The organism is Luteococcus japonicus (assembly GCF_003752415.1).
Classification (GTDB): Bacteria; Actinomycetota; Actinomycetes; order Propionibacteriales; family Propionibacteriaceae; genus Luteococcus; species Luteococcus japonicus.
Window position 1 is genome coordinate 3,222,506 of record NZ_RKHG01000001.1, and the last position, 113,433, is coordinate 3,335,938.

A 113,433-nucleotide genomic window follows, 5' to 3' on the forward strand; every position below is an offset into this window, starting at 1 on the left:
GCGCAAGGACGCCCAGAAGATGATGGATGACCTGTGGGCGGCCGGCGCCCGTGCCATCCTGCTCACCGACATTGCCGCCTGTCGGCTCTGAGACGGTGACTGCCACGATGGCCTCCAGCCCTGCAGAATTCCGTTCGCGTCCCGCCCTCGTGATGGGCAGCGTCATGTCCGCCGTCCTGGTGGCCTTCTCCGTGGGCCTGTGGATTGCCATGGGTCCGGAGATCCGCGCCCGCTTCACGGGGCCCCAGGTGGGGACGCTGATCTTCTTCCTGGCCTTCGCCGTCGGCATGATGATGTCGGTGGGGCTCAGCAAGGTCATCGTCGCCGAGGACGGCCTGACCGTGCGCAATGCCGTCTTCACCCGGCGGTACCCCTGGTCCGAGGTGCAGGGCGTGCAGCTCGGCGAGGGCGATCCCTGGGCCTATGTCCGGCTGGTGCCCACAGCGGAGCACCCCGAGGGACGCACCCAAATGGCCCTGGCCATCCAGCGCTCCGAGGGGGCGGCGGCCGACGAGCGCATCGCGGAACTGCGGCGGCTGATCGCCGAACACCGTCCGGGACATACGGCCTGAGCCGACTGCGCGGCAGGAACGGACGCTGGATCTGTGCCAGCATGGAGGCATGCCTTCCATGCCTGTCCTGGTCCTCGTGGCCACCATCGCACTCAGCCTGCTGACCCTGTTCTGGACCTGGACCCGCTGGTCCATGGGGCATGGAGCCCGAGTCCTGCTGCGCGGGCTGGGCGTGGTCCTGGTGATCGTGGGTCTCTACCTCAGCGGGCTGGGGAACCTGGTGGGCAACGGCGTCCGCTCCATCCATGACTGGGCCCAGCGCACCCAGATCAGCACCCCCATGCTGGTGGGCTTCTCCCTGGCCGGAGCCGGTCTCGTCTTCTGGGTGGTTGGCACCCTGCTGCGGCCACGCACCCGGGAACAGGCCAAGGCGGCGCGGCTGCAGCGCCGCGGCACGGCAGCGCCCCTCGCCTCCACCAGTGGGCGCACCACGAAGCGGCCCGCCGCTCCCACTCCCGCTCCTGCCTCCGACGAGGATGCGGAGATCGCGGCGATCCTCGACCGTCGGGGCATCCAGTGAGCCACCAGCCAGCCGAGGGCATCGCCCATGGTCAGCGCCTGGCGCAGCCAAACCCTGCCTTCAAGGGCGACACCGGCCAACCAGACCCGGAGCTTCGTACCGCGATCGCCTCGGGCACGGACCAGCTCGGCTACCTGCGGGCCGTCACGCTGCTGTGCACCTCGCGGCTGCTGATGCCGATCGTGGCCAGCGGAGATGACTCGATGGATGGCCCCGATCCCGAACGCCACGCGGAGATGGCCGCCGTCACCATCGCCAGTGCGGCAGGGGAGCGTGCCCTGATCGGCTTCACCGGCATCGACGCCATGCAGGCCTGGGACCCCGCGGCGCGCCCGGTTCCCTGCACCCTGGATGACCTCGCGGCGACCGTCGCCCAGTCGGGTGCGAGCCACCTGCTGCTGGACGTGGCGGGACCCGAGCAGTTCGTGCTGGGCCCGGAGCTTGTGGCGGAACTCGCACAGGGTCATCGCCTGGTGGAGGTCGAGCCCGGTCAGTTCGGGTGGATGTTCGTCGCGCAGGACTGAAGGCCGGCTGACCCGATTTCGTGCCCACCGTCATGGTGGGATAACATGGGATGGATTGGTCGCGCCGTGTGCGTCGGCCGCGCAAGTGGAGGCCTGACCTCCCACCTGACCGGGTCCAGCTCGGCGGGTCGGTAACCACCGTCAATGGTGTCCACCATCGGACATCGTGGGACGGCTGTCAGGCTTCCGTGCGTGCGGGAGCCTTTTTCATTGCTCCGGTGCGGCGTGGACGGCAACGTCGGTCAGCCGGTCGCAGGAATTCAAACCTTGGAGGACACATCAGCAACGAACCTCGCATCAACGAGCGGATCCGTGTTTCGGAAGTCCGTCTGGTCGGCCCTGCCGGCGAACAGGTGGGCATCGTCAAGATCGACCAGGCGCTGCAGCTTGCTCGTGAGCACGACCTCGACCTCGTCGAGGTGGCCCCGATGGCCCGTCCGCCGGTGGCGAAGCTCATGGACTACGGCAAGTTCAAGTTCGAGGAGGCCCAGAAGGCCCGCGAATCGCGTCGCAACCAGACGAACACCGTCATCAAGGAGATGAAGCTTCGTCCCAAGATCGACGAGCACGACTACGAGACCAAGAAGGGTCACGTCGTGCGCTTCCTCAAGGCCGGGGACAAGGTGAAGATCACCATCATGTTCCGTGGTCGTGAGCAGTCCCGCCCCGAACTGGGCTACAACCTGCTCAAGCGGCTGGCCGAGGACGTCACCGAGTTCGGCTTCATCGAGTCGTCCCCGAAGCAGGATGGGCGCAACATGCTCATGGTGCTGGGCCCGACGAAGAAGAAGACCGAGGCCCGTGTCGACGAGAAGGCCGAGCGCGAACGCCGCATGGCCGAGCGCGCCGCGGCCCAGGAGGCGGAGCGCCAGGCGGAGGCCGACCTTCGCGCCAAGCACGTCCCGTCGGCCACGAAGAAGAAGCGCGGGCCCGCGGACAACATGGATCCCGACATCGATCTGTGACAGACCTCGGATGGTTCCACGGAGTCATCCACCCCGAGCCGGGAGACCGGTTCACCCGCCGCAGCAGGCTGCGACGGGCCACCTGAAGAAGATGAATGGAGCGGCAACCATGCCGAAGATGAAGACGCACTCCGGTGCCAAGAAGCGCGTGAAGGTCACGGGCAGCGGCAAGCTCTCGCACCGTCAGGCCGGCAAGCGCCACCTGAACGAGCACAAGGCCACCACTCGCACCCGCCGTCTGTCTGCCGACAAGATGCTCGAGGGCGCCGATGCCAAGAAGATGCGCAAGCTTCTGGGCAAGATGAAGGGCCGCTGATCCATCGCGCTGGCTCCGTCCAGTACCTCCCGGAGCACACCGGTTCGAGCCTGCAAGCAGCTCGTAGGTCATTCCGGACCCCCCTCGCCGCAGGACATCGCGGCACCACGCACTTCGGCCCCACGGCTCACCGTGAACCGGGCCGGCACAACCACAAGGAGTAAACATGGCACGCGTCAAGCGTTCTGTGAATGCGCACAAGAAGCGTCGCGAGATCCTCGAGCAGGCCTCGGGCTACCGCGGCCAGCGCTCGCGTCTGTACCGCAAGGCCAAGGAGCAGGTCCTCCACTCGATGACCTACTCCTACAACGATCGCCGCAAGAAGAAGGGCGATTTCCGTCAGCTGTGGATCCAGCGCATCAACGCTGCATGCCGCGCCGAGGGCATGACCTACAACCGTTTCATCAACGGCCTGAAGAATGCCGGCATCGAGGTGGACCGCAAGATCATGGCCGAGCTGGCCGTCAGCGATCCCAAGGCCTTCTCCGCCCTCGTCGAGCTTGCCAAGGCCAACCAGCCGCAGCAGCCCGCCGCCTGAGCCAGACCCTGTAGGGTTTCGGCATGACTTTTGACGAGCCGAGCGCACTACCCCTGATCTCCCGGGGGCAGCAGCGCTCGGCTCGTCGTTTGTTGTCCCGCAGGGAGCGTGACGAGCAGGGCCTCTTCCTGGCCGAGGGTGCCCAGGCTGTGCGGGAGGCGCTACGCCGCCCCGACCTGGTCGAGGCCGTGATCGTCGATGACGAACACATCCACGCAGAGCTGTTGGGCATGGCAGATCCGCAGATCTGCTGGAAGGCCCACCCCGACGACATGTTCCAGCTCAGCGACACCGTCACGCCGCAGGGCGTGGTGGCGATCGTCCGGCAGGAGCTCGCCAGTCTGGACGACATCGTGGCCCCGAAGCTGGTGGTGGTCTGTGCCCAGGTGCGTGATCCGGGCAATGCGGGCACCGTGATCCGGTGCGCCGACGCCTTCGGCGCCGACGCCGTGGTCTTCACCAAGGGCTCCGTCGAGGTCTTCAACCCCAAGACGGTGCGTGCCACCGTCGGCAGCATCTTCCACCTGCCCATCGTGGTGGGCGTGGAGATCGCGGATGCCGTCACCTGGTTGCACCAGCAGGGAATGCAGGTCTTCGCTGCCGATGGTGGGGGAGTCCACCTGGATGAGCTGGACGGTGACCTCGCCCGTCCCACGGCATGGATCATGGGCAATGAGGCCTGGGGGCTGCCCGAGCGCGAGCGGGGTCTCGCGGACAAGGTGGTGGGGGTTCCGATGTGGGGTCAGGCCGAGAGCCTCAACCTGTCGACGGCAGCTGCCGTCTGTCTCTACGCCACGGCAAGCGCCCAGCGCAGCGCGACCGACTGATATCCTCAGCCACATGGTGGCCCGTCGATTTCTGAGCCCCCGGCCTTGTGACGGTCGTGGGGAGGCTCGTCGACGCTTGTCAGCCAGCTAGGTCCGCGCAGTCCTTGGCCGGGGGTGATCACCCCGAAGCCAGAACCTGAGCAGTCGTGCCCTGACCCACGAGAAGAGGAGCCCATGAGCGGCCCGAACACGAACTATGATCCCGTCCAGGTGACGCCGCTGAAGGCCGAGCAGGTGGAACAGATGGTCTCGGAGGCGCTCGCCGCCATCGAGTCCGCCAGCACCACCGCGGAGCTGAAGCAGGCCCGTCTGGACCACAATGGCGACCGATCCCCGATCGCGCTGGCCAACCGCGAGATCGGTGCCCTGCCGCCGCAGGCGCGCAAGGAGGCCGGCGCCCGCGTCGGCAAGGCGCGCGGCCAGATCAACCAGGCCATCGCGGCCAAGGAGAAGGTGCTTGCCGCCGCCGAGCTGGAGGCCCAGCTGGCCGCCGAGACCGTCGACATGACCCTGCCGGTGCGCCAGCACCCCGCAGGTGCCCTGCACCCCGTCACCGCCCTGATGGACAAGATGGCCGATGTCTTCCTGTCCATGGGCTGGGAGGTCGTCGAAGGTCCCGAGGCCGAGGCCGAGTGGTACAACTTCGACGCGCTGAACCTGCACCCCGAACACCCCGCCCGTGCGCTGCAGGACACGCTGTGGATCGACCCCGTCGAGAAGGGCGCGCTGCTGCGCACCGCCACCAGCCCGGTGCAGATCCGTACCTTGCTGGAGCGCGACCTGCCCGTCTACGTCGTCAGCCCCGGCAAGGTCTTCCGCGCCGACGAGTACGACGCCACCCACCTGCCGGTCTTCCACCAGATCGAGGGCCTGTGCGTGGACAAGGGGATCTCGATGGCCCACCTGAAGGGCACCCTGGACCACTTCGCCAAGGCGATGTTCGGCGACGACATCCGCACCCGGATGCGTCCGCACTACTTCCCCTTCACCGAGCCCAGCGCGGAGGTGGACGTCGAGTGCTTCGTCTGTCGTGGCGAGAGCGTCGGCAACCCATCGCGTCCCTGCCGCACCTGTCGCAGTGAGGGCTGGATCGAGTGGGGTGGCTGCGGCGTCGTCAACCCGCGTGTGCTGGCCGCCTGCGGCATCGACACCGAGGTCTACTCGGGCTTCGCCTTCGGCATGGGCGTCGACCGTTCCGTGATGACCCGCAATTCCGCCCCCGACCTGCGCGACTTCGTCGAGGGTGACATCCGTTTCAGCCGTTCGCTCGTTGGAGGAGCACGATGAAGGCCCCCATTTCCTGGCTGCAAGACCTGGTCACCCTGCCCGAGGACCTGGGCACGGCCCGGCTCGCCGAGGCGCTCACCCGTGCCGGTCTGAATGTGGAGCGGATCGAGGCCATCGGCGGCGAGGTCAGCGGCCCCGTCGTGGTCGGCCGCGTGCTGCACTTCACCCCGGAGAAGCAGAAGAATGGCAAGACCATCAACTGGTGCCGTGTCGACGTGGGGCCCGAGCACAACGAGCCCGAGACGACCGCCGAGGACGGCACGGTCATCCCGGCCGGCCGCGGCATCGTCTGCGGGGCCCACAATTTCGCCGAGGGTGACCTGGTCGTCGTGGCGCTGCCCGGTGCCGTGCTGCCGGGCGACTTCGCCATCGCGGCCCGCAAGACCTATGGCCATGTCTCCGACGGCATGATGTGCGCGGTGGACGAGCTGGGCCTGGGCGAGGACCACGCCGGCATCATCGTGCTGCCCACCGAGATCGACGGCGTCCCCGTGGTTCCCGGCATGGAGGCCATGCCGCTGCTCGGTGGTGGCGACGAGGTGCTGGAGATCGACGTCACACCGGACATCGGCTACTGCCTCAGCGTGCGCGGGATCGCCCGCGAGGCCGCACAGGCCACGGGCGTCACCTTCGTCGACCCCTACGCCGTCCCGATGCCCGGGCAGAAGACGGATGGCCACCCGGTTCGGATCGAGAGCCCGAACTGCACCACCTTCGTCGCCCTGACCGTGACGGGTATCGACCCCGCTGCGCCGAGCCCCGACTGGATGAAGCAGCGCCTGGAGCGGGCCGGCATGCGCTCGATCAGCCTGCCCGTCGACGTCACCAACTACGTGATGCTCGAATCCGGTCAGCCGCTGCACGCCTACGACGCGGACACGTTGTCCGGAGCCATCGTCGTGCGCCAGGCCACGCCGGGCGAGACGCTGGTCACGCTTGACGATGCCAGCCGTGAGCTGGTGGCCGACGACATGCTCATCACCGACGAGTCCGGACCGATCGGCCTGGCCGGTGTGATGGGTGGGCAGACCACCGAGGTCACAGAGCAGACCACCAGCATCGTGCTGGAGGCCGCCCATTTCGATCCCTTGGCGATCGGCCGCACCTACCGCCGCCACAAGCTGCCCAGCGAGGCCTCCCGCCGTTTCGAGCGGGGCGTCGACGTCGCGGTGCAGTACGCGGCGGCGCGCAAGGCCGCAGACCTGCTGGTCCGCTTCGGTGGGGGCAGCCTCGCCGAGGGTGAGACGGTCGTCGGGCAGGTTCCGCCGATGCCGCAACAGCACATCACGGCGGACCTCCCGGCCCGCATCTTGGGCACGGCGGTGAGCCGTGAGCAGGTGATCGAGATCCTGACAACGTCGGGGATCAAGGTCACCGCGCTCGGGGATTCGCTGACCCTGGTGCCGCCCACCTGGCGCCCGGACCTGGTGGACCCCTTTGACTACGTCGAGGAGGTGGGACGCAAGATCGGCTTCGACCAGATCGAGTCCATCCTGCCCACCGCGCCGGCGGGCCGTGGCCTCTCGCCGGCCCAGCAGGGCCGCCGGACCGTGCGCCGCGCGATCGCGGACCTCGGCTTCGTCGAGCTCATCAGCCTGCCCTTCATCAGCCGGGACGAGGTGGAGCAGATCACCCACGAGGGTGACCCGCGCCGCAACCTGGTGCAGCTGGCCAACCCGCTGGACGACACCCACGGATGCTTGCGGAGCACCCTTCTGCCGGGGCTCTTCCAGGCCATCAAGCGCAATACCTCGCGCAGCAATGATGACCTGGCCCTGTTCGAGATGGGCACCATCTTCGGCTCAGGCAGGGGAGTGGCCGCGCCGCGTCCCAGCGTCCTGGATCGTCCCTCCGACGAGGAGCTGGCCGGTCTGGAGGCGGCACTGCCGGAACAGGCCACCGCCGTCGCGGGCGTCGTGTCTGGCAACTGGCTGCCGGCCGGGTGGCAGGGCCCTGCGGTCAGGGCGGACTGGACGCATGTCGTGGCCCTGGCCGAGGAGGCCGCGCGGGCCGTGGGGATCACGCTGACCCGCACGCAGGCACAGGTCATGCCCTGGCACCCGGGACGTTGCGTGGAGCTGTTCGCCAATGATCGCTCCATCGGCGTGGCCGGCGAGCTGCACCCCAGCGTGGTCAAGCAGCTGGGGCTGCCGGAACGCACCTGCGCGGTGGAGTTCGATCTTGGCTTCCTGCTGGAAGAGGCGCCAGGCATCGGCTCCATCCCCAGCCTGTCCAGCTTCCCGCTGGCCAAGGAGGACGTGGCTCTGGTCGTCGATGAGTCCGTTCCCGCCGAGGACCTGCGTCGTGCCCTCGTCGAGGGTGCCGGTGAGCTGCTGGAGAGCTGCGAGCTCTTCGACATCTATCGGGGGCCGCAGATCGGCGAGGGCAAGAAATCGCTGGCCTATTCGCTGCACTTCCGCGGTGCGGACAAGACGCTGAAGGACACCGAGAGCGCCGCAGCGCGCGACGCGGCCGTGGCCGTGGCGGCTGAGCGCTTCGGCGCCCTCCAGCGCGCCTGAGTCAGGCGTTGGGGGCCAGCTGCGTCCCCGCACCACGACGTCGGATCGGCACCTGGGTCTCCTCGAGGCCGGGGTGCCGATCCTTGTCCTTGCCCTCTCCTTCCTGGCCCTCGACGACGAAGCCCGCATCGGCGATCATCTGCAGGTCGTCCTGGCCTGCCTGTCCCTCACTGGTGAGGTAGTCGCCCAGGAAGATGGAGTTCACCAGCTCCAGCGCGATCGGCTGCAGGCTGCGCAGGTGCTGTTCGCGGCCCGCCGCGGCCCGTACCTCGGTGTCCGGATGCACGAAGCGCACCATCGCCAGGATGCGCAGGCACTCCAGTGGTTGCAGCACGCGCTGGCCCTCCATCGGGGTGCCGTCGAAGGGGAGCAGGAAGTTCACGGGGACGGAGTCCACACCCATCTCACGCAGAGCGAAGATGGCCTCCACCAACTGCTCCGGGCTCTCGCCCATGCCGGCGATCAGGCCGGAGCAGGGGGACAGGCCGGCGCCCTTGACCGTCTCGAGGTTGTCCGTGCGGTCCTGGTAGCTGTGCGTGGTGCAGATGTCGGTGTAGTGGCTCTCGGCGGTGTTGATGTTGTGGTTGTAGGCATCGGCACCCGCGGCGCGCAGCTTCTGTGCCTGCTCGTCGGTGACGAATCCCAGGCAGGCGCACACCTCCACCTCGGGGTGGGCGCTCTTGATGTTCTCGATCATGCCGGCGACCTTGTCGGTCTCGCGATTGGATGGGCCGGTGCCCGAGGCCACCATGCAGACGCGCTTGACGCCGCTGGCCAGACCGGCCGCGACCACCTCGTCCACCTGGTCGTCCTTGAGCCACGTGTACTTGAGGATGTCGGCCTGACCACCCAGCCTTTGGGAGCAGTAGCCGCAGTCTTCGGCACAGATGCCGCTCTTGAGGTTGACGAGGTAGTTCAGTTTGACCCGGTTGGCGAAGAACTTGCGTCGCACCTGGCTTGCGGCCGCGACGAGGGCGAAGACCTCGTCATTGGGGCAGCGCAGGATTTCCAGTGCCTGTTCGGGGGTGATGGACTCCGCGTTGAGTCCGGCGCGTGTCATGGAGCCGAGGTCCACGATTCCTCCAGGGAGTTGAACGGTGTTCAATGGTCGTTGTCACGGTAGCGTGTGAGCGGCTTGGGTGAAAGGGGCGGGACATGAGTCTGGATCGTGACGACGTGATCGACGCGGCCGTGCAAATCCTCGATGAATACGGTCTGGGCGATCTGTCGATGCGTCGGGTGGCCGATGTCCTCGAGGTGAAGGCCGGTGCCCTCTACTGGCACGTCGCCAACAAGCAGACCCTGCTGGCTGCCGTCGCGGACCGCATCCTGGGCGAGGTCCCGGCGGTGGATCCGGCCGTGGATCCCGGCTCCGCGCTGTCGGCCTGGGCGCACGGGCTGCGTGGGGTGCTGCTGGCCCATCGCGATTCCGCAGATCTGGTGGCGACGGCCCTGGCCTCGGGTCTGTGTCGGGCTGACCCCCTGGTGCGGTTGGCTCCGGTCTTCGGGGGTGCGGCCGGTGCCAAGGTGGCCAGGTGGAGCTCCGGAGCCCTGCTGGACCTTGTCCTGGGGGCCGTGGCGCGCGAGCAGAATGCCCTGCTCTTCGCCCAGCTGGGGAAGTCCGTCGCTGCGGACTCCGGTGATCAGGCTCGTGCCTTCTCCCATGGCGTCGAGGCGTTGGTTCGCGGTCTGCTCGCCGCGGATCTGGACGTCAAGGAATAGTTATTCCATCTGTGGCATAGTTATGCCTATGACGTTCACAGTGGCAGTCGCCGGGTGCACCGGCTACGCCGGTGGAGAGGTGCTGCGCCTCCTGCTCGGCCATCCCGAGATCACCATCGGCAACCTCACCGCCGGATCCAGCGCCGGAACACGACTCGGCGAACACCAGCCGCACCTCGTGCCACTGGCCGATCGACAGGTGCTGCCCACCACGGCGGAGAACCTGGCCGGCCACGACGTGGTCTTCCTGGCCCTGCCGCACGGGACCTCGGGGCCGGTTGTCGAGCAGATCGCCGCGCAACAGGGCGGGGACAAGGTGCTGGTCATCGACTGCGGCGCCGACTTCCGGCTGGAGTCCGCCGAACAGTGGACCAAGTACTACAAGACCGAGCACGCCGGCACCTGGCCCTACGGCCTGCCGGAGATGCCGGGCCAGCGCGAACTGTTGAAGACCACGCGACGGATCGCCGTGCCGGGCTGCTACCCGACCACCACGACCCTCACGCTGCTGCCGGCCCTCACCCAGGGGCTGGTCGACGGGCACGACGTGGTGGTGGCCGCCGCCTCCGGCTCGTCGGGAGCCGGCAAGGCGCCCAAGCCCAACCTGCTCGGGGCCGAGCTCTTCGGCTCCGCCAGCGCCTACGGCGTCGGGGGAGTGCATCGGCATGTTCCCGAGCTGCTGCAGAACTTCGCCAAGCTCGGCGCCCCGGAACCCAGCGTCAGCTTCACCCCGCTGCTGGTCCCGATGGCCCGCGGCATCCTCGCGGTGGTCACCGCGCCGGTCAGGCCGGGCGTCACCGCCGAGGACATCCACGCCGCCTACGTCAAGGCCTATGCCGACGAGCACTTCGTGCACGTCCTGCCGCAGGGCCAGTGGCCACAGAGCCAGCACATCGTCGGGAGCAATGCCGTGCACGTCAACGCCACTCTTGACGCCGATGCCGGACGCCTGGTGGCCGTCGGCACTCTCGACAACCTCTGCAAGGGAACCGCCGGAGGAGCCATCCAGTCCATGAACATCGCCCTGGGCCTCGATGAGACCACCGGGCTGACCACGATCGGAGTCGCCCCATGACCGGCCTCGCCCCGCACCTGTCCGACGAGTCGCTGACCGCCATTGCGGTGGAGCGCACCGGCAGCGTCACCACACCCAAGGGATTTCGCGCCGCCGGTCTCGCCGTGGGCATCAAGGCCAGCGGAAACCCGGACCTGGCTCTGGTGGTCAACGACGGCCCGCTGCAGGATGCCGCCGCCGTCTTCACCAGCAACCGGATCTTCGCGGCGCCCGTGCAGTGGAGCCGCGATGCCTCCGCCGACGGGGTGCTCAAGGCCGTCGTCCTGAATTCCGGCGGCGCGAACGCGTGCACCGGCAAGGACGGCCTCGCGGACTCGGCGAAGACCGCCGTCCAGGTGGCCAGTGGTCTGGATTGCGCCGTTGGTGATGTGGCCGTCTGCTCCACAGGTCTGATCGGTGTGCGGCTGCCGATGGAAGCCCTGCTGTCCGGTGTGGACCAGGCCGTCGGGCAGTTGTCCTCGCTGGGCGGCCCGAATGCCGCCCAGGCCATCATGACCACCGACACCGTGCGCAAGATGGCCTCCTACACCAGTCCCGACGGGTGGAGCATCGGTGGCATCGCCAAGGGCGCGGGCATGCTTGCGCCGGCGCTGGCCACCATGCTCGTCGTGCTCACCACCGACGCCGACGTCAAGCCGTTGGCGCTGGACACGGCGCTGAAACAGGCCACCAGCGTCTCCTTCGACCGCGTCGACTCCGACGGATGCCAGTCCACCAATGACTCGGTCATCCTGATGTCCTCGGGAGCCAGCGGGTACGCCCCGGATCCGCGGGAATTCGCCACCGCCTTGGCCGCGGTCTGTCGCGACCTGGGCCTGCAACTGCTCGCCGATGCCGAGGGCGCGGCCCACGACATCGCGATCACCGTCAAGGGCGCCGCCAGCCTCGACGATGCGCTCGAGGTGGCTCGCGCGATTGCCCGCAACAACCTGTTCAAGTGCGCCATCTTCGGCAATGACCCCAACTGGGGCCGGGTGCTGGCGGCAGCCGGCACCACGAAGGCAGCCTTCGAGGTGGAGAACCTGGACGTCTTCTTCAACGGCGTGGGTGTCTACCGGCAGGGCGCCATAGGCGAGGACCGCAGCCTGGTGGACCTGTCTGCCCGGCAGGTGGAGGTCGTGATGGACCTCCACCACGGCGCGCACCAGGCCACCGTGTGGACCAACGACCTGACCTATGACTATGTCAAGGAGAACGCGGAGTACTCGTCATGACCCTGGCTCGCAAGCACGATGTCGACGCGCTGGTCACCAAGGCGTCCACCCTGATCGAGGCCCTGCCCTGGCTGGCGCAGTATGCCGGCAAGGTCGTCGTCATCAAGTACGGCGGCAATGCCATGATCAACGAGGAGCTCAAGCGTGCCTTTGCGGAGGACATCGTCTTCCTGCGGCGCTGCGGGGTGCGCCCCGTCGTGGTGCACGGCGGCGGTCCCCAGATCTCGTCGATGCTCAAGCGTTTGGACATCACCAGTGAGTTCCGTGGCGGCTTCCGGGTCACCACGCCCGAGGCGATGGACGTGGTCCGGATGGTCCTGGTGGGGCAGGTAGGCCGTGAGCTCGTCGGCCTGATCAACCAGCACGGTCCCTTTGCCGTCGGCATGTCCGGCGAGGACGGCGGTCTGTTCACGGCCAAGCGTCGCGGCACCATCGTCGACGGCGAGGACGTGGACCTGGGCCTGGTGGGCGACGTCGCCAAGGTCAACCCGGCGGCAGTGCTGGACCTGATCGAGGCGGGTCGCATCCCCGTCGTCGCCACCGTCGCCCCGGACAAGGACGGCGCCGTGCACAATGTCAACGCGGACACGGCCGCCGCCGCGCTGGCCGTCGCCCTCAAGGCCGAGCGCCTGGTGATGCTCACCGACGTCGAGGGCCTGTACGCGGACTGGCCGGACCAGGACTCGATCATCACCCAGATCACGGCCAGCGAACTCCACGAGATGCTGCCCAGCCTGGAGTCCGGGATGCGGCCCAAGATGGAGGCCTGCCTGCGAGCGGTCCAGGGCAAGGTGCCCCGTGCCACCGTGATCGACGGCCGTGTCCAGCACAGCCTCCTGCTGGAGGTCTTCACCAATGACGGCCTGGGAACAATGGTGACCTCCGACCCTGGCAAGCAGGTCGGAAAGGTGATCTCCGACCCTGGCAAGCAGGTCGGAAAGGTGATCTCCGACGAATCGGGCAAGCAGAAGAAGGACCAGAAGTGAACCAGCTCGCAAGCATCGCAGACACCACAGCAGGCCAGGCCGAGCTGCTGGGCCGATACGGCGACGTGATGATGAACACCTTCGGCGCCCCCAAGCGGGTCTTCGTGCGCGGCGAGGGGGTCCACGTCTGGGATGCCGACGGGAAGCGATACCTCGACCTGCTCAGTGGCATCGCCGTCAACGCCTTGGGCCATGCCCACCCCACGGTGCTGGCGGCCATCACCAGCCAGCTGTCCACCCTGGGTCACGTCTCCAACTTCTTCGCGACGCCCTCCCAGATCGCGCTGGCCGAGAAGCTCGCCGCCATCGCGACGCTGCACTCGCCGGAGCTCCCGGCCAAGGTCTTCTTCACCAATTCGGGCACCGAGGCCAATGAGGCAGCCTTCAAGGCCACCCGCCTGACCGGTAGGCGACGGATCGTCGCCATGGAGGGGTCCTTCCACGGCCGAACCATGGGTGCGCTGGCCATCACCTCCAGCGAGAAGTACCGCAAACCCTTCGAGCCCCTGCCTGGCGATGTCGTCTTCGTCCCCTTCGGCGATGTGGAGGCCCTGCGCGCCGCCGTGGACCAGACCGTGGCCGCTGTCGTGCTCGAACCTGTCCAGGGCGAGAACGGCGTCATCCCGGCGTCCGACGGCTACCTGGCCGCGGCACGTGAGATCACCACCCAGCAGGGCGCGCTGCTCTGGGTCGACGAGGTGCAGACCGGCATGGGGCGCTGCGGCAGCTGGCTGGCGCACACCCCCAGCGGCATCACCGCGGACCTGGTGACCATGGCCAAGGGGCTCGGCAACGGTTTCCCCATCGGCGCCTGCATTGCCACCGGCCGGGCCGCCGAACTGTTCACCCCCGGATCCCATGGCACCACCTTCGGGGGAAACCCTGTGGCAGCCATCGCCGGTCTGGCGGTCTTCGGCGTGATCGAGCGCGACGGCCTGCTGGAGCACGTGACCCAGGCCGGTGAGCACCTTGCCGAGCAGGTGATGGCCCTCGGCCACCCGGCGATCAAGCAGGTGCGCGGACGGGGACTGCTGCGCGGCATTGTCCTCGCCGACGAGCGGGCCGCCGCCACCAATGAGGCACTGCTCGAGGCCGGCTTCATCACCAACGCACCGCGGTCCGACGTCCTGCGTATCGCCCCGCCCCTGATCACCAGCAGTGAGCAACTGGACAGCTTCGTGTCGGCGCTCCCGGCCGCGCTGGATGCGGCGGCCCCCTCAGGGAACGGGCGCGGATGACCACGCGAGCCTCGCGGCAGGCACGAATCCTCGCCCTGGTGGAGTCCCGCGAGGTCTCCAGCCAGAGCGAACTGGCCGAGCTGCTCGCGGCGGAGGGCATCAATGTCAGCCAGGGCACCTTGAGCAAGGACCTGCTGGAGATCGGTGCCGTCCGCATCCGTGGCTCCAAGGGGAACCTGGTCTATGCGGCTCCCGGTACCGACACAGCGCCGGATGCCAGCGGTCTGGAATCCAGACTCGCCCGGCTGACCCAGGAGGTGCTGCTCGGCGCCGATGCCTCGGCGAACATGGTGGTGCTGCGCACTCCGCCCGGTGCCGCCCAGTACTTCGCGTCGGCGATCGACAAGGTGGCCTGGAGCTCAATCCTGGGCACGATTGCCGGCGACGACACGGTTCTGCTGATCGCGCGGGACCCCCGTGGCGGGGAGGACCTGGCCGCCAGGTTCATGGAGATGGGTGGTGGCGGAGGCTCCGCCACCCAGCCCTGATCGACACCACGCAGAAGGTGGACAAGACATTCGTCGCTACGATCGTGGCGACGCCAACCACAGGAGAACTCGTGAACAGCAAGGACGAAGGCCACGCCGAGGGGATGCTCTGGGGCGGACGCTTCGCCGGGGGACCGGCGGAGGCCATGTTCGCCCTCAGCAAGTCCACCCACTTCGACTGGCGTCTGGCCCGGCATGACCTGGCGGGCTCCGTTGCCCACGCGCACGCGCTGCACCGGGCCGGCCTGCTCACGGACCAGGAGCATGAGGACCTGGTCGCCGGGATCGGACGGCTGGACCAGATGGTGGTCAGTGGGGAGTTCGGCCCCGCCCCCAGCGATGAGGATGTCCACGGGGCACTGGAGCGCGGCCTGATCGAGGTCGTGGGGCCTGAGCTCGGCGGACGCCTGCGCGCCGGACGGTCGCGCAATGACCAGATCGCCACCCTGGTGCGCAGCTATCTGCGCGAGGAACTGCGCGTCGTGGCAGCCGAGGTGCGCCAGGTCGTCGACGCCCTGTGCACCCAGGCCGGCAACCACCTGGGGGACCCGATGCCCGGCCGCACCCACCTGCAGTCGGCCCAGCCGCTCCTGCTCAGTCACCACTTGCTGGCCCACGCCTGGCCCCTGCTGCGCGACATCCAGCGCATCGTGGACCTGGACGCTCGGCTGGCCATCTCGCCCTACGGTTCGGCCGCCCTGGCCGGCACCTCCTTGGGACTGGACCCACAGGCCGTCGCCCACGACCTGGGCTTCACGGACTCGGTCCCCAATTCCATCGACGGCACGGCGGCGCGGGACCTGGTGGCCGAGGCCTCCTATGTGCTGGCCCAGATCGGCGTCGACCTGTCCCGGGTCAGTGAGGAAGTCATCCTCTGGTCCACCGTCGAGTTCGGTTTCGCCAAGCTCGACGACGCCTGGTCCACCGGCTCGTCGATCATGCCGCAGAAGAAGAACCCCGACGTCGCCGAACTGGCGCGAGGCAAGGCGGGCCGTCTGGTCGGCAATCTCGCCGGCCTGATGACCACCTTCAAGGGTCTTCCCCTGGCCTACAACCGGGACCTCCAGGAGGACAAGGAGCCGCTCTTCGACGGTCTGGACCAGCTGCACATGCTGCTGCCCGCCATGGCCGGCATGATCGGAACCCTGGCCTTCCAGACCGAACGGATGGCCGAACGGGCCCCGCAGGGCTTCAGCTTGGCAACCGATGTGGCTGACTGGCTGGTGCGTCAGCGGATTCCCTTCGCCCAGGCCCATGACATCTCCGGCAAGGCCGTGCGCTACTGCGAGGCCAATGGCATGGAGCTCTTCGACCTCACCGAGGCCGACCTTCCCCGGATCGACGAACACCTCACCCCCGAGGTGCTCACCGTGCTCACCGTCGAGGGGTCCATCAATGCCCGCGACGGTCGTGGCGGCACCGCGCAGAAGGCCGTGGCGGCACAACTCGCCGAGTGCCGCGCCACGGCCGACGACCTGCTCGCCAGGCTCGACGGCTGGGCCCCGGTCCGAGCCAGCTGACCAGAGCCTCCCGCACCCATTCGGTTCGTATTCACCCGTCCACTAGTCTGGACGGGTGAATGCCGTACTGGATGAACTCAAGTGGAGGGGACTGGTCTACCAGTCCACGGACGAGGCTGCGCTGGCGGCCCATCTCGACGAGGGCCCTGTCACCGGTTATGTGGGCTTCGATCCCTCCGCGCCCAGCATCCACTTCGGCAACCTGGTGCAGCTGATGGTCTGGCGCCACCTGCAGGCCGCTGGCCACAAGCCCCTGCTGCTCGTCGGCGGCGCCACCGGCCTGATCGGCGATCCCCGGATGTCCAGCGAGCGCAACCTCAATCCGAAGGAGGTCGTCGAGGAGTGGGTGGAGCGGATCCGCGCCCAGGTGACCAAGTTCGTCGACTTCGAGGGCTCCAATGGTGCCGAGTTGGTGAACAACTACGACTGGACCCAGAACATCTCCACACTCGACTTCCTGCGGGACGTCGGCAAGCACTTCAGCGTCAACCGGATGCTCGCGCGTGACGTGGTGGCCAGCCGGCTGGAATCGGGCATCAGCTACACCGAGTTCAGCTACATCCTGCTGCAGTCGCTGGACTACCGGGAGCTGTACCGCACCAAGAACTGCACCTTGCAGACCGGCGCCTCGGACCAGTGGGGCAACATCTCCTCGGGCGTCGAGCTGATTCGTCGTAGCGACGGAGGCAAGGCACATGGCCTGTGCACCCCGCTGCTGACCAAGGCCGACGGCACGAAGTTCGGCAAGACCGAGTCCGGAACGGTCTGGCTGGATCCGACGATGACCTCGCCCTATGCCTTCCATCAGTTCTTCCTGAATGCCGAGGATGCCAAGGTCATCGACTACCTCAAGGTCTTCAGCTCGCGCGGACACGACGAGATCGACCAGCTCGAACACCTCACGCAGACCGAACCGCACCGGCGAGCCGCCCAGAAGGCCCTGGCTGACGACGTCACGGATCTGGTCCACTCGGTGGCCGAGCGTGAGGCTGCCGTGGCGGCCGCACAGGCGCTCTTCGGCAGGGGAGAGCTGGGCGAGCTTCCAGCCGCCACGCTCGAGGCAGTCATGAAGGAGGTGGGCGTGACCAGTGCGGAGGGTCGTGAGTTGCCCACGATCGTGGAAGCCCTGGCACTGGCCGGCGTGGTGACCTCCAAGGGCGCCGCCCGGCGTGCGATCGATGAGGGTGGCGCCTACCTGAACAACCAGAAGGTGACCGATCCGGAGCAGCGGCTCACCGAGGGTGACCTGCTCGACGGCCGCTTCGCCCTGCTCCGACGCGGCAAGAAGACCCTCGGAGCCCTGGAGTTCACCTCCTGATTGGCTTCTGGCAAGCGAATTCGCGCCGCGGGTGTTCATCACCCGTGGCGCGATTTGCGTCTTGGCGCCCGGATGACTAATGTGTTCCAAGCCTCGCCGGTGAAGCGGACGCAGCAGGTCTTCGGGCCATGCGGCGGACGAACCGAGAGGAACCTCCTTCCGAGATCGTGGGTGACTAGTACGCCCAGGGTTGTTTCGCGGACGGCGGGTGTGATTGAGGAAGTCGTTTTGACGCGGCGACCAAAACCACATAAAGTTGGTTGAGTCGCCAAAACAACGACAAGATCTACTGAAAACTTCGAGGATTGCCGGATTTGCTTCGGAATCCTCGGGGGGCTAAAGTAGGACAAGTCGCCCGAGGCGATGAGGAAGCACCGAAAGGGCTTCCTGCCGATCGAAATCGCGAGTTTGACGCTCACGAGGAAGACCGGTAAGTTTGATCGAGTTGCCCCAAGCGGATGGTTGTTAGGCCTGAAGCGCGGATCGTGCCCGAATCTTGAGAACTCAACAGCGTGTCTAAAGTCAATGCCAAGTTTTACCCGTGGCCATTGCTTTCGGATCTCTTCTTTGTGGGGGTTTGTGGTGGTGGTTATGGTTTCTTTGAGTATGATTATTGATTGGAATGCCAGTTTTGGTGTTTCTTTGTCAGTGGTTGGATTCATTGTTGATTGACGACGTTGCCATCCTTGTGGTGGTTGTCGATATTTTTCAACGGAGAGTTTGATCCTGGCTCAGGACGAACGCTGGCGGCGTGCTTAACACATGCAAGTCGAACGGTAAGGCCCTTCGGGGTACACGAGTGGCGAACGGGTGAGTAACACGTGAGTAACCTGCCCCAGTCTCTGGGATAACCGCCGGAAACGGCGGCTAATACTGGATATTCAGCGTCTGCCGCATGGTGGGTGTTGGAAAGCTCCGGCGGATTGGGATGGGCTCGCGGCCTATCAGCTTGTTGGTGAGGTAGTGGCTCACCAAGGCTTCGACGGGTAGCCGGCCTGAGAGGGCGACCGGCCACATTGGGACTGAGATACGGCCCAAACTCCTACGGGAGGCAGCAGTGGGGAATATTGCACAATGGGCGGAAGCCTGATGCAGCAACGCCGCGTGCGGGATGACGGCCTTCGGGTTGTAAACCGCTTTCAACGCAGACGAAGCGAAAGTGACGGTATGCGTAGAAGAAGCACCGGCCAACTACGTGCCAGCAGCCGCGGTGATACGTAGGGTGCGAGCGTTGTCCGGAATTATTGGGCGTAAAGAGCTTGTAGGCGGTTTGTTGCGTCAGAAGTGAAATCTCAGTGCTTAACACTGAGCGTGCTTCTGATACGGGCAGACTAGAGGAAGTTAGGGGAGAACGGAATTCCTGGTGGAGCGGTGGAATGCGCAGATATCAGGAGGAACACCGGTGGCGAAGGCGGTTCTCTGGGACTTTCCTGACGCTGAGAAGCGAAAGCGTGGGGAGCAAACAGGCTTAGATACCCTGGTAGTCCACGCCGTAAACGGTGGGTACTAGGTGTGGGTCACATTCCACGTGATCCGTGCCGCAGCTAACGCATTAAGTACCCCGCCTGGGGAGTACGGCCGCAAGGCTAAAACTCAAAGGAATTGACGGGGCCCCGCACAAGCGGCGGAGCATGCGGATTAATTCGATGCAACGCGAAGAACCTTACCTGGGTTTGACATATGCCGGAAACATTCAGAGATGGATGCCCCTTTTTGGTCGGTATACAGGTGGTGCATGGCTGTCGTCAGCTCGTGTCGTGAGATGTTGGGTTAAGTCCCGCAACGAGCGCAACCCTCGTCCAATGTTGCCAGCACGTAATGGTGGGGACTCATTGGAGACCGCCGGGGTCAACTCGGAGGAAGGTGGGGATGACGTCAAGTCATCATGCCCCTTATGTCCAGGGCTTCACGCATGCTACAATGGCCGGTACAAAGGGCTGCGAACCTGTAAGGGTGAGCGAATCCCAAAAAGCCGGTCTCAGTTCGGATTGGGGTCTGCAACTCGACCCCATGAAGTCGGAGTCGCTAGTAATCGCAGATCAGCAACGCTGCGGTGAATACGTTCCCGGGGCTTGTACACACCGCCCGTCAAGTCATGAAAGTCGGTAACACCCGAAGCCAGTGGCCCAACCGTGAGGAGGGAGCTGTCGAAGGTGGGACTGGTGATTAGGACTAAGTCGTAACAAGGTAGCCGTACCGGAAGGTGCGGCTGGATCACCTCCTTTCTAAGGAGCTTTGAACAGCTGCTTTTGTGGTTGTCATTCACCTGGTTCCGTGGCGTTCGTTCACGGCCAGTGTGGCTCTGGATTGTGGAACATTGACTGAGGCATCATCGGATGCTGGTTTTCGTGAGTACAGCCCCTGTTGTGGGGGAGTGGAAAGTGGGGATTGGTGGATGGTGGTGTGACACGCTGTTGGGTCCTGAAGGGTCGGTCATGTTGGTGACGCCTTCTTGTCGAGCCATGGATTGAGATCGGGTTTTGTCTGGTTGATGTTGTGGTGTCGCCCGTATTTTGAGAACTACACAGTGGACGCGAGCATCTTTGTAGAATTTTACAAGCTACTAAGTGCGATCGGTGGATGCCTAGGCACCAAGAGCCGATGAAGGACGTTGTAACCTGCGATAAGCCATGGGGAGCTGGTAAACGAGCTGTGATCCGTGGATTTCCGAATAGGGAAACCTTGAAATTACCGGAGTCATGTCCGGCAACCTCTACCTGAATGTATAGGGTAGTTGGAGGGAACGTGGGGAAGTGAAACATCTCAGTACCCACAGGAAGAGAAAACAACCGTGATTCCGTGAGTAGTGGCGAGCGAAAGCGGAAGAGGCCAAACCGTGTGTGTGTGATAGCTGACAGGCGTTGCACATGCGGTGTTGTGGGGCCACTCTGACAGTACTGTCATTCTGTCGACAAGTAAAAAATGATCAATGAAGGCGAACCAGTTGGGAAGCTGGACCAGAGCGGGTGATAGTCCCGTAGTCGTAAGTTGTTCACTTGTGAGTGTCACCCCAAGTAGTGCGGAACCCCTGAAATTCCGCATGAATCTGGCGGGACCACCCGCTAAGCCTAAATACTCCTTGGTGACCGATAGCGGACAAGTACCGTGAGGGAAAGGTGAAAAGTACCCCGGGAGGGGAGTGAAATAGTACCTGAAACCGATCGCATACAATCCGTCGGAGCCCTTTGGGGTGACGGCGTGCCTTTTGAAGAATGAGCCTGCGAGTTAGTGGTGTGTGGCGAGGTTAACCCGTGTGGGGAAGCCGTAGCGAAAGCGAGTCCGAACAGGGCGTTTGAGTCGCACGCTCTAGACCCGAAGCGTAGTGATCTATCCATGGCCAGGTTGAAGCGACGGTAAGACGTCGTGGAGGACCGAACCCACTTGGGTTGAAAACCGAGGGGATGAGCTGTGGATAGGGGTGAAAGGCCAATCAAACTACGTGATAGCTGGTTCTCCCCGAAATGCATTTAGGTGCAGCGTCGCGTGTTTCTTTCCGGAGGTAGAGCACTGGATGGTCTAGGGGGCCCACAAGCTTACCGAAATCAGCCAAACTCCGAATGCCGGAAAGTGAGAGCGCGGCAGTGAGACTGCGGGCGATAAGGTTCGTAGTCGAGAGGGAAACAGCCCAGATCATCAGCTAAGGTCCCTAAGCGATAACTAAGTGGAAAAGGATGTGGAGTTGCGCAGACAACCAGGAGGTTGGCTTGGAAGCAGCCATCCTTGAAAGAGTGCGTAATAGCTCACTGGTCAAGTGATTCCGCGCCGACAATTTAGCGGGGCTCAAGTTATCCACCGAAGCTATGGCATTCACATATTAACCTCCTTACGGCAGGTGTGTGGATGGGTAGGGGAGCGTCGTGTGCACGGTGAAGCGGCGGGGTGACCCAGTCGTGGAGAGCACACGAGTGAGAATGCAGGCATGAGTAGCGAATGACGGGTGAGAAACCCGTCCGCCGAATATCCAAGGGTTCCAGGGTCAAGCTAATCTGCCCTGGGTAAGTCGGGACCTAAGGCGAGGCCGACAGGCGTAGTCGATGGACAACCAGTTGATATTCTGGTACCGGCGAAACAACGTCCATGCTGAATCATTTGATGCTAAGCACGCGAGTGTGTCTGGATCCTTCGGGTGATGGTCACATGAGTCTGTGAACCAATGATGTAGTAGGCAAGCTGCGGAGGGACGCAAGAAGGTAGCTCATCCCGGGCGATGGTTGTCCCGGGTCAAGTGTGTAGGGCGAGACGTAGGCAAATCCGCGTTTCATCAAGCCTGAGACATGATGGGGAGACCAACTTTGGTTGGTTGAGTGAGTGATCCTATGTTGCCTAGAAAAGCTTCGTGAGCGAGTTGTGAGCCGCCCGTACCCTAAACCGACACAGGTGGATAGGTAGAGAATACCAAGGCGATCGAGAGAATCATGGTGAAGGAACTCGGCAAAATACCCCCGTAACTTCGGGATAAGGGGGACCTGACACGTCCAGGCACTTGCTGCTGACGGCGTTGAGGGTCGCAGAGACCAGGCCCAAGCGACTGTTTACTAAAAACACAGGTCCGTGCCAACTTGAAAGAGGACGTATACGGACTGACTCCTGCCCGGTGCTGGAAGGTTAAGGGGAACTGTTAGACGCAAGTCGAAGCGGTGAACTTAAGCCCCAGTAAACGGCGGTGGTAACTATAACCATCCTAAGGTAGCGAAATTCCTTGTCGGGTAAGTTCCGACCTGCACGAATGGAGTAACGACTTGGGCGCTGTCTCCACCATGAACTCGGCGAAATTGCATTACGAGTAAAGATGCTCGTTACGCGCAGTAGGACGGAAAGACCCCGGGACCTTTACTATAGTTTGGTATTGGTGTTCGGTACAGCTTGTGTAGGATAGGTGGGAGACTTTGAAGCGGCCACGCCAGTGGTTGTGGAGTCAACGTTGAAATACCACTCTGGCTGTTCTGGATATCTAACCTAGGACCATGATCTGGTTCAGGGACAGTGCCTGATGGGTAGTTTGACTGGGGCGGTCGCCTCCCAAAAGGTAACGGAGGCGCCCAAAGGTTCCCTCAGCCTGGTTGGCAATCAGGTTTTGAGTGTAAGTGCACAAGGGAGCTTGACTGTGAGACCGACAGGTCGAGCAGGGACGAAAGTCGGGACTAGTGATCTGACGGTGGCATGTGGACGCGCCGTCACTCAACGGATAAAAGGTACCCCGGGGATAACAGGCTGATCTTGCCCGAGCGCTCACAGCGACGGCATGGTTTGGCACCTCGATGTCGGCTCGTCGCATCCTGGGGCTGGAGTCGGTCCCAAGGGTTGGGCTGTTCGCCCATTAAAGCGGCACGCGAGCTGGGTTTAGAACGTCGTGAGACAGTTCGGTCCCTATCCACTGCGCGCGTAGGAATCTTGAGAAGAGCTGTCCTTAGTACGAGAGGACCGGGACGGACTAACCTCTGGTGTGCCAGTTGTTCTGCCAAGAGCACGGCTGGTTGGCTACGTTGGGAAGTGATAACCGCTGAAAGCATCTAAGCGGGAAGCACGCTTCAAGATGAGGGTTCCCACAGAATAATCTGGTAAGGCCCCCTGTAGACCACGGGGTGATAGGTCGGATGTGGAAGCACAGCAATGTGTGGAGCTGACCGATACTAATAGGCCGAGGGCTTGTATTTCTACAAAGGTGTTACGCGTCCACTGTGTGGTTCCCGAAATATGGTCGGGAATCGACTGATATTTCCATAGTGTTTCGGTGGTCATGTCAAAAGGGAAACACCCGGTCCCATTCCGAACCCGGAAGTTAAGCCTTTTAGAGCCGATGGTACTGCAGGGGGGACTCTGTGGGAGACTAGGACACCGCCGGACTTACAAATACCCCTGGAGGGATCATTTCAATGATTCCCCAGGGGTATTTTCATGTTCTGGAACGGAATCGATCGCACTCGCTGGGCGGGTGCGGCAGGATGGACTCATGGCTGACAACCGAAGCAACAACCCCCAGGGCGGCGCTGGCCGGCGTGATGATCGCGCGCCGCGTCGTGATGACCGGGGAGAGCGCCCCGAGCGCGGATACGGCAACCGTCCCAGCTCTGAGAGCCGTGGATACCGTCGTGATGATGAACGTCCGGCACAGGGCCGTGGATACCCTCGTGATGACGAGCGTCCGAGCTCTGAGAGCCGTGGATACCGTCGTGACGACGAGCGTCCGGTACAGGGCCGTGGCTACCGTCGTGAGGACTCGCGCGGAACCAGTGATCGCCGCGATGACCGGGGCGGCTACCAGGGTGGAGATGACCGTGGCGCCCGAGGTCGGGATGAGCGCCGTCGTGATGAGCGTCCGCGTCGTGATGAGGAGGACTTCGTGCGGCCCGGGCTGGCCGCTCGTGAGGACGAGCCGGAGACACCCGAGGGCGTGGACGAGAAGCTCCTGCCGTTCTCCGTCCGGGCCGAGCTGCGCGGACTCCCTAAGGACCTGGGACACATCGTTGCCGCGCACATGGTTGCGGCCGGTGAACTGATCGACGAGGATCCCGCCCTAGCCTACCGTCACGCGGAGGCAGCCCGTCGTCGGGCGGCGCGTCTTCCGGTGGTGCGCGAGGCCACTGCGGAGACCGCCTATGCCGCGGGCGAGTTTGCCGTGGCGCTCAATGAGTACCGGGCTCTGCGTCGGATGACCGGCGGTGCCGAATACCTGCCCGTGATGGCCGACTGCGAGCGTGCCCTGGGCCGTCCGGAGAACGCGCTGAAGCTGGCGAAGGAAGCGGCCGGCCAGGCTCTGGATGCCGTGCAGCGCACCGAGATGCTTCTGGTGGAGGCGGGCGCCCGCGATGACATGGGCAACCGCGCCGAGGCATTGCGCCTGTTGAAGAATGCCATTGGTGACAAGACCATTCCCAAGGAGAGCCAGGCTCGGCTGCGCTACGCCTATGCAGACCTGTTGGAGAGCTCGGAGCAGAAGGACGCTGCGCGCCAGTGGTTCGTCTCCGCCGCGAAGTACGACACCGAGGAATTGCTGGACACGCAGGACCGGATCAATGCCCTCGACGGCTTCGTGATCGAAAGTGTCGAGGATGACGACGAGGACGAGGACGAGGAGCTCCCGTCCGAAGGGGATGACGCATGACGGACCATGCTCTGGTCGACCACTATGAGGCCGCGCTCTTCGACCTGGACGGCGTCGTCTACCTCGGGCCTGCCGCGGTGGAGGGTGCCCCGGAGGGCATCCGGGCGCTCAAGCAACGCGGGACCAAGGTGGGCTTCGTCACCAACAACGCCGCGCGGAAGCCGCAGGTGGTCGTCGACCACCTCGTCGGCATCGGAGTCCCGGCGGAATTGGCGGACGTCGTCACCAGTGCCCAGGCCGGAGCGCGGATGCTGGCCGAACACCTTGAGCGCGGCAGCCGAGTCCTCATCGTCGGGACCGAGGCGCTGGCGGACGAGGTCGCGGCGGTCGGAATGGAGCCGGTGTGGAGCTCCGCAGACGATCCCGTCGCGGCCATCCAGGGCTACGACCCCCAGCTGACCTGGCCGCGTCTGGACGACGCCTGCCTGGTGATCCAGGGGGGCGCACGATGGTTCGTCACCAATACCGACAGCACCCGCCCCACCGACAAGGGGCTTGTCCCCGGGGCCGGGGCCCAGATCCATGCCATCGGGCTGACCACCTCGCAAGAGCCACTGGTGGCGGGGAAGCCGGCGACCCCCCTGTTGATCGAGACCATGCGCCGGATGGGCACCGAGAAGGCGGTCTTCGTCGGTGACCGTCTGGACACCGACGTGATGGGTGCTGTCGCCGTTGGAATGGACTCGCTGTTCGTCTTCACCGGCGCACACGGCAAGCGCGACCTCGTTGCCGCCGGCGCCGATGCTCGTCCCACTCACCTCGGTTTCGACCTGCGAGCCCTGTTGGAGCCCGCCCGCATGGCACGGGTCGAGGGGAAGACCTGCACGGTCGGCGAGCAGCGAGCCACGCTCACGGACCAGACCGTCGAACTGGCGGTGATCCCCACCGACCGTGAGCAGCAACTGGACGCTCTGTGGGCAGTACTGCAGCTCGTCTGGACACATCCCGCCTCCTCGGCCGAGGTCGTCGACAAGCTGGACCAGTTGCCATGAGCGAGGACACCACCATCGCACCGCCCAGCACCGGCAATGCCGTCGTGGACCGGGCCCTCGCCGAGGTTGCCGACCTGTCCGAGGTGGATCTGGCCGAGCACCATGAGCGGCTCAGCGCCGCGCAGGACGTGTTGACGGGCGTGCTGGAATCGAGCCGAAATGCGGTCCAGACACCCATCCCGGGCGTGCTGCGCCCCCGTACCCAGGAGCAGCATGGCTGAAGGAAACCGGCTCGACGTCGAGATGGTCGAGCGAGGGCTGGCGAGAAGTCGCAGCCTGGCTCGCAAACTCGTCGAGGACGGGCTGGTCTCGATCGGGACGAAGCAGGCCAACAAGGCCTCCCAGCTGGTGCCACCGGGAGCGCGCATCACGCTCACCGAGCACGTGCAGTGGGCCTCCCGAGCCGCCTTCAAGCTGCTCGGCGCCCTCGACTCGCTGGGTTGGGAGAAGGTGCCGCAACGTGTGCTCGACGCGGGTGCCAGCACCGGCGGTTTCACCGAGGTGCTGCTCAGCCGTGGCGCGCTGCAGGTCTATGCCGTCGACGTCGGCCACGGACAACTCGTCGACACGCTGCGCCAGGACCCGCGTGTAACGGTCCGGGAGGGTCTGAACCTGCGCGACCTCACGCTCGCCGACCTCGACGGCCGCCCCGTGGACCTGGTGGTGTGCGACGTCTCCTTCATCAGCCTCAAGTTGTTGCTGGAACCGCTCTTCGGGGCCGTCGCGCCGAAGGGCAAGGCACTGCTGATGGTCAAGCCCCAGTTCGAGGTGGGCCGCAAGAACCTCACCTCCACCGGAGTGGTGCGCGAGGAGGCGATGCGCCTGCGAGCGGTCGACGAGGTCGTGGAGCATGCCGCCGGGTTGGGCTGGCGTGCCGTCTGGCGCGAGGCCAGCCAATTGCCGGGGCCAGCAGGCAATGTCGAGTACTTCGTCTGCTTCGAACGCGCTTGAGCCAACAGGAAGTTGTCGGTGCGCACGGCTAGGGTGAACCCCGTGGATGCCGACCAGATGCAGATGAACGGTGACCGGGCAGTGGCTGTGCTGCTGCACCCGTCACGTCCGGACGCGCTCGATGCCGCCGTCGGATTCATCGCCGGCATCGCCGAACGCGGCTTCACCGCGCACGTGCTGGCCGAGGCCTACGACGACGTGAGCTCCCGCGTGGCCCAGCAGGACATCGAGGTCGGGCTGCTGGGGGCACGAAACCCCGGGCTCGAACTGGTCGTCGTCTTCGGTGGAGACGGCTCCATCCTGCGTGGCGCGGAGCAGGCCCTGCCCTGGGACGTCCCGCTGCTGGGCGTGAACCTGGGCCACGTCGGCTTCCTGGCCGAACTGGAGGCCTCGGAGATCGATGACCTGGTGGACAGGGTGGATTCCCGCGCCTACGAGGTGGAGAAGCGCCTGACCCTTGCCGTCGAGGTCCACGACCCCTCCGGACATCTGGTCTGGGAATCCTTCGCCGTCAATGAGGTGTCGGTGGAGAAGATCGCCCGCGAACGCATGCTGGAGGTGCTGGCCATCGTCGATGACCAGCCGCTGTCCCGCTGGGGTTGCGACGGCATCCTGGTCTCCACCCCCACCGGCTCCACCGCCTACGCCTTCTCCTCGGGCGGGCCTGTCATGTGGCCGGACGTCGAGGCCATCGAACTGGTTCCGCTGTCTGCCCATGCCCTTTTCGCCCGCCCGGCCGTGCTGAGCCCGAAGTCCACGGTGGACCTGGTCGTCTCCAGCGAACGCAACATTCCCGCCGTCGTGTGGGCCGATGGGGCACGCACCGTCGACGCCGGCCCGGGGAGCCGGGTGAGGCTCCGCCGCGGCGCCCACGACCTGCTGATCGCCAGATTGCGTCCGCAGCCCTTCACCACTCGCCTGGTGAAGAAGTTCGGCCTGCCGGTCGAGGGCTTCCGAGGACGCGGCTGATGCTGACCGACCTGCGCATCGAGGGCCTGGGCGTCATTGCCGAGAGCACCATCGAGTTCCACCCCGGCATGACCGCGGTCACCGGCGAGACCGGTGCCGGCAAGACCATGGTGGTCAGCAGCCTCGGCCTGCTGATGGGTACCCGTGCCGACTCCGGCGTGGTGCGACGTGGTTCGCGCCGCGCACTCGTCGAAGGGCGCTTCACCAATACCGAGCATGTTGCGGCGCGCGTCGACGAGGCCGGTGGAAGCGTGGAGGACGACGAGCTGCTCCTGGCCCGCCAGGTCAGCTCCGCCGGACGGTCCCGGGCCTTCATCGGTGGCGCCCAGGGGCCCGTCGCCACCCTCGCGGATGTGGCCGGCGAACTCGCCACCATCCATGGCCAGTCGGAGCAGATCCGCCTGGGCACCAGCGAACGCCAACGAGAGGTGCTGGACCGCTTCTGCGGCCCCGCACACGCCAAGGCGCTGACGGCCTACCGCGCTGACTTCGAACGTCGCCATGCGCTGGCCGCCGAGCTGGACGAGCTGGTGACCCGGGGACAGGAACGCGCTCGGGAACAGGACCTGCTGCGCTTCGGTCTGGAGGAGATCGCCGCCGTCGACCCACAGCCAGGGGAGGACACGGCCCTTGATGCCGAGGCGAGCCGGCTCCAGGCCGTCGACGACCTGCGCCGGATGGCGGAGACGGCCGCGACGAACCTGAGCGGCTCGGTCGACGGCTTCGACGACGCTCCCGGCGCGGTCGGGCTCTTCGGACAGGCGCGCAAGGCGATGGAGCAGGCGGAGGGCTTGGACCCGGCCGCCGCCACCATCGCCCAGCAACTCCGGGAGGCCGGCTTCCTGCTCCAGGAGGCCGCCGCCCAGGTCTCCGGCTACCTCGCCGACCTCGATGCCGACCCCTTGCGACTGGAGGCCATCGCCGAGCGCCGTTCCGCGCTGGCCGGCCTCACTCGCAAGTACGGCACCACCATCGACGAGGTGCTCGACTGGTCCCGCAGCTCCGCCGAAAGACTCACGGCCCTGTCCGGTTCCGAGGAACGCATCGACGAGCTGCGCGGTGAACTCGCCCTGCTCGACGGCTCCCTCGCCAGCCAGGCCGGCAAACTGACCGCCACCCGCACCGCGGCAGGGGCGCGGCTGTCCGAGGCCGTGCAGGGCGAGCTCGCCGCCCTGGCCATGCCGCACGCGCGCCTGGGCTTCGATCTCAAGCCGCTGCCACATCTGTCCGCACACGGGGCGGAACAGGTGCAGATCACCTTCGCCGCCAATCCGGGCCTGGCCGCGGCCCCGCTGGGGAAGGTGGCCTCCGGTGGCGAGCTCTCCCGCGTGCGGCTCGCCCTCGAGGTGGTGCTGGCGGATGCGGATGCCGGCGAGGCCCCGGGCGTCCACACCTGCGTCTTCGACGAGGTGGACGCCGGCGTCGGCGGGGCCGTGGCCGTGGAGATCGGCCGTCGGCTGGCGATGCTGGCCAAGCACTGCCAGGTGATCGTCGTGACCCACCTGGCACAGGTCGCCGCCTTTGCCGATGCCCATCTGGTGGTCAGCAAGTCCACCAATGGAGAAGTCACCGTGAGTGACCTGAAGCAGGTCACCGGCGAGGAGAGGCTGGCGGAACTGGCCCGGATGATGGGCGGGATCGGCTCCAGCGACTCCTCCCTGGCCCACGCCCGGGAACTGATGGAGGCAGCCGGTCAGGCCTGACGCTCGGCGCGGGACAGGGGAGCGACCACCGGCGCCCGAGGATCATCCAGGTCCACCCGGCAGCGGATGCCGTAGACCTCGGCGACGTGCTCTTCGGTGACCACCTCGCGGGGGCCGCCATCCGCGACAAGCAGGCCCTGCTTCATCATCAGGACATGGTCGGCATAGGCGACGGCCTGCGGCAGGTCGTGCAGGACGGCGACGACGGTGCGGCCCTCGTCCACCAGGTCCGCGCACACGTCCAGCAGGTGGTACTGGGCGGCCAGATCGAGGTAGGTGGTGGGTTCGTCGAGCAGTACGACGGGGGTGTCCTGGGCCAGCACCATCGCGAGCCAGACCCGCTGGCGCTGGCCGCCGGACAACTCGGAGACACGGCGCTCCAGGAGGTGGCCGACCTGGGCGCGTTCGACGGCCCGGTCAATGGCCTGGGAGTCACCGGGGGCGCGGGTGCGCAGCATCGAGTGGTACGGGTGACGGCCACGGGCCACCAGCTCGGCGACGCTCAGGCCCGGCGGCGCGATGGTCTGCTGGGGCAGCAGGCTCATCTGCTGGGCGAGCTCGCGTCGCCCCCAGTCGTCGACGGCACGACCGTCGACGGTGATGCGGCCCTCGTCGAGGGGACGCAGGTGACACAGGGAGCGCAGCAGCGTGGACTTGCCGCAGCCATTGGGGCCGATCACCGCGGTGAACGAGCCCGGCGGAATGCTTGCGGACAGGCCGTTGACGGCGGCGTGGTCCCCGAAACGCACGGTGGCATCGGTGATGGTGATGGTTGGCGCGGGCTTCACAGCGCCCCCTTTCGGAACTGGGAGATAAGCAGGAGGCCCAGGAAGATGCCGCCGACCAGGGCCGTCACGACCCCGACCGGCAGGGCCGACAGCGGGGTCCAGTGGGCGACGGCCAGGTCCGCGGTGCACACCTCGAGCGCACCGACCAGGGCCGCGGTTCCCATGGCGGGACGGCCGGTCAACCAGCGGGCGATGTGCGGGGTGGTGAGGGCGACGAAGGTGATGGGCCCGGCGACCGCCACCGCGGCGGCGGTCAGGGCGATGCCGAGCACGAGGGAGCCGGCCCGAACGGTGGTGGGGCGGGAACCCAGGCCATGGGCGGCGTCATCGCCCAGCGCGACCAGATCCAGGTCCGTGCGCAGTGCCAGGGCGAGGAGGCAGCCCGGGACAAGCACAGCCCAGACCAGCATGGCGTCGGACCAGGCGCGTGAGTTCAATGAGCCGGTCAGTGCGGAGGCCAGGGCCAGGGCCTCGGCCTGCCGGGACCAGACCAGCACCAACTGGGTGATGGCCGTCGCCCCTGCGGCCACGCCGATCCCGGCGACGATCACGGCGCCCGGGTTGCGGAAACCCGTCGTGGTCACCCAGGAGACGAGCAGCGCACCCAGCAGCGCGCCTCCCAGGGAACCGACCAGCAGCGGGGCATGGAGGTGGGTTGCCAGTGCGGTCCCCGCACCGGCCGCGGCGGTGATGCCGACGACATCGGGGGTGACCAGGGGATTCGCGGTGGAGCGCTGGAAGAGTGCTCCGGCCAGGCCGAGGGCCGCGCCGACGCCGAGACCCGTCGCCAGCCGGGGTCCGCGCAGCCGCCGCAGGGCGAAGCTGCCGCCGCCGTCGAGCAGGTCCAGCAAGGCCTGGGGCTGGCGGGCGACAGGAATGCCGAGTTGGCCCCAGGCGAGCGTGATGCTGCAGGTGACCAGTACCGCCGTCGTCAGGGCCAGGACGGCCAGCAGACGTCGTGGGCTGGTCACAGGGACCCCCTCGCGCGTCGCACGACGGTCAGCAGCAGGGGCGCGCCCAGCAGCCCGGTCACGACGCCCACGGGAACCTCGGAGGGGCGGGCGACCAGGCGGCCCAGCACGTCGGCCACCAGCAGCACCGCCGGCCCCAGGACGAGACAGCAGGCCAACAGGGCGCGGGCGCTGGATCCGGCAACCGCGCGGGCGATGTGCGGGACCGCGAGCCCGACGAAGGCGATGGGACCGGTGACGGCCGTCGCGGCGGAGGTGAGCAGGGCGACGGCCAGGAAGGTCAGGCCGCGCACCAGTCCGGGTCGTTGGCCCAGAGCTGTGGCGGCGTCATCACCCAGGGCCAGCGCATCCAGACCACGGCTGGTGCCCGCCAGCAACAGGGCGCCCAGCGCCGCGGTGACCAGCACCGGCGGGGTCAGAGCGGCGCCGGCGGACAGGGAGCCGGCCGACCAGAAGCGCAGCGCGTCGAAGGCGCCCTGGTCGCGGAGCGCCAGCGACTGGGAGAGGGCCATCGCCACGGCAGTGACCACGGCCCCGGCCAGCAGCAGACGGGTGGCGTCGGGGCCGCGGCCCAGGCTGCCCAGCGCCAGCACCGCGACGGTGGCCAGCAGCGCACCGCAGAAGGCGCCGCCCACCAGCCCGAGCGGGGCCAGCGTGGCCGAGGTGGTCACCAGCACGATGCCGGACGCCGCGCCGCTGGTCAGGCCCAGCACGCCCGGATCCCCCAACGGGTTGCGGGTTGCCACCTGGACGGCCGCACCGGAGACGGCCAGCGCCGAACCCGCCAGAAGCCCGCACAGGGTTCGGGGGATCCGTGTCGCCAGCACCGCGCGGACGTGCTCGTCGCCCACGCCGCGGGAGGCCTGCCACAGTGTGTCGAGACCTACCGCGCGGCTGCCCAGCGTGAGGCTGAGCAGCACGGCGACCGGCAGTGCCCCGAGGGCAAGCAGGGCGATGGGGACGCCGGTGAGGCGTCGGGTCACTTGCCGAGCTTCTTCACCGCGGCATCGATCAGGGGGGTGATCTTCGGCAGTGCCCACGGCACGGTCAGCGGGTTGATCATGCTCATCGCGGTGATCAGCTGCGGGTCCTCGGAGGTCACCACGGTGTCGCGCTTGATGGCGGGGATGGAGGCGTACAGGGGCTGGGAGAGCACCTGCTTCTTGGTGGCGGTGTCCATGTACCAGGTGAAGATGAGTTCGGACTTGTCGAGCTTGTCGGCATTCTCCAGGCCGATCAGGGCCCAGTCGGAGCCGTCCTTGGCCTTGATGGAGGCGGTGGCGGGGTCCGGCGTCAGGCCTAGCGAGCTGATCATGGCGACCCGCTGCTCGGTGGGCAGGTAGACGCCCAGCGTGCCCTGGCCCTGGGTGTAGATGTAGCTGAAGGTGGTGCCCTTCCAGTCCGGGTGCTCGGCCGCCGCATCGGACAGGGTCTTTTTGAGGTCCGTGATGACCTTCTCACCATCGGCCGGCCGGCCCAGGGCGGTGGCGACGGTGGTGATCTCCTTCTCCCACGTGGTCGTCCACGGCGTCTTCTCGTAGGCGACGACGGGGCACATCTCGGCCAGCAGGTCGTACTGCTTCTGCGTCAGACCGCTCCACGGGGCGAGCACGAGATCTGGTTCCAGCGTCGCGATGGTCTCGACGTCCAGCTGCTCGCCGCCCGCGAAGGTCTTGGGCAGTGCCTTGCCGGCCTTCTCGAAGGCCTCGCGGACCCAGGGGAGGTGACCGTCCTTGTCCGCACCCCAGGTGTAGGTCTCCGTACCGACGGGGAAGGCACCCAGGGCGATGGCGGCCTCTGCGGCGCCCTGGCCGATGGTGACGACCTTGGTGGGTGCCTTCTCGATCGTCGCGGTCCCCAGGGCGTGCTTGATGCTCACCGGGAAGGTGCCTTGACCGACGCCGGAGGCGGCGGGGCTCTCGGGGGCGGCGGACTGTTTGTCCCCACAGCCGGCCAGCGTGACGAGGCCGGTCGCCCCGGTCAGGGCCAGCAGGTTGCGGCGGGTGAAGGCGGTGTTCATGGGTTCTCCTGGGTTGGTGCTGGGAAGCGAAGGGTGACGGGTGGGTGGGGTCAGGACTCGGCGCGGCCGGCGCGCCAGTAGCCCATGAAGCTGATGCACTGGCGGGGACAACCACGGTTCTGGACCAGGTGGCGCCGGATCCGGGTGATGGCAGAGCTCTCACCGGCGAGCCAGGCATAGTGCTGGGTGGTTGCGTCGGGTTCGGCCTCGTGCCAGACCTGGGCGTCGGGGATGGTCTCCTCGTCGGGTGTCTGGCGGGTCGGCAGCGGACACTCCGGCGGCCAGGCCAAGCCCTGGAGGGCTTCTTCGAGGCGACTTCCGGGTGCGGCCCCGTCGCAGGGCAGGAGGCGCAGGGTGATCCCGTCGGGGACTTCCAGCGGGTAGCGGTCCTGACTGGTCGGCAGTTCCAGCAGGGCGGTCCCGGTTGCGTCCGGGGGTAGCGAGGCCAGGATGTTGGCGATGGCCGGCGCGGCGGTCGCGTCGCCCGCGATCAGCAGCTCCCGCGCCTGGCCGGGGTGCCAGGCGATCCCCACCTCGTTGCCGCCGTCCACCCCTGCGATGGGGACGACCAGGAGCAGGCGGTCGCCCGGGGTCGCGTTCTCGATCCAGCGTCCGGCCGGGCCGATGGTGCCGTGGCGGACCATGTCGACGTCGACCTCTCCGAGCTCGGGACGGACCTGGCGCGCGGTGTAGGTGCGCAGCGGCGGGCGGTCGTCCAGCTCCTGCCAGCGTGGGTACCAGTCCCCGCCCCTCGGGACGTCGCCCAGCCCGTCCTGGGCGTGCCGGGGCAGGACGAGCTTGATCCGACGGTCGAGGCAACGGGGGTGCACGCGGGCCAGCTCCGGGCCGCGGAAGGTCACGCGGCGGATGCTCGGGGTGAGGTCCACCACGGCCACCACAGTGGCGTCGAGGGACTCATAGGGCGTGGACACGCCCAGCACTCTAGCATCCAGTAGGTAAGGCTTACCTAATCCATATCTGGTTGAAGGCTCTCATCGTGACGGTTCCTGGCATCGGAGCGATCGCGATGGTCCACGTGCAGCTGGATGGTGCCGGTCGACCGGTGTCCTTGGGGCATCAGGCGCGGTGCATGCCAGTACATGTCAACGACCTTGTCCCGCGGGTGCCAGAGTGCCGTGAAGCCCTGGACCTCGTCTTCGAGTTCCTCCGTGGTTTCCCACAGCGTGCAGGCCTTCCCGCACATCACGTGCGACGGGCTCCAGATCAGGCATGTTCTCCGACTCGTTCCAGAAGAAGTGGACGCCCACGAACTGCTCGTCGAAGAAGTGCCAACCGACGTCCGCCATGCCAGCCGCTCGGACTCCGTCGTGGGCCAGTCGGAGGCGACGAGGTCGGCGACCAGGCCTGTGATCTCCTGCGCATTGGCGTCCATGGGAGAAACCACGCCCGTGGCGGGGCTCAGCTTCCCAAGACGTCGGACAGGTCGTAGGTGATGGGGCGCTCCACCTGCTCCAGCAGGCAGCTCGACGGGTCGCGGTCAGGCCGGAAGCGCAACAGGGTCACGGCATGACGAAAACGTCGCCCCTCCAGCTGGTCGAAGGCGACTTCCACCACCAGCTGCGGTTCGACGGGCACGAAGGCCGCGTCCGCCGCGCTGGTGAAGCGACTGCGCTCCTTGGTGGCCGCCTGCACCGTGCCGTCGGCATTGCGCAGCACGAACGGGTCCAACTGCTCCACCAGTGCCAGCCTCATCTCATTGCTGAAGGCGCCGATGCCGCCGACACCGACGACCTCGCCCTGCTCGTCGACCATGCCCAGCAGCAGCGAACCGACACCCTGCCCGGACTTGTGTACGCGATACCCGACGACGATCGCCTCGGCAGTGCGCTTGTGCTTCACCTTGAGCATGCTGCGCTTGTTCTGCTCGTAGGGGCCGTCATTGCGCTTGGCGATCACACCGTCCAGGCCGGCCCCCTCGAAGTGCTCAAACCAGGCGCGGGCCTCCTGCTCGTCGGAGGTGGCGCGGGTGAGGTGGATGGCAGGGGAGTGGAAGGTTCCGAAGAGCTCTTCGAGGCGGGCTCGGCGTTCCATGTAGCCAAGGCCGGTGAGGTCCTCGTCGTCGAGGGCCAGCAGGTCGAAGCAGACCAGCTCCGCCGGGGTCTCGGCGCTCAGCCTGACAATCCGGGACGCCGCAGGATGGATTCGGGCACTGATGGACTCCCAGTCCAGCTTCTGCGCTCCCGGCTCGCCCATGCGGACCACCAGTTCCCCGTCGAGGATGCAGCGTTCGGGCAGGTGGGAGCGGACCAGCTCGACGACCTCCGGGAAGTAGCGGGTCAGCGGCTTCTTGGAGCGGCTCAACAGCTCCACCTCGTCGCCGTCGCGGCAGACGATGCACCGGAAGCCATCCCACTTCGGTTCATAGGTCCATCCGCCCGCGACCCTGTCCGGGGCCGGGATGTCCGCGACGGCCTTCGCCAGCATCGGGGCGATCGGGAGGTCCAGGGGGAGCTGCATGAGCTCAGTCTGGCAGGTGGCCGCTGCGTGCGGTACGTGGCGCGGAAGAGCTTGCTGAGGAGCAGTGCGGCCTGACGGTAATATCGACGCTAAGCTGGAATCCCGTGGGTAACAACAAACGGACCAAGCATCTCTTCGTCACCGGAGGCGTCGTCTCCTCGCTCGGGAAGGGCCTGACGGCATCAAGCCTCGGCAGCCTCCTCGTCGCTCGTGGCCTCACGGTCACCATGCAGAAGCTCGACCCGTACCTCAACGTGGACCCGGGCACCATGAATCCCTTCCAGCACGGCGAGGTCTTCATCACCGAGGATGGTGCGGAGACGGACCTGGACATCGGCCACTACGAGCGCTTTCTGGACCGCAACCTGTCCGCCGAGGCCAATGTGACCACCGGCAAGGTCTACTCATCGGTCATCGCCCGCGAACGCCGCGGCGACTACCTCGGTGACACCGTGCAGGTCATCCCGCACATCACCAACGAGATCAAGGACGAGATGCTCGCCATGGAGGGCGACGACATCGACGTCGTGATCCACGAGATCGGCGGCACCGTCGGAGACATCGAGTCCCAGCCCTTCCTGGAGTCCGCCCGTCAGGTGCGCCACGAGATCGGCCGGGAGAATGTCTTCTTCCTGCACGTCTCCCTGGTGCCCTACCTCGGCCCGTCGGGCGAGATGAAGACCAAGCCCACCCAGCACTCCGTCGCCATGTTGCGCCAGGTGGGCATCCAGCCCGACGCCATCGTCTGTCGGGCCGCCCTGCCGCTGGCCGAGGGCATCAAGTCCAAGATCGCCCTGATGTGCGATGTGGACGACCAGGCCGTGGTGAGCTGCATCGATGCCTCCAGCATCTACGAGATCCCGCGTGTGCTGCACAGTGAGGGTCTTGACGCCTACGTGGTGCAGCGTCTGGGCCTCAGCTTCCGCGACGTGGACTGGACCACCTGGGACGGCCTGCTCGAGCGGGTGCGGCATCCCAGGCACGAGGTCACCGTCGCCCTGGTGGGCAAGTACGTGGACCTGCCCGACGCCTACCTCAGCGTCACCGAGGCACTGCGCGCCGGAGGCTTCGCCCACTGGGCCAAGGTCAACGTCAAGTGGGTGGCCAGCGATGGCTGTGAGACCGAACAGGGTGCCGAACAGCAGCTGGCTGGCGCGGACGCCATCTGCGTCCCGGGAGGCTTCGGGGTCCGTGGCGTCGAGGGAAAGCTGGGCGCCATCAAGTACGCCCGCGAGCACGGGGTGCCCATCCTGGGGCTGTGTCTTGGCTTCCAGTGCATGGTGATCGAGGCAGCCCGGGACCTGGCGGGCATTCCCGACGCGGACTCCAGCGAGTTCACGCCGCAGACCGCCCATCCGGTGATCAGCACCATGGCAGAGCAGCAGGACATCGTCGATGGCGGGGGAGACCTCGGCGGCACCATGCGCCTGGGCTCCTACCCGGCCGAACTGGCCGAGGGCTCCGTCGTGGCCGAGCTGTACGACGCCACCGAGGTGACCGAGCGGCACCGGCACCGCTACGAGGTCAACAATGCCTACCGGGCGCAGCTGGAGGAGGCCGGGCTGGTCTTCAGCGGCGTCTCGCCCGACGGCCAGCTCGTCGAGTTCGTCGAGCTGCCCCGCGAGGTGCACCCCTTCTTCGTCGCCACCCAGGCCCATCCCGAACTGAAGTCGCGTCCCACCCGCCCGCACCCCTTGTTCGCGGGCTTGATCGAGGCGGCGGTGGCGAGGAAGGTGGGGGCATGACCATGCCCCTGGACCGTCCCGAAGCCTGGCAGATCGACGAGCACCGGGTGCTCGGCACCGGCCGCGTGTGCAGCTTCGTCGAGGATGACATCACCCCGCCCTCGGGGGAACAGTTCACCCGTCAGTACCTCACCCATCCCGGAGCCGTCGCCGTGATGGCGTTGGACGAGCAGGGGCGGGTGGCCGTCGTGCACCAGTACCGGCACCCGGTGGCCATGAAGCTCGTGGAGCCGCCCGCCGGGCTGCTGGATGCCGAGGGGGAGTCCTTCCTGTTGGCAGCGCAGCGGGAACTGGCCGAGGAGGCGCTGCTCAAGGCCGACGACTGGCGCGTGCTGGTGGACATCTTCACCACCCCCGGCGGCTGCGAGGAGTCCATCCGGATCTACCTCGCGCGTGGCCTGTCCGCCGCACCCCGGCCCGACGGCTTCGTCGTGGAGGACGAGGAGGCCCACATGGACATCAGCTGGGTCGACCTCGACGAACTGGTCGACGAGATCTTCGCGGGCCATGTCCAGTCCCCGTCGATGGTCAGTGGTGCCCTGGCCCTGCAGACCGCCCGGCTGTCCGGACGGCTCGACGCCCTGCGGCCGGCCGATGCGCCGTGGCCGGCGCGCGACATCTGGGCCGCCCGGGTGGCCGAGCGCCGGGCCATGGAGTCCGGTGAGTGAACCGTCCACCACGATGACCGAGCCTGTCGAGGTCTGGGGTCCGCTCGCCCGCGTCGCCCCGGCCTGGCTCGACCATCTGGGCGTCGAACGGGGCCTGTCGGCGAACACCCTGGCCGCCTATCGCCGGGACCTGGTGCGCTATGCCAAGTACCTTCAGGTGCGGGGGATCGACCGCTTCGCGGACATCGCCACCACCGACATCACCGAATTCCAACGCTGGTTGGCCACCGGGGATGACCAGCGGCCCGCCCAGGCGCCCGCCAGCGTGGCCCGCACCATCGTCGCGGTGCGCAATCTGCACCGCTTCGCCCTCAGCGACGGGCTCAGCGGCCAGGACGTCGCCGCCGACGTCGCCGTTCCCCGGCTGGGCAAGCGGCTGCCCAAGGCGCTCCCCGTGGACCAGGTGCAGGCGCTGCTGGAGGTGCCCGACGTCGAGACCCCCGAGGGCCTGCGGGACCGGGCCCTGTTGGAACTGCTCTACGGCACCGGCGCCCGGATCAGCGAGGTCTGTGACCTGGACGTCGACGACCTGACCCGCACCCTGACGGACCCCGAGGCGGGGCTCCGGCTGGTGGGCAAGGGGAACAAGGAACGCGTGGTGCCGCTGGGCAGCTTCGCCCGTGACGCCGTCGAGGCCTGGTTGGTGCGGGGCCGTCCCGTCTGGCAGCAGAAGGCCGCCAATCCCGGCCCGGCGCTGCTGCTCAACTCCTTGGGTCGTCGGCTGAGCCGCCAGTCCGCCTACGGCATCCTGCGCAAGGCCGCCGAGCGGGCGGGGATCGACGCCGAGGTCAGTCCGCACAGCCTGCGCCACAGCTTCGCCACCCACCTGCTCGACGGCGGCGCCGACGTGCGCGTGGTGCAGGAGCTGCTGGGCCACTCGTCGGTGACCACCACGCAGATCTACACCATGGTCACCGTCGAGCACCTGCGTGATGTCTACCTCCAGGCGCATCCACGAGCCCGTCTGTCCTGACCCGCGGGCTGTGGTGACCCCGCTCGCAGAGTTGGTCTGACCACTGGGTATTGGCAGGTTTCGCACGTGAAAAACCGGCCCGAGGGGCCGAGGAGACCGAGCGAATTGACGACGTCCGCCGAGCACGCACCCCTGGTCCAGGACAGCAGCGCCTGGCACGGCTTCACCGAGGGGGAGTGGCAGCGAAGCATCGACGTTCGTGACTTCGTCCAGCGCAACTACACCCCCTACGAGGGTGACGCCGCCTTCCTGGCGGGCCCCACCGAGAAGACGCTGAAGACCTTCGAGGTGCTGGAGCGTGACTACCTGTCCGTCGAGCGCACCAAGCGCGTCCTGGACATCGACACCCACACCCCGGCCGACATCGACGCCTTCGCCCCCGGCCACATCTGCGAGACCGATGACGTCATCGTCGGCCTGCAGACCGACGCCCCGCTCAAGCGCGCGATGATGCCCAATGGCGGCTGGCGCATGGTCGAGACCGCCATCCGCGAGGCCGGCATGGAGCCCGACGAGCGCGTCAAGGAGATCTTCACCAAGTACCGCAAGACGCACAACGAAGCCGTCTTCGACATCTACACCCCCGACATCCGCGCCGCCCGCAGCGCCCACATCATCACCGGACTGCCCGACGCCTACGGCCGCGGCCGCATCATCGGCGACTACCGTCGCGTCGCCCTGTACGGCGTCGACGCCCTGATCGCCCAGAAGCAGGCCGACAAGGATGCCGTCACAGACCAGCCCTTCGACGAGCACTGGGCCCGCTACCGCGAGGAGCACTCCGAGCAGGTCAAGGCGCTGAAGAAGCTCAAGACGATGGCCGCCAGCTACGGCATCGACATCTCCGGGCCCGCCCGCACCGCCCAGGAGGCCGTGCAGTGGACCTACTTCGGCTACCTGGCCAGCATCAAGAGCCAGGACGGCGCCGCGATGAGCTTCGGGCGCCTGTCCGGCTTCTTCGACGTCTACTTCGAGCGTGACCTGGCTAACGGCACCCTCACCGAGGACGGCGCGCAGGAGATCATCGACGCCCTGGTGATCAAGCTGCGCATCGTGCGCTTCCTGCGCACCGAGGACTACGACCAGATCTTCTCCGGCGACCCCTACTGGGCCACCTGGTCCGATGCCGGCCTGGGCGAGGACGGCCGCACCCTGGTCACCAAGACCTCCTTCCGCCTGCTGCAGACCCTGCGCAACCTCGGCCCCGCCCCGGAGCCCAACATCACGATCTTCTGGGACCCCAAGCTGCCGCAGGGCTACAAGGACTTCTGCGCCGCCATCTCCATCGAGACCTCCTCGCTGCAGTACGAGGCCGACGGCCAGATCCGCGACCACTGGGGCGACGACGCGGCCATCGCCTGCTGCGTCTCCCCGATGCGCGTCGGCAAGCAGATGCAGTTCTTCGGTGCCCGCGTCAATGCCGGAAAGTCCCTGCTCTACGCCATCAACGGTGGCCGCGACGAGATGACCGGCAAGCAGGTCGTCACCGGTTTCGAGCCCGTGACCGGCGACGGTCCGCTGGACTTCGACGACGTCTGGGCCCGCTACGAGGCAATGCTGGACTGGGTGATCGGCACCTACGTCGAGGCGCTGAACATCATCCTCTACTCCCACGACCGCTACGCCTACGAGGCGATGGAGATGGCCCTGCACGACTCCGAGATCGTGCGCACCATGGGCTGCGGCATCGCCGGGCTGAGCATCGTCGCCGACTCGCTGAGCGCCAACAAGTACGCCAAGGTCACGCCGGTGTGCGACGGGACCGGCCTGGTGGTGGAACGTCAATCTGACCAAGGACCAGCAGCGCGACGTGATCTCCCGCACCTTCCACCAGAACGCCTGATGGTCTGGGCCGACGGCATCTCCGGCGAGTACCGGCCCGAGCCGGTCGAGCTGGAGGTGCCGCGGCTGCGCGCCTCCGGCCGGGGCACCGCGGGCATCGACTCGTCGGGGGAGATGAGCCACCACGAGCACGTCCAGGCGGTCCGTGAGGGCCGGCTGGGTTCCATGCACTCCTGGGAACTGGTGACCGGCGTCGACGGTCCGGGAACCCGGATGACGGTCTTCATGTCCGGCTGTCCGCTGCGCTGCCTGTACTGCCACAATCCGGACACCCTGTTCACCAGCAAGGGCGAACCGGTGCTGCTGGACGACCTCGTCGCCCGCCTGGCTCGCTACCGCGGGATCTTTCGCGCCACCAAGGGCGGGTTGACCGTCTCCGGTGGCGAGCCCTTGCAACAGCCCGCCGTCGTCGGGCGCCTGCTGGCCGAGGCCAAGCAGTTGGGCATCCACACGGCCATCGACACCTCCGGCTTCCTGGGTGCCAACTGCACCGACGAGATGCTGGGCAACCTGGACCTCGTGCTGCTGGACATCAAGTCCGGCCTGCCCGAAACCTACCGGCGGGCCACCGGCCGGGAGCTGCAGCCCACCCTTGGACTTCTCCCGCCGCCTGGCCGATTCCGGCACCGAGATCTGGCTGCGCTTCGTCTGCGTTCCCGGCCTGACCGATGCCGAGGACAATGTGGCCGCCGTAGCCGAGCACGTGGCGACATTGGGCACCGTCAGCCGGGTGGAGGTGCTTCCCTTCCACCAGATGGGGCGGGACAAGTGGGCCGGACTCGGCATGGACTACCAGCTGGGCGACGTGCCCTCGCCGTCTGCCGAGCTGCTGGACCGGGTGCGCGGACAGTTCCGTGCGCACGGGATCACCACCTGGTGAGGACGTCCCGGGAGGCATGTCGACAAGTGGCGTACTAGTCTTGCCCCAACTGGCGTGCCGTGGCGCGCCGTGAACCAACACCCCTGGCGGAAAGGCACACTGTGGAGCCGAGCGAGCACGACGAGAAGACCACCGACGAGGCGCTCTTCGGGGCACTCCCGTCGCAGGGACGCAAGCGCAACGACGTGCAGACCGAGGCCGGGGAGGAAGACCCCACCGGACGCCCCTTCCCGCAGCTGCCCGAGCCGACGCCTCCCGGCCCGGGTGCCAAGAAGGCCATCATCATCAGCAATGTGAACCAGAAGGGTGGCGTGGGCAAGACCACCACCACCATCAACCTGGGCGCCGCGCTGGTGGAGACCGGCCGCAAGGTGCTGCTGGTGGACTTCGACCCGCAGGGCTCGCTCTCCGTGGGGCTGGGCATCAACCCCCACACCCTGGAGACCAGCATCTACAACCTGCTGCTGAGCAAGGAGTTCACCCCGCAGGAAGTGATCCAGGAGACCGTCGTCAAGGGCCTGGACATCCTGCCGTCGAACATCGACCTGTCGGCCGCCGAGGTGCAGCTGGTCAGCGAGGTGGCGCGTGAGCAGACCCTGCTGCGCGTACTGGAGAAGGTGCAGGACGACTATGACGTCATCCTCGTCGACTGCGCCCCGTCGCTGGGCCTGCTCACCATCAACGCGCTGACCGCCTCCAACTACGTGCTGATGCCCCTTGAGTGCGAGTTCTTCGCGCTGCGTGGCATCGCGCTGCTGACCGACACCATCAGCAAGGTGCAGGAGCGACTCAACCCGAAGCTCGAGATCCTGGGCATCCTGGGCACCATGTACGACGGTCGCACCCTGCACTCGCAGGAGGTGCTGCAGCGCGTCGTGGACGCCTTCGGTGAGCAGGTCTTCCACACCGTCATCAAGCGCACCATCAAGTTCCCCGAGACGACGGTGGCCGGTGAGCCGATCACCACCTATGCCTCCAGCTCGCCGGGTGCCGCGGCCTACCGCCAGCTCGCCAAGGAGGTTCTGGCTCGATGCCACGGCGCGTGAGTCTGCCCGGGGCCTCGGAGCTCTTCCGCGCTACCTCTGGTGGTGTCGAGGTCGGCCCCGAGAAGCCCCGCGAGGCAGCGACCCCCAGGCAGGACCCGAAACCGGCTGCCAAGCCCCGGACCCAGAATCAGGCCGAGTCCCAGAAGAAGCCGGCCCCCACGGCCGCGGAACGCCGTGCCGCCAGCGGTCGCGTGCGCCACGACGAGAAGATCACCGTCTACGTCAGCCGCGACGAACTGATCGCGCTCGAGCAGGCCCGCCTGATGATGCGAGCCGACTTCGGGTTGGGCGTCGACCGGGGCCGGATCGTGCGGGAGTCGATCGCCTTGGCGATGGCACAGCTGGAGACCTTGGGCGCCGAAGCCCCACTGGTGCAGCGCCTGCGCGAGGCGTGAGTTGGTGAGCGAGCTGACAGCCGGGGCCGAACCGGGTGCCCACAAGGGTTTCCAGGTGGTCCTGGACAACTTCGAGGGCCCCTTCGACCTTCTGCTCCAGCTGATCAGCCGTCACAAGCTCGATGTCACGGAGATCTCGCTCAGCCGCGTCACCGACGAGTTCATTGCCCACGTCAAGGCGGGCGGCGCGGTCTGGGACCTGGAGCAGACCAGCTCCTTCCTGGTGGTCGCCTCCACCCTGCTGGACCTCAAGGCGGCCCGGCTGCTGCCCAAGGGTGAGGTGGAGGACCCGGAGGACCTGGCGCTGCTGGAGGCCCGGGACCTGCTCTTCGCCAAGCTGCTGCAGTACCGCGCCTTCAAGCTGGTCAGCGGGCACTTCGCCATCCGTCTGGAGGCCGAGGCCCGCCGCTTCGCGCGCCCGGGCGGCCTGGAACCGCGCTTCGCGGGCCTGTTGCCGGAGGTGCAGATCCGCGCCACGCCACAGCGCTTCGCGGAGATCGCCGCCAAGGCGATGACCCCGCCGGAGGTGGTGGAGGTCAACCTGGAACACCTGCATGCCTCCACCGTCACCGTGCGGGAACAGGCAGGGGTGATCGTGGACCGGCTCCGCCGCACCGGAACCCTCACCTTCCGCGCCCTGACCGGGGACGCGGACAAGCTGACCACCGTCGTGCGATTCCTTGCCCTGCTGGAACTGTTCCGCAACAGGGCCATCGCCTTCGAACAGCTCACGCCGCTGGGCGAGCTGACCATCCGGTGGACCGGCGACGACGAGGACGAACTGACCATCAGCGACGAGTTCGACCAGACCGGCGAACAGTCCGACGACGCAGAACAGGCACAGGAATGACCATGAACGAGGACCTGAGTCTCCAGGAGCGCGCCGAACAGGCCGAGGGCGCGCTGGAGGCGCTGCTGATGATGGCCGAGGAGGCGATGCCCGCCGAGACCCTGGCCGAGGCGGTGCAGCAGCCCCTGGAGGTGGTGCGGCTGGCGCTGGCCAACCTCGCGGAGTTCTATGACCGCAGTGAGCGTGGCTTCGAACTGCGCAATGTCGGGGGCGGCTGGCGCTACTGGACCCGGGCCGAGCACGCGGACCTGATCAGTCAGTGGGTCGTTTCCGGCCAGTCCAACAAGCTCTCCCAGGCGGCGCTGGAGACGCTCAGCGTGATTGCCTACCTGCAACCGATCAGCCGTGCCCGGGTCTCCGCGGTGCGCGGCGTCAATGTCGACGGTGTGGTGCGTACCCTGCTCGCCCGTGGCCTGATCAGCGAGGCTGGAGCCGATGAGCAGACCGGGGCAATGGTCTTCTCCACCACCGACTACTTCCTGGAGCGAATGGGCCTGTCCAGCCTGGCAGACCTGCCGCCGTTGGCCCCGCACCTGCCGGATGCCTCGGCTCTGGAGCGTGAATTGTCGCAGCTAGCGGCTACCGTAGAGGTTGACGGCACCGACGACTCGGCGCCGCACGAGGAAACGGAAGACCATGAATGACCACGACGACCGTGAGGTCGACGAGACAAATCCGCTCGAGGACGCCACCGCGACGCCCGAGCAGGACGCCGCCATGCCCGAGCAGGACAGCATGAGCCCCGAGCAGGAGTCCACGGACCCCGACCAGGAGTCCACGGACCCTGAGCCTGTCGAGGGGGAGGGTATCCGCCTGCAGAAGGTGTTGGCCACCGCCGGCGTCGCTTCGCGGCGCCATGCCGAGGCGATGATCGAGGGTGGCCGCGTGGAGGTGAACGGTGAGCTGGTGCTCGAGCAGGGCCGCCGCGTCCACCCGGAGCGCGACACGATCCGCGTCGACGGGATGCGCATCCCGCCGCCCCGCCGCCACGTCTACCTGGTGGTGAACAAGCCCCGCGGCGTCGTCTCCACGATGGTGGACCCGGAGGGCCGCCCCACACTGGGCGACATCCAGTTCGACAAGCCCAGCTGGCAGCAGCTGCGCCTCTTCCACGTCGGCCGGCTGGACACCGACACCGAGGGCTTGATCATCCTCACGAATGACGGGGAGTTCGCGCACCGGATGGCCCACCCCAAGTACAAGGTCCCCAAGGCCTACCTCGCGGAGGTGGAGGGGCTGTTGGACAACAGGATCCTGCGCCGGCTGGAGAAGGGCCTCCGCCTTGACGACGGTCCCGTCAAGCCGGACAAGGTCAAGCTGGTGATGCGTTCCGAGAGCCGCTCGCTGGTGGAGATCACCCTGCACGAGGGCCGCAACCGCATCGTGCGTCGCATGATGGACTCGGTCGCCCACCCGGTGCGCAAGCTGAGCCGTACCGCGATCGGCCCCGTGCGGCTGGGCCAGCTGCCCATCGGCGAGGCCCGCGAGCTGACCCGCGACGAACTGGGCACGCTGCTCGACGCCGTCGACATGTGACCATGCGTCGCGTCCGTGGCCTGGAGACCGAGTACGGCCTGCAGGTGCGCGTGCGCCCGCTCGGCGCCGCCACCCCCGCCGGGTGGCGGCGTCTGTCGTCGGACGAGGCGGCCCAACGGCTCTTCGCCCCCGTCGTGGAGGCGCACGCCGCCACCAATGCCTGGCTGCGCAATGGTGGGCGGCTCTATCTCGACGTCGGCTCCCACCCGGAGTACGCGACGGCCGAGTGCTCCACGCTGGCCGAGCTGGTGGCCCAGGACCGTGCCGGAGACCTGGTGCTGGCCCAGCTGGCGCACCGGGCGCAGCAGGCATGGGCGCAGGAGGGCCTTGAGCCCCGGATCAGCATCTTCAAGAACAATGTGGACTCCCACGCCAATTCCTACGGGAGCCACGAGAACTTCCAGGTCTCCCGGAAGGCAGACCTGGCCGGGACGGTACAGGCGCTGACGCCCTTCCTGGTGACCAGGCAGTTGTTGTGCGGGGCCGGGCACTGGCAGCGCGATCGCCTGGGGCGGGGGCACTTCCTGCTCTCGCAGCGCGCCGAACACATGTGGGACCCGCTCAGCGCCGCCACCACCCGCTCCCGGCCCATGGTCAACACCCGCGACGAGCCCCATGCGGACGCCGAGCGCTTCCGCCGGCTGCACGTGATCGTCGGGGACTCCACCCTGCTGGACCACACGACGCTGCTGCGGGTGGGCTCGATGGAGCTGGCACTGCGCATCCTGGAGGCACGTTCCGCGGGCTCCACCACCCGATCCCCGAGCTTGTCGAGGGGAGTCTCCGAGCCCGGCCTGGCCATCCGTCGGGTGGCTGCCGACCTGACCGGCCGAACCCCGGTCACCGAGGACGGCGCCACGGCCCTGCAGGTCCAGTGGGAGTGGTGGCGCGCCGCCGAGGCCTTCGTCGACGACGAGGAACTGCGCACCGTCCACGAGCTGTGGGCCCAGGTGCTCATCGCCGTCGAGGACGGCGCGCCGGGGAGGATCGCCGACCGGATCGACTGGGCCGCCAAGCACCGCCTGTTGCGCGCCCAACGTGAGCGTCACGGCATGGCCTCCGACGACCCCCGGCTGGCCCAGCTCGCGCTCGCCTGGCACGACATCATCCCCGGTCAGGGTCTTGCCCGGCTGGCCGAGCAACGCGGTCAGGTGCAACGTTGGCTCGCCCCCGGCGTCGACGAGCGTTCCGTGGAGGAGCCTCCGCAGACCACTCGGGCCGTGCTGCGGGCGTCCTTCATCACGGCCGCCCAGCAGCACCGGCGTGACCACACGGTGGACTGGATGACTCTGGCCTGCCACGACCTTGACGGCGGCCAGGTGCGCGTGGAGGATCCGCTGACCACACAGGACGGGCGAGTGGATGAACTCATCCGCCGGATGGACACCGAGCCGCGCCGAGCCCGTTCGTCATCCTTTCGGAGCGGACTTCCTTGGTCTCCTTCGACGCTCGGGTAACCTTCACCACGTGTCTCGAACCAAGCTGATCCACACCACCGTCCTGACCCGCCGTGCGGGCATCGCCCTGCTGGCCGTCGGGCTGAGCACGTCCCTGGCCGCGTGCGGAAAGGACGATGCCGCCACCCCGGCCGCCTCGGGCTCGGGGACCCCGGCGGTCTCCGCGCCAGCCACCCCGGGTGCCAGCGCCAGTGCCAGCGCGGCCGCCACGCCCAGCGTCAAGCCGACGGTCGTGAAGGACCTGTCCGCGCTGAGCGTCACCCCCACCACCGTGGGCAAGGAGCCGAAGGTCACGGGCAAGTGGCCCCTGGCCATCGAGAAGACCACGGTCAAGGTCCTCACTCCGGGTAGCGGCGCCGCCGTCGCCAAGGGCACCACGGTGAGCGTCAACTACCAGGGCGTAAATGCCCGCGACGGCAAGGTCTTCGACTCCTCCTGGAAGAACAAGAAGCCCGTCACCTTCTCCCTGAAGAGCGTCGTGCCCGGCTTCACCAAGGCCATCGAGGGCCAGAAGGTGGGCAGCCGTGTCCTGGTCATGATGACCAGCCAGGACGGTTACGCGGACGGTCAGCCCAGCGCCGGCATCCAGAAGGGCGACAACCTGGTCTTCACCATCGACATCCTCGGCCAGACGGAGAAGGTGGCCCCAAAGGCCGGGCTGCCCACCGTCACCGACGATGCCAAGGGAGCCCCAAGCATCAGCAAGCCCGCCGGCAAGGCCCCCACCAAGCTCACGGTCCAGCCGCTGACCAAGGCTCCCGGCACCGCGCAGAAGATCACCGCCAAGGACATGGTTCAGGTGCAGTACCGGGCGTGGAACTGGGCCGACGGCAAGCTGCTGCAGGACGACTACGCCACCGGCCCCGAGGTTGGCACGCTCTCCGAGCTGATTCCGGCCTGGCAGAAGGGTCTGGTGGGCCAGTCCGCCGGCAGCCGTGTGATGATCGTCGCCCCGCCGAGTGACGCCTACGGTGCCCAGGGCAACAAGGCGCAGAAGATCCCGGCCAATGCCACCATCGTCTACGTCATCGACGTGCTGGCGGCACAGCCCGCTCAGTGACGACCCATGGGGTCCATGACAGGTCATTGACCAGGTCACCGGGACGCAGCCGAGCCAAGACCTCGGCTGCGTCCCGGCCCCTTTCCAGACCCGCGGAGTCACAGAGCATGGCCAGTACGTCGGCGGGGGAGCGGCCCATGGTTGCCAGGTCGGCGAGGGTGACGGCCCCGTCCCGCTTGGCCAGCCGCTGGCCGTCGGCATTGAGTGCCAGCGAGACGTGCACATAGCGGGGCACCTCGAAGCCCAGCTGCGTGGCCAGCCAGCCCTGACGGGGCGAGGAGTCCAGCAGGTCGTCGCCGCGCACCACCTGGCCGATGCCCTGCAGGCCGTCGTCCACGACGACGGCCAGGTTGTAGGCCGGAGTCCCATCTGCGCGGAAGAGCACGAAGTCGTCCACCGGTCCGCCCACCGGCCCCGCGTGCACGTCGCCAATGGTGAACCGTGCTGCCTCGGCGCGCACGCGGATGGCGGGGGTCCGGGTGAGGCGACGTTCGTGGCGCTGGGCGGACGTGAGCGTCGCGCAGGTGCCGGGGTAGGGGCGCCAGCTGGGCGCTCCTGGCCCGCCATTGGGGGCCTGGGAGGCCTCCGCGACCTCTCGCCGGGTGCAGAAGCACTCGTAGGTCTCCAGACCTGCCGCCGCCTTGCGGTAGAGGTGCAGGCGTTCGCTCTGCCGCGACACCTCACCGTCCCAGTCGAGGCCCAGGCTGCGCAGGTCGTCGAGCTGGCGATTGGCCACCTCAGGAGCGGCGGCGACGCGCTGCTGGTCCAGGTCCTCGATCCGCAGCAGGAAGTCCCGTCCCTCGGAGCGTGCCCACAGCCACGCGAGCAGTGCGGTGCGCAGATTGCCCAGGTGCAGGTCACTCGTCGGTGAGGGGGCAAAACGCCCGGCGTCGTTGGTCATCGCGTCCTCCTTGCTACGGTGTGCTGCATGGCCCCGCGCAAGAGCGAACGTATCGTGAACCTCACGATCTGCCTGTTGTCGGCCCGCCGATTCCTTCCCAAGGAGCAGATCCGCGAGATCGTCGAGGGCTACAACGGACTGTCCGACGCCAACTTCGAGCGCACCTTCGAACGGGACAAGGACGAACTGCGCGCCATGGGTGTGCCGGTGGAGACCGGCCACAACGAGGCCTTCTTCGACGACGAACCGGGCTACCGGATCCGCCGGGCGGACTTCGAGTTCCCGCCGGTGGAGTTCACCCCTGCCGAGGCCACCGCGTTGGGCGCCGCCGCCCGGGTGTGGCAGCAGGCCAGCGTCGCCGAGCAGACCGTCAACGCGCTGGCCAAGCTGCGCGCCGCCGGCGTCGAGCCGGACACGGACCGGCTGGCGGCCCTGGAGCCCAGCGTGACCGCCATGGAGCCCGCCTTCGAACCGATCTGGCGGGCCACCCTGCAGCGTCGACGGGTGCGCTTCACCTACCGCGGCAAGGCCCCCGAACGGCTCCTGGAGCCGTGGAGCGTGACGTGGCGCAAGGGCCGCTGGTATGTCATCGGGCAGGACCTCACCCGGGGCGAACCGCGGATGTTCAAGATGGGACGCATCACCGGGATTCCCGTCTTGGAAGGGGAAGCCGACTCCTACCAGGTGCCCGACGTGGACCTGGCCGAGCTGGCCCGACGGTTGGAACCCTCCGGGCCGCGCTCGACGGCGCTGGTGGCAGTCCGGGAGGGTCATGCTCCCACGATCACCCGGCGTTCCGAGCGGGTCAGGACCGCGGTCGCCCTGCCCGTGGGCTTCACCGTCTGGAGGGTGCCCTATGCCAGCCGGCAGGACCTCGTCGGTGAGGTCTGCGCCGCCGGGGCCGACGCCCTGGTTGTGGAGCCCGCCGCGCTGCGGGAGATGGTGCTGGAGCAGCTGCGTGCGGTTGTCGCCGCGCCCGGCGAGTTCACGCAGGACGTCGCATGAGTACCTCCGCGGACCAGGTGGCACGACTGCTGGCGCTGGTGCCCTACCTGCAGGCGCACCAGGGGATCGCCGTCGCGGACGCCGCGAAAGCCTTCCAGATTACCCCCGCGCAGGTGATGAAGGACCTCAACGTGCTGTGGATGTGCGGCCTGCCCGGCGGCCTGCCGGGGGACCTCATCGAGATCGACATGGATGCCGCCGCGGAACAGGGCACCATCCACCTCACCAATGCCGACTACCTGAGCCGTCCGATGCGCTTCACCCTCGATGAGGTGATGAGCCTGGTGGTGGCCCTGCGTGCCGTCGCCGAGGTTGCAAGTGGGCCCACCGCCGAGGCGGTGCACAGCGCCCTGGCCAAGCTGGAGGCCCTGACCACCTCGGGGGAGAGCGAACGGGTCGCCATCCGCGTCGCCAGTGGCGACGAGGCCGTGCGCGGGGTGCTCACCGGCGCCATCGACGCGGGCCGGCGCGCGCGGCTGGTCTATGACGGCCTGACCCGTGGCCACACCTCGACGCCCGAGGTTGACCCGGCACGGATCGACCTGCGCGACGGCGCCGCCTACCTGCAGGCCTGGAGCCTGGAGCGCGACGCGTGGCGCACCTACAAGCTGGACCGGATCGTGGAGGCCACCGCCCTGGAGCAGGCCGCCGAGGACCACGGTGAGCCACCCGCGCCCCTGGCCGGCTGGTTCGAGGGGAGCACCAGCGTCGTGCTGGAGCTGCAGCCCTCCGCGGCATGGATCACGGAGTACTACCCGACGCGTCGAGTGGAATCCGCAGGAACCGACGTTGAACTCCTGGTGGCGGAACTTCCCGTGGCGGATCCGGGGTGGCTGCGGGCTCTGCTGTTGCGCCTGGGCGGCTCGGTGCGCGTCCTGGAACCGGTCGGCGCCGGCCAGGATGCCGCCAACGCCGCCCGGGAGGCACTGGCCCTCAACGCCTCGGTCTTCGGGAGCCTCTGAGATGGGGTGGTTGTTGCTGTGGTGCGGCATCGGGCTGCTCTGGCTGGCGACGATGGTCGGCTGCGGTTGGGTGCTGTGGCGCAAGGGCAAGGCCCTGCTGCGGGAGTTGGAGGCACAGGGGCGCACCCTCGGTGACCTGATCACCCTCCTGGGCGAGCTAGAGTTGCCTGCGGAACGCGACGATGTCGCTCGCCGTTCCGCTGGCACCTGACGTAGACATCGAGACGCTTGCGTCTGATTCCTAGGAGACTGACATGCCCAACCTGGGCCCCACCGAGCTGCTGATCATCCTCGCCATCGCCATCCTGCTCTTCGGCGGCACGCGTCTCGCCGGCGTCGGCAAGGCGTCCGGCCGTGCCATCCGCGAGTTCAAGGAGGAGACCTCCACCCTCAAGGACGACAAGGCCGCCAAGCAGGTCGAGACCCAGAAGGTCACCGAGACGGTCGACGGCACGATCGTCGAGACCGAGAAGAAGTTCGAAGCCTGATCGTGGCCAGCACCACCGGCGCCACGGCCCTGCGCAAGCGGCGCCTCAACTTGTCGTGGCTGAAGCCGCCGCGTCCGGATGACGAAGGTGCCATGGCGCTGGTGGACCACCTGCGGGAGCTGCGCTACCGGGTGATCGTGGCCGCGCTGGCCATCGTCGTCGCCACCGCCTTGTGCCTGGTCTGGCACGAGTTCCTGCAGCGGATGGTCTTCCGGCCGTACACGCAGGCGATCGACCTGTACAAGGCTGCGCATCCGGGAGCCGATGTCAGCCTGGTGGCCAATGGCCTGTCGACCTCCTTCATGTTCACGCTCAAGACGGGTCTGTACGCCGGTCTGGTGACCAGTTGCCCCGTCTGGCTCTACCAGCTGTGGGCCTTCATCGCGCCGGGCCTGCTCTCCAAGGAGAAGAAGTACTCCTTGATGTTCTTGGCCACGGGCATCCCGCTCTTCCTGTCCGGCGTGGCGCTGGGCTACTGGATCAGTCCCAAGGGCTTCGTCATGCTCCTCGGCTTCACGCCGGAGGGTGTCACGAACCTGCAGGACATCAACGACTTCCTGCACTTCCTGTCAGTGATGCTGCTGGTCTTCGGTGGAGCCTTCCTCCTCCCGGTGATCCTGGTGGCCCTCAACCTGGTCGGGGTGCTGCGCGGCACCACGCTGGGCAAGTACCGTGCCTTCGGCATCTTTGCCTGCTTCGTCTTCGGGGCCGTGGCGACGCCGTCGCAGGACCCCTTCAGCATGTGCGCCCTCGCCCTGCCGATGGCGCTGATGTACCTGGTCAGTGAAATCATCTGCCGCATCAATGACAAGCGTCGCGTCGAGCGCGGCGAGCTGGTCCTGGCCGACTGAATTCATGACACCCGGACCCACAATTCACCTCGTCGTCAACCCCTCTGCCGGGCGTGGCCGTGCGCGTCGGCTGCTTCCGCACGTCCACAACACCCTGGCCGACGCCGTGCCCGACGGGCGGGTGGTGGTGCACATCGCCACCGACTATGCCGACGCACGCAAGCAGTGCCTGCGCGCGGTGCGGGAGACCACGCCCGCCCTGCACGGACGCCGCGATGCCCTGGTGGTGATGGGTGGCGACGGGATGGCCCACCTGGGGCTCAACGCCTGCGCGGAGGCCCGTACCGACGGCCTCGACGTGCCGCTGGGCGTCATCCCGGCCGGCACCGGCAATGACTTCTGCCGCGGCGTGGGCATCCCGGCCACGGTCGAGGAGGCCACCCGACTCGTCGCGGAGGGACGGACCCGTCGGATCGACCTCACCGAGGTCACGGGGAACCTGGTCGGCGCGGACCGTGCCTTCGTCGGCAGCGTGGTCTCCACCGGCTACGACGCCCGGGTGAACAAGGCCACCAATGACTTCCGTTTCCCGATCGGCCCGCTGGGGCCGCTGGCCTATGGCGCCCTTGCCCTGGGAGAGGTGGCCAGGTTCACCCCCTTGGACTACCGGATCGAGATCGATGGGCAGCCGCGTGAGCTGAGCTCCGTGCTGGTGGCCGTCGCCAATGCCGGTCACTTCGGTGGCGGGATGAAGATCGTGCCGCAGGCCGATGTCACCGATGGGCTGCTCGACGTGCTCCTCGTCGGAGACCTCAAGCGCCGGCAGGTGCTGGAACTGTTGCCCAAGCTCTACCGTGGCGCCCATGTGGGGCATCCCGCCGTGGAGTTCGTGCGCGCCCGCACCGTGCGGATCGACGGTGAGGCCGTGGGGCGTGACGGCAGTCGCAGCCCGATGTTCGCGATGGGTGACGGTGAGTCGCTGGGCGGCGTGCCCTTGAATGCCACCGTGCGTCCCGGCCTGATCGCGGTCTTCCGGGCCTGATCAGGCGTGCAGGTGCTCCCGGTGTCCGCGGCCGATGGACTCTGACTCCAGCTGGATCGTGCAGTGCTCGATCGCCACCTCGTGGTGCTGGCCGAGGCATGACTGCAGGGCTTGCAGGATCACCAGGCAATGTCCGTCACGGAAGCACCCCTCGTCCAGCACGATGTGGGCGGTGAGGACTGGTAGTCCGCTGGCGACGGTGGAGGCGTGCAGGTCATGGACGTCGCGGACATGGGGTTGTGCCGCCATGTGCTCCCGGACCCGGTCGAGGTCGAGGCCGGCGGGCGTGGCCTCCAGCAGGATCGTCCCGGAGGTGCGAAGCAGGGCCACGGCCCGGGGCAGGATCAGGGCCGCGACGAAGAGCCCGGCCACCGCGTCGGCCTGCATCCAGCCGGTCCATGCGATCACGGCTGCCGCGACGAGTACCGCGACCGAGCCCAGCGCGTCATTGGCCACCTCCAGGAAGGCGGCCCGCATGTTCAGGTTGTGACCGCGGCCACCGGCCAGGACGGCGAGCGAGGCGATGTTGGCCACCAGACCCAACGCACCCACCGCGGCAAGCCCGCCCGAGGTAATCTGGGGCGGCGTCACCAGCCGCTGCACGGCCTCGACGACCGCGTAGCAGCCGACGCCCAGCAGCACCGCCGCCTGCGCCGCGGCGGCAATGACCTCGGCCCGCTGCCAGCCCCAGGTGCGCCGTGACGAGGCGGGACGAGTCATCAGGTGGGCCGCGAGCAGGGCGACCACCAAGCCCAGCGAATCCGTCAACATGTGCGCGGCGTCCACCAGCAGGGCCAGGCTGCCGGTCATCGCGGCACCCACCACCTCGGCCACCAGCACCGTCCCGGTGATGGCCAGTGCCACCGCCAGCCGCCTGCGGTTCGTGGTCCCCTGCGCGTGGTCGTGTCCCATGCCCACCATGGCCTCCTTGCATCGCTGTATGACGATGATAGCTACAACAAGCGATCGAAGGAAATGTCGGAGCCACCGGCTACTGTCATGGGTGATGACCGAGAACGAGTTCACCATTGCCCCCGGAAGCCTGCTGGAACAGTTCACCGCTGGCTATGACTTCCCGCTCGATGACTACCAGCTGCAGGCCTGCGCCCAGATCGAGGAGGGTGCCGGCGTGCTCGTCGCCGCGCCCACCGGTGCGGGCAAGACCGTCGTCGGCGAGTTCGCCGTCTTCTGCGCCCTGGCCACCGGCAAGAAGTGCTTCTACACCACGCCCATCAAGGCCCTGAGCAACCAGAAGTTCCATGACCTCGCCGAACGCCACGGGGCGGACCGGGTGGGGCTGCTCACCGGTGACAGCTCGGTCAACTCGGAGGGCCAGGTGGTCGTGATGACCACCGAGGTGCTCCGCAACATGATCTACGCCAACTCCACGACGCTGAACAACCTGGGCTATGTGGTGATGGACGAGGTGCACTACCTGGCCGACCGCTTCCGCGGCGCCGTCTGGGAGGAGGTCATCATCGGCCTGGCCCCCAGCGTGCAGCTGGTCAGCCTGAGTGCCACCGTCAGCAATACCGAGGAATTCGGCGACTGGCTGGACGAGGTGCGCGGCAACGTGAAGGTGGTCATCTCCGAACGTCGTCCGGTTCCGCTCTACCAGCACGTGATGGCCAACAAGCAGATCCACGACCTCTTCGAGGGCGTCGCGCCGACGGCCTCGGAGACCCCGAGCGAACGCGCCGCCCGGGTCAACCCCGAACTGCTCAAGCTGGCCCGCAGCGAGACCAAGGACGTGCGCGACGACTCCCGTCGCCCCCGTGGCCGTTCGGGCAAGGGCAAGAAGAATGTCGCCTACGGCTCGGGCCAGTTCGGCGGTGCCGCCAAGGCCCACCTGGAGCGACAGAGGGGGCGCGACTCCCGCGACGACCGTGGCCCCCGCCTCACCCCGAGCCGCGCGGTGATGACCACGCAGCTGCAACGAGCCCGGTTGCTTCCGGCCATCTGCTTCGTCTTCAGCCGGCAGGGCTGCGACGGGGCCGTGCGCCAGCTGCTGGCCTCCGGGGTCAACCTGACCAGCGACGAGGAGGCGACCCGGCTGATCGGCATCGCCCAGAAGCACCTGGGCGGCATGACCTCGGCGGACCTGCGGGCACTGGACCACGACATCTTCCTCGAGGCCCTGAGTCGCGGCATCGCAGCCCACCACGCGGGTCTGCTGCCCGCCTTCAAGGCGGTCGTCGAGGAGGGCTTTGCCGCCGGCCTGATCAAGATCGTCTTCGCCACCGAGACCCTGGCCCTGGGCATCAACATGCCGGCCCGCACCGTCGTGCTGGAAAAGCTGGTCAAGTACAACGGCGAGAGCCACGTGGACATCACTCCGGGGGAGTACACCCAGCTGACGGGACGTGCCGGACGCCGCGGCATCGACGTCGAGGGACACGCAGTGGTGCTCTGGCAGCCCGGGATGGATCCCCGGGCCGTCGCCGGTCTGGCCTCCCGCCGCACCTATCCGCTCAAGTCCTCCTTCTCGCCCACCTACAACATGACCGTCAACCTCGTCGGCCGGGTGGGCCGGGAGCGGGCCCGTGGCCTGCTGGAGCAGAGCTTCGCCCAGTTCCAGACCGACGCGTCCGTGGTGAACCTGGCCACCGTCGCCGCCCGCAACCAGCGCGAGATCGACGACTACCTCAAGGCCGCCCACTGCGACCGGGGCGACTTCACCGAATATGCCCAGCTGCGCGAGGACGTCCGGGAACTGGAAGCCCAGCAGGCCCGGCTGCGCAAGCAGGACAAGCGCGCCGAGGCCCTGAACTCCCTGATGACCCTGGAGCCCGGCGACATCATCCACGTTCCCGCCGGACGCCACCAGGGCTGGGCCGCGGTGATCGACGCCGGCCGCCACGGCGGCCGTGGGGGAGAACCGCATCCGATGGTGGTCACCGAGGACCGCGAGGTGGTCCGCCTGACCACCAGCGACTTCCCGACCCCGACCCAGGTGGTCGGCAAGCTCCGCATCCCGCGCAAGTTCGACCCGCGCCAGGCGGCCAGCAGGCGCAACCTGGCGGCCTCCTTCATCGACAAGCTGCACGCCCTCAACCCGCAGGCGGCCACCCTGCACGGGCCGCGGGCCGACGCGGAGATGACCGCCCGGATCTCCGAGCTGCGCCGCGAACTCAAGCGCCACCCCTGCCACGAGTGCCCGGACCGGGAGACCCACGCCCGCTTCGCGGAGCGTGCGATGCGCCTGGACCGGGACCGCCAGCAGGCGCGCGCCCGGGCCGAGGCCCGCAGCAACACCATCGCCAAGCGCTTCGACAAGCTGTGCCTGGTGCTGGAGTCCATGGGTTACCTGGGCAGCGAGGACCACGAGGTCACCGACGCCGGACAGATGCTCGCCCGGCTCTACTCGGAGCTCGATCTGGTCACCGCCGAGTGCATCCGTGACGGCGTCTTCGACGGCCTCGACGCGCCGCAGCTGGCGGCCGTGCTCAGTTCCCTGGTCTACGAGACCCGACGGGTCGAGCAGGGCCGGATGGCGCGGATGCCGGACCGGGTCACGGAGGCCGCCCAGCACGAGGTGCGCGCCACCTGGCGTCGGGTCAGCATCGTGGAACGAGACTTCCGCCTGGAGCGAAGCACCGAACCGGACATCGGCTTCGCCGAGGCGGCCTTCGCCTGGGCCTCCGGGGAGCCTCTCGCCCGGGTGCTCGGACAGTGTGGCCTACCCGCCGGTGACTTCGTGCGATGGGTGCGCCAGGTGATCGACATGCTGGGTCAGGTGGCCGCCGCTGCCGGCCCCGGAGACCTGCGCCGAACCAGCCGTGAGGCAGTCACCGCCATGCGGCGCGGAGTGGTCGAGTTCGACCCCGACGAGGACTGAGCTCCGTATTGGTCCCGTTACCATGGGAATGGCCCTGTTCGTTCCGGGCCGCTGTCCTGTCCGGGCCTCGGTGCCCTGTCCCATCCCCCTGAACGGAGCACCAGCATGGCCGGAGGCCTCGCAGCACTTCTCGACGACGTGGCGGCCATCGCCAAGGTGGCGGCGGCCTCGATCGACGACGTCGGTGCCGCGGCCGGCAAGGCCAGCATCAAGGCCACCGGCGTCGTGGTGGACGACACCGCCGTGACTCCGCAGTACGTGGCCGGCGTCACCCCGGACCGCGAACTGCCGATCATCAAGAGGATCGCCATCGGCTCCCTACGCAACAAGATCGTCTTCATCCTGCCGGTGGTGATCCTGCTCAGCATCTACGCGTCCTGGCTCCTGACCCCGATCCTGATGTGCGGTGGCGCCTACCTGTCCTACGAGGGCGCGCACAAGATCTGGGGCAAGTTCACCGGGCACGGCCATGGCGACGGCGCCGGGGGCGACCCCGAAACCCCGGTGGTGCTGGAAGGGCCGGAGCAGGAGGCGAAGATGGTCAAGGGGGCCATCACCACCGACTTCATCCTGTCTGCCGAGATCATGGTGATCGCCCTGAACGAGGTGACCGACCAGCCGTTGATGACCCGGATCGGCAGCCTGATCGCCGTCGCCCTGCTGATCACCTTCCTGGTCTACGGCGTCGTCGCGATCATCGTGAAGCTGGACGACATCGGCCTGAAGATGACCCAGAAGGGCCTCAGGTCGGGCGCCATCGTGGTCAAGGCGATGCCGGTGATCCTGTCCATCCTGTCCACCGTCGGGCTGGCGGCCATGCTCTGGGTCGGTGGGCACCTGATCATGGTGGGCGCCGACGAGCTGGGCCTGCACGCGCCCTACGACTTCGTGCACCACCTGCAGCACGAGGTGGAGCACGGCGTGCCGCACGCCCTGGCGGCCACGCTGGGCTGGTTCACCAACACGCTGGGTTCCGCCGTGATCGGCTTCCTCGTCGGCTCGGTGATCGTCGGCCTGCTCGCGCTGCTCCCGAGCCGACACGGCAAGGGCGACTCCGCCCATGCCGAGGAGCACCCGGAGCCGCAGGCCGCGGGCGAGTGGCCCGGTGAGGGCACCGTCGACGCTCCCGAGACGGCCGAGGCGGACAAGCAGTGACGCCGCTAGATTGATCGCATGAGCCTTGCCCTGCGCGTGATCCCCTGCCTCGACGTCCACGACGGTCGGGTGGTGAAGGGGGTCAACTTCACCAATCTGCGGGATGCCGGGGACCCCGTCGAGCTGGCGCGCGCCTATGGTGAGGCCGGCGCCGACGAACTGGTCTTCCTGGACATCTCGGCTTCCACCGAGGGTCGGGCCACGACCCGGGAGACGGTGACGCGCTGTGCGGAGACGGTCTTCATCCCGCTCTGCGTCGGTGGGGGAGTCTCCAGCGTCGAGGACGTGGACGCCCTGTTGCGTTGCGGCGCCGACAAGGTCGGCATCAACACGGGTGCGATCCGTCGGCCCGAGGCGATCGACGAGATCACCCGTCGCTTCGGCAACCAGGTGCTGGTGCTCTCCCTGGACGCGCGTCGTGAGCCGGGGCAGCCCTCGGGCTTCGGCGTCACCACGCACGGTGGGAAGAAGTCCGCCGGGCTGGACGCCATCGCGTGGGTGAAGGAGGCCGTCGAGCGTGGTGCCGGTGAGGTGCTGCTGAACTCCATGGATGCCGACGGCACCACCGACGGCTTCGACCTGGAGATGATCCGCGCCGTGCGCGAGGTGGTGGACGTGCCGGTGATCGCCTCGGGCGGTGCCGGGACCGTGCGGCACTTCGTCGATGCGGCGAAGGCCGGAGCAGACGCCGTGCTGGCGGCCAGCGTCTTCCACTACGCCACGCTGACCATCGCCCAGGTCAAGGACGGCCTGCGCGCGGCCGGCATCGAGGTCCGCTGACCGGGCGTGGGATTTGCGACATCTTCCACGTGGACCGACCAAACCCCTTGACTGTGGTCAGTCCATTGGGTTTAGTCTGCCGTCATGGCTGACAAAGACGCGGCAGGATGGCAGGTTTCCGGGGTCGACCGACGGGGCGTGAGTGAACGCCTGGTGGACCGCATCTCCATGGCGCACGACGCCTCTCACTACTTGGTCACGCCACGCGTCGTGGTCACGGCACGCGACGCGGGGGAGGTGGCAGCGGTGCTGCGGCAGGCCCAGACGGATGGTCGCCGCGTCACCTTCCGCTCGGGCGGCACCTCGCTGAGCGGTCAGGCCCTCAGTGACGACGTCCTGCTGGACGTGCGTCAGAACTTCCGGGGCGTGACGGTCCTCGACGAGGGCCGAAGGGTTCGCTGCGAACCGGGTGCCACCATCCGCACCGTCAATGCGCACCTGGCCCGGCACGGACGCCGTCTGGGTCCCGACCCTGCCAGCGAGATCGCCTGCACCGTCGGTGGTGTGGTGGCGAACAACTCCTCGGGCATGAGCTGCGGAACCGAGCGCAACACCTATCGCACCCTCGATTCGTTGGTCCTGGTGCTGCCGTCGGGGACCGTCGTGGACACGGGCCTGCCCGATGCCGACGAGAGACTGCGTCGCGACGAGCCGGAGCTGTGGCACGGTCTGGCGGCGCTGCGGGACCGGGTCCGCGGCAATGACCAGAGCATGGCGACGATCGCGCAGCAGTACGCCATGAAGAACACCATGGGCTATGGCCTCAACTCCTTTGTCGACCATGACCAGCCGGTGCACATCCTGGAGCACCTGGTGATCGGTTCGGAGGGCACGCTGGGCTTCGTCGCCCAGGCCACCTTCAACACCGTGCCGGTGCAACCCTTCGCGGCGACGGCGCTGCTGGTCGTGGACGAGCTGGGAATCGCCACCGACGCCCTGAGCGCCATGGTGAACGGCGGTGCGACGGCCCTCGAGCTGATGGATGCGGCCAGCCTCCGGGTGGTGCAGCAGTACAAGGAGGCCTCGCCGGAGCTGGCCGCCCTGCACGTGGACCGGCACGCCGGCCTGCTGGTGGAGGCCACCAGTGACAGCGCGGAGGAGCTGGCCGCACGGATGGCCAACCTGAACGACGTGATGGCCGCGCTGCCGATTCCCGCCCCGCCCCGGTTCACCGACGTCGCCCGTGAGCGCGCGGACCTCTGGTACCTGCGCAAGGGGCTGTACACCACGGTTGCCGGAGCGCGTCCGGCGGGAACCACGAACCTGCTGGAGGATGTCGCGGTTCCGGTGGACTCGCTGACAGCCACGATCGATGACCTTGCGGGGCTCTTCGGCCAGCACGGCTATGACGACGCCGTCATCTTCGGGCACGCGAAGGACGGCAACATCCACTTCATGATCAACCCCACCCTGTCCGATCCGCGGCAATTGGACACCTACGCCGAGTTCACCGAACAGATGGTGACGGCGGTCCTGGCACGAAAGGGGACCCTGAAGGCCGAACACGGCACCGGCCGGATCATGGCGCCCTATGTCCGGCGACAGTTCGGCGACGAGCTCTACGACGTGATGTGCCAGGTCAAGAAGCTGGCCGACCCCGCGGGAATGCTCAATCCGGGCACCCTGCTGGAGGACGATCCGACGGCCCACCTGAAGAACCTCAAGACGATGGCGCCCGTCGACGACTTCGTGGACCGCTGCGTGGAGTGCGGCTACTGCGAGCCGACCTGTCCGTCCAAGGACCTGACCACCACCCCGCGGCGCCGGATCGCCCTGTTGCGGGAGATCCAGGTGCGCTCGGATGCCGAGGCGGACGAGTTGCGCAGGGCCTATGACTACGAGGCGGTGGACACCTGTGCGGTGGACTCCCTGTGCAGCAAGGCATGCCCCGTGCTGATCGACACCGGCGTCTTCATGAAGAAGTTCCGGGCCGAGCGGCATGGTGAGCGCGCGATGAAGGCCTCCGTGAAGGTTGCCGAGCAGTGGGGCCCCATCACCACCGGCCTGCGGGCGGGGATGAAGGTGGCCGACGTCCTGCCCACCGCCGCGCTGGCGGCTGCCACGACGATCGGGCGCACCGTGATCAGCAAGGACCTGCTGCCCGCCGTGGGTTCCGACCTGCCCCATTCCGGCATGGCGCGCCCGGAGCCGACGAGCGTGCCGGAGGCTCGTGGCGTGCTCTTCGCCTCCTGCCTGGGCGAGATCTTCGGGCCCTCGGAATCGGGTTGCGGCCGCGGGGCCACCGATGCCGTGACGCAGATCTGTGCTGCCGCCGGCGTGGGCCTGGACATCCCGGACCTGGACGGGCTGTGCTGCGGCACGGTGTGGGTCTCGAAGGGCTTCACGGAGGGATCACGGGCCATGGCCGAGCGGACCTTCGACATCCTGTGGCCGGCCACCCGCGAGGGCAGGCTCCCGGTCGTGTGCGACGCGGCCTCCTGCTCACACGGTCTCGAAGGATTGGCCAAGCACCTGCCCGAGGCCAAGGCGGAGCTGTGGAAGAGCGTCACGGTGGAGGATGCGGTGACCTTCGTGGCGCGGGAGTGCGTGCCCGCGCTGGACCTGGAGCCCCGCGGAAGCGTGGTGCTGCACCCGACCTGTTCGATGATCCATCTGGGGTGCGTGGAGGATGCCGTGGCCTGCGCCAAGGCCGCCTTCGCCGACGTGGTGCTGCCTGTCGAGGCGGGTTGCTGTGGCTTCGCGGGTGACCGCGGCATGCTGCATCCCGAGCTGACGGCATCGGCCACCGTCGCGGAGGCCCGCGAGGTGGCATCCGTGGTGGGGGAGCGGGCGGCCGCAGGGCGCCCCGTGGAGGCCTTCGCGAGTGCCAATCGGACCTGCGAGATGGGAATGTCGCGGGCCACGGGCCAGGAGTATCGACACGTGCTCGAACTCCTGGCGGAACGGTTGGCCCCGCGTCACTAGGATGGCGTCATGGATTGCCTCTTCTGCAGCATCGTGGCCGGTGACATCCCCAGCCGCAAGGTCTACGAGGACGAGAAGGCCTACGCCTTCCTCGACATCTCGCCGTGGCACAAGGGACACACCCTGGTCATCCCGAAGCGCCACGTCGACGACCTGACGGGGGACCCGACGGTGCTGACGGAGATTGCCCCGGCCATCAGCCACGTCTCCCGCCTGCTCGTCGACCGTCTGGACGCCGACGGTCTCAACATGGTCTCCAGTGCGGGGCCCGTCGCCGGGCAGGAGGTCTTCCACCTCCACGTCCACCTGGTGCCGCGTTATGGCGAGCATGCCGGTCTGGGTGAGCTCTTCCGCAAGCAGGTGGAGGACGATCCCGACCAGGTGCTTGCTCGCATCGTCGGCTGAGATTCCACCCTGCAAGGGGTTTGCGGACGGGTGACCAATAATTGCGACCCCGCTTCAATCTGTTCACTTTCAACTGTGTAGCGTTCATCAATGTCAGGGTGGCCATAGGGGGTCACCCGCAACGCAGAGGGAAGTGACCAGTCATGGGACGCATCGTCAACCGTATCCTGTCCAAGGTCTTCGGCATCGTGCTGCTGCTCGTCGGCGTCGGTGCCCTGATTGGTGGCAACTACGCCCACGGCTACGTGCGCGACCAGCTGGCGCAGGAGAAGATCACCATGCCGGCGGCGGACAAGCTCACCAGCCAGGAGATGAAGGACTCGCTGGGGAAGTGGTCCGGCCAGCAGATGACCACCGGCCCCCAGGCCGAGGCCTTCGCCAATGACTACCTGTGGGAGCACATGATGGCCGCCTCGGGCGGCAAGACCTACGAGGAGGTCTCCGGCGAGTACATGAAGATCGCGGACAAGACCTCCGCCGAGGCCCAGAAGGCCGGCGCCCTGCGTCAGACCATGTTCATGGGTGACTCGCTGCGCTCCATGCTGCTCACTGCCTATGCCTTCTGGCTGGTGGGCACCATTGTCACCGTCGCGGGCTGGGTGTGCCTTGCGCTGGGGCTGCTGCTGTCCGTGCTCGGCTGGTTCGTCTGGCGCAAGAAGGGTGACGAGGCTGTCGCTCACGTCTGAGATCGGTTTGCATGGAGGGTCCGTCCCACGCGGGACGGGCCCTGCGGCGTCCATATTCCGGAAAACCGTCTCACAATGTGAGAGTTCGTGGGGAAGTCGTTGACCCCGCACGCGCCGCGCGAGAGTGTTTGAGTCATGCAGAGCACCAACCTCGTACTTGCCAAGCGCTGAGACCACGCACCACCGGTCGAGGCGCTACCTCCGTTTGCCCTGGGCAACGGGGGTTTTTTGTTGGCCGGATGCCTTGTCCGGCTGGCGGAATGGCACCGAGGGCACAGGCCCGGCACGACATCATCAAGGCGGGTTCCAGACCCGCATGTAGCAACCGACGAAGGGATAGTCATGGCAGCCGCCGACTCCACACCACGGATGATGACTGGCTCGCAGGCGCTGGTCGCCTCGCTGGAGCGTCTCGGGGTAGAGGTTGTCTTCGGCCTTCCCGGTGGCGCCATCATGCCCGCCTATGACGCGCTGTATGACTCCAAGATCCGACACATCCTGGTCCGTCACGAGCAGGGCGCCGGGCATGCGGCCGAGGGATACGCCGTCGCCACCGGACGCGTGGGCGTCTGCATCGCCACCTCCGGCCCCGGCGCCACCAACTTGGTCACGCCCATCGCTGACGCCTACATGGACTCGGTGCCCATGGTGGCCATCACCGGCCAGGTCAACTCGAACTTCATCGGGACCGATGCCTTCCAGGAGGCCGACATCCGCGGCATCACGATGCCGATCAGCAAGCACAACTTCCTGATCACCCGTACCGAGGACATCCCCCGGGCGGTCAAGGAGGCCTTCCACATTGCCGAGACCGGCCGACCTGGCCCTGTCCTGGTGGACATCGCCAAGGATGCGCTGGTGGGAAGCGCGCCCTTCGTGTGGCCGTCCGGGATCGACCTGCCCGGCTACAAGCCCACCACCAAGCCCCACAGCCGCCAAGTGCGCGAGGCGGCCAAGATGATCGCCGAGGCCAAGCGGCCCGTGCTCTACATCGGCGGCGGCGTGATCAAGGCACGCGCGGCCGACGAGCTGGCGCAGCTGGTGAAGGCCACCGGCATCCCCGTCGTCACCACCCTGATGGCCCGTGGCGCCTTCCCGGACAGCCACGAGCTGCACATGGGGATGCCCGGCATGCACGGCAGCGTCTCCGCCGTCGGCGCCATCCAGCAGTCTGACCTGCTGATCGCCGTCGGCACCCGCTTCGATGACCGCGTCACCGGCCGGCTGGACAGCTTCGCCCCCAAGGCCAAGGTCATCCACGCCGACATCGACCCGGCCGAGATCAGCAAGAACCGGATCGCGGACCTGCCCGTGGTCGGCGACGCCCGCGCCTTCCTGTACGAGCTCAATGCGGCCATGGGCAAGGTCGAGATGCAGGACCTGTCCGGCTGGCACCACAACCTGGCCTCGCTGAAGAAGCGCTACCCGCTCGGCTGGGAGGAGCCCACCGAGGGCCGCCTCAGCCCGCAGTACGTGATCAAGCGGATAGGTGAGCTCAGCGGACCCGACGCCATCTACGCCTCCGGCGTCGGCCAGCACCAGATGTGGGCCGCGCACTTCCTGCCGCACGAGAAGCCCGGCAAGTGGCTCAACTCCGGCGGCGCCGGCACCATGGGCTACTGCGTGCCCGCCGCGATGGGCGCCCAGGCCGGCAATCCCGACGCTGTGGTCTGGGGGATCGATGGCGACGGCTGCTTCCAGATGACCAACCAGGAACTGGTCACCTGTGCGCTGAACGACATCCCGATCAAGATCGCCGTGATCAACAACAATGTGCTGGGCATGGTGCGCCAGTGGCAGACGCTCTTCTTCGACCAGCGCTACTCGCACACGGACCTCAACTCCGAGCGGATCCCGGACTTCCCGAAGCTGGCCGAGGCGATGGGCTGCGTCGGCCTGCGCGCAGAGACCCCGGAGGAGGTCGACGAGGTGATCAAGAAGGCGCTGAGCATCAACGACGGCCCCGTCGTGGTGGAATTCGTCGTCGAGAAGGACGCCATGGTGTGGCCGATGGTGGCCGCTGGAACCGGCAATGACGACATCAAGATTGCCCGCGACATGGCACCCGAATGGGAAGAGGAAGCACTGTGACAAGCACCCACACCCTCAGCGTCCTGGTCAGCAATGCCCCCGGTGTGCTGGCTCGCACCGCGGCGCTGTTCAGCCGCCGCGGCTTCAACATCGCCTCGCTGGCCGTCGGCCCCACCGAGAACGAGTACCTCTCCCGGATGACCGTCGTGGCCGAGGTGGACGACGCCTTCGTGCTGGAACAGCTCGTGAAGCAGCTCAACAAGCTGATCGAGGTGATCAAGGTCGTCGAGCTGGAGCAGGCCGCCGTCAAGCGTGAGCTGATGCTGGTCAAGGTCCGTTCCGACATGGGCAATCGCAGTCAGGTCATCGACACCGTCAGTCTGTTCCGTGGGAAGGCCGTCGACGTCGGTCCGGACTCCATTACGGTGGAGGCCACGGGAAGTCCCGAGAAGCTGCAGGCGATGCTGGAGATGCTGAAGCCCTTCGGCGTGATCGAGCTGGTCCAGTCCGGCCAGGTGGCGCTGGGGCGGGGCAGCCGCACCATCACCGACAAGGCCCGTCCCTGACCAACCCACAATCCATTTCTTCCATCCGAGCAGTACCACCAACAAGGAGTTCGCACCCTCATGGCAAAGATGTACTACGACGACAACGCCGACCTGTCGATCATCCAGGGCCGCAGCGTCGCTGTGATCGGCTACGGCTCGCAGGGCCACGCCCACGCGCTCAACCTGCGTGACTCGGGCGTCGACGTGCGCGTCGGCCTGGCCGAGGGCAGCAAGTCCCGCGCCAAGGCCGAGGCCGAGGGCCTGCGCGTCCTCAGCGTCGCCGAGGCCGTCGAAGAGGCCGACCTGATCATGATCCTCACCCCTGACCAGGTCCAGCGTGGCCTGTACAAGGCGGAGATCGAGCCCAACCTGGTGGCCGGCGACGCCCTCTTCTTCGCCCACGGCTTCAATATCCGCTTCGGCTACATCACCCCGCCGGAGGGTGTCGACGTCTGCATGGTCGCTCCCAAGGGCCCCGGCCACCTGGTGCGCCGTGAGTACGCCGACGGCCGTGGCGTGCCCGTCGTCGTCGCCGTGGAGAAGGACGCCACCGGCAATGCCTGGCCGCTGACCCTCAGCTACGCCAAGGCCACCGGCGGCCTGCGCGCCGGCGGCATCGAGACCACCTTCACCGAGGAGACCGAGACCGACCTGTTCGGTGAACAGGCCGTGCTCTGCGGCGGCATGTCGCACCTGGTCCAGGCCGGCTTCGAGACCCTGGTCGAGGCGGGCTACCAGCCCGAGGTGGCCTACTTCGAGTGCCTGCACGAACTGAAGCTGATCGTCGACCTGATGATCGAGGGTGGCATCTCCAAGCAGCGCTGGAGCATCTCCGACACCGCCGAGTACGGCGACTACGTCTCCGGCCCGCGCGTCGTCGACGCCCACGTCAAGGAGCAGATGAAGGCCGTCCTGACCGACATCCAGACCGGCGCCTTCGCCAAGCGCTTCATCGAGGACCAGGACGCCGGCGCGCCCGAGTTCAAGAAGATGCGCGAGACCGAGGCGGGGCACCAGATCGAGGCCACCGGCCAGGAGCTGCGCAAGATGTTCAGCTGGATCAAGCCCACCGACGAGGACTTCACCGAGGGAACGGCTTCGCGCTGACGCGCTTCGCCGGGCAAGGCCGGCCGCTGATCTGAGCTGTCGCCACACCCAATTCGTTCCCCGAGCCTGTCGAGGGGATGAGGCCCCTTCCGCGCCACGCGGGAGGGGCCTCGTGCGTCTCTTGAAAGACACCCTTGTTCTAGTGACAATAGAACTATGTTGTGGACCGTGGACCCGACGTCGCCTACGCCGCTGTTCGAGCAGCTCGCCGCGCAGGTGCGGCGGGCCATTGCTGACCAGAAGCTCACGGCGGGGGAGAGGCTGCCGTCGGCCAAGGAGCTGGCGGCCTCGCTGGAGATCAACCTGCACACCGTGCTGCGCGCCTACCAGGCCCTGCGCGACGAGGGACTGATCGAGCTGCGTCGCGGCAGGGGGGCCGTTGTCATTGCGGACGATCCGGGCCTGGTGAACCTGCACCTGATGGCCGACGAGTTGTTGGCCGAGGCCGGGCGGCTGGGCCTGCCGCACGAAAGCGTCGTCGAACTGCTGGAAGGACGTCGGTCATGAACGGCACCGCCAACAATGTGGAATTCGTCGACCACCCGCCGGCCCGGGTCTACTGGCTACCCGCGCTGGTCTGCCTGCTCTGCGCCGCCGGTGGTGCCGCACTGGTGTGGAGCGTGCGAGACCAGCTGCCGGATCCGGTGGCCACCCACTGGGGAGCCGACGGCAGGCCCGACGGTTTCACCCCGCTGGATCGAGTGGTCTGGACGCATCTGGCGATCACCCTGGGGCTGTCGCTGCCCATGATCGGGCTGGGTGCCGCCCTGAAGCAGGCCCGCAGCATGGCGCCGGTGACTGCTGGTATGGGCGCCTTCTTGGCGTGTGTCTTCTTTGGCGGCACCTGGACGCAGCGAGGACTGACGACCGAGCAGGTCGGCGACGAGTGGTGGAGTGCTGCTGTGGGAGCGGTGGCGGCGCTGGTGGTGGGTGCTCTGGTCTGGCTGGCCACGCGTGCCTCGAACGTGGTCGTCCCGGCCTCGACGGCGCTGCCGGCCGGAGCGCCCACCGTCACCGGCCCCACCAATGGTCGCTTCGCCTGGACCGGGCGGCTTGTCACCGGCAAGGCCGTCTACTGGTTCTTCGGCCTGGCCAGCCTGCCGGTGATTGCGCTGGTCGTGCTCTTCGCCGCCCTGGGGAATGTCGGTGGCGCCATCGCCATGGCGGCGACCCTGCTGGTGGTCGTCGTGTCCTTCCAGATGATGCTCGCCCCGATCACCATCGACTCGCGGGGCCTGCGCACCGCCGGCCCCATCCGCTGGGTCAACATCCCGCTGGGGACCATCATCTCGGCCGAGGTGGGCCGGACGGTCAGCCCGATGGGTGACTTCGGCGGTTACGGTCTGCGCGGTGCCCTCTTCGACGGCAGTCGTGGTCTGGTCACGGCCGAGGCGCACACGCTGCTGGTCCACCAGGCCGGCAAGCCGCCGATGTACCTCACCGTCGCCGATCCGGACACCGCGGCGGCCACCCTGAACACCCTGCTGCAGCGGCAACGGACGGGTCGATAGACCAGCGTGCCGGATGGCTAGGGTGGCGGGGTGGCACCAGAACTGAGCAGCAACATCACCGACACCGCCCTGATCTTCGAGGGCGGCGGCATGCGCGCCGCCTACACCTGTGCGGTGGTGCAGGAGCTGCTGCGCCGGGAGATGTACTTCGATTTCGTGGCCGGCATTTCCGCCGGATCCTCCAACAGCCTCAACTACGTGGCACGCGACATCGCCCGCGCCGAGGCGAGCTTCGTCGACATCGCGGAACACCCCGACTTCGGCAGCTGGCGCACCTGGGTACGCGGCAAGGGAGTCTTCAACTCCGAGTTCATCTACGGACAGACCGGCCTGCCCGGCCAGCCGCTGCCGCTGGACTGGGAGGCCTTCAAGGCCAATCCCGCCACCCTGAATGTCGGCGGCTTCAATGCTCGCACCGGGGAACATGTGTACTGGACCCAGGATGACATGCCTGACCTGCCCGCCATGGCACAGCGGATCCGTGCCTCGTCGACCATGCCCGGGCTGATGCCGATCGTCCAGATCGACGGCGACCCGTGGTGCGACGGGGCACTGGGGCACAGCGGTGGCATCGCGCTGGACGCGGCCAAGGCCGCCGGGTATGAGAAGTTCTTCGTCGTGCTCACCCGCGAGCCGGGCTATCGCAAGGCCCCGGCGCGGCACCCGCGGGCCTATGACGTGGTCTTTCGCCGCTACCCGAAGATCGCGCGCGCCCTGCTGGACCGTGCCGAGAACTACAACCGCACCCTCGACGAACTCGCCGAACTGGAGCGACGGGGAAGGGCATACGTCTTCCGGCCCACGCACATGAAGATCGCCAACCAGGAGCGCCGGATCGACCGGCTTCGCGAAGCCCATGCCCTGGGGGATGCTCAGGCGAAGCGCGAGCTTCCGGACTGGGAACGCTTCCTGTCCTGATCCCTTGCCCGCAGGGTCAGCGGCGGACGGCCAGGACCACCGCGAGGTCCGGTGCGACGGCCACCTCGGTGGAGGCGAAGCGCTCGTCGGTGAGCCAGCTCCGCCGCAGGGTGTCGACGGCCCCGCAGAATTCACGCGGTGGCCACTCGCTGCTGGGTTCGAAGTCGTCGATCACGACGATGCCGCTGGCTTCCACCAGCTCCCAGGCAAGGTCACGGTCCACGTGCTCGGCGGTCCGGCGATTCATGTACAGCAAGGAGAAGGGCGCCCGGGAGCGCAGGGTGTCGCAGCCGCCATCGAGCACCTCGATGTCGCTGCCTTCGAGGGTCTCGCGGGCACGGGCGGCCCGTTCCGCGTCGCGCTCCACGCAGACGACGTGGGTGTCCGCCCACGCACCGCTGCGCAACCATGCGACGCCTGCTCCGCTGCCGGTCCCGGCCTCGGCGACCGTGCCTCGCCGACCCGCGGCCAGCGTCGCCAACAGCCGTCCGGTCTCGTTGCGGGTGGTCTGCAGCCAGCCGGTCACCAAGGACTGGTGCAGGGCCCGGCTGACCAGTTCGGGAACCACGTCGGGAGTGCTCACCGGCACAGTCTTGCAGCCTCTGGCAAGGGTATTTGTGTCGCTCGCAGGGTGAGACCTGCCCACGGCGGCCCGATCTGCAGCGCACTCCTGCCCTTCAGCCCTAGGCTGGAGGACGTGAGCACGCCAGAGCACCGTCCAGACCGCCCCGCCGTTCGGGTCACGCCGCGTGGTCTGCGACTCGTCTCCTTGACTGCGATGGCCATGCTGCTGGGCCTGGTGCTCCTGGGGTTGTCGTCGATCATGCGTGGTTGCTCCTCGAAGCCCGCCGAGGACCAGGCGGTGCCTGCGCCCGCACAGCCACCCTCGGCGACGCCCAGCGCCACACCCAGCCCCAGCGCCACACCCGGCCCCAGCGCCTCACCAACCCCCAGTGCCTCGCCCTCCGTGAGTGCCAGCAGCGGCTCCGATGATGACCAACCGGATGCACAGGGGATGAAGCACACCGGACTGACCGGCAAGGGCACCTGGCAGACGGCCACGCTGGAGGTCGCGCCGGCCAAGAAGACCGTGGCCGTGCACCGTTATGCCGTGAAGGTGGAGGACGGGACGAAACTCAAGGCCAATGACGTGGCCCGCCAGGTCAGCGGTGTCCTCAACGACCCGCGCGGCTGGACCGGCCACCAGGGACACTCCTTCCAGTTGGTCAAGGATGCCTCCACGGCAGAGTTCACCATCTTCCTGGCTTCGCCAGGCCGCACCCAGAAGATGTGCCCGCTGGACGTGAAGATGACCTGGAGCTGCTGCAGCGGCAACAATGTCCTGCTCAACACGGACCGGTGGCTCTACATGACCCCCACCTATACGGACCTCACCGCCTACCGTGCCTACATGGTCAACCACGAGGTGGGGCACTTCATCGGCAAGGACCACGTCGGCTGCCCCGCCAAGGGTCGCAATGCGCCGGTGATGATGCAGCAGAGCAAGCGGATCGACGGCTGCAAGCCCAATCCGTGGCCCACCACGGACGGCAAGTAGCCCGGCGTGGCACAATGGCCCCAACGTGTTCCGGGGTCGGTGCAAGTCCGAACCGGCGGTGACAGTCCGCGACCCGTCAGCCTCCAGCTGGCGGTTGACCTGGTGGAATTCCAGGACCGACGGTGAAAGTCCGGATGGGAGGAAACACGTGGAGCCGGCGGCTGTCGTCCTGACAGTGCCGATTCCTGGTCTGGCCGTCGTCTGACGACGTCCAGGGCGAACGCGCATCCGTGCGCGTCCTCGCACACCCCGGTGCACGGCAGTGGTGCCGAAGCAGGGGAGCGAGATGGACAACAGCAGCCAGTGGGCGCAAGAAGCCGCGGCGATGGAGCGTGCTCTGGAGCTGGCGGCCCTGGGCATCGAAGCCGACCCCAATCCACGCGTCGGCTGCGTGCTGCTCGACCCAGACGGTCTTCTGGTGGCCGAGGGATGGCACCAGGGCGCGGGCACGCCGCATGCGGAGGCGATGGCCTTGGCGATCGCCGGAGAACGGGCTCGTGGCTGCACCGCCGTCGTGACCCTGGAACCGTGCAACCACACCGGCCGCACCGGGCCCTGCGCCAAGGCCCTTGTCGATGCGGGCGTCGCCCGTGTCGTCTTCGCCCAGTCCGATCCCAACCCCATGGCCGCCGGTGGGGCTGCCACGCTGCGCGCCGCCGGGATCCAGACCGAACCGGGACTGATGGCGGACCGGGTCGAAGCACTCAACGCCACGTGGAACCACGTGCTGCGCACCGGACGCCCCTGGGTCACCTGGAAGTTCGCCGGCACCCTTGACGGTCGCAGTGCCGCCGCCGACGGCAGCTCGCAGTGGATCACCGGCGCGGCCATGCGTCGGGTCATGAATGAGCGCCGGGCACGGTGCGGCGCCGTGGTCGTCGGCACGGGCACGGTGAAGGCCGACGACCCCCGGCTCACCGTGCGTGACGAGCAGGACGAGCCCGTGCAGCGCCAGCCGCTGCGCGTCGTCGTCGGGGATTCCCCCGTGCCCGCCGCGGCACGGGTGCGCGGACGCGACGGTCTCTACCGGCAGCTGCCGGGCGGCGACGCGACGGCGGCACTCGAAGCCCTGGCCTGTGAGGGTATCCACCACGTCTGGCTGGAGGGCGGCCCCACCCTCGCGGCGGCCTGGTGGCGGGCCGGAGTCATCGACGAGGTGATCGCCTGTCTGGCTCCTGCCTTGCTGGGTGCCGGAACTGCCGCGGTTTCGGACCTTGGCATCACCACCATCGCCGACATCAGCCGGCTCCAGCTCATCGACGTCGAACGCCATGGCGACGACGTCGCCCTCATCCTCAACCGCCCCACTCCCAACTGCAAGGAGAAGTGAATGTTCACCGGAATCGTCGAGGAACTCGGCAGCGTCCAGTCCATCGAGCACGGCGCGGAGTCCGCGGTGCTGCGGATTCGTGGCCCCCTGGTGGTCAGCGACGCAATCCCCGGGGCGTCGATCAGCTGCAATGGCGTCTGCCTCACCGTCTTCGAACACGACCAGACCAGCTTCAGCGTCGACGTGATGGCCGAGAGCCTACGTCGCTCCTCGCTGGGAGAACTGACGCAAGGCTCGCCGGTGAACCTGGAACGGGCGATGGCCGCCACCGGCCGCTTCGGCGGACACGTCGTGCAGGGGCATGTGGACGGCACCGCCCGCATCCTGGCGCGCACGCCGGGCGAACGCTGGGAGCTGGTGCGCTTCGAGCTCCCCGCAGGTTTGGCGCGCTATGTGGTGGAGAAGGGCTCGATCACCGTCGACGGCGTCTCCCTGACCGTCAGTGCCATCGGCGAGGACTTCTTCGAGGTCTCTCTGATCCCCACCACCCTGGAGCTCACCACACTGGGCAGCAAGCAGGTGGGTGACCGGGTGAACCTGGAGGTGGACGTGTTCGCCAAATATGTCGAGAAGATGCTGGCGGCCAAGGAATCGGAGGAGCAGGAATGAACACCATCGAGGAGGCCCTGGAGGCGATGCGCGAAGGCCGGCCGGTGCTGGTGCTGGACGACGTGGACCGGGAGAACGAGGGCGACGTGATCGCCGCCGGCCAGACGCTCACCGATGAATGGACCGCGTGGGCGATCCGGCACAGCTCCGGCTACCTGTGCGCGCCGATGACCAATGAGTGGGCCGATCGGCTGGAGCTGCCGTTGATGGTGGAGGCGAACCAGGACAGCCTGCGCACTGCCTACACCATCACCGTGGACGCGGCGCAGGGGACCACGACGGGAATCAGCGCCCATGACCGGGCCACCACCGTGCGGCGGCTGGCCACACCCGATGCCGTCCCGGCCGATTTCACCCGGCCTGGCCACGTGGTGCCCTTGCGCGCCCGCGACGGGGGAGTGCTGACCCGTCGAGGCCACACAGAGGCCACCGTGGACCTGTGCCGGCTGGCCGGGCTGGCCCCGGTCGGGGTGATCGGCGAGCTGGTGCACGATGACGGCACCATGATGCGCACCGACGACGTGCTGTCCCTCGGGGAGAGGGAAGGACTGCCCGTGGTGACCATCGCCGACCTTGCCGCGTGGCGCCAGCTGCACGACCGGGTGGAAGAGGTGGCTCGCACCTCGGTGCCCACCGAAGCCGGACGCTTCGAGACGATCGGCTTCCGTGACCTGGTCACGGGCGCCGAGCACATCGCGATGATCAGTCCGCTGGGAATCGGGGGGCGCAACCTGGTGCGGATGCACTCCGAATGCCTGACCGGTGACGCGCTGGGCTCGCTGCGCTGCGACTGCGGCCCGCAGCTGCGGCGCGCGCAGGAGCTGCTCGGCGCCGAGCCCGGTGTGCTGGTCTACCTGCGGGGGCACGAGGGCCGCGGCGTCGGTCTGCTGAACAAGCTGCGCGCCTACCACCTGCAGGATGGCGGGGCGGACACCGTCGATGCCCAGACCCAGCTGGGCCTGCCCGTCGACGACCGCGAGTACGGGGCGGCAGCCGCCATCCTCACCGCCCTGGGAGTCACTGGTATCACCCTGCTCACCAACAATCCGGACAAGGCAGAGGCGCTGCGGGCCGCGGGGCTGGAGGTGCTCGGAGTGCGTTCCGGCACCACCGGCGTCGGCGAGGACAACATCAGTTACCTGACCACCAAACGAGACCGGATGGGGCACACCTTCCCGGCCAATCTGAAGAATGGAGAACCCGCATGAGCGGCGCAGGAGCACCCACCATCATCGTCGACGGCAGCGGCCTGAAGGTCGCCATCGTCGCGGCGAGCTGGCACACCACCGTGATGGACGGCCTGGTCGACGGGGCCCAGCGTGGCCTGGCCGATGCCGGCGTCACCGACGTCACCCTGGTGCGCGTGCCGGGCACCTTCGAGCTGGCCGGGGCCTGCTCCGCGCTGGTTGACCACTTCGACGCCCTGGTGGCGCTCGGCGTGGTGATCCGCGGCGGCACCCCGCACTTCGAGTATGTCTGCGAGGCCGCCACCGTCGGGCTCACCGACGTGTCCGTGCGCACCGGCAAGCCGGTCGGCTTCGGCGTCCTGACCTGCGACGACGAGCAGCAGGCGCTGGACCGCGCCGGGCTGGAGGGGTCGAGCGAGGACAAGGGTCACGAGGCCGCCACCGCCGCCGTCGCGACGGTGATGTCGCTGCGCGCAGCGCTCTGAAGGTGCGCCGGGGGACACGTGGCCCGGGGCCTTGGAAGAACAATGTGTGAGTTTGGGGCTCCCCCAGGGATCCAAACTCACACATTGTTGACGTCAGGCCAAGAGGTGTGGTCCATCAGCCCCTGACGGCGGCGGCGATCGCGTCGCCCACCTCACTGGTGGAGCGCTTGGCGTCGCCGCGGGCGGCGATGTCCGCCTCCACAGCGGCCTCGATCCGGCGGGCATCCTCCGGGCGGCCCAGGTGGTCCAGCAGCAACACCATGGAGCTGATCGCGGCCGTCGGGTCCGCGATGCCCTGGCCGGCGATGTCCGGGGCGGAGCCGTGCACGGGCTCGAACATGCTCGGGAAGTCGCCGGTGGTGTTGATGTTGGCGCTGGCCGCCAGGCCGATGCCGCCGGTGATGGCGCCCGCCTCGTCGGTGAGGATGTCGCCGAACAGGTTGTCGGTGACGATCACGTCGAAGCGCTGCGGGTCGGTGACCAACATGATGGTGGCGGCATCGACGTGCAGGTAGTCACAGGTCACCTCGGGGTACTCGGTGGAAACCTGTTCGACGATCCGCTTCCACAGCCCGCCTGCATTGACCAGCACATTGTGCTTGTGCACCAGGGTGAGCTTCTTGCGACGGGCCATGGCGCGCTCGAAGGCGTCGCGAACCACGCGCTCCACGCCGAAGGCGGTGTTGACGCTCACCTCGGTGGCGATCTCGTGTTCGGTGCCCACGCGCACAGCACCACCGTTGCCGCAGTAGAGGCCCTCGGTGCCCTCGCGCACCACGACGAAGTCGATCGGCCCCTGATCCAGCACGGCCGAAGAGAGGGGTGAGGCAGTGCCGGGGTAGTACTTGCTGGGGCGTAGGTTGACGCAGTGGTCGAACAGGAAGCGCAGCTTGAGCAGCAGGCCCCGTTCCAGCAGGCCCGACGGGATCTCGGTGGAGCCGGGGGCGGCGCCGACGGCGCCCAGGATGATGGCGTCGCTGGCCTTGAGTTCCTCGATGGTGGCTTCGGGCAGCACCTCGCCGGTGCGCAGCCAGCGCTCGGCGCCCAGATCGTGCTCGACGAAGGTGAAGGCGTCCTCGCCGACGGTCGCCTTGAGGACCTTGAGGGCTTCGGTGGTGACCTCGGGGCCGATGCCGTCGCCTCCGATCACGGCGAGGGTGGGGGTCTTCGTAGAGTCAGGCGTCGCTGCAGTCATGGCAGCCATCCTAGGACCAAAATCCCATTCCGCGAGACGATTGTCTCAGGATGGGGACCGGTCTAGGCTGTTCGCCATGGCACTTGAGTTCACCGTCCGCGACGACCAGCAGTACACAGACCAGGCCCGGCTCGACGAGATCTTCGCCAACCCCGGCTTCGGCGACCACTTCACCGACCACATGGCCGTCGCGACGTGGACCAAGGAGAAGGATTGGCACGACGCCGGCGTGGTGCGCTACGGCTCCCTGGCCTCCGACCCTGCCAGCGCCGTCTTCCACTATGCCCAGGAGATCTTCGAGGGCCTGAAGGCCTATCGGCGTGCCGACGGCTCGGTCTGGCTCTTCCGCCCCGAGGCCAATGGCGAGCGCCTGCGCAATTCCGCTGCACGGCTGGCGCTGCCGCAGCTGCCTGTGGAGGACTTCGTCGCCGGTGTCCGCGCGCTGGTCGAGGTGGACCAGCGCTGGGTGCCCGGCGGTGCCGAGCAGAGCCTCTACCTGCGTCCGTTCACCATCGCCAACGAGAACTTCCTGGGCGTGCGGGCCGCGCACACGGCCACCTTCTGCGTGATCGCCTCTCCCGTGGGGGCCTACTTCAAGGGCGGCGTGAGCGCCGTCGACATCTGGGTCAGCCTGGACTCCTCCCGGGCCGGGGCCGGCGGCACCGGTGCCGCCAAGTGCGGTGGCAACTACGCCGCGAGCCTCCAGGCCACCAACGAGGCCTATGCCCACGGGTGCAGCCAGGTCCTCTTCCTGGACGCCACCGATCGCAGCCACATCGACGAGCTCGGCGGCATGAACTTCTTCGTGATCACGCGCGACGGTCAACTCGTGACCCCCGAGTTGACCGGCAACATCCTGCCCGGCATCACCCGCGACTCGATCCTCACCATGGCTCCCGACATCGGCTTCACGCCCGTCGAGCGCCGGATCACCCTGCAGGAAGTGCTGGACGGGATCGCCGACGGCAGCATCGTCGAGGCCTTCGCTTGCGGCACCGCGGCCGTCGTCACACCCATCGCCAGCCTCACGGTGCGCGACCAGGTGCATCGTCTGCCCGAGGTGGCCGAGTCGCAGTCGCTGGACATCCGCCAGCGCCTGGTCGACATCCAGTACGGCCGCGCGGAGGACCCCTATGGCTGGACCCACAAGGTCTGCTGACATGGAGATGCCCCTGCCCCCGGACAACTTCCACATCCTCGACACCACCCTTCGAGACGGTGCCCAGCAGGAGGGCCTGCGGCTGTCGGTGGCGGACAAGCTCCGCATCGCCGGGCATCTGGACGCCCTCGGCGTGACCTTCATCGAGGGCGGCTGGCCGGGCGCCAATCCCAATGACACGGCCTTCTTCGTCGCGGCCGCACAGGAACTCCAACTGGCCAACTCCCGGTTGGTCGCCTTCGGTTCCACCCGCAAGGCGGGTGGGCGTGCCGCCGACGACCCACTCACCGCGGCTCTGCGCGATGCCGGGACCGACTACGTCTGCCTCGTCGCCAAGAGCCACGACGCCCACGTCACCCATGCCCTGCGCACCACCCTGGAGGAGAACCTGGCGATGGTGGCCGACACCGTCAGCCACCTCGTGGAGCACGGCAAGCACGTCTTCGTCGACTGCGAACACTTCTTCGACGGCTACCGGGCCAATCCCGGCTACGCCCTGGAGGTTGTCCGCACGGCCGCCGAGGCCGGCGCCGAGGTGGTCGTGCTGTGCGACACCAATGGCGGGATGCTGCCCAGCCAGATGGGCGACGTCGTCTCGGCGGCGGGCGCGGTGGGGGTCGACCTGGGCATCCATTGCCACAACGACACGGGCTGCGCCGTGGCCAACACCATCGCGGCGGTCGAAGCCGGCGCCATGCACATCCAGGGAACCGTCAACGGCTACGGGGAACGTACCGGCAACGCCGACCTGACCACGGTGGTGGCCAACCTGCAGCTCAAGTATGGCTGGCCACTGCTCACGGACCAGCAACTGGCCGGTCTCACCCACACCTCGCACGCCATTGCCGACATCACCAACCAGGCCCCGCACACCCGCCAGCCCTATGTGGGGCACTCATCCTTTGCGCACAAGGCGGGTCTGCACGCGTCGGCCATCAAGGTCGACGCCGACCTGTACCAGCACGTCGACCCGTCGGCCGTGGGCAATGACATGCGGATGCTGATCAGCGACATGGCGGGACGCGCCAATGTGCAGATCAAGGGCGAACAGCTCGGTTTCGACCTGTCCGACCGAGAACTGGCCGCTCGGATCACGGAGATCATCAAGCGCCGCGAAGCCGATGGCTACTCCTATGAGGCGGCGGACGCGAGCTTCGAGCTCCTGCTGCGCGACGAGCTGGGGGAACTGGACGCCCCCTTCGGAATTGCGAGCTGGCGGGTGCTCACCGAACACCGTCCCGGCGATGCCGAGGGCGACACCTATTCCGAGGCGACGGTGAAGCTGGTGGCCCATGATCCCGAGCTCGGGCCCAAGCGGCTGGCCGTGGTGGGCGAGGGCAATGGCCCCGTCGACGCCCTGGACGATGCCCTCACCCAGGCCCTGGTTCCTGTCTTCGGCCAGGTGGAGCGCTTCAAGCTCGTCGACTACCGGGTGAGGATCATGGAGACCGGTGGCACCGATGCCGTCACTCGCACGCTGATCGACATGTCCGATGGTGACCACACCTGGACCACTGTCGGGGTGGGGGGCAATGTGATCGAGTCCAGCTGGGAGGCACTGTCCGATGCCTACTTCTTCGGCCTCGTGAAGGGCTATGGACGGCCTCAGCCGATCCAGTAGCGCCGCTTGGGCTTGACCGGCTCGTTCCCCGGGTCTGTCGAGGGTTGCCAGATGTTCTCCAGCACGCCGCCGCACCGCTCGATGGTGCGGGCCGAGGCGATGTTGTCGTCGTCGCAGGTGACCAGTACCCGGTCCACGCCCAATGCGTTGAGTCGGGTGACGGACTGCCGCAGGATCTCGGTGGCGCACCCGTGGCGGCGAAAGTCCGGCCCCACGGCATAGCCGATGTGCCCGTCGATGGTGCGCAGGAAGTCGTTGAGCGCGTGCCGGATGGAGACGCGGCCCACGACCTGACCGTCCACCTCGGCGCGGAGGAAGTCTGCCGGGACTCTGCCCGGCGCCAGATCGATGCCTGCCGCCTCCCGTGCGACGGTTGACGGGAGCTCCCCCCAGCCCCGTCGGCCAGCAGGAACTCGAAGTCGTCGGCCAGCAGCTGCTCGGGCAGGGCGCGACAGCCCGCCTCGTCGGCGGCGGTCGGTGGGCGAAGGATCAGTTCCATCGGCCCAGTCTGGCGCGGCTGGGTGCTGCGCCATGGATTTTTCGCAGTGCTGTCCAAGGTCCCGGCCCTGGGCGACGAGGGAGATGAGCTCCAGGACCATGGCGTGGCTCTGCTCGAGGCTCGGCAGGGGCAGGAATTCGGCGGCACTGTGGAAGTTGTGCGCGCCGGTGAAGGAGTTGGGAGTCAGCACCCCGTGCTGGCTGAGCCAGGAGCCATCGGTGCCGCCTCGCATCGCGGTCGGCTTCGGCGTGATGCCGAGCCGCTCCATCGCGGTGAACATCAGGTCCACGGCGGTGCGGTTGGTCTCGGTCAGGGAGTCGGCGATGTTGGCGTAGGTGTCCATGATGGTCACCTCGACGCGGGCACCGGGGTGCAGGGTCCGCACCCGTTCTGCGGCGCCCAGCACCAGGCGCTTGCGCTCGTCGAAGCGCGTCAGGTCATGATCGCGGATGTTGGCATGCAGGGTGGCCGTCGACGGGTTCGCCTCCACTCCGGTCACCCAGACGAAACCCTCGGTGCCCTCCGTGTGCCCCGGTGCTTCGCGTCGGTCCAGCTGGGCCACCAGGTCATGCAGCACCAGCACCGGGTTGACCAGCACGCCCTTCGCGGACATCGGAGGCGCCGAAACCCCCTGCACACGTGCCTCGACGGCGGCCGCGTTGAAGGTCTGCCAGACCACCTCGCCCAGCTCGCAGCAGTCCAGCGTCCAGGCGAAGGCGACGGGGAAGCGGTCCAGGTCCATGGTGCGCACACCGCGCAGCCCGATCTCCTCGTCTCGTCGGGCACGACCGCTAGGTGGACGTCACCGTGCACGGCCGCCGGATCCTGCAGGAGCCGGGCGGCGGCCTCCATCTCCGAGGCGATGGCCGCCTTGTCATCGGCGCCCAGCACGCTGGATCCATCCGTCACCAGGAGCCGCTGGCCGGCATGGCGTTCGAGTTACGGATGCTCGGCAACGCGGATCCACGCCCGGGACTGCTCGTCCAGACACAGGTCCCCACCGTGTTGGGAGACGACCCGGGCATGCACCTCGGGGGGAAAGCCCGGCATCGGCGGTGTCCAGGTGCACCACGAAACCCACCGCGGGCACGGTCCCGTGCCCGTCGGGCAGCCGTGCGGGAATCCGGGCCGTCAGGACCGACGTCTCAGACAGGTGCACGTCGCTGGTTCCGGCGCTGCGCAGTTCGTCGGCCAGGAGCTCGGCCAACTCGCGTTGTCCGGGGGAACTCGGCACCACGGTGGCCGAGGCATCGGACTGGCTGCTGCTTGCGGCGGAAGAAGCGCTCGGCCAGCGCGTCCTGGACGCCCATCGGGTCAGCTGATCCGGTCGATCAGCAGGGGCTGGCGGTCCAGTGCCTCGGGACCGATCTCGATGCCGCCCACCAGTGCCTCGCGGGCCCGCGCGAAGGCATCCGGGGTGTCGGTGTGCAGGGTGAGAAGGGGCTGGCCCTTGACCACGCGGTCACCCGGCTTGGCGTGCATCACCACACCGGCTCCGGCCTGCACCGGATCCTCCTTGCGGGCGCGGCCCGCGCCCAGGCGCCAGGCGGCCACGCCGACAGCCATCGCATCCAGAGTGGTCAGGACGCCGTCTGCCTCGGCCAGGACCTCGTCGGAGTTCTGGGCGACGGGCAGGGTCGCCTCGGGGTCTCCGCCCTGGGCGCGCACCATCCGCTTCCAGACGTCCATCGCGGAACCGTCCTTGAGCGCCTTCTCGGGGTCGGCATCGCTGCCGGCGGCCTGCAGCATCTCCCTGGCCAGCGCCAGGGTCAGCTCGACGACGTCGGCCGGGCCACCGCCGGCGAGTACCTCGACGGATTCGGTGACCTCCAGCGCATTGCCGGCCGTCAGGCCCAGCGGAGTGGACATGTCCGTGAGCAGGGCGACGGTGTTCACCTCGGCAGCCTTGCCGAGTGCCACCATCCTGCTGGCCAGTTCGCGGGCATCATCCAGGTTCTTCATGAAGGCACCGGAGCCCACCTTCACGTCGAGCACCAGGGCGCCGGTGCCCTCGGCGATCTTCTTGCTCATGATGGAACTGGCGATCAGCGGGATGGCCTCCACGGTGCCGGTGACGTCGCGTAGCGCATAGAGCTTCTTGTCGGCGCGGGCCAGGCCGTCGCCGGCTGCGCAGATGACGGCACCCACCTCCTCGAGCTGGGCCATCATCTCCTCATTGCTGAGCAGGGCGCGCCAGCCGGGGATGGACTCCATCTTGTCCAGGGTGCCGCCGGTGTGTCCCAGGCCGCGGCCCGAGAGTTGGGGGACCGCGACGCCGCAGGCGGCCACGAGCGGGGCCAGGGGCAGGGTGATCTTGTCTCCCACGCCGCCGGTGGAGTGCTTGTCCGAGGTGGGTCGGCTGAGCGAGGAGAAGTCCAACCGCACGCCGGTGTCGATCATGGACTGGGTCCAGGTGGCGAGCTCGCGGTCGTCCAGGCCCCGGAAGAGGACAGCCATGGCCATCGATGACATCTGCTCGTCGGCAACCACACCGTCGGTGTAGGCATGGATCAGCCAGTCGATCTGCTCGTCGGTGAGTGTTCCGCCGTCGCGCTTGGCGCGGATCAGTTCCACCGCGCTGAATGACCGTGCCTCGAAGTCCTTGACCATGCACCCAGTAAACCAGCACCCGCGGTGCCGGCCCGCGACGGTATCCTCGCCGCATGCGCATTGCTCGATACGCCCTTGCCGGAGGCGAGCCCCAGTACGGTCTCGTCGAACTCGCCGCCGACGCCGGGGAACACCCCGACACGATCGCGGCCATCACCGGGGACCCGCTGGCCGGCCCCGTCAACTACACCGGCGAACGCCATCCCTTGGACGACGTACGCCTGCTGGCCCCCGTCATCCCCCGGAGCAAGATCGTGGGCGTGGGCCGCAACTACGCCGCCCACGCCGCGGAGATGGGCAATGAGGTTCCTGAGAGCCCGCTGCTCTTCTTCAAGCCCAACACCTCCGTGATCGGTCCCGATGATCCGATCGTGCGCCCGGCGGCCTGCAAGGAGCTGCACCACGAGGGCGAACTGGCGGTCGTGATCGGCCGGATCTGCAAGCAGGTGCCGGCCGAGCGGGTCTCCGAGGTCATCTTCGGCTACACCGTGGCGAACGACGTCACCGCGCGTGACCTGCAGGCCAGCGACGGCCAGTGGGCCCGGGCCAAGGGCAGCGACACCTTCTGCCCCCTGGGGCCGTGGATCGTGACGCACCTGTCCCTGGAGGAGTCGGCCGACCTGCAGATCACCACCACCGTTGCCGACCAGCGCACTCCAGGCGAGGGCGAGGTCCGCCAGGACGACTCGACCCGGCTCATGGTGCGGGGTGTCGCCGAGCTGGTCAGCTACATCAGCCAGTTCACCACCCTGCTTCCCGGCGACGTCATCCTCACGGGCACTCCCGCAGGCGTCGGAGAGATCACGCCCGGCCAGCGCGTGACGGTCAACATCCAGGGCATCGGCGAGCTGGCCAATCCGGTGGTGGACGAGCAGTGAGCCAACGGCCACCCGCGGGCGTCGACTTCTCCCGGGTGCTGACCGGCTCGGGTCAGTCCGGTCTCCGGGCCGGAGCCGGGGTCATGGTGGCCCTGGTGCTCTTCGGTCTGGCGGTGCCGTTGGTGGCCCAACTGGTCACCTGGCTCGGCTGGCTCCTGGCCGGCAGCCCCGGTGGCTTCTCCGCCTGGGCCAAGGAGGCGTCGCGCTTCGAGCATCCGGCGGGCCTGGTGGGTGCCCACCTGGGCTTGGCGTTGTTGACGGTCATCGGCATCGCTCTGGTGCGCTTCCTGCACGGCCGTGATGCGGCCTGGGCCACCAGCGTGCAGCCTGGGATGCGCTGGTGCTACCTGCTGTTGTGCCTGCCGGTGGCGGCCGTGGTGCTCAATGCCGTGCTGCTGCTCGGACGCATCGGGCAGAGCTGGCACCTGGCGCCGCAGGCGCAGATCTGGGTCTGGCTGGTGGCCGTGCTGCTCACCGCACCCCTCCAGGCGGCGGGGGAGGAGTACTTCTTCCGCGGCTACCTCCTCCAGGCCGCCGGTTCGGTGGGCGACGGGGTGGGACTGCGCCCGGAGCACGTGCGCTGGTTCGCGGTGGTCGTCTCCGCCCTGGTCTTCGCTTTCTTCCACGGGGTGCAGAACGTGCCGCTCTTCGTGGACCGCTTCGGGTTCGGGCTGCTGGCGGGCGCCCTGGTCATCTGGACCGGCGGCCTCGAGGCGGGCATTGCCTGCCACGTGGTCAACAACCTGTTTGCCTTTGGCTGGGCGGCCTTCTCCGGTGGGATCGCCCAGGCGCGCGCGCTGCAGGCCATCGGATGGGCGAATGCCGCCAGCGATCTGGTGGGATTCAGCCTGTTCGCGGCCATCGCCTGGTGGCTCTCGCGCCGGATGAACCTTGCCACCAGCACCCCCAGAGGTCTCTCCCATGGGCCCGATTTGGCAAGGCAGCACGCGGTCCGGTAGTGTTCTACCTCGTTGCGCCGCAGAAAAAGCCAAGGCGAAACGAAGGGGTATGGGGTAATTGGCAGCCCGACGGTTTCTGGTTCCGTTAGTCCAGGTTCGAGTCCTGGTACCCCTGCTGAAAGCAGGATTTGCTGGCAACAGCAGCTTCCACTAGGCTTTCAACGCTACCGAGGTCGCGCCTCGGAAGCACGCTAGGGCCCCGTTGTGTAGCGGCCTAGCACGCCGCCCTCTCAAGGCGGTAGCGCGGGTTCGAATCCCGTCGGGGCTACCAGCAGGAAGAAGAACCCGGATCCTCCTGGATCCGGGTTCTTCTGCGTGTGCGGGACTCCTACTCGCTGGCGCCGGTGCGGCGCAGCACCTCGGACAGCCGCTCGGCGGCCGCCATCACGGCGGGCGCGTGCAGGCGGCCCGGCTGGCGGGTCAACCGCTCGATCGGGCCGGAGACGCTGACGGCCGCCAGCACCTTGCCGCTGGGGGCGCGTACTGGGGCGGAGACGGATGCGACGCCCGGCTCACGCTCCGCGACGGACTGTGCCCAGCCGCGTCGCCGGACTGTGGCCAGGGCCACGGCGGAGAAGGCCGACGAGTTGAGGCCGCGCTGCAGCTTGTCGGGCTCGTCCCAGGCCAGCAGCACCTGGGCCGCGGAGCCCGCGGTCATGGTCAGCTGCGACCCGACGGGGATGGTGTCGCGCAGACCGGAGGGCCGTTCGGCCACCGCGGCGCAGACGCGGATGTCGCCCTGACGACGGAAGAGTTGGGCGGATTCGCCCGTGATGTCACGAAGACGCGCCAGAATGGGGCCAGCGGTGGCCAGCAGGCGGTCCTCACCCGCGGCGGCCGCCAGCTCCGTGAGGCGGGGGCCCAGGACGAAGCGGCCCTGCAGGTCGCGCCCCACGAGGCGGTGGTGCTCCAGGGCGACGGCCAGCCGATGGGCCGTGGGCCGCGCCAGGCCCGTTGAGCTGACCAGGCCGGCCAGCGTCGTCGGACCGGTCTCCAGCGCGCTCAGTACCAAGGCCGCCTTGTCGAGTACTCCCACACCGCTCTTATCGTCCATACTCTGAGAATAGCGTCTCGTCATTCGATATTCCAGTGCATACTGGACGGCATCGCCTGAACAGCGTGGATCTCGACGAAGAAGGAGCCATGGGCAAGACACTGAGCCAGAAGGTGTGGGACGCACACGTCGTACGCAGCCAGGAGGGTGAGCCGGACCTGCTCTTCATCGACCTCCACCTCGTGCACGAGGTCACCAGCCCGCAGGCCTTCGACGGGCTGCGTCTGGCCGGCCGTCCCGTGCGTCGGCCCGACCTCACCCTGGCCACCGAGGACCACAACACCCCCACGCTGGACATCGACAAGCCCATCGCGGACCCGGTCTCGCGCCTGCAGGTGGACACCTTGCGCAAGAATGCCGCGGAATTCGGGGTGCCGATCCACTCGCTGGGCAGCAAGGACCAGGGCGTGGTGCACATCATCGGTCCGCAGCTGGGCCTGACCCAGCCCGGCATGACCATCGTCTGCGGCGACTCGCACACGGCCACCCATGGCGCCTTCGGGGCCCTGGCCTTCGGTATCGGCACCAGCGAGGTCGAACATGTGCTGGCCACCCAGACGCTTCCGCAGGCAAGCCCCAGGATGATGGCGGTCAACATCAACGGTGACCTGCCCGAGGGAGTGACCCCCAAGGACGTCGTGCTGGCCCTGATCGCGCAGGTGGGCACCGGCGGTGGGCAGGGCTACATCGTCGAGTACCGCGGCCGGGCCATCGAGCAGATGTCGATGGAGGGCCGGATGACCATCTGCAACATGTCCATCGAATGGGGAGCGAAGGCGGGCATGGTCGCGCCGGACCAGACCACCTTCGACTACCTCAAGGGCCGTCCCAATGCGCCCGAGGACGAGGACTGGGAAGCGGCCGTCGAGTACTGGAAGACCCTGCGCACCGACGACGACGCGGTCTTCGACGTGCAGGTTGACCTCGACGCCAGCACCCTGACCCCCTTCGTCACGTGGGGCACCAATCCGGGGCAGGGCGCCCCGCTGGCCGGCAATGTCCCCAACCCGGAGGACTTCACCGATCCCGACGAGCGCCAGGCCGCCAGCCGGGCGCTGGAGTACATGGACCTGACCGCCGGCCAGCCGCTGCGCGAGATCGGCGTCGACACGGTCTTCCTCGGCTCCTGCACCAATGGCCGGATCGAGGACCTCCGGCTGGCCGCCAGCGTCCTGCAGGGACGCACGGTGGCCGAGGGAGTCCGGATGCTCGTCGTCCCCGGCTCGGCCCGGGTGCGCCTGGAGGCGGAGACCGAGGGCCTGGACAAGGTCTTCCTGGAGGCGGGGGCTGAATGGCGTGCCGCCGGATGCTCCATGTGCCTGGGCATGAACCCGGACCAGCTGGCACCGGGGGAGCGCAGTGCCTCCACCAGCAACCGCAACTTCGAGGGCCGGCAGGGCAAGGGCGGGCGTACCCACCTGGTCAGCCCCGCAGTCGCCGCCGCCACGGCCGTGACCGGCCACCTGTCCGCTCCCGCGGACCTCTGAGAGAAGGGCCCCGTCATGGAGAAGTTCGCCACCCACACCGGCATTGCCGTCCCGCTGCGTCGTTCCAATGTGGACACCGACCAGATCATCCCGGCCGTCTACCTCAAGCGGATCACCCGCACCGGTTTCGAGGACGGCCTGTTCAGCGCCTGGCGCAGTGACCCGGACTTCGTGCTGAACAAGCAGCCCTATGACAAGGGATCGGTCCTGGTGGCCGGCCCGGACTTCGGCACCGGAAGCTCCCGCGAGCACGCCGTCTGGGCACTGCAGAACTACGGCTTCAAGGTGGTCATCGGATCCCGCTTCGGTGACATCTTCCGCGGAAATGCCGGCAAGGCCGGCCTGCTGGTCGCCACCGTCGGCCAGGATGTCGTCGAGCAGCTGTGGCAGGCGGCCGAGGAGCACCCCGAGGTGCCCTTCACCGTGGACCTTGCCGCACGCACCATCACCGCGGGCGAGCTGAGCGTCGCATTCCAGATCGACGAGCACACCGCGCACCGGCTGCTCGAGGGTCTGGATGACATCGGTTCGACCCTGCAGCACGAGGAGGACATCGCCGCCTACGAGGCCGGACGGCCCTCCTTCAAGCCGACGACACTGCCCGTGCGAACCGCCGGATAGTTTTTCGTCGAGACCGCCAAAGCGTCCGCTTTTCCTTGCAGGGAAGCGGACGCTTTGCATTTGCTGAACAAATGGGGCATTTGACCGGGTTTTGGTGGAAGCGCCCTGATGTTGAACCTAGCTTTGATTCCACGGGATGCACCCATGCATCCCGTCCAGCCGGCTGGGGGGCCGGCGGAACAAGAAAGGCACGTCCGTGAACAAGGCTGAACTCATCGACTCTCTGGCCAAGGCCCATTTCGAGGGCAACAAGGCCGTCGCGACCCGAGCGCTCAACGCGGTCGTCGACACCATCTCCACCGAAGTTGCCGCCAAGGGCAAGGTCTCCATCACCGGTTTCGGTGTCTTCGAGGTCCTGCACCGCGAGGCCCGCATGGTCCGCAACCCGCGCACCGGGGAGCGCAAGCAGGCCGAGGCGATGGACATCCCTCGTTTCCGTCCCGGCACGGACCTCAAGAAGCGTGTCGAGGCCGCAGCCAAGAAGTGAGGCATTGCGCCGACGCACTTCTCAGGGGCGAGACGGATCCGGATGGACCGTCCGCCCCTTTTTCGTGCGCGGCCAGACTCAGCTCCGCGGGGTGACCGTCACCGAGAAGCGCGGCCAGATCGCCTGGGCGTCGTCACCCGTCAGGCCCACCTGCAGCCGCTGGCCCGCGCGCAGGGCCCCCCCCGGGGCCCGATCCGCGGGGATGGTACGACGGGTGCCGTCGTCGAGCAGGACCACCAGACCGTCCGGGCTTCGCTCGACGACCGTGGCACCGACCACATCAGGGCTGTTCATGGGGGGAAGTCTAGGGCGCCGCCCGGCGGGCATGGACTAGCGTGAGGGAGCGCCCCCCCAGAGGAGCACCCGGCAGAGGCCCAGCAAGGAGTAGGACAGATGGCAGGCAAGAACAGTCCCCAGAGGTCGTCACGGCGACGCGTCGCCCTGCGCGACGGTGAACCCACCTACCGCGTCCTCGGACTTGTCATCCACAGCGTTGACCGTGCCCTCACCAGCTACGACTGGCGTGGCCAGGAGCGCATCCCGGCCACCGGTGGTGCCCTGGTGGTGGCGAACCACATCAGCAACTACGACCCGCTGGCGCTGGGCGACTTCCTCATCTGGTCCGGGCGGTGGCCGCGCTTCCTGGGCAAGTCGGATCTGTGGAAGGTGCCCGTCGTGCGCTTCTTCGCCAAGGGCTGCCGCCAGATCCCCGTGGAGCGCAACAGTGCTCGCGCCGTCGACTCCCTGCAGGCGGCCCGCGACGCGCTCGACGAGGGCGAGATGGTCGTGATCTACCCCGAGGGAACCGTCGGGACCGATCCCGAGGGTTGGCCGATGACCGGACGCACCGGCGCCGCGCGCTTGGCCCTGGACACCCGCTGCCCGGTCATCCCGGTGGGACAGTGGGGCGCCCAGCAGATCCTGCCCGGCAAGAAGGTGGGCATCCCGAAGTTCTTCCCGCGCCCGACGCTGCGGATGAATGTCGGTGAGCCGCTGGACCTTTCGGACCTCTACGACCACCCGGACCGACACCTCGCGGTGCGCGTCGCCACCGAGCGGATGCTGGATGCCATCACCGGCCTGGTGGGGGAACTGCGGGAAGAGCAGCCCCCGGCCGACCGCTATGACGTACGCAAGAAGGCCCGCGTGCCCAAGGGGCCGAGGACCGTCTGAGGGCCTAGTGTTGGTCCGTCGTATCTGAGTGAGGAAGAACATGACCGAGCACGCCGCCACCGCACGCCCCGAAGACCACCCCGGCCAAGGGGACAGGATCCGGGTCGCGGTCGTCTTCGGCGGTCGTTCCGAGGAGCACCCGGTCAGCTGCTCCACCGCTGCCAGCGTGCTGTCCGCGATCGACCGGGAGCGCTACGAGGTCATCCCGATCGGCATCACCAGGCAGGGTCAGTGGGTCGTCGTGGACGACGACCCCGAGCCGCTCCGCCTGCGCCCCGGCCAGACGCCCGAGGTGGCGGCCGCGGGTACCGGAGTGATCGTGCCGATGCAGGTGGGGGACCGCGCACTCAAGACCCTGGAGGCCGGCCAGCCTCCCGCGGTGCTCGGTGACGTGGACGTCGTGCTGCCGCTGGTGCACGGCCCCTTCGGCGAGGACGGGACCCTGCAGGGGCTCTTCGAACTGGCCGACATGCGCTACGTGGGCTGCGGTGTGCTGGCCAGCGCGGTGATGATGGACAAGCACTACATGAAAGTGGTCTTCGAGGCCGCCGGACTTCCCGTCGGCCCCTATCGGGTGATCACCGACCGCCAGTGGCGCAGCGAACCGGACGCGGCGCTGGCCCGGGTCGGCGAGCTGGAATTCCCCGTCTTCGTGAAGCCCTGCCGCGCGGGTTCCAGCTTCGGCATCACCCGGGTCACCGAGCCCACCGGGCTGCGCGAGGCCATCGAGGAGGCGCGTCGCCATGACCCCAAGGTGATCGTCGAGCAAGGCATCGTCGGCCGCGAGATCGAGTGCGGTGTGCTGCAGGGGCACGGCACCGACGCCCCGCGGGTCTCCGAACCAGGCGAGATCGTCGTGGCTGGCGGGCATGACTTCTACGACTTCGACGCCAAGTACCTCGACGGCGCCTCCGTGCAGCTCACCAGCCCCGCCGAGGTGGATGACCAGGTCAAGGCCAGGGTGCAGCAGGTGGCCCGTGATGCCTTCGAGGCGGCCGGTTGCGAGGGGCTGGCGCGGGTGGACTCCTTCGTCACCCCGGACGGTCAGGTCATCCTGAACGAGATCAACACCATGCCCGGTTTCACGCCCAGCTCGATGTTCCCGGTGATGTGGGCCGCGACGGGGCTGGACTACCCGAGCCTGGTGGACGACCTGATCACCCTGGCCATGGAGCGTCCCACGGGCCTGCGCTGAGCGCGGATCGGCGGCTCAGTAGCCGACGACGGGGCAGGTCACGGTGCGGGTGAGGCCCTCGATGGTCTGGATCTGGGAAGCGACCAGCCGGCCCAGGTCCTCGATGGCGGGTACCTCCACCAGCGCCACCACGTCATAGGGACCGGTCACCTCGTCGCACTGCACCGTCGTGGGCATGGCCTTGAGGGCCTCGGCAACGTGCGGAATCTTGCCGACACTGGTCTGCACCAGCACATAGGCCCTCACCATGGTGTCCTCTTCTCGGTAGCGTGTGGTGCATGGACGCTATCATCGGCAGCGGCACGGGCCCTGCCACCGACCGCACCGCGGATACCCTTGCCAGCGTCGGAGAGTTCGGCGTTATCGCACAGATCACTCGTGACCTGGTGATGTCGCCGCAGGTCTCCGTGGGCCCTGGGGACGATGCCGCGGTCTTCCTCGTCGACGGCTCGGCGGTCACCAGCACCGACCTGCTGGTCGAGGGCGTGCACTTCCGCACGGACTGGAGCAGCGCGGAGGAGATCGGGCGCAAGGCCGTCGCCGTCAACGTGGCGGACCTGGAGGCGATGGGTGCCACGCCGGTGTCGATGGTGATCGGGCTGGGTGCGCCGGGCAGCCTACCGGCCCAGTGGGTGCGCGAGTTCTCCACCGGGGTCCGGATGGAGGCAGACCGCGCAGGCATCTGCCTGGTGGGCGGCGACACCACCGGAGCCCGGGAGATCACCATCTGCGTCACGGTGATCGGCCAGACGGAGGGACGTGCCCCGGTGCTGCGCTCGGGTGCCCGCACCGGTCAGGTGCTTGCGGTCAAGGGACGCCTGGGCTGGGCCGCCGCCGGCCTCTCGGTGCTGGAACGAGGCTTCCGTTCCCCGCGCGCGGCCGTCGACTCCCAACGCGTCCCACGCGTTCCCTATGGGGCGGGGCGTGAGGCGGCGAGGGCGGGTGCCACCGCGATGCTCGACGTCTCCGACGGCCTGCTGGCAGACCTGGGACACATCGCCGATGCCAGCCGGGTGGTGATCGACCTGGACAGCGCACGCTTCGAGATCGACGAGCCGGTCCGAGCCGTTGCCGCGGCGACGGGCCGCGACGCACTGGGGCTCGTGCTCGCCGGGGGAGAGGACCACGCCCTGGCGGCCTGCTTCGAGGTGGGTAGCGTTCCGGACGGCTGGCAGGTGCTGGGCCGCGTGCGGGATCCGGAGGCCGAGGAGGGGCCCACGGTCCTGGTCGACGGGAAGCACTGGGAGGGCAGCGCCGGCTGGGACCACTACCGACGGGGCTGACGGCGTGGAGACTTCGGGGCGAACGGGCCATGGATTAGTCTGTGGACCATGGCGACCCGCGCGTCTTCCCCACCGCGGTCCCGCAACAACGCCCAGTCCAAGACCCGGGCGTCGTCTGGTTCGCGGTCGTCCGGAAGCAAGAAGACCACCAACCGTTCCGGTTCCAGTCGTGCAACCCGCACGGCTCCTCCACCGCGCCCGAACCCGCTCATCCGCGGGGTCGCGGCGGCATGGCGCGGCACTGCCCAACTGATGGGGCAGGGTGCTCGCGCCGTCGGCACCCCGGCACCCGATCCCGAGCCGGAACTGCGCCGTGACGGCGTCGGCCTGGCCCTGATCGCCTTCGGCATCCTGGTTGCCGCCCGGTTCTGGTTCATGATGCCCGGTCCGGTCGGCGGCTGCATCCAGGTGGCCATCGCCACCATCTTCGGCGGACTCAGCTTCGCCGTGCCGCTGCTCAGTTTTGCCATGGCCTGGCGCACCCTGCGCCATCCCGAGCGCAATGGTGCCAATGGCCGTCAGGTGATGGGCTGGAGCTCCTTCCTGCTCGGTCTGCTCGGCCTGATGAACATCGCGCACGGCCTGCCTCGTCCCGCGGAACCCGAGCGGATGCGCGCCGCGGGCGGCATCCTGGGATACATCTCCTCCAGCCTGGTGGCGGACCTGCTGACCGTCTGGGTCGCAGTGCCGCTGCTGGTGCTGCTGATGATGTTCGGCATCGTCGTGATCATCGGCATCCCCCTCTACGAGATGGTGGACCGCGTCAACGACGCGCGGGAGGTTGCTGCCGCCCGTCGCGCAGCCCGTCCGCGGCCGGCCCTCGAGTACGGCGTCGACGAGGCCTACGACACCCCGCTGATCAAGAGGGAGGTTGCCGCCGACACCCGTGCTGACGAGATCTTCGACGTCGATGCCTACGAGCCCAAGGAACTCACCGGGCCGGTGCCCCAGGGTGGCGCGGCGGAGGCCAAGCCGGTCGTCGCCGGTCTGCCGCCGGAGAAGGCGGAGGCCATGGCCTCCGGGGACATCGAGGTCAACAAGCCCCTGGAGGCTCCCAACCACAGCCCCATCCCGCAGCGCGTCGAGCAGCTCACCCTGTCCGGCGACGTCCAGTACGTCCTGCCCGACTCGCAGTTGCTGAAGCCGGGCTCGGTGCCGAAGGCCCGTTCCGAGGCCTCCGACCAGATCGTGGGCCGCCTCACCGAGGTGCTGAACCAGTTCGAGATCGACGCCCATGTCACCGGTTACACGCGCGGCCCGACGGTCACCCGCTACGAGGTGGAGCTGGGGAATGCGGTGAAGGTGGAAAAGGTCACCGCACTCAGCAAGAACATCGCCTATGCCGTCGCCTCGCCCGATGTGCGCATCCTGTCGCCGATCCCCGGCAAGTCCGCCATCGGCATCGAGATCCCGAACCTGGACAAGGAGATCGTCAGCCTCGGTGACGTGCTGCGCTCCAACACGGCCCGCAATGACCACAACCCGATGGTGGTGGGTCTGGGCAAGGACGTCGAGGGCGGCTTCGTGATTGCCAACATGGCCAAGATGCCGCACCTGCTGGTGGCCGGTGCCACCGGTTCCGGCAAGTCCTCCTTCGTGAACGCGATGATCACCTCGATCATGATGCGCGCCACCCCCGACGAGGTCCGCATGCTGCTGGTGGACCCCAAGCGTGTGGAACTCACCAACTACGAGGGCATTCCGCACCTGGTCACACCCATCATCACCAGCCCCAAGAAGGCCGCCGAGGCCCTGCAGTGGGTGTGCAAGGAGATGGACCAGCGCTACGACGACCTGGCGGCTTTCGGCTTCCGGCACGTCGACGACTTCAACAAGGCCGTGCGGGCCGGCCAGGTGCAGCTGCCGCCCGGCAGCGAGCGTGTGTTGTCCCCCTACCCCTACCTCTTGGTGGTGGTCGACGAGCTGGCCGACCTGATGATGGTGGCGCCCCGGGACGTGGAGGACTCGATCGTCCGCATCACCCAGCTGGCCCGAGCGGCCGGCATCCACCTGATCCTGGCCACCCAGCGTCCGTCGACCGACGTCGTCACCGGCCTGATCAAGGCCAATGTCCCGTCGCGTCTGGCTTTCGCGACCAGCTCCATGACGGACTCCCGCGTCATCTTGGACCAGCCCGGTGCCGAGAAGCTCGTCGGTCAGGGCGACGGCCTGTTCCTGCCGATGGGTGCGGGCAAGCCTGTCCGTGTGCAGGGCTCGTGGGTGGGGGAGCAGGAGATCCGCGACGTCGTTGCCGTCGTCAAGGAACAGCTGCAGCCGCAGTACCGCGAGGACGTCACCGCCGCGGCGAGTGCCAGCAGCAAGGTTGCCGAGGACATCGGTGATGACCTGGAACTGGTGCTGGACGCCGCCCGGCTGGTGGTGGAACTCCAGCTCGGATCCACCTCGATGCTGCAGCGCAAGCTGCGCGTCGGCTTCGCCAAGGCCGGACGCCTGATGGACATCCTGGAGACCCGTGGCGTGGTCGGCCCCTCCGAGGGTTCCAAGCCTCGCGAGGTGCTCGTCAAGCCAGACGACCTGGAGGACGTGCTGGCGAACCTCACTGCCAGCTGACTCGTCCGTGCAGCACCCGCCGCGCCGCGGCCGCCTCAGGCGGCCGCGGCGCTGTCGTCCAGGCGCACGACGCCCGCGGGAGTGGCCAGGTAGCAGCCCAGGTCCACCACCCCGTTGTCCTGACAGGCCAGGGCCAGGGCCGAGCGCCATCCAAGGTCCCAGTGGGTCTGCACCACCATTCCGCGTCGCGCCACGGCCAGGGCAAGACCGCCACCGGGGCAGACCTGCCCGACGATCTGGGTCAGCCGGTGGGTCACCTCGTGCTGGCGGACCTGGTCGCAGCCCACCGGGATGTCATCGATCATCACCGGTTGTACGAGCCGCAGCTCCTCGTTCGCCAGCAGGGCGAGCAGGCTGCCGGCCTGCCGGTCCGCGTGGCGGACGAAGAGGTCCACGACGCAGCCCAACAGGTCCGGATCATCCAGGCTGCGCCCGTCCCAGTCGGCGGGCAGGTTCTCGAAATTGTTCTTGTCCTTGTCCATGCCCGGATCCCATCGTCGTCACTGGATCTGGGCAACTGACCCAAAGTGTGGCCTGTGGACAACGGCATCAGGGCCTGGGGCTGTGGAAAACCGGTCATTTCCGCCAGCCGGTCAACGACAGCGATAATGGGTGGACCATGACTGACACCGCCACGGGCCAGAGCCCGGACCAGCTGACCACAGTGTACCTCGTCACCCTGGGCTGTGCCCGCAACGAGGTGGACTCCGAGGAGCTCGCGGCCCGGCTGGAGGCTGGTGGCTTCCGCCTGGTCGACGACCCACAGGAGGCCGAGGCCGTGATGGTCAACACCTGTGGCTTCGTGGAGCAGGCCAAGAAGGACTCGGTGGACACCCTGCTGGCCGCAGCCGACCTCAAGGAACAGGGGTCGGCGAAGGCAGTGGTCGCCGTGGGCTGCATGGCCGAGCGCTATGGCCAGGAGCTGGCCACCTCCATGCCGGAGGCCGACGCCGTGCTCGGCTTCGACGACTACGCGGATGTCGCCGAAAAGCTCAACCGGATCATGCATGGCGAACAGCACCAGGCGCATGTCCCCCGGGACCGGCGTAGCCTGCTGCCCCTGACCCCCGTCGCCCGCCGCGAGGCAGCTTCCGCCGTGTCCGTCCCCGGGCACCACACGGAACGGCCGTCCCTGGCGGACGTGGCGCCCGCCAGCGGCCCCCGGATCCTGCGCCGCCGGCTGGGGAACAGCCCGTCCGCGCCGCTGAAGCTCGCCTCGGGCTGTGACCGTCGCTGTGCCTTCTGCGCCATCCCCGCCTTCCGCGGCTCCTACCTGTCCCGTACGCCCGAGGAAGTCCTGGCCGAGGCCCGCTGGCTGGCGGAGCAGGGCGTCAAGGAGGTCTTCCTGGTCAGCGAGAACACCTCCAGCTATGGCAAGGATTTGGGGGACCTGCGCAGCCTGGAGAAGCTGCTGAAGGACCTGTCCGCCGTCGACGGCCTGGACTGGATCCGGGTCAGCTACCTGCAGCCCGCCGAACTGCGTCCATCCCTGGTGGAGGCGATGGTGGGCACGGACAAGGTGGTGCCCTACTTCGACATCAGCTTCCAGCACGCCGCCCCCTCCGTACTGCGGCGGATGCGCCGCTTCGGTGACCCCGAGAGCTTCCTGAAGCTCATCGAGCAGGTGCGCGAGCACGCCCCCCAGGCAGGCATCCGGTCCAATGTGATCGCCGGCTTCCCCGGTGAGACCGAGGCCGACGTCCAGACGCTGAAGGACTTCGTCACCGAAGCCCGGCTCGATGTGCTGGGTGTCTTCGGATACTCCGACGAGGAGGGCACCGAGGCCGCCTCGCTGGATGGCAAGGTGGATCCCGACGAGGTGGAGCGACGCCGCGCCGAGGTGGCGGACCTGGCCACCGAGCTGTGTGACCAGCGCGCGGAGGAGCGCGTAGGTGAACTCGTCGAGGTCCTGGTGGAGTCGGTGACCGATGACGATGGTGAGCCCGAAGTGATCGGCCGCGCCCGGCACCAGGGGCCAGAGGTGGATGGATCCACCCAGCTGGTGGGTATCGAGCCGGCGATCGGTGACCTGGTCAAGGCCACCGTCGTCGACAGCCTGGGAGTCGACCTGGTGGCCGAGGTCCGGCCACGAGGCTGACCGGGGCACTATCGTGGCCGGTGAGGTCACCTTCCCCACCACGACCACCCGAGGAGAACCATGACGTCCGCCGCACCGGCAGGCAAGGCCCCCAGCCAGTGGAATGTCCCCAACGTCCTGACGGGCGTGCGGATGTTGCTGGTCCCCGTCTTCGCCTGGATGCTGCTGAGCCACCCACACGAGTTCGACTGGCGGCTGTGGACCACCGTGGTCTTCTGCATCGCCATCGCGACGGACTTCGTGGACGGGAAGATCGCCCGCAAGTACAACCTGGTGACCAATTTCGGGAAGCTGTGGGACCCGATTGCGGACAAGGCACTGACCGGTATGGCCTTCGTCGGGCTCAGCATCCTGGGCGAGCTGCAGTGGTGGGTGACCATCATCATCCTGATACGGGAGTGGGGGATCACCATCCTGCGCTGGGGAATCATGAAGTATGGCGTGATGGCGGCCAACCAGGGCGGCAAACTCAAGACCTTCACCCAGTCCTTGGCTCTGGTGCTCTACCTGATGTGGCTGCCGAAGCTTCCTGAGGTCTTGCAGTGGCTTGCCTGGGGTCTGATGGGTGCCGCCTTCGTGCTCACCGTCCTGACCGGCCTCGACTACCTGCGGGAGGCCGCCAGGCTGCGCCGCGAAGCCCTGGCGCGCTGGGCCGCCGAGGGACACCCCGGACGGCCGTGAACGCCTGCCAGAATGGCGTCGAGGCGGAGCTCCACTCCCTGTGCGCCGAACTCGTCGCCGAGCTGGGCCGACGCGGGCTGACGCTGGGTACCTGCGAGTCGCTGACCGGTGGCGGTCTTGCCGCCGCGCTGACCTCGGTGCCCGGAGCCTCGAGGGTCTTTCGCGGTGGCCTGGTCACCTATGCCAGTGACCTCAAGTCCTCCCTCGTCGGAGTGGATGCGACGCTGGTTGCCCGCGAGGGCGTGATCAACGAGGCCACCGCCCGCCAGATGGCCGATGGGGCATCGCGTGCCCTGGGTGTGGACGTGGCCCTGTCGTGCACCGGGGTTGCGGGACCGGACCCTCAGGACGGTCAGCCTCCCGGGGTGGTCTGGGCGGGCTTGCGCATGCCCGACGGGCGGGTCCTCACCGAGCGCCTCGATCTGACGGGAGACCGAGCGACAATTCGGCAGTTGACCGTGTTTGCTTGCCTCCGCCTTGCACGTGAATGGGTGTGTTCCTGACCGGCTTGCCCATGTCATCATGGAGTTGTTCCGTTTTCCCCATGCTCTTTCTTCCCACCCGGAAGTGGGTTTATTTCGCCAAAAGCTGTACATCGACTGAACCGGCGGGACAGGAAGGGAATGGAATGAGGAAGCTTGGGTGTTGTAGATGCCGTGACCGCGCCAAGATGGCGAGGACTGTCGAGGAAGTGGGTACCCCGTGAAGTCTGTCCTGGTTCGAGAAGTCATCGGGGAAACCCTGCGCGAGCAGCGCTTTGCGCAGGGGCGCACACTGCGGGAGGTCTCGATGGCCGCTCGGGTGAGCCTTGGTTACCTGTCCGAGGTTGAGCGCGGTCAGAAGGAAGCCTCCAGCGAGCTGTTGAGCTCCATCTGCCAAGCCCTCGAGGTGCCGCTGTCCGTGATCCTTGGCATCGTCAGCCAGAAGCTGGCCGCCGCGGAGCGTGCCCGCGTCAAGGTGGCTGCGTGAGGCAGTGAACGTCCCCTTGTCCTGATTTTCGTCAATCCGGCCCCGTGCTGCCCCCGGCAGCTCGGGGCCGGTTGCTTCTGCGGCGAGGCTCTCAGACGGGGGCGTCGATGGTGACGACGTGCACCTGGATGCCGTGCTGCCGGATGCGCTCGAGCTCCGCGGAGTCCGCGGTCGAGTCGGTCACCAGGACATCGATCTCGTCCAGTCGGGCCAGGCGCGCCAGCGTCACCTGTCCGACCTTCGAGCCGTCCGCGACGGCAATGACGCACTGTGCCCGCTCGATCATCGTGTGATTGGTGTTGGCCTCGATCTCGTCGTGCGTGGTCAACCCGCCACTGACACTGACTCCATCGGATCCGACGATGGCAGTCCCGACATTGATCTGCCGGAAGGTGGCCTCGGCCAGGTTGCCCACCAACTCCAGGGAATTCGGCCGCAGGACTCCTCCCGCGATCAGCACTCTGGACTGGCCCTGGCCGGCCGCCTCCAGAGCAAGGCCGACGGAATTGGTGATGATCGTCAGGTCCTCGCGTTGACGCAGGGCGCGCAGGACCTCGGTCGTGGTGGTGCCGCCGGTCAGGGCAATGGCGTGCCGCCCCGGGGGGACCAGTCCCGCGACCAGCTGGGCAATGGCGCGCTTGGAGGCGCGGTGCCATCCGTCGCGCAGGCTCACCGGCAATTCGTGCGCGGCGCCCAGGCTCCGGACGCCTCCGTGCGTGCGGGAGAGCAGGCCCTGAGCCGCAAGGCTCGCGACATCCCGCCGGATGGTTGCCGGGGAGACGTCGAGCAGGGTGGACAGCTCAGCGAGTTGCAGCGATCCGTGCTCGGCGAGCGCCGCGAGGATCGCGACCATCCGGTCTGAGCGCTTGGCCGAAGGCATGGCGTCGGAGGTCATGGTGGTCCTTCGGATCTGCGGTGGTGAGCGTTTGCTCACTATGGCTGATCATACTGCGCGATTGACGCGCAACTTGAAGCCCTGTGGGGTCATGACGAAGCCCGCTCCCTCAAGCGCGGGGGCCAGCTCCCTCATCCGGAGCGCGGGCGTCCCGTTCACCTTCTCGATGCCGAGGGTCCCCATGGCGGCCCGGGAGACGCCGCTGGCCAGGACGCGGAGCGCGTCCGCCAACCGGTCCTCGGTCCCTCCGAAGGTCACCATGGTCCGCGCACCCCGCTCCAGGTAGAGCGCGGGGCCTTCATGGTCGAGCACCGTCAATGCCCCCGCCTTTCGTGCCGGGCGTGGCCCGTCGCTCTCCGGCCAGGGCAGCGCTGCGCCATATGGATTGGCCGGATCACAGGCGGCGAGCAGTACCGGGCTTGCCGGCGCGACATCCTCGCGCAGCCGGTCGACGGCGCCGGGCAGGGCGAACTGGGCGGCGCCCAGCCCCTCGACGAAGTAGCCACGGCGCGTCACACCGGTCTCCTCGAGTGCCAGCAGCACCCGGTAGGCCTCTGAGAAGTTGGTTCCCAGCGCCTCGGTCAGCACGCTGCCCCGGGTCAGGACGCCATAGCGGCCGAGCTGCAGCGACATCTCCGCCAGGCGTCGTTCGGTGCCGTCCGGGAGGGTCGGGCGCACGGCGGCCCAGCGCCCGCCCGTCGTGACCGGCCGGACCGGACGCCCGGGACGCAGGGTTGCCCGACGCCCGGGCGGCGCGGGGGTTCGGTGCTTCAGGGCGCCTCGGCCGCTGAGCTGGCGCAGCGGAGCCATGCCGTCGCAATGCGCCAGCCCCGCCCACACCAGTTCCCAGAGCGCATCCTCGGTGGCGGCCTGGCTGGATCCCTCGGGAACCAGGTCCGTCAGGTGCCAGGCGCCTCCGCCGTGCAGACGCTCCAGCACGGTGCGGGCCAACTCGCCCAGCTCCTCCTCGGGGTCCGGACTGGGCAGCACCACATCGGAGGGCCACAGCTGCACCCAGCCGTCATTGCGGCCGATCGCGCCGCGTCCGGTCCAGACCACCTCTGAGTTGGCCAGCAGCTCGTCGAGCATCGACGGCCGGTAGTCGGCCACCCGGGCCGGAAGCACGACGGTCTCCAGCATCGAGGCGGGGACGGGATAACCCGCCAGGTTCTCCACGGCGGCCAGCACCGCCTCCAGCCCGTCCGCCGGCCTGTCGACCTCCTGCCATGCCAGCAGGTGACGCGCGAACTGACACTGGTCCACGGCCTCCACCTCGGCGCGCAGGGCCGCAAGTGTCCGGCGACGGACCAGCGCCAAGGTCTGGCGGCGCATCACCTGGCTCCGGCCGGCGCCGAAGTCACCCTCCACGATGTCCTGTGCGGCCAGCAGCGTCGTCACCAGGCCCTGGTCGAGCCCGTAGCGTGCGGCCAGCTGGGCAGCATCGACCACGACGTGACTTGCAAGCCAACGCGTCACCAGTCGGGACAGTGCCTCGTCGGGGGAACTCGTTCCACTGGGAACCGCCAACCCGGCGGGAGTGGGGATGCCCAGCGCGTCGCGGAGGACCGCGAAGTCGTCGGCGACCGCCAACACGTCCCGCCCGGCAATTCGGCAGCGCCCGACGCGCCCCGCGGCCTCGAGCTCCGCCAGCCACGATGACGGGTCCTCGGTGGAGCGCTCGCGGCACTCGTCGGCCGTCAGGGGGCCAATGGTGCGGATGACATCCCACAGCTGTTCCGCCGACCTGGCTTGGCGTTCCACCTCCAGATGCTGGAGTTCGCGCTCGAGGTCCGCGATGACGTCCTCGTCCAGAACCTGCTGGGCCCCCTCATGCCCCAGCAGCTCGGCCAGCAGCGCCGGGTCCAGGCTGAGGGCCGCCAGTTTGCGTTCCGCCAGCGGCTGGTCCCCGTCGTAGATGAACTCGCCCACGTAGCCGAACAGCAGGCTGCGGGCCAGGGGAGAGGCCTCCTGCGTCTCCACCTCCACCAGCCGCACGCGACGGCTGGCGATCCCGCGGAGCAGTTCCGTGAGGGCGGGCAGGTCGAAGACGTCCTCCAGGCATTCCCGCATCGTCTCCAGGATGATCGGGAAGTCGGGGTAGTTGCTGGCCACGGCGAGCAGCTGGGCCGAGCGCATCCGCTGTTGCCACAAGGGAGTGCGCCGTCCCGGGTCACGACGGGGAAGCAGCAGGGCGCGGGCTGCGCACTCGCGGAAGCGCGAGGCGAACAGTGCCGAGCCGAAGACCTGCTCGGTGACCAGCCCGGACACCTCGTCGGGATCCACCAGAACCAGGTCCAGCCCGGGTGGTGTGGACTCGACATCCGGGATGCGCAGCACGATGCCGTCATTGCTGGCGCTGGCCTGCGCCTCGACGCCGTAGCGCTCCCTGGCGCGGGCCTCCACCACCAGCGCCCACGGTTGCAGGACCGCCGTGCCGAGGCTCGAGTGGACACAGACCCGCCAGTCGCCCAGTTCGTCACGGAAGCGTTCCACGAGGATGGTCGAGGAGTCGGGAACCGTGCCGGTGGCCTCACGCTGCTCGGACACCAGGGCCCGAAGATTGCGTCGGCCGGCCTCGTCCAGACCGGCTTCGCGGAGCACTTCCTCGCCCTTTTCACCGTCACCGGTGACGGCGCCGACGAAGTCGCCCATCGCCAGCCCGAGCTCCGCCGGACGGCTGGGGGAGTCTCCCCGCCAGAAGGGAAGCCGGCCCGGCTGGCCCGGAGCCGGAGTGACCAGCACCTGGTTGGGGGTGATCTCGTGGATCCGCCACGACGTGGTGCCCAGGGTGAACACGTCGCCGACGCGGGACTCGTAGACCATCTCCTCGTCGAGCTCGCCCACTCGGCGCCCTGCTTCGTGCTTGCCGCTGGCGTTGCCCTCACCGACGAGGAAGACCCCGAACAGCCCGCGATCAGGGATGGTGCCACCGGAAGTGGACACCAGGCGTCGTGCTCCCGGACGTCCTTGGACCGTGCCAGCGGCCCGGTCCCAGACCAGCCGGGGCCTCAGCTCGGCGAAGTCCTCGCTGGGATAACGGCCGCTGAGCATGTCCAGCACCGCTTCGAAGGCCGAACGCGGCAGTTCCCGGAAGGGGTCCGCGCGGCGCACCAGGCCCCACAGGTCCTCCACTGGGTGCCGGGTCTCAACGCAGATGCTGACCAACTGCTGGGCCAGCACGTCCAGCGGGTTGCGCAGGCGGTGCACGCTCTCGATCCGGCCCTCCTTCATCCGTGTGGACACCACGGCGGACTCCACCAGGTCTCCCCGGTGGGTGGGCAGGATCACGCCATGGCTGACGGCGCCCACTTGGTGGCCCGCGCGCCCGATCCGTTGCAGACCGCTGGCGACCGAGGGGGGTGAGGAGACCTGGATGACCAGGTCAACCGCGCCCATGTCGATGCCCAGCTCGAGTGAACTGGTTGCCACCACGCAGGGCAGGCGACCCCCCTTGAGGTCCGCCTCGATCTCCGCACGACGCTGTTTGCTGACCGATCCGTGGTGCGCCCGGGCAACCACCGGAACCTGGCTCCCGTCATTGCCGGCGCTGGCGCCGGACTGTGCCATCACCTGGGCCGGTGGCAGGCCGGGCGGGGAGGCTGCCTCGTCGGTGGCCAGGCGCCGCGCATGCAGGTCATTGAGGTGGCTGGTGAGGCGTTCGGCCACTCGCCGGGAGTTGACGAAGCAGATGGTGGAGCGGTGCTGGTCCACCAGCTGGAGGATCCGGTCCTCCAAGAAGGGCCAGATGGAGTTGGAGACCGGCGCATCCGGATCATCGGGGTCCTGCCCTGGGGGATTGGACAGGTCGGTCATGTCCTCCAGGGGCACCTCCACGTCCAGCTGCCAGGTCTTGGCGGACGGGGGCGCCACCACGCTGACCGGGCGGTCCCCTCCGAGGAAGGCGGCAACGGCCTCCGGGGGACGGACCGTCGCCGACAGACCGATCCGTTGGGCCTCGCCCGGAACGGTACGCAGGGCGTCGAGGCGTTCGAGACTGAGTGCGAGGTGTGCGCCGCGCTTGGTGCCGGCCAGGGCGTGCACCTCGTCGACAATGACCGTCTCCACCTGGTCCAGGGTCCCCGCCACCTGGCTGGACAGCATCAGGAAGAGGGACTCGGGAGTGGTGATGAGGATGTCCGGGGGATTGGTCAACAGGCGACGCCGGTCCGCGGCCGGGGTGTCGCCCGAGCGGACTGCGATCCGCGCGTCCACCTCTGGCAGACCGAGGCGATGTGCGGCCAGCTGGATCCCGCGAAGCGGGGCGCGCAGGTTGCGCTCGACATCCACGGCCAATGCCTTGAGCGGGGAGATGTAGACCACCCGAACCTTGCGCTCGCCCGTGGGGACGGCCTGCGGCGTGCTCGCGAGCCGGTCCAGACTGTGCAGGAAGGCTGCCAGGGTCTTGCCTGAGCCGGTGGGGGCGATGGTCAGGCAGTGGCGTCCCTTGGCGATGGCGGACCAGGTGGCTGCCTGGGCGGGGGTTGGGGCGGTGAAGACATCGCCGAACCAGGCGCGGGTGGCCTCGCCGAAGGCCGCCAGGGGCTCGGTCTGCATGGTGGCGTCCTGTCTCATGCCAGCCATTGTGGCGCGCGCCACTGACAGAATTCGTCCGCCTCGGCAGCGGGTAGGGTGCTGGGGTGAGTGAGACCGAGCTGTGGCGGCGGATGGCCGAGCACCTGCCCGACGGCAGACTCGAGTTGTGGGCCGATTCCATCGTGCTCTCGGAGCTCGGGGGATGCACCGTGACGGAGGCCATCGCGGCCGGACTGCCCTTCGCCAGGATCTGGCGCGCCGTCTGGGAGATGCTCGAATTGCCGGAACGTTACCGCTGACCCTGCGGGACACGCCGCGCGCGCATTTGATTCCATTCGAACACTCGTTCTACTATTGTCCTGTTCTTGAGCCACTCACTCGCCGTCGGGGAAACCTGAGAGTCCGTCCACAGGCCGACTTTTCCACAGCGGAGGGTTGGTCGTGAAAAATTGTCAGAGGCGATTTCTAGAGTCTCAGGTGTTGGTTCGACGACAAACGCTCACCGGGGCAGTCCCGGTCAAGGAAGGAAGGCCGTTCATGGCTGTCGCAGATCGTCAGAAGGCCCTCGAGGCCGCGCTCGCCCAGATCGAGAAGGCTCACGGCAAGGGGACCGTGATGCGCCTCGGGGAGGAGACGCGCCTGCCCATCGGCTTCATCCCCACCGGCTCGGTGGCGCTGGACGTCGCCCTGGGTATTGGCGGCCTGCCCCGCGGTCGCGTCGTGGAGATCTACGGCCCGGAGTCCAGCGGCAAGACGACGGTGGCACTGCACGCCATCGCCAATGCCCAGAAGGCCGGTGGCATCTGCGCCTTCATCGACGCCGAGCACGCCCTCGACCCCGATTACGCGCAGAAGCTGGGCGTGGACACCGACGAGTTGCTGGTCAGCCAGCCTGACAACGGTGAGCAGGCCCTGGAGATTGCCGACATGCTGGTGCGCTCCGGTGCCCTGGCCCTGATCGTCATCGACTCCGTGGCGGCACTGACCCCGCGCGCCGAGATCGAGGGCGAGATGGGTGACAACCACGTCGGCCTGCAGGCACGCCTGATGAGCCAGGCCCTGCGCAAGATGACCGGCGCCCTGAGCCAGTCCGGTACCAGCGCCATCTTCATCAACCAGCTCCGCGAGAAGATCGGTGTCATGTTCGGCTCGCCGGAGACCACCACCGGTGGCAAGGCCCTCAAGTTCTACTCCTCGGTGCGCCTCGACGTGCGTCGCATCGAGACCCTCAAGGACGGCACCGACGCGGTGGGCAACCGCACCCGCGTCAAGGTCGTCAAGAACAAGGTGGCCCCGCCCTTCAAGCAGGCCGAGTTCGACATCATCTACGGCGAGGGCATCAGCCGTGAGGGCAGCCTGATCGACATGGGCGTGGAGCACGGCATCATCCGCAAGGCCGGTGCCTGGTTCACCTACGGCACCGACCAGCTCGGTCAGGGCAAGGAGAATGCCCGCACCTTCCTCAAGAACCACCCCGAGGTGGCCGAGGAGTTGGAGGGCAAGATCCTCACCGCACTGGGCCTGGGTGACCTGCCCACCGAGGAAGAGGTGCCCGAGGGCATCGATCCCAAGACCGGCGAGATCGCCTTCTGAGGATGGCCTTCCAGCAGCGGCGTCGCCGTCGGCCTGCGCAGGAAGCCCCTGCCCAGGCCGACGGCCCCGACGCCAACCCCATGGATGTGGCCCGTGAGATCGCGTTGCGCCGGCTCACCCTGCGAGACCATTCCCGCCAGGAACTTGACGAGGCACTGGCAGCCAAGGAGGTCCCGGAGGACGTCCGTGAGGCGCTACTGGCACGTTTCGAGGAGCTGGGGCTGGTCAATGACCAGAACTTTGCCGAGCAGTGGACCCGGGCCCGTCGCTCGTCACGCAAGCTTTCGCGTGCTGCTGTTCGACGGGAGCTGCAGGCCAAGGGCATCGATCGAGATCTGATCGACGAGACGTTGGAGCCCATCGACCACGAGAGCGAGGTGGAGCTTGCCACCGAGCTGGCGCGCAAGAAGTGGCGCAGCGTGCACTCCCTGCCTCGCGAGGTGGCCTACCGCCGGATGGCAGGAACCCTGGCCCGCAAGGGCTACTCCTCCTCGGTGGTGACCCAGGTGCTGCGCGAGGTGGTGCAGGCGGAGCCCGAAGAGTTCTGAGGGTCCTTGCGCTAGCCTCGGGGCGGAGGAAAACATGACCCTGGTGATGTGGATCGTCGTGGCAACGAGCTGGCTGGCGCTGGCCGTGCTCGGCGTCGGACTGTTCGTCGTGCTGCGACGGGCGAACCAAGCGGCTCCGGCCGTCCCCGTCGTCGATGAGGCGGCGGTGGAGGCCAGGGTCGCGACAGCGGTGGCCGAACGCGATGAGCAACTGCGGGAACGGGCTGCCCAGTTGGAGGTCCTTGACCAGCGGGTCAACGCGATGGGTGCCCAGCTCGAGGAGCGCCGCGCCGACCAGACGGCAGCCGAGAACCACGCGCAACAGGAACGGGCCGAGCTGCGTGAGCTGCGTACCCAACTGGAGTCCCGCGAACGACGCCTGGAGGAACGTGAGGAGCGGTTGCTGGCCGAGAGCAAGAGCCTCGAGGCCCGGTCCAATCAGCTGGTGGAGCTGCGCAACCAGGCCCAGCAATTGCGTCAGGACGCCGAGGCAGATGTCGCTGCCAGTCGCGAGACGGCCGAGCAGGACCGCCAGCAGGCCGCCCAGGAGCTGCAGCGAGTCGCGGGACTGGACCATGACCAGGCGCGACAGGAGGTCCTGGCGAGGGTCGAGCACGAGGCACGCCTGGAGTCGACGGCCCTGGCGCGGGACATCGAGCAGACCGCGACCCGCGAGGCAGAGTCGCGTGCCCGGGGGATCATCGTGACAGCCATCCAACGCCTCGCTGCCGAGCAGACCTCGGAGTCGGTCGTCAGTACCCTCGACCTTCCCAGCGACGAGATGAAGGGCCGGATCATCGGCCGTGAGGGCCGCAACATCCGCCACTTCGAGCAGGTCACCGGTGTCAACGTGATGATCGACGACACCCCCGGATCGGTCCTGCTCAGCTGCTTCGACCCCGTGCGCCGCGAGGTCGGACGCCTCACCCTCGAGGAACTGGTCGCCGACGGTCGTATCCACCCGGCGCGGATCGAAGAGGTTCATGAACGATCCCAGGCACGGATCGAGCAGCGCATCCTGCGTGCGGCCGAGGATGCCCTTGCCGAGGTGGGCATCTCGGACCTGGACCCGGCCCTGGTGCCGATCGTCGGTGCCTTGCGCTACCGCACCAGCTATGGTCAGAACGTGCTGCGCCACCTCGTGGAGTGCGCACACATTGCGGGCATGATGGCAGCCGAGCTGGGGCTGGACGTGGCCAACTGCAAGCGCGCGGCCTTCCTGCACGACATCGGCAAGGCCCTGACCCATGAGGTGGAGGGGACCCACGCCATGATCGGTGCGGAACTGGCCCGCCGGCATGGGGAGAGCCCGGACATCGTCCATGCCATTGAGGCCCACCACAACGAGGTGGAGCCCACCACCGTGGAGGCCGTCCTCACCCAGGCCGCCGACGCCATCTCCGGATCACGGCCGGGAGCCCGCCGTGAGTCCCTGGAGGCCTATGTGCAGCGGCTCGACCGTCTGGAGGAGATTGCCGCCGCACATGACGGCGTGGACAAGGTCTTCGCGATGCAGGCCGGCCGGGAGGTCCGCGTGATGGTCCGCCCCGAGGTCGTGGATGACGTGGCATCGCATGCCATGGCACGAAAGATCGCGCACCAGATCGAGGCCGAATTGACCTATCCGGGCCAGATCCGGGTCACCGTTGTGCGCGAGTCGAGGGCGAGCGAGGTCGCCCACTGAGGAAGGCACGTGCTCGCTCGGTGGCCGGGTGGGCGAAGAAGTCGGCGGGGCTGCCCTCTTCGACGACGCGCCCCTCGTCCATGAAGACCACCCGGTGCGCGGCCCCGGCGGGCGAAGGTCATCTCGTGGGTGACCACCAGCATGGTCATCCCGTCCTGGGCCAGTCCGAGCATCACCTCCAGGACCTCCTGGACCATCTCGGGGTCGAGGGCGCTGGTGGGTTCGTCGAAGAGGATCACCTTCGGGTCCATTGCGAGGGCTCGGGCAATGGCGACGCGTTGTTGCTGACCGCCGGACAGCTGGGAGGGGTGCTTGTCGGCCTGGCTCCGGACGCCGACCCGGTCCAGCAGGGCCAGGGCACGGTCCGCGGCATCGTCGGGAGCCAGCCCCCGCACGCGCACCGGGCCCAGCGTTACGTTCTCCAGCACGGTCTTGTGCGCGAACAGGTTGAAGGATTGGAAGACCATCGCGACGTCGGCGCGCAGCCGGGCAAGCTCGGCGCCGGTGGTGGGCAGGGGAGTCCCGTCGATGCGGATCTCGCCCGCGTCGATCCCCTCCAAGGCATTGATGGTGCGGCACAGGGTGGACTTGCCGGAGCCGGAGGGGCCCAGCAGGACCACCACCTCGCCACGCATCACATCCAGATCGATGCCGCGCAGGACGTGCAGGTCCCCGAAGTGCTTCTCGACGCCGCGCAACCGGACCAGTGGCTCAGACATCGAGGACCTCGTGGCGCAGCCCCCAGCGGCAGGTGACGGTCTCGCCCGGGGCCAACAGCACCAGATCCGCGTGGGTGGGGCCGTCATTGAAGGCATCGGGGCCGACCGTCATCGGCTCCACGGCGACGCTCGCGCGGTCGCCGGGGGTGTAGACCTGCACCCAGCCCATGGTCTGGTCACCCCACACCACCGTGCGGCTCGATCCGGCGCTCAGCGAGGCCTCCCAGCGGCCCTCGGCCAGGCGCGGGGCGGTGAAGGCGGTGTCCAGTTCCAGTGCGTCGAGCGCGCCGTCATGGCGACGGTCGAAGGGGGTGCCCGCCACATCCCTCAGCCCGACGGGCAGCAGGCGCCCGTCGACCTCGAGTCGGGAGGCGAAGGGCAGGAAGAGCGAGCACTGGTCGACGCCGGCGCTGCCGTCCGGCGGCAGCAGATAGGGGTGCGCGGCGTATCCGAAGGGGGCGGCCGTGGTGCCCAGATTGCGCGCAGTGACCTCGATGCCCAGCCCGGCCGCGGACAGTTGGTGCGTGACCAGCAGCTCCAGGGTGCCCGGCCAGCCCTGCTCGGGCTCGAGCAGCAGGCGTTGAGTGAGGTGGTCCTCACCCAGCTCGACGAGGGTCCACATCCGGTCCCGGACCAGCCCATGGATGGCATTGCCGCGTTCGGGTTCGTTGACCTCGAGCTGGTGCTCGGTCCCGTCCAGCTGCCACTTCCCGTTGCGGATCCGGTTGGGCCAGGGCATCAGCTGCTGGCCCTGGCAGCCGTCGGGAAGCTGGATCTCGTCGAAGGTGGTGACCACGTCGGTGCCAGCCACGCGGTAGGCGCGAAGGCCGGCGCCCATCTCGGTGATGGTGGCCCGCTGGTCACCAAGGGTGAGGGTGTACTGGGCTCCGGTGGGTGCATTCATGGCATTCAGCCTAGGACGTCCGGTTGGCGCGGCGCAGGCTGACCAGCGCGGCCGCCAGACACCCGCCCAGTGTGCCCAGCGCCAGGTCGCCCAGCGTGTCGGTGTAGGCCGTGCCCAGCTCGGTGCCGAAGCGGATGAATGTGGCCCATTCACCCACCTCCCAGACGATCGCCAGCAGCGCTCCGGCGCCGGCGATGGCCAGCGCCACCAGCCCGCGAGGGGCGCGCCTTTCGGCGTCGAGCAGCAGCCCCAGACCGCTCAGCAGCAGGAACCAGTTGAGGAAGTGGCACAGGTCGTCGAACCAGAGCACCCGGTCGTAGAGGTCCAGTGTGTTGCCGCTGACGTCGACCAGGAAGGGCAACATGACCAGCGCGAAGGCTGGCCACGGGGCGGGGGCGGGGGAGCGTCGGTGCCGGCAGAACCAGATGGCCGGCACCAGGCACATCAGCAGGGGGTAGGCGACCAGTCGGGCCCCGAAGGCCTTGCCGGAGAACTGCGGCAGGTGGGGTGCCAGCACCGCCAGGGCCAGCTGGGCGGTCGTCGCCACCAAGATTGCCACGGCGATCCAGACCGGTCGCTTCGAACATGTCATCCGGTCACATTGCCACCAGAACCAGCGCAGGTTGAAGCGCCGCGCCCCAGCCTCCTCGACGAAGGGTTGCGTGGCTGGCGGGCCCTTCTGCGATTCGGGGGGACGCGGCACGGCAATCTACAGTTGTCCCACCATGTCGAATGCCCAAGCCTCCGCCGCAGTCCAGACCGCTCCGCGTACCTATCAGGTCATCACCTACGGCTGCCAGATGAATGTCCACGACTCCGAGCGCATCTCGGGCCTGCTCGAAGGTGCGGGACTCGTACGCAGCGAGGTCGAGGTGGCCGACGAGGGTGGGCCCGACGTCGTGGTCTTCAACACCTGCGCGGTCCGTGAGAATGCCGACAACCGCCTCTACGGGACGCTGGGCCACATGGCGGCCGTCAAGCGCACCCGGCCGGGGATGCAGATCGCCGTAGGTGGCTGCATGGCGCAGAAGGACCGTGACGTGATCGTCGGCAAGGCGCCCTGGGTCGACGTGGTCTTCGGCACCCACAATGTCGGCAAGCTGCCCATCCTGCTGGAGCGGGCCCGCGTCGAGCAGGCCAGCCAGGTGGAGATCGCCGAGGCGCTGGAGAACTTCCCCTCCAACCTGCCGACCCGCCGCGAGTCGCCCTATTCGGCGTGGGTGAGCATCAGCGTGGGCTGCAACAACACCTGCACCTTCTGCATCGTGCCGCAGCTGCGGGGCAAGGAGACCGACCGTCGCCCCGGCGACATCCTCGCCGAGATCCAGGCGCTGGTCGACGAGGGCGTGCAGGAGGTCACCCTGCTGGGCCAGAACGTGAACACCTATGGTGTGGAGTTCGGCGACCGCGGTGCCTTCGCCAAGCTGCTGCGTGCCTGCGGTGGGATCGACGGGTTGGAGCGGGTGCGCTTCACCAGCCCGCACCCGGCGAGCTTCACCAGCGACGTGATCGACGCGATGGCCGAGACCCCCAATGTGATGCCAAGCCTGCACATGCCGCTGCAGTCCGGCTCGGACAAGGTGCTGCGCGAGATGCGTCGCAGCTACCGCAGCGAGAAGTTCCTGCGCATCCTCGACGAGGTGCGCGAGAAGATCCCGCACGCCGCCATCACCACCGACATCATCGTGGGCTTCCCGGGAGAGACCGATGAGGACTTCGAGGAGACGATGCGGGTCACCGAGCTGGCCCGGTTCAGTGCCGCCTTCACCTTCCAGTACTCGATCCGGCCCGGCACCCCGGCCGGCGTGATGGACAACCAGGTGCCCAAGGCCGTCGTGCAGGAACGCTATGAGCGCCTGCTGGAACTGGTGAACCGCACCGCCTGGGAGGAGAACCAGAAGCTGGAGGGCACCGAGGTGGAGGTGATGTTCGCCGCCGGTGAGGGCAAGAAGGATGCCGAGACCCACCGGATGAGCGGGCGCGCCCGGGACAACCGCCTGGTGCACGTCGCGGTGCCCGCGGAACCGGAGCTGCGGCCCCGCCCCGGTGACATCGCCACCACGGTGATCAGCCACGCCGCGCCGCACCACCTCAATGCCGATGGTGGGATCACCAACCTGCGGCGGACGCGCGGCGGCGACGCCTGGCAGGCACGCCACGAGGCCCCGCCCACGCCGGCCGGGGTGAGTCTGGGCATGCCGTCGGTCGGCCAGCCGAAGGCCTGCCCCGTCCTGCGTCCGGTGTCGTGACCGGACCACCGGCTCAGAGGTTGCCGGTCTCGTCCTTCAGGAAGTCCTGACCCTGGTCAACCTTGTCGGCGTACTTGGCGTCGGTCTTGCCGTCGACGAAGTCGCCGGCCTTGTCGATGCCCTGGTCCACCTGGGCCTCGTGGCTGTTGGCGGCGTCGCGAGCCTTGTTGGCGAGGCTTCCCTCGCCGCCGTTGATGACTTCCTTGACCTTGTCAAAGATTCCCATGCGAAACTCCTGACGTGGGGGACCACGCCCCTGTGGGGAGATCCTTTGTCCATGGTGGGCAGAGGCAGAGGCAGGGGCATTCGGCAGTTTTTGGTGCCGCATTGTGCTCGTGGCGCAATGCCTCCCCGACTTGGGTCAGGGACGCAGCGCCCCGCACAATGGCGAAGTGAACCTTCCGCTGGTCGTCATCAACGGCCCCACCGCGTCCGGCAAGTCCAGCCTCGCCATCGAGGTGGCCCTGGAACTGGTCCGACGCGGCCAACCGGCAGAGATCGTCAACACGGACTCGATGTTGGTCTACCGGGGGATGGACATCGGCACTGCCAAACCGACGCCGGCCGAGCTGGCGCTGGTGCCGCACCATCTCGTCGACGTCGCGGAGATGACCGAGGCCGCGTCGGTGGCTGACTTCCAGACCCGTGCCCGGGTCACGATCGAGGAATTGCGCGGCAGGACAGTGGTGCCGGTGCTGGTGGGCGGATCGGCGCTCTACGTGCACGCCATCCTGGACGAGTTCTCCTTTCCCGGCACGGATCCCGAGGTGCGGGCCCGGTGGGAGGCCCGGTTGGCCGAGGTTGGTCCCGAGGCCCTCCATGCGGAGCTTGCGTCCAGGGACCCCGCCGCGGCGGCGGGGATCCTGCCCGGCAATGGACGACGCATCGTGCGTGCCCTGGAGGTGCTGGAGTTGACGGGCGGCTTCACGCCGCAGCTGCCCGAGTGGAGCTATGCGCTGGCCGACGTGCTGCAGTTCGGTCTGCACCTGGAACGCGAGCAGATGGACCGGCGGATCGACGAGCGGGTGGACCAGATGTGGGCTGACGGGTTGGTCGACGAGGTGCGGCGCCTGGTGCCCCTGGGGCTGCGTGACGGCCTGACGGCCTCCCGGGCCCTTGGCTATCGCCAGGTACTGCAATTCCTCGACGGGGAGCTCACGGAAGGGGAGGCGATGGAACGCACCAAGAGTGGCACCCGACGTCTTGCCCGCAAGCAGTTGGGCTGGTTCCGTCGTGATCCCCGGATCGTCTGGTTGCCGGCGGGTGACCCGGCCAATGTGGAGACCATCGTGCGCGCCACGCTGGAACACGAATGTGGACCGGACGGTCCGGAGGGTGGCCGAGTCGCTAGCGTTGCCCCATGAGGAAGTGGACCTTCGCCAAGGGGCATGGCACCAAGAACGACTTCGTCATCGTGCGGGACCGACATGGCACGGTGCGCATCGATGATGCCGATGTGCGCTTCCTGTGCGATCGTCACGCCGGCATCGGCGGCGACGGCCTGCTGCGGGTCACCAAGGCGAGCTCCATCCCCGAGTGGGAGGGCGACCCGGACCTGTGGTTCATGGACTACCGCAATGCCGACGGTTCCATCGCCGAGATGTGCGGCAACGGTCTGCGCGTCTTCGTGCGCTACCTGATGGAGGAGGGGTTGGCCTCGGGCGAGTCCATCCCCGTCGCCACCCGTGCCGGGCTGCGCACCGTGCAACCGCTGATCGACGGCCGGTTGCGCTGCGGCATGGGTCCGGTGCGCCTGGCTGACGAACCGGTGACCGTGACCATCGAGATCCCGCACCTCGGACCGCAGGGGAGCTGGCAGGCCACCGCGGTCGACGTCGGCAATCCCCATGCCGTCTGCTTCCTGGAGGACAGCGACGTCTCCCTGGTCGAGCTGGACCTGGGTCGGGAACCCATCTGGACGCCCGCCGACCGGTTCCCTGCGGGCACGAACATCGAGTTCGTCGAGGTCATCGACGAGCGGCACATCTCCATGCGGGTGCACGAGCGGGGCGCGGGCGAGACGTTGAGCTGCGGCACCGGCACCGTGGCCGCCGCCCATGCCTACGCCCGCCGCGCCGGACTGGTCGACGGCGAGGTGCGCGTCGACGTTCCTGGGGGCTGGGTGGTGGTCGGGCTGGGGGAGCAGGAGGCGACCCTGACCGGCCCCGCCGTGATCGTGGCGCGGGGCGAGACCTGGTTGCCGGACAACCTGTGAGGGCTGCTCGGGCAGTGGCGCACGGATAACCATTGGCGTGATGGCTGTGCGGGTGACAAGCTTGTCCAACGATGACTCCACGCCGATACCCTGACCCCACGCCCGAGCCCGACGACTTCGACGACCTCTACGAGGACGCCGACGATGCGGACCTCGATCCCGACGGCGAGGACCCCGAAGCCCTGGTCGACGACTACGACCGCGACGGGCTGCAGTTGGACCTTGCCGAGCGGCTGTCGCTCAAGCGCGTCGCCGGCATGTCCACCCAGGTGGAGGACATCAGCGAGGTCGAGTACAGAGACCTGCAGCTGGAACGCGTGGTGCTGATCAGCGTCTGGACCGGCGGCTCCGAGCAGGACGCAGAGAATGCGATGACCGAGCTGAAGGCTCTGGCCGAGACCGCCGGAGCCCAGGTGCTCGAAGGGCTGATCCAGCGTCGCAAGTCGCCCGACCCCGCCACCTACATCGGCCGCGGCAAGGTCGACGAACTACGCGAGGTGGTGGTGGCCACCGGTGCCGACACCGTGATCTGCGACGGCGAGCTCCAGCCCGCACAGCTGCGCAATCTCGAGGACAAGGTGAAGGTGAAGGTCATCGACCGCACCGCCCTGATCCTGGACATCTTCGCCCAGCATGCCAAGAGCGTCGAGGGCAAGACCCAGGTGGAGCTGGCCCAGCTGCAGTACCTGCGCCAGCGGCTGCGTGGCTGGGGCGGCAACCTGTCCCGCCAGGCCGGTGGCCGGGCGGCGGGAGGCGCCGGAATCGGCGGCCGTGGCCCCGGTGAGACGAAGATCGAGACGGATCGTCGTCGGATCAACACCCGCGTCGCGATCCTCCGCAAGCGGATGCGCGACCTGGACGCCACGCGTGAGAACAAGCGGGCGGACCGCAAACGCAACCGGATCCCGTCGATCGCGATCGTCGGCTACACCAATGCCGGGAAGTCGTCGCTGCTGAATCGGCTCACTGATGCCGGAGTGCTGGTGGAGGACGCCCTGTTCGCGACGCTCGACCCGACCACCCGCCGTCACACCACGCCCGACGGCCGGGTGTACACCCTGACCGACACCGTCGGCTTCGTGCGTCACCTGCCGCACGACCTGGTGGAGAGCTTCAAGTCCACCCTGGAGGAGTCGGCGCAGGCCAACCTCCTGCTGCACGTGGTGGACGGTTCCGATGCGGACCCGGTCGGCCAGATCCAGGCCGTGCGCACCGTGCTGAATGACATCGATGCCG

Annotated in this window: 103 protein-coding genes, 2 tRNA genes, 3 rRNA genes, 2 pseudogenes and 1 riboswitch (2 of these 111 only partly in view); of the genes and pseudogenes, 86 read left to right on the forward strand and 24 right to left on the reverse strand. The window is 67.9% G+C overall.

What is annotated here, in order from left to right:
* The 10 genes from hisG to pheT all read left to right on the forward strand — a co-directional run.
* Nucleotides 1-91, forward strand: the 3' portion of a protein-coding gene (gene hisG, locus EDD41_RS15370; RefSeq protein ID WP_094764475.1) for an ATP phosphoribosyltransferase. The gene continues 773 nt to the left of window position 1, outside the view; 91 of the gene's 864 nt are visible here — the last part of the coding sequence; its start codon lies off the left edge, out of view; its stop codon occupies nucleotides 89-91.
* 16 nt (nucleotides 92-107) lie between these two features.
* Nucleotides 108-572, forward strand: coding sequence for a PH domain-containing protein (locus EDD41_RS15375; RefSeq protein ID WP_170165408.1), 465 nt, complete (start codon nucleotides 108-110; stop codon nucleotides 570-572).
* A 49-nt stretch (nucleotides 573-621) separates the two neighbouring features.
* Nucleotides 622-1,092 carry a hypothetical protein gene (locus EDD41_RS15380; RefSeq protein WP_148060589.1) on the forward strand — a complete coding sequence of 157 codons (471 nt, stop codon included), beginning with the start codon at nucleotides 622-624 and terminating at the stop codon, nucleotides 1,090-1,092.
* Nucleotides 1,089-1,616, forward strand: coding sequence for an SseB family protein (locus EDD41_RS15385; protein ID WP_245995677.1), 528 nt, complete (start codon nucleotides 1,089-1,091; stop codon nucleotides 1,614-1,616). Before EDD41_RS15380 ends, EDD41_RS15385 begins: the two co-directional genes overlap by 4 nt.
* A 218-nt stretch (nucleotides 1,617-1,834) precedes the next feature.
* The gene (infC, locus tag EDD41_RS15390) at nucleotides 1,835-2,581 is read left to right on the forward strand and encodes a translation initiation factor IF-3 (protein ID WP_211336677.1); all 747 of its coding nucleotides are present in this window, start codon (nucleotides 1,835-1,837) and stop codon (nucleotides 2,579-2,581) included.
* Nucleotides 2,582-2,690: 109 nt separating this feature from the next.
* Nucleotides 2,691-2,897 carry a 50S ribosomal protein L35 gene (gene rpmI, locus EDD41_RS15395; protein ID WP_094764479.1) on the forward strand — a complete coding sequence of 69 codons (207 nt, stop codon included), beginning with the start codon at nucleotides 2,691-2,693 and terminating at the stop codon, nucleotides 2,895-2,897.
* Nucleotides 2,898-3,063: 166 nt separating this feature from the next.
* Complete coding sequence (rplT, locus tag EDD41_RS15400; protein WP_094764480.1) at nucleotides 3,064-3,435, forward strand: 50S ribosomal protein L20; 372 nt, start codon at nucleotides 3,064-3,066, stop codon at nucleotides 3,433-3,435.
* A gap of 23 nt (nucleotides 3,436-3,458) precedes the next feature.
* Nucleotides 3,459-4,262 carry a TrmH family RNA methyltransferase gene (locus tag EDD41_RS15405; RefSeq protein ID WP_123576513.1) on the forward strand — a complete coding sequence of 268 codons (804 nt, stop codon included), beginning with the start codon at nucleotides 3,459-3,461 and terminating at the stop codon, nucleotides 4,260-4,262.
* A gap of 174 nt (nucleotides 4,263-4,436) precedes the next feature.
* Nucleotides 4,437-5,549: a phenylalanine--tRNA ligase subunit alpha gene (gene pheS / locus EDD41_RS15410; RefSeq protein WP_123576515.1), complete on the forward strand. Its 1,113-nt coding sequence runs from the start codon at nucleotides 4,437-4,439 to the stop codon at nucleotides 5,547-5,549.
* Entirely contained in the window at nucleotides 5,546-8,068 is a 2,523-nt protein-coding gene (pheT, locus tag EDD41_RS15415; protein WP_123576517.1) for a phenylalanine--tRNA ligase subunit beta, read from the forward strand. Before pheS ends, pheT begins: the two co-directional genes overlap by 4 nt.
* A gap of 1 nt (nucleotide 8,069) precedes the next feature.
* Here pheT and bioB read toward each other — a convergent pair whose 3' ends face one another.
* A complete protein-coding gene (bioB, locus tag EDD41_RS15420) occupies nucleotides 8,070-9,128 on the reverse strand; it encodes a biotin synthase BioB (protein WP_123577172.1) in 1,059 nt (352 codons plus the stop codon).
* Between the two features lie 95 nt (nucleotides 9,129-9,223).
* Between bioB and EDD41_RS15425 the strand changes: the two genes are divergently transcribed.
* The 17 genes from EDD41_RS15425 to recN all read left to right on the forward strand — a co-directional run bounded on the left by EDD41_RS15425 (nucleotide 9,224) and on the right by recN (nucleotide 29,346).
* Complete coding sequence (locus tag EDD41_RS15425; protein WP_123576520.1) at nucleotides 9,224-9,790, forward strand: TetR family transcriptional regulator; 567 nt, start codon at nucleotides 9,224-9,226, stop codon at nucleotides 9,788-9,790.
* 28 nt (nucleotides 9,791-9,818) lie between these two features.
* The gene (gene argC, locus EDD41_RS15430; RefSeq protein WP_123576522.1) at nucleotides 9,819-10,865 is read left to right on the forward strand and encodes an N-acetyl-gamma-glutamyl-phosphate reductase; all 1,047 of its coding nucleotides are present in this window, start codon (nucleotides 9,819-9,821) and stop codon (nucleotides 10,863-10,865) included.
* A complete protein-coding gene (gene argJ / locus EDD41_RS15435; protein ID WP_123576524.1) occupies nucleotides 10,862-12,079 on the forward strand; it encodes a bifunctional glutamate N-acetyltransferase/amino-acid acetyltransferase ArgJ in 1,218 nt (405 codons plus the stop codon). The genes argC and argJ overlap by 4 nt, the downstream gene beginning before the upstream one ends.
* Nucleotides 12,076-13,065, forward strand: coding sequence for an acetylglutamate kinase (argB, locus tag EDD41_RS15440; protein WP_123576526.1), 990 nt, complete (start codon nucleotides 12,076-12,078; stop codon nucleotides 13,063-13,065). Before argJ ends, argB begins: the two co-directional genes overlap by 4 nt.
* Nucleotides 13,066-13,133: 68 nt before the next feature.
* On the forward strand, nucleotides 13,134-14,303 hold the full coding sequence (locus EDD41_RS15445) for an acetylornithine transaminase (protein WP_123577174.1): 1,170 nt from the start codon (nucleotides 13,134-13,136) through the stop codon (nucleotides 14,301-14,303).
* Nucleotides 14,300-14,791 (forward strand): arginine repressor, encoded by a 492-nt coding sequence (locus tag EDD41_RS15450; RefSeq protein WP_094764488.1) that lies wholly within the window; start codon nucleotides 14,300-14,302, stop codon nucleotides 14,789-14,791. Before EDD41_RS15445 ends, EDD41_RS15450 begins: the two co-directional genes overlap by 4 nt.
* Before the next feature lie 104 nt (nucleotides 14,792-14,895).
* Nucleotides 14,896-16,311 carry an argininosuccinate lyase gene (argH, locus tag EDD41_RS15455; protein WP_123577177.1) on the forward strand — a complete coding sequence of 472 codons (1,416 nt, stop codon included), beginning with the start codon at nucleotides 14,896-14,898 and terminating at the stop codon, nucleotides 16,309-16,311.
* 55 nt (nucleotides 16,312-16,366) lie between these two features.
* Entirely contained in the window at nucleotides 16,367-17,629 is a 1,263-nt protein-coding gene (tyrS, locus tag EDD41_RS15460) for a tyrosine--tRNA ligase (RefSeq protein ID WP_123576528.1), read from the forward strand.
* Between the two features lie 708 nt (nucleotides 17,630-18,337).
* Nucleotides 18,338-19,854 (forward strand): 16S ribosomal RNA (locus tag EDD41_RS15465).
* A 328-nt stretch (nucleotides 19,855-20,182) separates the two neighbouring features.
* Nucleotides 20,183-23,283 (forward strand): 23S ribosomal RNA (locus EDD41_RS15470).
* Between the two features lie 73 nt (nucleotides 23,284-23,356).
* Nucleotides 23,357-23,473 (forward strand): 5S ribosomal RNA (gene rrf / locus EDD41_RS15475).
* The 16S, 23S and 5S rRNA genes sit together here, the layout of an rRNA operon.
* 106 nt (nucleotides 23,474-23,579) lie before the next feature.
* A complete protein-coding gene (locus EDD41_RS17675; RefSeq protein WP_245995678.1) occupies nucleotides 23,580-24,731 on the forward strand; it encodes a hypothetical protein in 1,152 nt (383 codons plus the stop codon).
* The gene (locus EDD41_RS15485; protein ID WP_123576530.1) at nucleotides 24,728-25,723 is read left to right on the forward strand and encodes an HAD-IIA family hydrolase; all 996 of its coding nucleotides are present in this window, start codon (nucleotides 24,728-24,730) and stop codon (nucleotides 25,721-25,723) included. The genes EDD41_RS17675 and EDD41_RS15485 overlap by 4 nt, the downstream gene beginning before the upstream one ends.
* Nucleotides 25,720-25,944, forward strand: a complete 225-nt coding sequence (locus EDD41_RS15490; protein WP_123576532.1) for a hypothetical protein — start codon at nucleotides 25,720-25,722, stop codon at nucleotides 25,942-25,944. The genes EDD41_RS15485 and EDD41_RS15490 overlap by 4 nt, the downstream gene beginning before the upstream one ends.
* Nucleotides 25,937-26,674, forward strand: a complete 738-nt coding sequence (locus EDD41_RS15495) for a TlyA family RNA methyltransferase (RefSeq protein WP_094764816.1) — start codon at nucleotides 25,937-25,939, stop codon at nucleotides 26,672-26,674. Before EDD41_RS15490 ends, EDD41_RS15495 begins: the two co-directional genes overlap by 8 nt.
* Before the next feature lie 63 nt (nucleotides 26,675-26,737).
* Nucleotides 26,738-27,643, forward strand: a complete 906-nt coding sequence (locus EDD41_RS15500) for an NAD kinase (protein ID WP_094764993.1) — start codon at nucleotides 26,738-26,740, stop codon at nucleotides 27,641-27,643.
* The gene (recN, locus tag EDD41_RS15505) at nucleotides 27,643-29,346 is read left to right on the forward strand and encodes a DNA repair protein RecN (RefSeq protein WP_123576533.1); all 1,704 of its coding nucleotides are present in this window, start codon (nucleotides 27,643-27,645) and stop codon (nucleotides 29,344-29,346) included. Before EDD41_RS15500 ends, recN begins: the two co-directional genes overlap by 1 nt.
* Here the strand turns inward: recN and EDD41_RS15510 are convergent.
* From EDD41_RS15510 to EDD41_RS15540, 7 genes are read right to left on the reverse strand one after another with little or no spacing between them, the layout of a single operon-like run.
* On the reverse strand, nucleotides 29,337-30,134 hold the full coding sequence (locus EDD41_RS15510) for an ABC transporter ATP-binding protein (protein WP_211336678.1): 798 nt from the start codon (nucleotides 30,132-30,134) through the stop codon (nucleotides 29,337-29,339). The two genes, recN and EDD41_RS15510, sit on opposite strands and share 10 nt — an antisense overlap.
* Nucleotides 30,131-31,105 carry an iron chelate uptake ABC transporter family permease subunit gene (locus EDD41_RS15515; RefSeq protein WP_094764818.1) on the reverse strand — a complete coding sequence of 325 codons (975 nt, stop codon included), beginning with the start codon at nucleotides 31,103-31,105 and terminating at the stop codon, nucleotides 30,131-30,133. Before EDD41_RS15515 ends, EDD41_RS15510 begins: the two co-directional genes overlap by 4 nt.
* Nucleotides 31,102-32,088: a FecCD family ABC transporter permease gene (locus tag EDD41_RS15520; protein ID WP_211336679.1), complete on the reverse strand. Its 987-nt coding sequence runs from the start codon at nucleotides 32,086-32,088 to the stop codon at nucleotides 31,102-31,104. Before EDD41_RS15520 ends, EDD41_RS15515 begins: the two co-directional genes overlap by 4 nt.
* On the reverse strand, nucleotides 32,085-33,125 hold the full coding sequence (locus tag EDD41_RS15525; RefSeq protein ID WP_123576536.1) for an ABC transporter substrate-binding protein: 1,041 nt from the start codon (nucleotides 33,123-33,125) through the stop codon (nucleotides 32,085-32,087). The genes EDD41_RS15520 and EDD41_RS15525 overlap by 4 nt, the downstream gene beginning before the upstream one ends.
* A gap of 50 nt (nucleotides 33,126-33,175) precedes the next feature.
* Nucleotides 33,176-34,057: a siderophore-interacting protein gene (locus tag EDD41_RS15530; RefSeq protein ID WP_148060590.1), complete on the reverse strand. Its 882-nt coding sequence runs from the start codon at nucleotides 34,055-34,057 to the stop codon at nucleotides 33,176-33,178.
* Nucleotides 34,058-34,092: 35 nt separating this feature from the next.
* Nucleotides 34,093-34,518, reverse strand: a complete 426-nt coding sequence (locus EDD41_RS15535) for a hypothetical protein (RefSeq protein WP_123576540.1) — start codon at nucleotides 34,516-34,518, stop codon at nucleotides 34,093-34,095.
* Nucleotides 34,519-34,544: 26 nt separating this feature from the next.
* Nucleotides 34,545-35,603 carry an ATP-dependent DNA ligase gene (locus EDD41_RS15540; RefSeq protein WP_123576542.1) on the reverse strand — a complete coding sequence of 353 codons (1,059 nt, stop codon included), beginning with the start codon at nucleotides 35,601-35,603 and terminating at the stop codon, nucleotides 34,545-34,547.
* 104 nt (nucleotides 35,604-35,707) lie between these two features.
* Here EDD41_RS15540 and EDD41_RS15545 point away from each other — a divergent pair, with 104 nt between their 5' ends.
* The 11 genes from EDD41_RS15545 to EDD41_RS15600 all read left to right on the forward strand — a co-directional run bounded on the left by EDD41_RS15545 (nucleotide 35,708) and on the right by EDD41_RS15600 (nucleotide 48,055).
* The gene (locus EDD41_RS15545) at nucleotides 35,708-37,348 is read left to right on the forward strand and encodes a CTP synthase (RefSeq protein WP_123576544.1); all 1,641 of its coding nucleotides are present in this window, start codon (nucleotides 35,708-35,710) and stop codon (nucleotides 37,346-37,348) included.
* Nucleotides 37,345-38,016, forward strand: coding sequence for an NUDIX domain-containing protein (locus tag EDD41_RS15550; protein WP_094764824.1), 672 nt, complete (start codon nucleotides 37,345-37,347; stop codon nucleotides 38,014-38,016). Before EDD41_RS15545 ends, EDD41_RS15550 begins: the two co-directional genes overlap by 4 nt.
* Nucleotides 38,017-38,029: 13 nt before the next feature.
* A complete protein-coding gene (locus EDD41_RS15555; protein ID WP_123577184.1) occupies nucleotides 38,030-38,989 on the forward strand; it encodes a site-specific tyrosine recombinase XerD in 960 nt (319 codons plus the stop codon).
* Between the two features lie 105 nt (nucleotides 38,990-39,094).
* Entirely contained in the window at nucleotides 39,095-41,749 is a 2,655-nt protein-coding gene (locus EDD41_RS17680) for a pyruvate formate lyase family protein (RefSeq protein ID WP_245995679.1), read from the forward strand.
* A gap of 63 nt (nucleotides 41,750-41,812) precedes the next feature.
* Nucleotides 41,813-42,757 (forward strand): ParA family protein, encoded by a 945-nt coding sequence (locus EDD41_RS15570; protein ID WP_094764825.1) that lies wholly within the window; start codon nucleotides 41,813-41,815, stop codon nucleotides 42,755-42,757.
* Nucleotides 42,742-43,152, forward strand: a complete 411-nt coding sequence (locus EDD41_RS15575) for a hypothetical protein (RefSeq protein ID WP_123576546.1) — start codon at nucleotides 42,742-42,744, stop codon at nucleotides 43,150-43,152. The genes EDD41_RS15570 and EDD41_RS15575 overlap by 16 nt, the downstream gene beginning before the upstream one ends.
* Before the next feature lie 13 nt (nucleotides 43,153-43,165).
* Nucleotides 43,166-44,002: a segregation and condensation protein A gene (locus EDD41_RS15580; RefSeq protein WP_123577186.1), complete on the forward strand. Its 837-nt coding sequence runs from the start codon at nucleotides 43,166-43,168 to the stop codon at nucleotides 44,000-44,002.
* A gap of 2 nt (nucleotides 44,003-44,004) precedes the next feature.
* A complete protein-coding gene (gene scpB / locus EDD41_RS15585; RefSeq protein WP_245995680.1) occupies nucleotides 44,005-44,646 on the forward strand; it encodes an SMC-Scp complex subunit ScpB in 642 nt (213 codons plus the stop codon).
* Nucleotides 44,639-45,538, forward strand: coding sequence for a pseudouridine synthase (locus tag EDD41_RS15590; RefSeq protein ID WP_425454341.1), 900 nt, complete (start codon nucleotides 44,639-44,641; stop codon nucleotides 45,536-45,538). The genes scpB and EDD41_RS15590 overlap by 8 nt, the downstream gene beginning before the upstream one ends.
* A gap of 2 nt (nucleotides 45,539-45,540) precedes the next feature.
* Nucleotides 45,541-46,995, forward strand: a complete 1,455-nt coding sequence (locus EDD41_RS15595; RefSeq protein WP_123576550.1) for a proteasome accessory factor PafA2 family protein — start codon at nucleotides 45,541-45,543, stop codon at nucleotides 46,993-46,995.
* 10 nt (nucleotides 46,996-47,005) lie between these two features.
* On the forward strand, nucleotides 47,006-48,055 hold the full coding sequence (locus EDD41_RS15600; protein ID WP_123576551.1) for an FKBP-type peptidyl-prolyl cis-trans isomerase: 1,050 nt from the start codon (nucleotides 47,006-47,008) through the stop codon (nucleotides 48,053-48,055).
* Here the strand turns inward: EDD41_RS15600 and gluQRS are convergent.
* Nucleotides 48,021-48,956 carry a tRNA glutamyl-Q(34) synthetase GluQRS gene (gluQRS, locus tag EDD41_RS15605; RefSeq protein ID WP_123576553.1) on the reverse strand — a complete coding sequence of 312 codons (936 nt, stop codon included), beginning with the start codon at nucleotides 48,954-48,956 and terminating at the stop codon, nucleotides 48,021-48,023. The genes EDD41_RS15600 and gluQRS overlap by 35 nt on opposite strands.
* A 27-nt stretch (nucleotides 48,957-48,983) precedes the next feature.
* Between gluQRS and EDD41_RS15610 the strand changes: the two genes are divergently transcribed.
* From EDD41_RS15610 to EDD41_RS15635, 6 genes are read left to right on the forward strand one after another with little or no spacing between them, the layout of a single operon-like run.
* Nucleotides 48,984-49,961 (forward strand): helix-turn-helix transcriptional regulator, encoded by a 978-nt coding sequence (locus EDD41_RS15610; protein WP_123576555.1) that lies wholly within the window; start codon nucleotides 48,984-48,986, stop codon nucleotides 49,959-49,961.
* Nucleotides 49,958-50,923, forward strand: a complete 966-nt coding sequence (locus EDD41_RS15615; protein WP_123576557.1) for a helix-turn-helix transcriptional regulator — start codon at nucleotides 49,958-49,960, stop codon at nucleotides 50,921-50,923. Before EDD41_RS15610 ends, EDD41_RS15615 begins: the two co-directional genes overlap by 4 nt.
* 1 nt (nucleotide 50,924) lies before the next feature.
* Nucleotides 50,925-51,134, forward strand: coding sequence for a hypothetical protein (locus tag EDD41_RS15620; RefSeq protein WP_123576559.1), 210 nt, complete (start codon nucleotides 50,925-50,927; stop codon nucleotides 51,132-51,134).
* 43 nt (nucleotides 51,135-51,177) lie between these two features.
* Nucleotides 51,178-51,411: a twin-arginine translocase TatA/TatE family subunit gene (gene tatA, locus EDD41_RS18000; protein WP_123576560.1), complete on the forward strand. Its 234-nt coding sequence runs from the start codon at nucleotides 51,178-51,180 to the stop codon at nucleotides 51,409-51,411.
* 2 nt (nucleotides 51,412-51,413) lie between these two features.
* The gene (gene tatC / locus EDD41_RS15630) at nucleotides 51,414-52,262 is read left to right on the forward strand and encodes a twin-arginine translocase subunit TatC (protein WP_245995681.1); all 849 of its coding nucleotides are present in this window, start codon (nucleotides 51,414-51,416) and stop codon (nucleotides 52,260-52,262) included.
* A gap of 4 nt (nucleotides 52,263-52,266) precedes the next feature.
* On the forward strand, nucleotides 52,267-53,244 hold the full coding sequence (locus EDD41_RS15635; RefSeq protein WP_123576562.1) for a diacylglycerol/lipid kinase family protein: 978 nt from the start codon (nucleotides 52,267-52,269) through the stop codon (nucleotides 53,242-53,244).
* Here the strand turns inward: EDD41_RS15635 and EDD41_RS15640 are convergent, their stop codons facing one another.
* Nucleotides 53,245-54,165, reverse strand: coding sequence for a cation diffusion facilitator family transporter (locus tag EDD41_RS15640; RefSeq protein WP_211336680.1), 921 nt, complete (start codon nucleotides 54,163-54,165; stop codon nucleotides 53,245-53,247).
* A gap of 85 nt (nucleotides 54,166-54,250) precedes the next feature.
* On the opposite strand from EDD41_RS15640, the gene EDD41_RS15645 reads away from it, so the two are divergent.
* From EDD41_RS15645 to EDD41_RS15700, 12 genes are all read left to right on the forward strand, one after another.
* Nucleotides 54,251-57,082, forward strand: coding sequence for a DEAD/DEAH box helicase (locus tag EDD41_RS15645; protein WP_123576565.1), 2,832 nt, complete (start codon nucleotides 54,251-54,253; stop codon nucleotides 57,080-57,082).
* A gap of 105 nt (nucleotides 57,083-57,187) precedes the next feature.
* Entirely contained in the window at nucleotides 57,188-58,237 is a 1,050-nt protein-coding gene (locus EDD41_RS15650) for a DUF808 domain-containing protein (RefSeq protein ID WP_094764836.1), read from the forward strand.
* Nucleotides 58,238-58,255: 18 nt separating this feature from the next.
* Nucleotides 58,256-59,017 carry an imidazole glycerol phosphate synthase subunit HisF gene (gene hisF / locus EDD41_RS15655; protein ID WP_123576567.1) on the forward strand — a complete coding sequence of 254 codons (762 nt, stop codon included), beginning with the start codon at nucleotides 58,256-58,258 and terminating at the stop codon, nucleotides 59,015-59,017.
* Nucleotides 59,018-59,101: 84 nt separating this feature from the next.
* Entirely contained in the window at nucleotides 59,102-61,942 is a 2,841-nt protein-coding gene (locus tag EDD41_RS15660) for an FAD-binding and (Fe-S)-binding domain-containing protein (protein WP_123576569.1), read from the forward strand.
* A 9-nt stretch (nucleotides 61,943-61,951) separates the two neighbouring features.
* Entirely contained in the window at nucleotides 61,952-62,347 is a 396-nt protein-coding gene (locus tag EDD41_RS15665; protein ID WP_094764839.1) for an HIT family protein, read from the forward strand.
* Nucleotides 62,348-62,490: 143 nt separating this feature from the next.
* Nucleotides 62,491-63,033 (forward strand): hypothetical protein, encoded by a 543-nt coding sequence (locus tag EDD41_RS15670; RefSeq protein ID WP_123576571.1) that lies wholly within the window; start codon nucleotides 62,491-62,493, stop codon nucleotides 63,031-63,033.
* 342 nt (nucleotides 63,034-63,375) lie between these two features.
* A complete protein-coding gene (locus EDD41_RS15675) occupies nucleotides 63,376-65,124 on the forward strand; it encodes an acetolactate synthase large subunit (protein WP_123576573.1) in 1,749 nt (582 codons plus the stop codon).
* Complete coding sequence (gene ilvN / locus EDD41_RS15680; protein ID WP_123576575.1) at nucleotides 65,103-65,630, forward strand: acetolactate synthase small subunit; 528 nt, start codon at nucleotides 65,103-65,105, stop codon at nucleotides 65,628-65,630. The genes EDD41_RS15675 and ilvN overlap by 22 nt, the downstream gene beginning before the upstream one ends.
* A 60-nt stretch (nucleotides 65,631-65,690) precedes the next feature.
* A complete protein-coding gene (ilvC, locus tag EDD41_RS15685) occupies nucleotides 65,691-66,719 on the forward strand; it encodes a ketol-acid reductoisomerase (protein ID WP_123576577.1) in 1,029 nt (342 codons plus the stop codon).
* A 156-nt stretch (nucleotides 66,720-66,875) separates the two neighbouring features.
* Nucleotides 66,876-67,226, forward strand: coding sequence for a GntR family transcriptional regulator (locus EDD41_RS15690; protein WP_094764844.1), 351 nt, complete (start codon nucleotides 66,876-66,878; stop codon nucleotides 67,224-67,226).
* Nucleotides 67,223-68,230, forward strand: a complete 1,008-nt coding sequence (locus EDD41_RS15695) for a DUF1648 domain-containing protein (RefSeq protein ID WP_123576579.1) — start codon at nucleotides 67,223-67,225, stop codon at nucleotides 68,228-68,230. The genes EDD41_RS15690 and EDD41_RS15695 overlap by 4 nt, the downstream gene beginning before the upstream one ends.
* A gap of 30 nt (nucleotides 68,231-68,260) precedes the next feature.
* Nucleotides 68,261-69,148: a patatin-like phospholipase family protein gene (locus tag EDD41_RS15700; RefSeq protein WP_123576581.1), complete on the forward strand. Its 888-nt coding sequence runs from the start codon at nucleotides 68,261-68,263 to the stop codon at nucleotides 69,146-69,148.
* Between the two features lie 16 nt (nucleotides 69,149-69,164).
* On the opposite strand, the gene EDD41_RS15705 is transcribed toward EDD41_RS15700, so the two are convergent.
* On the reverse strand, nucleotides 69,165-69,731 hold the full coding sequence (locus EDD41_RS15705) for an O-methyltransferase (protein ID WP_123577194.1): 567 nt from the start codon (nucleotides 69,729-69,731) through the stop codon (nucleotides 69,165-69,167).
* Between the two features lie 114 nt (nucleotides 69,732-69,845).
* On the opposite strand from EDD41_RS15705, the gene EDD41_RS15710 reads away from it, so the two are divergent.
* From EDD41_RS15710 to ribH, 5 genes are all read left to right on the forward strand, one after another.
* Entirely contained in the window at nucleotides 69,846-70,706 is an 861-nt protein-coding gene (locus EDD41_RS15710; protein WP_148060591.1) for a DUF3152 domain-containing protein, read from the forward strand.
* A gap of 21 nt (nucleotides 70,707-70,727) precedes the next feature.
* Nucleotides 70,728-70,858, forward strand: a riboswitch (FMN riboswitch).
* Between the two features lie 134 nt (nucleotides 70,859-70,992).
* The gene (gene ribD, locus EDD41_RS15715; protein WP_123576584.1) at nucleotides 70,993-72,036 is read left to right on the forward strand and encodes a bifunctional diaminohydroxyphosphoribosylaminopyrimidine deaminase/5-amino-6-(5-phosphoribosylamino)uracil reductase RibD; all 1,044 of its coding nucleotides are present in this window, start codon (nucleotides 70,993-70,995) and stop codon (nucleotides 72,034-72,036) included.
* Nucleotides 72,037-72,645, forward strand: coding sequence for a riboflavin synthase (locus EDD41_RS15720; RefSeq protein ID WP_123576585.1), 609 nt, complete (start codon nucleotides 72,037-72,039; stop codon nucleotides 72,643-72,645).
* Nucleotides 72,642-73,853, forward strand: a complete 1,212-nt coding sequence (gene ribB / locus EDD41_RS15725; protein WP_123576588.1) for a 3,4-dihydroxy-2-butanone-4-phosphate synthase — start codon at nucleotides 72,642-72,644, stop codon at nucleotides 73,851-73,853. The genes EDD41_RS15720 and ribB overlap by 4 nt, the downstream gene beginning before the upstream one ends.
* Entirely contained in the window at nucleotides 73,850-74,317 is a 468-nt protein-coding gene (gene ribH / locus EDD41_RS15730) for a 6,7-dimethyl-8-ribityllumazine synthase (RefSeq protein ID WP_094764851.1), read from the forward strand. The genes ribB and ribH overlap by 4 nt, the downstream gene beginning before the upstream one ends.
* Before the next feature lie 115 nt (nucleotides 74,318-74,432).
* Here the strand turns inward: ribH and EDD41_RS15735 are convergent, their stop codons facing one another.
* Nucleotides 74,433-75,512 (reverse strand): 3-isopropylmalate dehydrogenase, encoded by a 1,080-nt coding sequence (locus EDD41_RS15735; protein ID WP_123576590.1) that lies wholly within the window; start codon nucleotides 75,510-75,512, stop codon nucleotides 74,433-74,435.
* Between the two features lie 76 nt (nucleotides 75,513-75,588).
* On the opposite strand from EDD41_RS15735, the gene EDD41_RS15740 reads away from it, so the two are divergent.
* Both EDD41_RS15740 and cimA read left to right on the forward strand, forming a co-directional pair.
* Nucleotides 75,589-76,671, forward strand: a complete 1,083-nt coding sequence (locus EDD41_RS15740; RefSeq protein WP_094764853.1) for a branched-chain amino acid aminotransferase — start codon at nucleotides 75,589-75,591, stop codon at nucleotides 76,669-76,671.
* A gap of 1 nt (nucleotide 76,672) precedes the next feature.
* On the forward strand, nucleotides 76,673-78,292 hold the full coding sequence (gene cimA, locus EDD41_RS15745; protein ID WP_123576592.1) for a citramalate synthase: 1,620 nt from the start codon (nucleotides 76,673-76,675) through the stop codon (nucleotides 78,290-78,292).
* Here cimA and EDD41_RS17690 read toward each other — a convergent pair.
* Together EDD41_RS17690 and EDD41_RS15755 are read right to left on the reverse strand one after the other, a co-directional pair.
* Nucleotides 78,277-79,533, reverse strand: coding sequence for a GNAT family N-acetyltransferase (locus EDD41_RS17690; RefSeq protein ID WP_245995778.1), 1,257 nt, complete (start codon nucleotides 79,531-79,533; stop codon nucleotides 78,277-78,279). The two genes, cimA and EDD41_RS17690, sit on opposite strands and share 16 nt — an antisense overlap.
* A 572-nt stretch (nucleotides 79,534-80,105) precedes the next feature.
* Complete coding sequence (locus EDD41_RS15755) at nucleotides 80,106-81,401, reverse strand: thymidine phosphorylase (RefSeq protein WP_123576595.1); 1,296 nt, start codon at nucleotides 81,399-81,401, stop codon at nucleotides 80,106-80,108.
* 53 nt (nucleotides 81,402-81,454) lie between these two features.
* On the opposite strand from EDD41_RS15755, the gene EDD41_RS15760 reads away from it, so the two are divergent.
* The 4 genes from EDD41_RS15760 (at nucleotide 81,455) to EDD41_RS15775 (ending at nucleotide 83,509) form a co-directional block, all read left to right on the forward strand.
* On the forward strand, nucleotides 81,455-82,279 hold the full coding sequence (locus EDD41_RS15760; protein ID WP_094764857.1) for a fumarylacetoacetate hydrolase family protein: 825 nt from the start codon (nucleotides 81,455-81,457) through the stop codon (nucleotides 82,277-82,279).
* Nucleotides 82,276-83,238 carry a CPBP family intramembrane glutamic endopeptidase gene (locus tag EDD41_RS15765; protein ID WP_123576597.1) on the forward strand — a complete coding sequence of 321 codons (963 nt, stop codon included), beginning with the start codon at nucleotides 82,276-82,278 and terminating at the stop codon, nucleotides 83,236-83,238. The genes EDD41_RS15760 and EDD41_RS15765 overlap by 4 nt, the downstream gene beginning before the upstream one ends.
* Nucleotides 83,239-83,281: 43 nt before the next feature.
* Nucleotides 83,282-83,353 (forward strand) — tRNA-Gln (locus EDD41_RS15770).
* An 80-nt stretch (nucleotides 83,354-83,433) separates the two neighbouring features.
* Nucleotides 83,434-83,509, forward strand: a tRNA-Glu gene (locus EDD41_RS15775).
* Between the two features lie 57 nt (nucleotides 83,510-83,566).
* On the opposite strand, the gene EDD41_RS15780 is transcribed toward EDD41_RS15775, so the two are convergent.
* A complete protein-coding gene (locus EDD41_RS15780) occupies nucleotides 83,567-84,292 on the reverse strand; it encodes an IclR family transcriptional regulator (protein ID WP_094764859.1) in 726 nt (241 codons plus the stop codon).
* Nucleotides 84,293-84,381: 89 nt separating this feature from the next.
* Between EDD41_RS15780 and leuC the strand changes: the two genes are divergently transcribed.
* The 3 genes from leuC (at nucleotide 84,382) to EDD41_RS15795 (ending at nucleotide 86,887) form a co-directional block, all read left to right on the forward strand.
* A complete protein-coding gene (gene leuC, locus EDD41_RS15785) occupies nucleotides 84,382-85,779 on the forward strand; it encodes a 3-isopropylmalate dehydratase large subunit (RefSeq protein ID WP_123576599.1) in 1,398 nt (465 codons plus the stop codon).
* Between the two features lie 15 nt (nucleotides 85,780-85,794).
* On the forward strand, nucleotides 85,795-86,400 hold the full coding sequence (gene leuD, locus EDD41_RS15790) for a 3-isopropylmalate dehydratase small subunit (RefSeq protein WP_123576601.1): 606 nt from the start codon (nucleotides 85,795-85,797) through the stop codon (nucleotides 86,398-86,400).
* Between the two features lie 196 nt (nucleotides 86,401-86,596).
* Nucleotides 86,597-86,887: an HU family DNA-binding protein gene (locus tag EDD41_RS15795; RefSeq protein ID WP_094764862.1), complete on the forward strand. Its 291-nt coding sequence runs from the start codon at nucleotides 86,597-86,599 to the stop codon at nucleotides 86,885-86,887.
* A 78-nt stretch (nucleotides 86,888-86,965) separates the two neighbouring features.
* On the opposite strand, the gene EDD41_RS15800 is transcribed toward EDD41_RS15795, so the two are convergent.
* A complete protein-coding gene (locus tag EDD41_RS15800; RefSeq protein WP_123576603.1) occupies nucleotides 86,966-87,181 on the reverse strand; it encodes a hypothetical protein in 216 nt (71 codons plus the stop codon).
* Nucleotides 87,182-87,280: 99 nt separating this feature from the next.
* Here EDD41_RS15800 and EDD41_RS15805 point away from each other — a divergent pair, with 99 nt between their 5' ends.
* On the forward strand, nucleotides 87,281-88,060 hold the full coding sequence (locus EDD41_RS15805) for a lysophospholipid acyltransferase family protein (protein ID WP_094764864.1): 780 nt from the start codon (nucleotides 87,281-87,283) through the stop codon (nucleotides 88,058-88,060).
* Between the two features lie 40 nt (nucleotides 88,061-88,100).
* Nucleotides 88,101-89,255 carry a D-alanine--D-alanine ligase family protein gene (locus EDD41_RS15810; protein WP_094764865.1) on the forward strand — a complete coding sequence of 385 codons (1,155 nt, stop codon included), beginning with the start codon at nucleotides 88,101-88,103 and terminating at the stop codon, nucleotides 89,253-89,255.
* Between the two features lie 15 nt (nucleotides 89,256-89,270).
* Here EDD41_RS15810 and EDD41_RS15815 read toward each other — a convergent pair whose 3' ends face one another.
* The gene (locus EDD41_RS15815; protein ID WP_094764866.1) at nucleotides 89,271-89,504 is read right to left on the reverse strand and encodes an Lrp/AsnC family transcriptional regulator; all 234 of its coding nucleotides are present in this window, start codon (nucleotides 89,502-89,504) and stop codon (nucleotides 89,271-89,273) included.
* A gap of 29 nt (nucleotides 89,505-89,533) precedes the next feature.
* Between EDD41_RS15815 and EDD41_RS15820 the strand changes: the two genes are divergently transcribed.
* Together EDD41_RS15820 and EDD41_RS15825 are read left to right on the forward strand one after the other, a co-directional pair.
* A complete protein-coding gene (locus EDD41_RS15820; RefSeq protein WP_094764867.1) occupies nucleotides 89,534-90,538 on the forward strand; it encodes a thiamine-phosphate kinase in 1,005 nt (334 codons plus the stop codon).
* 315 nt (nucleotides 90,539-90,853) lie between these two features.
* Nucleotides 90,854-93,109, forward strand: a pseudogene (locus EDD41_RS15825) (FtsK/SpoIIIE family DNA translocase); the annotation flags it as partial.
* A 35-nt stretch (nucleotides 93,110-93,144) separates the two neighbouring features.
* Here the strand turns inward: EDD41_RS15825 and EDD41_RS15830 are convergent.
* Nucleotides 93,145-93,591, reverse strand: coding sequence for a hypothetical protein (locus tag EDD41_RS15830; protein ID WP_123576606.1), 447 nt, complete (start codon nucleotides 93,589-93,591; stop codon nucleotides 93,145-93,147).
* A gap of 137 nt (nucleotides 93,592-93,728) precedes the next feature.
* Between EDD41_RS15830 and rimO the strand changes: the two genes are divergently transcribed.
* The 4 genes from rimO to EDD41_RS15850 all read left to right on the forward strand — a co-directional run bounded on the left by rimO (nucleotide 93,729) and on the right by EDD41_RS15850 (nucleotide 96,857).
* Nucleotides 93,729-95,207 carry a 30S ribosomal protein S12 methylthiotransferase RimO gene (gene rimO / locus EDD41_RS15835; RefSeq protein WP_123576608.1) on the forward strand — a complete coding sequence of 493 codons (1,479 nt, stop codon included), beginning with the start codon at nucleotides 93,729-93,731 and terminating at the stop codon, nucleotides 95,205-95,207.
* 60 nt (nucleotides 95,208-95,267) lie between these two features.
* Nucleotides 95,268-95,888 carry a CDP-diacylglycerol--glycerol-3-phosphate 3-phosphatidyltransferase gene (gene pgsA, locus EDD41_RS15840; protein ID WP_094764871.1) on the forward strand — a complete coding sequence of 207 codons (621 nt, stop codon included), beginning with the start codon at nucleotides 95,268-95,270 and terminating at the stop codon, nucleotides 95,886-95,888.
* On the forward strand, nucleotides 95,885-96,391 hold the full coding sequence (locus EDD41_RS15845) for a CinA family protein (protein ID WP_370597000.1): 507 nt from the start codon (nucleotides 95,885-95,887) through the stop codon (nucleotides 96,389-96,391). The genes pgsA and EDD41_RS15845 overlap by 4 nt, the downstream gene beginning before the upstream one ends.
* A gap of 199 nt (nucleotides 96,392-96,590) precedes the next feature.
* A complete protein-coding gene (locus EDD41_RS15850; protein ID WP_094764872.1) occupies nucleotides 96,591-96,857 on the forward strand; it encodes a helix-turn-helix domain-containing protein in 267 nt (88 codons plus the stop codon).
* Nucleotides 96,858-96,948: 91 nt separating this feature from the next.
* Here the strand turns inward: EDD41_RS15850 and EDD41_RS15855 are convergent, their stop codons facing one another.
* On the reverse strand, nucleotides 96,949-97,710 hold the full coding sequence (locus tag EDD41_RS15855; protein ID WP_094765003.1) for a DeoR/GlpR family DNA-binding transcription regulator: 762 nt from the start codon (nucleotides 97,708-97,710) through the stop codon (nucleotides 96,949-96,951).
* 90 nt (nucleotides 97,711-97,800) lie between these two features.
* Nucleotides 97,801-102,324: an ATP-dependent helicase gene (locus EDD41_RS15860; protein ID WP_245995683.1), complete on the reverse strand. Its 4,524-nt coding sequence runs from the start codon at nucleotides 102,322-102,324 to the stop codon at nucleotides 97,801-97,803.
* A 65-nt stretch (nucleotides 102,325-102,389) separates the two neighbouring features.
* Between EDD41_RS15860 and EDD41_RS15865 the strand changes: the two genes are divergently transcribed.
* The 4 genes from EDD41_RS15865 to rny all read left to right on the forward strand — a co-directional run bounded on the left by EDD41_RS15865 (nucleotide 102,390) and on the right by rny (nucleotide 106,110).
* The gene (locus EDD41_RS15865; protein WP_094764874.1) at nucleotides 102,390-102,584 is read left to right on the forward strand and encodes a DUF3046 domain-containing protein; all 195 of its coding nucleotides are present in this window, start codon (nucleotides 102,390-102,392) and stop codon (nucleotides 102,582-102,584) included.
* 238 nt (nucleotides 102,585-102,822) lie between these two features.
* On the forward strand, nucleotides 102,823-103,878 hold the full coding sequence (recA, locus tag EDD41_RS15870; protein WP_094764875.1) for a recombinase RecA: 1,056 nt from the start codon (nucleotides 102,823-102,825) through the stop codon (nucleotides 103,876-103,878).
* 2 nt (nucleotides 103,879-103,880) lie between these two features.
* A complete protein-coding gene (locus tag EDD41_RS15875; RefSeq protein ID WP_094764876.1) occupies nucleotides 103,881-104,426 on the forward strand; it encodes a regulatory protein RecX in 546 nt (181 codons plus the stop codon).
* 34 nt (nucleotides 104,427-104,460) lie between these two features.
* Nucleotides 104,461-106,110: a ribonuclease Y gene (gene rny / locus EDD41_RS15880; protein ID WP_211336681.1), complete on the forward strand. Its 1,650-nt coding sequence runs from the start codon at nucleotides 104,461-104,463 to the stop codon at nucleotides 106,108-106,110.
* Here the strand turns inward: rny and EDD41_RS15885 are convergent.
* The 3 genes and pseudogenes from EDD41_RS15885 to EDD41_RS15895 all read right to left on the reverse strand — a co-directional run bounded on the left by EDD41_RS15885 (nucleotide 106,067) and on the right by EDD41_RS15895 (nucleotide 108,292).
* A pseudogene (locus EDD41_RS15885) lies at nucleotides 106,067-106,829 on the reverse strand (amino acid ABC transporter ATP-binding protein). The gene rny and the pseudogene EDD41_RS15885 sit on opposite strands and share 44 nt — an antisense overlap.
* Entirely contained in the window at nucleotides 106,822-107,733 is a 912-nt protein-coding gene (locus EDD41_RS15890; RefSeq protein WP_123576610.1) for an aldose 1-epimerase family protein, read from the reverse strand. Before EDD41_RS15890 ends, EDD41_RS15885 begins: the two are co-directional and overlap by 8 nt.
* Before the next feature lie 10 nt (nucleotides 107,734-107,743).
* The gene (locus tag EDD41_RS15895; protein ID WP_245995684.1) at nucleotides 107,744-108,292 is read right to left on the reverse strand and encodes a DUF2238 domain-containing protein; all 549 of its coding nucleotides are present in this window, start codon (nucleotides 108,290-108,292) and stop codon (nucleotides 107,744-107,746) included.
* 166 nt (nucleotides 108,293-108,458) lie between these two features.
* On the opposite strand from EDD41_RS15895, the gene miaB reads away from it, so the two are divergent.
* Nucleotides 108,459-109,982, forward strand: a complete 1,524-nt coding sequence (gene miaB / locus EDD41_RS15900; protein WP_123576612.1) for a tRNA (N6-isopentenyl adenosine(37)-C2)-methylthiotransferase MiaB — start codon at nucleotides 108,459-108,461, stop codon at nucleotides 109,980-109,982.
* Nucleotides 109,983-109,995: 13 nt separating this feature from the next.
* Here miaB and EDD41_RS15905 read toward each other — a convergent pair whose 3' ends face one another.
* On the reverse strand, nucleotides 109,996-110,208 hold the full coding sequence (locus EDD41_RS15905; protein WP_094764880.1) for an antitoxin: 213 nt from the start codon (nucleotides 110,206-110,208) through the stop codon (nucleotides 109,996-109,998).
* 166 nt (nucleotides 110,209-110,374) lie between these two features.
* On the opposite strand from EDD41_RS15905, the gene miaA reads away from it, so the two are divergent.
* The 3 genes from miaA to hflX form a co-directional block, all read left to right on the forward strand.
* The gene (gene miaA, locus EDD41_RS15910; protein WP_245995685.1) at nucleotides 110,375-111,346 is read left to right on the forward strand and encodes a tRNA (adenosine(37)-N6)-dimethylallyltransferase MiaA; all 972 of its coding nucleotides are present in this window, start codon (nucleotides 110,375-110,377) and stop codon (nucleotides 111,344-111,346) included.
* The gene (dapF, locus tag EDD41_RS15915) at nucleotides 111,343-112,197 is read left to right on the forward strand and encodes a diaminopimelate epimerase (protein WP_094764881.1); all 855 of its coding nucleotides are present in this window, start codon (nucleotides 111,343-111,345) and stop codon (nucleotides 112,195-112,197) included. Before miaA ends, dapF begins: the two co-directional genes overlap by 4 nt.
* A 71-nt stretch (nucleotides 112,198-112,268) precedes the next feature.
* On the forward strand, nucleotides 112,269-113,433 hold the 5' portion of the coding sequence (hflX, locus tag EDD41_RS15920) for a GTPase HflX (RefSeq protein ID WP_123576614.1). It continues 338 nt past the right edge of the window; only the first 1,165 of its 1,503 coding nucleotides appear in the window; it begins with the start codon at nucleotides 112,269-112,271; its stop codon lies beyond the right edge, outside the window.

Bases quoted from the DNA above. Each gene is read 5' to 3' on its own strand.
- EDD41_RS15375 (WP_170165408.1), top strand. From the start codon at position 108: ATGGCCTCCAGCCCTGCAGAATTCCGTTCGCGTCCCGCCCTCGTGATG.
- EDD41_RS15380 (WP_148060589.1), top strand. From the start codon at position 622: ATGCCTTCCATGCCTGTCCTGGTCCTCGTGGCCACCATCGCACTCAGC.
- rpmI (WP_094764479.1), top strand. From the start codon at position 2,691: ATGCCGAAGATGAAGACGCACTCCGGTGCCAAGAAGCGCGTGAAGGTC.
- rplT (WP_094764480.1), top strand. From the start codon at position 3,064: ATGGCACGCGTCAAGCGTTCTGTGAATGCGCACAAGAAGCGTCGCGAG.
- EDD41_RS15405 (WP_123576513.1), top strand. From the start codon at position 3,459: ATGACTTTTGACGAGCCGAGCGCACTACCCCTGATCTCCCGGGGGCAG.
- pheS (WP_123576515.1), top strand. From the start codon at position 4,437: ATGAGCGGCCCGAACACGAACTATGATCCCGTCCAGGTGACGCCGCTG.
- pheT (WP_123576517.1), top strand. From the start codon at position 5,546: ATGAAGGCCCCCATTTCCTGGCTGCAAGACCTGGTCACCCTGCCCGAG.
- bioB (WP_123577172.1), bottom strand. From the start codon at position 9,128: ATGACACGCGCCGGACTCAACGCGGAGTCCATCACCCCCGAACAGGCA.
- EDD41_RS15425 (WP_123576520.1), top strand. From the start codon at position 9,224: ATGAGTCTGGATCGTGACGACGTGATCGACGCGGCCGTGCAAATCCTC.
- argC (WP_123576522.1), top strand. From the start codon at position 9,819: ATGACGTTCACAGTGGCAGTCGCCGGGTGCACCGGCTACGCCGGTGGA.
- argJ (WP_123576524.1), top strand. From the start codon at position 10,862: ATGACCGGCCTCGCCCCGCACCTGTCCGACGAGTCGCTGACCGCCATT.
- argB (WP_123576526.1), top strand. From the start codon at position 12,076: ATGACCCTGGCTCGCAAGCACGATGTCGACGCGCTGGTCACCAAGGCG.
- EDD41_RS15445 (WP_123577174.1), top strand. From the start codon at position 13,134: ATGATGAACACCTTCGGCGCCCCCAAGCGGGTCTTCGTGCGCGGCGAG.
- EDD41_RS15450 (WP_094764488.1), top strand. From the start codon at position 14,300: ATGACCACGCGAGCCTCGCGGCAGGCACGAATCCTCGCCCTGGTGGAG.
- argH (WP_123577177.1), top strand. From the start codon at position 14,896: ATGCTCTGGGGCGGACGCTTCGCCGGGGGACCGGCGGAGGCCATGTTC.
- EDD41_RS17675 (WP_245995678.1), top strand. From the start codon at position 23,580: ATGGCTGACAACCGAAGCAACAACCCCCAGGGCGGCGCTGGCCGGCGT.
- EDD41_RS15485 (WP_123576530.1), top strand. From the start codon at position 24,728: ATGACGGACCATGCTCTGGTCGACCACTATGAGGCCGCGCTCTTCGAC.
- EDD41_RS15490 (WP_123576532.1), top strand. From the start codon at position 25,720: ATGAGCGAGGACACCACCATCGCACCGCCCAGCACCGGCAATGCCGTC.
- EDD41_RS15495 (WP_094764816.1), top strand. From the start codon at position 25,937: ATGGCTGAAGGAAACCGGCTCGACGTCGAGATGGTCGAGCGAGGGCTG.
- EDD41_RS15500 (WP_094764993.1), top strand. From the start codon at position 26,738: ATGAACGGTGACCGGGCAGTGGCTGTGCTGCTGCACCCGTCACGTCCG.
- recN (WP_123576533.1), top strand. From the start codon at position 27,643: ATGCTGACCGACCTGCGCATCGAGGGCCTGGGCGTCATTGCCGAGAGC.
- EDD41_RS15525 (WP_123576536.1), bottom strand. From the start codon at position 33,125: ATGAACACCGCCTTCACCCGCCGCAACCTGCTGGCCCTGACCGGGGCG.
- EDD41_RS15535 (WP_123576540.1), bottom strand. From the start codon at position 34,518: ATGGACGCCAATGCGCAGGAGATCACAGGCCTGGTCGCCGACCTCGTC.
- EDD41_RS15540 (WP_123576542.1), bottom strand. From the start codon at position 35,603: ATGCAGCTCCCCCTGGACCTCCCGATCGCCCCGATGCTGGCGAAGGCC.
- EDD41_RS15550 (WP_094764824.1), top strand. From the start codon at position 37,345: ATGACCATGCCCCTGGACCGTCCCGAAGCCTGGCAGATCGACGAGCAC.
- EDD41_RS15555 (WP_123577184.1), top strand. From the start codon at position 38,030: ATGACCGAGCCTGTCGAGGTCTGGGGTCCGCTCGCCCGCGTCGCCCCG.
- EDD41_RS15575 (WP_123576546.1), top strand. From the start codon at position 42,742: ATGCCACGGCGCGTGAGTCTGCCCGGGGCCTCGGAGCTCTTCCGCGCT.
- scpB (WP_245995680.1), top strand. From the start codon at position 44,005: ATGAACGAGGACCTGAGTCTCCAGGAGCGCGCCGAACAGGCCGAGGGC.
- EDD41_RS15590 (WP_425454341.1), top strand. From the start codon at position 44,639: ATGAATGACCACGACGACCGTGAGGTCGACGAGACAAATCCGCTCGAG.
- EDD41_RS15595 (WP_123576550.1), top strand. From the start codon at position 45,541: ATGCGTCGCGTCCGTGGCCTGGAGACCGAGTACGGCCTGCAGGTGCGC.
- gluQRS (WP_123576553.1), bottom strand. From the start codon at position 48,956: ATGACCAACGACGCCGGGCGTTTTGCCCCCTCACCGACGAGTGACCTG.
- EDD41_RS15610 (WP_123576555.1), top strand. From the start codon at position 48,984: ATGGCCCCGCGCAAGAGCGAACGTATCGTGAACCTCACGATCTGCCTG.
- EDD41_RS15615 (WP_123576557.1), top strand. From the start codon at position 49,958: ATGAGTACCTCCGCGGACCAGGTGGCACGACTGCTGGCGCTGGTGCCC.
- EDD41_RS15620 (WP_123576559.1), top strand. From the start codon at position 50,925: ATGGGGTGGTTGTTGCTGTGGTGCGGCATCGGGCTGCTCTGGCTGGCG.
- tatA (WP_123576560.1), top strand. From the start codon at position 51,178: ATGCCCAACCTGGGCCCCACCGAGCTGCTGATCATCCTCGCCATCGCC.
- EDD41_RS15635 (WP_123576562.1), top strand. From the start codon at position 52,267: ATGACACCCGGACCCACAATTCACCTCGTCGTCAACCCCTCTGCCGGG.
- EDD41_RS15640 (WP_211336680.1), bottom strand. From the start codon at position 54,165: ATGGTGGGCATGGGACACGACCACGCGCAGGGGACCACGAACCGCAGG.
- EDD41_RS15645 (WP_123576565.1), top strand. From the start codon at position 54,251: ATGACCGAGAACGAGTTCACCATTGCCCCCGGAAGCCTGCTGGAACAG.
- EDD41_RS15650 (WP_094764836.1), top strand. From the start codon at position 57,188: ATGGCCGGAGGCCTCGCAGCACTTCTCGACGACGTGGCGGCCATCGCC.
- hisF (WP_123576567.1), top strand. From the start codon at position 58,256: ATGAGCCTTGCCCTGCGCGTGATCCCCTGCCTCGACGTCCACGACGGT.
- EDD41_RS15660 (WP_123576569.1), top strand. From the start codon at position 59,102: ATGGCTGACAAAGACGCGGCAGGATGGCAGGTTTCCGGGGTCGACCGA.
- EDD41_RS15665 (WP_094764839.1), top strand. From the start codon at position 61,952: ATGGATTGCCTCTTCTGCAGCATCGTGGCCGGTGACATCCCCAGCCGC.
- EDD41_RS15670 (WP_123576571.1), top strand. From the start codon at position 62,491: ATGGGACGCATCGTCAACCGTATCCTGTCCAAGGTCTTCGGCATCGTG.
- EDD41_RS15675 (WP_123576573.1), top strand. From the start codon at position 63,376: ATGGCAGCCGCCGACTCCACACCACGGATGATGACTGGCTCGCAGGCG.
- ilvN (WP_123576575.1), top strand. From the start codon at position 65,103: ATGGGAAGAGGAAGCACTGTGACAAGCACCCACACCCTCAGCGTCCTG.
- ilvC (WP_123576577.1), top strand. From the start codon at position 65,691: ATGGCAAAGATGTACTACGACGACAACGCCGACCTGTCGATCATCCAG.
- EDD41_RS15690 (WP_094764844.1), top strand. From the start codon at position 66,876: ATGTTGTGGACCGTGGACCCGACGTCGCCTACGCCGCTGTTCGAGCAG.
- EDD41_RS15695 (WP_123576579.1), top strand. From the start codon at position 67,223: ATGAACGGCACCGCCAACAATGTGGAATTCGTCGACCACCCGCCGGCC.
- ribD (WP_123576584.1), top strand. From the start codon at position 70,993: ATGGACAACAGCAGCCAGTGGGCGCAAGAAGCCGCGGCGATGGAGCGT.
- EDD41_RS15720 (WP_123576585.1), top strand. From the start codon at position 72,037: ATGTTCACCGGAATCGTCGAGGAACTCGGCAGCGTCCAGTCCATCGAG.
- ribB (WP_123576588.1), top strand. From the start codon at position 72,642: ATGAACACCATCGAGGAGGCCCTGGAGGCGATGCGCGAAGGCCGGCCG.
- ribH (WP_094764851.1), top strand. From the start codon at position 73,850: ATGAGCGGCGCAGGAGCACCCACCATCATCGTCGACGGCAGCGGCCTG.
- EDD41_RS15735 (WP_123576590.1), bottom strand. From the start codon at position 75,512: ATGACTGCAGCGACGCCTGACTCTACGAAGACCCCCACCCTCGCCGTG.
- EDD41_RS15740 (WP_094764853.1), top strand. From the start codon at position 75,589: ATGGCACTTGAGTTCACCGTCCGCGACGACCAGCAGTACACAGACCAG.
- cimA (WP_123576592.1), top strand. From the start codon at position 76,673: ATGGAGATGCCCCTGCCCCCGGACAACTTCCACATCCTCGACACCACC.
- EDD41_RS17690 (WP_245995778.1), bottom strand. From the start codon at position 79,533: ATGGACCTGGACCGCTTCCCCGTCGCCTTCGCCTGGACGCTGGACTGC.
- EDD41_RS15755 (WP_123576595.1), bottom strand. From the start codon at position 81,401: ATGGTCAAGGACTTCGAGGCACGGTCATTCAGCGCGGTGGAACTGATC.
- EDD41_RS15760 (WP_094764857.1), top strand. From the start codon at position 81,455: ATGCGCATTGCTCGATACGCCCTTGCCGGAGGCGAGCCCCAGTACGGT.
- EDD41_RS15780 (WP_094764859.1), bottom strand. From the start codon at position 84,292: ATGGACGATAAGAGCGGTGTGGGAGTACTCGACAAGGCGGCCTTGGTA.
- leuC (WP_123576599.1), top strand. From the start codon at position 84,382: ATGGGCAAGACACTGAGCCAGAAGGTGTGGGACGCACACGTCGTACGC.
- leuD (WP_123576601.1), top strand. From the start codon at position 85,795: ATGGAGAAGTTCGCCACCCACACCGGCATTGCCGTCCCGCTGCGTCGT.
- EDD41_RS15800 (WP_123576603.1), bottom strand. From the start codon at position 87,181: ATGAACAGCCCTGATGTGGTCGGTGCCACGGTCGTCGAGCGAAGCCCG.
- EDD41_RS15805 (WP_094764864.1), top strand. From the start codon at position 87,281: ATGGCAGGCAAGAACAGTCCCCAGAGGTCGTCACGGCGACGCGTCGCC.
- EDD41_RS15810 (WP_094764865.1), top strand. From the start codon at position 88,101: ATGACCGAGCACGCCGCCACCGCACGCCCCGAAGACCACCCCGGCCAA.
- EDD41_RS15815 (WP_094764866.1), bottom strand. From the start codon at position 89,504: ATGGTGAGGGCCTATGTGCTGGTGCAGACCAGTGTCGGCAAGATTCCG.
- EDD41_RS15820 (WP_094764867.1), top strand. From the start codon at position 89,534: ATGGACGCTATCATCGGCAGCGGCACGGGCCCTGCCACCGACCGCACC.
- EDD41_RS15830 (WP_123576606.1), bottom strand. From the start codon at position 93,591: ATGGACAAGGACAAGAACAATTTCGAGAACCTGCCCGCCGACTGGGAC.
- rimO (WP_123576608.1), top strand. From the start codon at position 93,729: ATGACTGACACCGCCACGGGCCAGAGCCCGGACCAGCTGACCACAGTG.
- pgsA (WP_094764871.1), top strand. From the start codon at position 95,268: ATGACGTCCGCCGCACCGGCAGGCAAGGCCCCCAGCCAGTGGAATGTC.
- EDD41_RS15855 (WP_094765003.1), bottom strand. From the start codon at position 97,710: ATGGTCGCGATCCTCGCGGCGCTCGCCGAGCACGGATCGCTGCAACTC.
- EDD41_RS15860 (WP_245995683.1), bottom strand. From the start codon at position 102,324: ATGAGACAGGACGCCACCATGCAGACCGAGCCCCTGGCGGCCTTCGGC.
- recA (WP_094764875.1), top strand. From the start codon at position 102,823: ATGGCTGTCGCAGATCGTCAGAAGGCCCTCGAGGCCGCGCTCGCCCAG.
- EDD41_RS15875 (WP_094764876.1), top strand. From the start codon at position 103,881: ATGGCCTTCCAGCAGCGGCGTCGCCGTCGGCCTGCGCAGGAAGCCCCT.
- rny (WP_211336681.1), top strand. From the start codon at position 104,461: ATGACCCTGGTGATGTGGATCGTCGTGGCAACGAGCTGGCTGGCGCTG.
- EDD41_RS15890 (WP_123576610.1), bottom strand. From the start codon at position 107,733: ATGAATGCACCCACCGGAGCCCAGTACACCCTCACCCTTGGTGACCAG.
- miaB (WP_123576612.1), top strand. From the start codon at position 108,459: ATGTCGAATGCCCAAGCCTCCGCCGCAGTCCAGACCGCTCCGCGTACC.
- EDD41_RS15905 (WP_094764880.1), bottom strand. From the start codon at position 110,208: ATGGGAATCTTTGACAAGGTCAAGGAAGTCATCAACGGCGGCGAGGGA.
- dapF (WP_094764881.1), top strand. From the start codon at position 111,343: ATGAGGAAGTGGACCTTCGCCAAGGGGCATGGCACCAAGAACGACTTC.